The sequence below is a fragment of the Rhizobium sp. Root149 genome (genome assembly GCF_001427345.1).
In the GTDB taxonomy this organism is placed as follows: Bacteria; Pseudomonadota; Alphaproteobacteria; order Rhizobiales; family Rhizobiaceae; genus Neorhizobium; species Neorhizobium rhizoryzae.
The window spans coordinates 624,597-739,939 of the sequence record NZ_LMGD01000001.1 but is presented as its reverse complement, the minus strand read 5'-3'; the positions used below and the strand labels follow the sequence as shown (position 1 = coordinate 739,939).

103 protein-coding genes, 1 tRNA gene and 1 pseudogene (2 of these 105 cut by a window edge) are annotated in these 115,343 nt (G+C 59.3%); 67 read left to right on the top strand and 38 right to left on the bottom strand.

The genetic code is table 11. The annotated features are described in order from the left end of the window. Positions 1–2,729: the 5' end (the start) of a DEAD/DEAH box helicase gene (locus tag ASD54_RS03495; RefSeq protein WP_062553164.1), read on the bottom strand. The gene continues 3,295 nt to the left of window position 1, outside the view; only the first 2,729 of its 6,024 coding nucleotides appear in the window; its start codon is at positions 2,727–2,729; the stop codon falls past the left edge of the window. Further along, positions 2,726–5,965: an STY4851/ECs_5259 family protein gene (locus ASD54_RS03490; protein WP_062553163.1), complete on the bottom strand. Its 3,240-nt coding sequence runs from the start codon at positions 5,963–5,965 to the stop codon at positions 2,726–2,728. Before ASD54_RS03490 ends, ASD54_RS03495 begins: the two co-directional genes overlap by 4 nt. Positions 5,966–6,277: 312 nt before the next feature. Between ASD54_RS03490 and ASD54_RS03485 the strand changes: the two genes are divergently transcribed. The 6 genes from ASD54_RS03485 to ASD54_RS03465 all read left to right on the top strand — a co-directional run bounded on the left by ASD54_RS03485 (position 6,278) and on the right by ASD54_RS03465 (position 14,415). Then, entirely contained in the window at positions 6,278–7,837 is a 1,560-nt protein-coding gene (locus ASD54_RS03485) for a class I SAM-dependent DNA methyltransferase (RefSeq protein WP_062553162.1), read from the top strand. Further along, on the top strand, positions 7,788–9,215 hold the full coding sequence (locus ASD54_RS03480; protein WP_156379036.1) for a restriction endonuclease subunit S: 1,428 nt from the start codon (positions 7,788–7,790) through the stop codon (positions 9,213–9,215). The genes ASD54_RS03485 and ASD54_RS03480 overlap by 50 nt, the downstream gene beginning before the upstream one ends. Before the next feature lie 146 nt (positions 9,216–9,361). Next, complete coding sequence (locus ASD54_RS03475) at positions 9,362–10,060, top strand: hypothetical protein (protein WP_156379035.1); 699 nt, start codon at positions 9,362–9,364, stop codon at positions 10,058–10,060. After that, positions 10,057–11,064 carry a DUF4268 domain-containing protein gene (locus tag ASD54_RS03470; protein WP_062553159.1) on the top strand — a complete coding sequence of 336 codons (1,008 nt, stop codon included), beginning with the start codon at positions 10,057–10,059 and terminating at the stop codon, positions 11,062–11,064. Before ASD54_RS03475 ends, ASD54_RS03470 begins: the two co-directional genes overlap by 4 nt. After that, positions 11,057–11,215 carry a hypothetical protein gene (locus ASD54_RS26420; protein ID WP_156379034.1) on the top strand — a complete coding sequence of 53 codons (159 nt, stop codon included), beginning with the start codon at positions 11,057–11,059 and terminating at the stop codon, positions 11,213–11,215. Before ASD54_RS03470 ends, ASD54_RS26420 begins: the two co-directional genes overlap by 8 nt. After that, a complete protein-coding gene (locus ASD54_RS03465; RefSeq protein WP_062553158.1) occupies positions 11,212–14,415 on the top strand; it encodes a type I restriction endonuclease subunit R in 3,204 nt (1,067 codons plus the stop codon). Before ASD54_RS26420 ends, ASD54_RS03465 begins: the two co-directional genes overlap by 4 nt. A 24-nt stretch (positions 14,416–14,439) precedes the next feature. Here the strand turns inward: ASD54_RS03465 and ASD54_RS03460 are convergent, their stop codons facing one another. After that, positions 14,440–15,375: an HNH endonuclease gene (locus tag ASD54_RS03460; RefSeq protein WP_062553157.1), complete on the bottom strand. Its 936-nt coding sequence runs from the start codon at positions 15,373–15,375 to the stop codon at positions 14,440–14,442. 338 nt (positions 15,376–15,713) lie between these two features. Between ASD54_RS03460 and ASD54_RS03455 the strand changes: the two genes are divergently transcribed. The 7 genes and pseudogenes from ASD54_RS03455 (at position 15,714) to ASD54_RS03425 (ending at position 25,075) form a co-directional block, all read left to right on the top strand. Then, on the top strand, positions 15,714–16,910 hold the full coding sequence (locus ASD54_RS03455; protein WP_062553156.1) for a hypothetical protein: 1,197 nt from the start codon (positions 15,714–15,716) through the stop codon (positions 16,908–16,910). Between the two features lie 337 nt (positions 16,911–17,247). Further along, positions 17,248–18,336 (top strand): hypothetical protein, encoded by a 1,089-nt coding sequence (locus tag ASD54_RS03450; RefSeq protein WP_062553155.1) that lies wholly within the window; start codon positions 17,248–17,250, stop codon positions 18,334–18,336. Between the two features lie 117 nt (positions 18,337–18,453). Then, complete coding sequence (locus ASD54_RS03445; protein ID WP_062553273.1) at positions 18,454–19,011, top strand: hypothetical protein; 558 nt, start codon at positions 18,454–18,456, stop codon at positions 19,009–19,011. Further along, the gene (locus ASD54_RS03440) at positions 19,004–20,983 is read left to right on the top strand and encodes an ATP-binding protein (RefSeq protein ID WP_062553154.1); all 1,980 of its coding nucleotides are present in this window, start codon (positions 19,004–19,006) and stop codon (positions 20,981–20,983) included. The genes ASD54_RS03445 and ASD54_RS03440 overlap by 8 nt, the downstream gene beginning before the upstream one ends. Beyond that, the gene (locus ASD54_RS03435) at positions 20,980–21,756 is read left to right on the top strand and encodes an ATP-dependent Zn protease (protein WP_062553153.1); all 777 of its coding nucleotides are present in this window, start codon (positions 20,980–20,982) and stop codon (positions 21,754–21,756) included. The genes ASD54_RS03440 and ASD54_RS03435 overlap by 4 nt, the downstream gene beginning before the upstream one ends. 430 nt (positions 21,757–22,186) lie before the next feature. Next, positions 22,187–22,501 carry a hypothetical protein gene (locus tag ASD54_RS03430; protein WP_062553152.1) on the top strand — a complete coding sequence of 105 codons (315 nt, stop codon included), beginning with the start codon at positions 22,187–22,189 and terminating at the stop codon, positions 22,499–22,501. 238 nt (positions 22,502–22,739) lie between these two features. Beyond that, a pseudogene (locus ASD54_RS03425) lies at positions 22,740–25,075 on the top strand (hypothetical protein). A 41-nt stretch (positions 25,076–25,116) separates the two neighbouring features. Here the strand turns inward: ASD54_RS03425 and ASD54_RS03420 are convergent. Next, positions 25,117–27,192: a DUF6538 domain-containing protein gene (locus ASD54_RS03420; RefSeq protein WP_062553151.1), complete on the bottom strand. Its 2,076-nt coding sequence runs from the start codon at positions 27,190–27,192 to the stop codon at positions 25,117–25,119. A gap of 158 nt (positions 27,193–27,350) precedes the next feature. Further along, positions 27,351–27,424, bottom strand: a tRNA-Gln gene (locus tag ASD54_RS03415). 333 nt (positions 27,425–27,757) lie between these two features. Between ASD54_RS03415 and ASD54_RS03410 the strand changes: the two genes are divergently transcribed. Then, positions 27,758–29,443 (top strand): Ppx/GppA phosphatase family protein, encoded by a 1,686-nt coding sequence (locus tag ASD54_RS03410; protein ID WP_062553150.1) that lies wholly within the window; start codon positions 27,758–27,760, stop codon positions 29,441–29,443. Next, positions 29,440–30,171 (top strand): RlmE family RNA methyltransferase, encoded by a 732-nt coding sequence (locus ASD54_RS03405; protein WP_062553149.1) that lies wholly within the window; start codon positions 29,440–29,442, stop codon positions 30,169–30,171. The genes ASD54_RS03410 and ASD54_RS03405 overlap by 4 nt, the downstream gene beginning before the upstream one ends. 7 nt (positions 30,172–30,178) lie before the next feature. On the opposite strand, the gene ASD54_RS03400 is transcribed toward ASD54_RS03405, so the two are convergent. Continuing rightward, the gene (locus tag ASD54_RS03400; RefSeq protein ID WP_062553148.1) at positions 30,179–31,588 is read right to left on the bottom strand and encodes an MFS transporter; all 1,410 of its coding nucleotides are present in this window, start codon (positions 31,586–31,588) and stop codon (positions 30,179–30,181) included. A 189-nt stretch (positions 31,589–31,777) separates the two neighbouring features. Here ASD54_RS03400 and ASD54_RS03395 point away from each other — a divergent pair, with 189 nt between their 5' ends. The 6 genes from ASD54_RS03395 to ASD54_RS03370 all read left to right on the top strand — a co-directional run bounded on the left by ASD54_RS03395 (position 31,778) and on the right by ASD54_RS03370 (position 37,526). Next, the gene (locus ASD54_RS03395) at positions 31,778–32,779 is read left to right on the top strand and encodes an MBL fold metallo-hydrolase (protein ID WP_062553147.1); all 1,002 of its coding nucleotides are present in this window, start codon (positions 31,778–31,780) and stop codon (positions 32,777–32,779) included. 171 nt (positions 32,780–32,950) lie between these two features. Next, entirely contained in the window at positions 32,951–34,444 is a 1,494-nt protein-coding gene (gene guaB / locus ASD54_RS03390) for an IMP dehydrogenase (RefSeq protein WP_062553146.1), read from the top strand. A 108-nt stretch (positions 34,445–34,552) separates the two neighbouring features. Then, positions 34,553–34,918 carry a hypothetical protein gene (locus tag ASD54_RS03385; protein WP_062553145.1) on the top strand — a complete coding sequence of 122 codons (366 nt, stop codon included), beginning with the start codon at positions 34,553–34,555 and terminating at the stop codon, positions 34,916–34,918. A 54-nt stretch (positions 34,919–34,972) separates the two neighbouring features. Then, positions 34,973–35,392 carry an MAPEG family protein gene (locus ASD54_RS03380; protein ID WP_062553144.1) on the top strand — a complete coding sequence of 140 codons (420 nt, stop codon included), beginning with the start codon at positions 34,973–34,975 and terminating at the stop codon, positions 35,390–35,392. 118 nt (positions 35,393–35,510) lie between these two features. Beyond that, entirely contained in the window at positions 35,511–36,539 is a 1,029-nt protein-coding gene (gene adhP, locus ASD54_RS03375) for an alcohol dehydrogenase AdhP (RefSeq protein ID WP_062553271.1), read from the top strand. Between the two features lie 138 nt (positions 36,540–36,677). Next, positions 36,678–37,526, top strand: coding sequence for a dienelactone hydrolase family protein (locus ASD54_RS03370; RefSeq protein WP_062553270.1), 849 nt, complete (start codon positions 36,678–36,680; stop codon positions 37,524–37,526). 20 nt (positions 37,527–37,546) lie between these two features. Here ASD54_RS03370 and ASD54_RS03365 read toward each other — a convergent pair whose 3' ends face one another. Then, on the bottom strand, positions 37,547–38,503 hold the full coding sequence (locus ASD54_RS03365) for a LysR substrate-binding domain-containing protein (protein WP_062553143.1): 957 nt from the start codon (positions 38,501–38,503) through the stop codon (positions 37,547–37,549). A 184-nt stretch (positions 38,504–38,687) separates the two neighbouring features. On the opposite strand from ASD54_RS03365, the gene ASD54_RS03360 reads away from it, so the two are divergent. Then, positions 38,688–38,975, top strand: a complete 288-nt coding sequence (locus ASD54_RS03360; protein WP_062553142.1) for a hypothetical protein — start codon at positions 38,688–38,690, stop codon at positions 38,973–38,975. Positions 38,976–39,181: 206 nt separating this feature from the next. Here ASD54_RS03360 and ASD54_RS03355 read toward each other — a convergent pair whose 3' ends face one another. The 5 genes from ASD54_RS03355 to ASD54_RS03335 form a co-directional block, all read right to left on the bottom strand. Beyond that, positions 39,182–40,060, bottom strand: a complete 879-nt coding sequence (locus tag ASD54_RS03355; RefSeq protein WP_062553141.1) for a DUF937 domain-containing protein — start codon at positions 40,058–40,060, stop codon at positions 39,182–39,184. Between the two features lie 148 nt (positions 40,061–40,208). Further along, entirely contained in the window at positions 40,209–41,582 is a 1,374-nt protein-coding gene (locus ASD54_RS03350) for a glutamate--cysteine ligase (RefSeq protein ID WP_062553140.1), read from the bottom strand. 93 nt (positions 41,583–41,675) lie between these two features. After that, the gene (locus ASD54_RS03345) at positions 41,676–42,431 is read right to left on the bottom strand and encodes a 16S rRNA (uracil(1498)-N(3))-methyltransferase (protein WP_062553139.1); all 756 of its coding nucleotides are present in this window, start codon (positions 42,429–42,431) and stop codon (positions 41,676–41,678) included. A 13-nt stretch (positions 42,432–42,444) separates the two neighbouring features. Next, entirely contained in the window at positions 42,445–43,989 is a 1,545-nt protein-coding gene (locus tag ASD54_RS03340; protein ID WP_062553138.1) for an inorganic phosphate transporter, read from the bottom strand. Positions 43,990–44,055: 66 nt separating this feature from the next. Further along, positions 44,056–44,559 (bottom strand): NUDIX hydrolase, encoded by a 504-nt coding sequence (locus tag ASD54_RS03335; RefSeq protein ID WP_200958428.1) that lies wholly within the window; start codon positions 44,557–44,559, stop codon positions 44,056–44,058. Positions 44,560–44,822: 263 nt separating this feature from the next. Here ASD54_RS03335 and ASD54_RS03330 point away from each other — a divergent pair, with 263 nt between their 5' ends. Genes ASD54_RS03330 through glcF form a run of 3 tightly spaced genes read left to right on the top strand, consistent with a single transcriptional unit; the run spans position 44,823 to position 48,772 of the window. Beyond that, the gene (locus tag ASD54_RS03330) at positions 44,823–46,274 is read left to right on the top strand and encodes an FAD-linked oxidase C-terminal domain-containing protein (RefSeq protein ID WP_062553268.1); all 1,452 of its coding nucleotides are present in this window, start codon (positions 44,823–44,825) and stop codon (positions 46,272–46,274) included. Continuing rightward, positions 46,271–47,479, top strand: coding sequence for a glycolate oxidase subunit GlcE (gene glcE, locus ASD54_RS03325; RefSeq protein WP_062553137.1), 1,209 nt, complete (start codon positions 46,271–46,273; stop codon positions 47,477–47,479). The genes ASD54_RS03330 and glcE overlap by 4 nt, the downstream gene beginning before the upstream one ends. Positions 47,480–47,482: 3 nt before the next feature. After that, positions 47,483–48,772 carry a glycolate oxidase subunit GlcF gene (gene glcF / locus ASD54_RS03320; RefSeq protein WP_062553136.1) on the top strand — a complete coding sequence of 430 codons (1,290 nt, stop codon included), beginning with the start codon at positions 47,483–47,485 and terminating at the stop codon, positions 48,770–48,772. Between the two features lie 150 nt (positions 48,773–48,922). Here the strand turns inward: glcF and ASD54_RS03315 are convergent, their stop codons facing one another. Together ASD54_RS03315 and ASD54_RS03310 are read right to left on the bottom strand one after the other, a co-directional pair. Continuing rightward, a complete protein-coding gene (locus ASD54_RS03315) occupies positions 48,923–49,615 on the bottom strand; it encodes a L,D-transpeptidase (protein WP_062553135.1) in 693 nt (230 codons plus the stop codon). 110 nt (positions 49,616–49,725) lie between these two features. Then, entirely contained in the window at positions 49,726–50,571 is an 846-nt protein-coding gene (locus ASD54_RS03310) for a L,D-transpeptidase (protein ID WP_062553134.1), read from the bottom strand. A gap of 195 nt (positions 50,572–50,766) precedes the next feature. Here ASD54_RS03310 and ASD54_RS03305 point away from each other — a divergent pair, with 195 nt between their 5' ends. Continuing rightward, positions 50,767–51,396 (top strand): DNA-3-methyladenine glycosylase I, encoded by a 630-nt coding sequence (locus tag ASD54_RS03305; protein WP_062553133.1) that lies wholly within the window; start codon positions 50,767–50,769, stop codon positions 51,394–51,396. Here ASD54_RS03305 and ASD54_RS03300 read toward each other — a convergent pair. From ASD54_RS03300 to ASD54_RS03275, 6 genes are all read right to left on the bottom strand, one after another. Then, the gene (locus ASD54_RS03300) at positions 51,370–52,098 is read right to left on the bottom strand and encodes an HAD family hydrolase (protein WP_062553132.1); all 729 of its coding nucleotides are present in this window, start codon (positions 52,096–52,098) and stop codon (positions 51,370–51,372) included. The two genes, ASD54_RS03305 and ASD54_RS03300, sit on opposite strands and share 27 nt — an antisense overlap. Positions 52,099–52,191: 93 nt before the next feature. After that, a complete protein-coding gene (locus tag ASD54_RS03295) occupies positions 52,192–52,566 on the bottom strand; it encodes a DUF305 domain-containing protein (RefSeq protein WP_062553131.1) in 375 nt (124 codons plus the stop codon). 45 nt (positions 52,567–52,611) lie between these two features. Then, positions 52,612–53,058 (bottom strand): hypothetical protein, encoded by a 447-nt coding sequence (locus tag ASD54_RS03290; RefSeq protein WP_062553130.1) that lies wholly within the window; start codon positions 53,056–53,058, stop codon positions 52,612–52,614. A 24-nt stretch (positions 53,059–53,082) separates the two neighbouring features. Next, positions 53,083–53,832: a hypothetical protein gene (locus ASD54_RS03285; protein WP_062553129.1), complete on the bottom strand. Its 750-nt coding sequence runs from the start codon at positions 53,830–53,832 to the stop codon at positions 53,083–53,085. Beyond that, positions 53,829–54,098, bottom strand: coding sequence for a type II toxin-antitoxin system RelE/ParE family toxin (locus tag ASD54_RS03280; protein WP_062553128.1), 270 nt, complete (start codon positions 54,096–54,098; stop codon positions 53,829–53,831). The genes ASD54_RS03285 and ASD54_RS03280 overlap by 4 nt, the downstream gene beginning before the upstream one ends. Next, positions 54,082–54,309 (bottom strand): DUF6290 family protein, encoded by a 228-nt coding sequence (locus ASD54_RS03275; protein ID WP_062553127.1) that lies wholly within the window; start codon positions 54,307–54,309, stop codon positions 54,082–54,084. The genes ASD54_RS03280 and ASD54_RS03275 overlap by 17 nt, the downstream gene beginning before the upstream one ends. A gap of 157 nt (positions 54,310–54,466) precedes the next feature. On the opposite strand from ASD54_RS03275, the gene hisS reads away from it, so the two are divergent. The 3 genes from hisS to hisG are packed head-to-tail and all read left to right on the top strand — an operon-like array spanning position 54,467 to position 57,865. After that, positions 54,467–55,987: a histidine--tRNA ligase gene (hisS, locus tag ASD54_RS03270; RefSeq protein ID WP_062553126.1), complete on the top strand. Its 1,521-nt coding sequence runs from the start codon at positions 54,467–54,469 to the stop codon at positions 55,985–55,987. 1 nt (position 55,988) lies between these two features. After that, positions 55,989–57,173 (top strand): ATP phosphoribosyltransferase regulatory subunit, encoded by a 1,185-nt coding sequence (locus ASD54_RS03265; protein WP_062553125.1) that lies wholly within the window; start codon positions 55,989–55,991, stop codon positions 57,171–57,173. Beyond that, the gene (gene hisG / locus ASD54_RS03260; protein WP_062553124.1) at positions 57,170–57,865 is read left to right on the top strand and encodes an ATP phosphoribosyltransferase; all 696 of its coding nucleotides are present in this window, start codon (positions 57,170–57,172) and stop codon (positions 57,863–57,865) included. The genes ASD54_RS03265 and hisG overlap by 4 nt, the downstream gene beginning before the upstream one ends. A gap of 83 nt (positions 57,866–57,948) precedes the next feature. Here the strand turns inward: hisG and ASD54_RS03255 are convergent, their stop codons facing one another. Next, positions 57,949–58,395, bottom strand: a complete 447-nt coding sequence (locus tag ASD54_RS03255) for a DoxX family protein (RefSeq protein ID WP_062553123.1) — start codon at positions 58,393–58,395, stop codon at positions 57,949–57,951. A gap of 194 nt (positions 58,396–58,589) precedes the next feature. On the opposite strand from ASD54_RS03255, the gene ASD54_RS03250 reads away from it, so the two are divergent. Further along, entirely contained in the window at positions 58,590–59,612 is a 1,023-nt protein-coding gene (locus tag ASD54_RS03250) for a hypothetical protein (protein WP_062553122.1), read from the top strand. Between the two features lie 73 nt (positions 59,613–59,685). On the opposite strand, the gene groL is transcribed toward ASD54_RS03250, so the two are convergent. Together groL and groES are read right to left on the bottom strand one after the other, a co-directional pair. After that, positions 59,686–61,323 carry a chaperonin GroEL gene (gene groL, locus ASD54_RS03245; RefSeq protein WP_062553121.1) on the bottom strand — a complete coding sequence of 546 codons (1,638 nt, stop codon included), beginning with the start codon at positions 61,321–61,323 and terminating at the stop codon, positions 59,686–59,688. Positions 61,324–61,393: 70 nt separating this feature from the next. Continuing rightward, on the bottom strand, positions 61,394–61,690 hold the full coding sequence (gene groES, locus ASD54_RS03240; protein ID WP_062553120.1) for a co-chaperone GroES: 297 nt from the start codon (positions 61,688–61,690) through the stop codon (positions 61,394–61,396). A 176-nt stretch (positions 61,691–61,866) separates the two neighbouring features. On the opposite strand from groES, the gene chrA reads away from it, so the two are divergent. From chrA to ASD54_RS03210, 6 genes are all read left to right on the top strand, one after another. Continuing rightward, entirely contained in the window at positions 61,867–63,192 is a 1,326-nt protein-coding gene (chrA, locus tag ASD54_RS03235) for a chromate efflux transporter (protein WP_062553267.1), read from the top strand. Positions 63,193–63,315: 123 nt separating this feature from the next. After that, on the top strand, positions 63,316–64,164 hold the full coding sequence (locus tag ASD54_RS03230; protein WP_062553266.1) for a TIGR01459 family HAD-type hydrolase: 849 nt from the start codon (positions 63,316–63,318) through the stop codon (positions 64,162–64,164). Between the two features lie 14 nt (positions 64,165–64,178). After that, the gene (locus ASD54_RS03225) at positions 64,179–65,159 is read left to right on the top strand and encodes a bifunctional riboflavin kinase/FAD synthetase (protein ID WP_062553119.1); all 981 of its coding nucleotides are present in this window, start codon (positions 64,179–64,181) and stop codon (positions 65,157–65,159) included. 43 nt (positions 65,160–65,202) lie between these two features. After that, the gene (locus ASD54_RS03220) at positions 65,203–65,442 is read left to right on the top strand and encodes a BrnA antitoxin family protein (protein ID WP_062553118.1); all 240 of its coding nucleotides are present in this window, start codon (positions 65,203–65,205) and stop codon (positions 65,440–65,442) included. 237 nt (positions 65,443–65,679) lie between these two features. Beyond that, positions 65,680–68,595, top strand: coding sequence for an isoleucine--tRNA ligase (ileS, locus tag ASD54_RS03215; RefSeq protein ID WP_062553117.1), 2,916 nt, complete (start codon positions 65,680–65,682; stop codon positions 68,593–68,595). Positions 68,596–68,727: 132 nt separating this feature from the next. Continuing rightward, on the top strand, positions 68,728–69,354 hold the full coding sequence (locus ASD54_RS03210; protein ID WP_062553116.1) for a hypothetical protein: 627 nt from the start codon (positions 68,728–68,730) through the stop codon (positions 69,352–69,354). Positions 69,355–69,372: 18 nt separating this feature from the next. Here ASD54_RS03210 and ASD54_RS03205 read toward each other — a convergent pair whose 3' ends face one another. Further along, positions 69,373–69,846, bottom strand: a complete 474-nt coding sequence (locus tag ASD54_RS03205; protein WP_062553115.1) for a nucleoside deaminase — start codon at positions 69,844–69,846, stop codon at positions 69,373–69,375. Positions 69,847–70,004: 158 nt separating this feature from the next. Between ASD54_RS03205 and ASD54_RS03200 the strand changes: the two genes are divergently transcribed. From ASD54_RS03200 to ASD54_RS03190, 3 genes are read left to right on the top strand one after another with little or no spacing between them, the layout of a single operon-like run. Beyond that, positions 70,005–72,146 (top strand): pseudouridine synthase, encoded by a 2,142-nt coding sequence (locus tag ASD54_RS03200; RefSeq protein ID WP_062553114.1) that lies wholly within the window; start codon positions 70,005–70,007, stop codon positions 72,144–72,146. A 3-nt stretch (positions 72,147–72,149) separates the two neighbouring features. Further along, positions 72,150–72,710 carry a 16S rRNA (guanine(966)-N(2))-methyltransferase RsmD gene (rsmD, locus tag ASD54_RS03195; RefSeq protein ID WP_062553113.1) on the top strand — a complete coding sequence of 187 codons (561 nt, stop codon included), beginning with the start codon at positions 72,150–72,152 and terminating at the stop codon, positions 72,708–72,710. A 12-nt stretch (positions 72,711–72,722) separates the two neighbouring features. Beyond that, on the top strand, positions 72,723–73,604 hold the full coding sequence (locus ASD54_RS03190) for a patatin-like phospholipase family protein (protein WP_062553112.1): 882 nt from the start codon (positions 72,723–72,725) through the stop codon (positions 73,602–73,604). 284 nt (positions 73,605–73,888) lie between these two features. On the opposite strand, the gene ASD54_RS03185 is transcribed toward ASD54_RS03190, so the two are convergent. After that, positions 73,889–75,688 carry a monovalent cation:proton antiporter-2 (CPA2) family protein gene (locus ASD54_RS03185; protein WP_062553111.1) on the bottom strand — a complete coding sequence of 600 codons (1,800 nt, stop codon included), beginning with the start codon at positions 75,686–75,688 and terminating at the stop codon, positions 73,889–73,891. 101 nt (positions 75,689–75,789) lie between these two features. On the opposite strand from ASD54_RS03185, the gene ASD54_RS03180 reads away from it, so the two are divergent. The 6 genes from ASD54_RS03180 to lpxK all read left to right on the top strand — a co-directional run bounded on the left by ASD54_RS03180 (position 75,790) and on the right by lpxK (position 81,486). After that, a complete protein-coding gene (locus ASD54_RS03180) occupies positions 75,790–77,136 on the top strand; it encodes a TldD/PmbA family protein (RefSeq protein ID WP_062553110.1) in 1,347 nt (448 codons plus the stop codon). Then, the gene (locus tag ASD54_RS03175) at positions 77,123–77,932 is read left to right on the top strand and encodes a 3'(2'),5'-bisphosphate nucleotidase CysQ (protein ID WP_062553109.1); all 810 of its coding nucleotides are present in this window, start codon (positions 77,123–77,125) and stop codon (positions 77,930–77,932) included. Before ASD54_RS03180 ends, ASD54_RS03175 begins: the two co-directional genes overlap by 14 nt. Before the next feature lie 59 nt (positions 77,933–77,991). Next, positions 77,992–78,231: a DUF4170 domain-containing protein gene (locus tag ASD54_RS03170; protein ID WP_062553108.1), complete on the top strand. Its 240-nt coding sequence runs from the start codon at positions 77,992–77,994 to the stop codon at positions 78,229–78,231. Positions 78,232–78,350: 119 nt separating this feature from the next. Next, on the top strand, positions 78,351–79,667 hold the full coding sequence (gene waaA / locus ASD54_RS03165; protein ID WP_062553265.1) for a lipid IV(A) 3-deoxy-D-manno-octulosonic acid transferase: 1,317 nt from the start codon (positions 78,351–78,353) through the stop codon (positions 79,665–79,667). Next, positions 79,667–80,401 (top strand): HAD family hydrolase, encoded by a 735-nt coding sequence (locus ASD54_RS03160; protein ID WP_062553107.1) that lies wholly within the window; start codon positions 79,667–79,669, stop codon positions 80,399–80,401. Before waaA ends, ASD54_RS03160 begins: the two co-directional genes overlap by 1 nt. Positions 80,402–80,439: 38 nt before the next feature. Continuing rightward, positions 80,440–81,486, top strand: a complete 1,047-nt coding sequence (gene lpxK / locus ASD54_RS03155; protein ID WP_062553106.1) for a tetraacyldisaccharide 4'-kinase — start codon at positions 80,440–80,442, stop codon at positions 81,484–81,486. A gap of 257 nt (positions 81,487–81,743) precedes the next feature. On the opposite strand, the gene ASD54_RS03150 is transcribed toward lpxK, so the two are convergent. Beyond that, positions 81,744–81,983, bottom strand: coding sequence for a DUF2093 domain-containing protein (locus tag ASD54_RS03150; protein WP_062553105.1), 240 nt, complete (start codon positions 81,981–81,983; stop codon positions 81,744–81,746). A gap of 54 nt (positions 81,984–82,037) precedes the next feature. Continuing rightward, on the bottom strand, positions 82,038–83,870 hold the full coding sequence (gene mutL / locus ASD54_RS03145; RefSeq protein ID WP_062553104.1) for a DNA mismatch repair endonuclease MutL: 1,833 nt from the start codon (positions 83,868–83,870) through the stop codon (positions 82,038–82,040). Positions 83,871–84,158: 288 nt separating this feature from the next. Here mutL and ASD54_RS03140 point away from each other — a divergent pair, with 288 nt between their 5' ends. The 3 genes from ASD54_RS03140 (at position 84,159) to ASD54_RS03130 (ending at position 87,889) form a co-directional block, all read left to right on the top strand. After that, on the top strand, positions 84,159–85,823 hold the full coding sequence (locus tag ASD54_RS03140; protein ID WP_062553103.1) for a response regulator: 1,665 nt from the start codon (positions 84,159–84,161) through the stop codon (positions 85,821–85,823). 108 nt (positions 85,824–85,931) lie between these two features. Then, complete coding sequence (locus ASD54_RS03135) at positions 85,932–87,272, top strand: EAL domain-containing protein (protein WP_062553264.1); 1,341 nt, start codon at positions 85,932–85,934, stop codon at positions 87,270–87,272. 80 nt (positions 87,273–87,352) lie between these two features. Beyond that, the gene (locus ASD54_RS03130; RefSeq protein ID WP_062553102.1) at positions 87,353–87,889 is read left to right on the top strand and encodes a hypothetical protein; all 537 of its coding nucleotides are present in this window, start codon (positions 87,353–87,355) and stop codon (positions 87,887–87,889) included. Between the two features lie 68 nt (positions 87,890–87,957). Here ASD54_RS03130 and ASD54_RS03125 read toward each other — a convergent pair whose 3' ends face one another. The 5 genes from ASD54_RS03125 to ASD54_RS03105 all read right to left on the bottom strand — a co-directional run bounded on the left by ASD54_RS03125 (position 87,958) and on the right by ASD54_RS03105 (position 92,019). Further along, on the bottom strand, positions 87,958–88,587 hold the full coding sequence (locus ASD54_RS03125; RefSeq protein ID WP_062553263.1) for a PRC-barrel domain-containing protein: 630 nt from the start codon (positions 88,585–88,587) through the stop codon (positions 87,958–87,960). A gap of 206 nt (positions 88,588–88,793) precedes the next feature. Further along, positions 88,794–89,681, bottom strand: a complete 888-nt coding sequence (locus tag ASD54_RS03120) for an SMP-30/gluconolactonase/LRE family protein (protein ID WP_062553101.1) — start codon at positions 89,679–89,681, stop codon at positions 88,794–88,796. After that, on the bottom strand, positions 89,678–90,316 hold the full coding sequence (locus ASD54_RS03115) for a 2-dehydro-3-deoxy-6-phosphogalactonate aldolase (protein ID WP_062553100.1): 639 nt from the start codon (positions 90,314–90,316) through the stop codon (positions 89,678–89,680). Before ASD54_RS03115 ends, ASD54_RS03120 begins: the two co-directional genes overlap by 4 nt. A gap of 12 nt (positions 90,317–90,328) precedes the next feature. Further along, complete coding sequence (locus ASD54_RS03110; protein WP_062553099.1) at positions 90,329–91,243, bottom strand: 2-dehydro-3-deoxygalactonokinase; 915 nt, start codon at positions 91,241–91,243, stop codon at positions 90,329–90,331. Next, positions 91,243–92,019: an SDR family oxidoreductase gene (locus tag ASD54_RS03105; RefSeq protein WP_156379032.1), complete on the bottom strand. Its 777-nt coding sequence runs from the start codon at positions 92,017–92,019 to the stop codon at positions 91,243–91,245. The genes ASD54_RS03110 and ASD54_RS03105 overlap by 1 nt, the downstream gene beginning before the upstream one ends. Positions 92,020–92,137: 118 nt before the next feature. Between ASD54_RS03105 and ASD54_RS03100 the strand changes: the two genes are divergently transcribed. The 11 genes from ASD54_RS03100 to ASD54_RS03050 all read left to right on the top strand — a co-directional run bounded on the left by ASD54_RS03100 (position 92,138) and on the right by ASD54_RS03050 (position 102,873). Beyond that, positions 92,138–92,923 carry an IclR family transcriptional regulator gene (locus ASD54_RS03100; RefSeq protein WP_062553097.1) on the top strand — a complete coding sequence of 262 codons (786 nt, stop codon included), beginning with the start codon at positions 92,138–92,140 and terminating at the stop codon, positions 92,921–92,923. A gap of 165 nt (positions 92,924–93,088) precedes the next feature. Further along, complete coding sequence (locus ASD54_RS03095; protein WP_062553096.1) at positions 93,089–93,823, top strand: LuxR family transcriptional regulator; 735 nt, start codon at positions 93,089–93,091, stop codon at positions 93,821–93,823. Positions 93,824–94,214: 391 nt separating this feature from the next. Further along, on the top strand, positions 94,215–95,402 hold the full coding sequence (locus tag ASD54_RS03090) for an Mrp/NBP35 family ATP-binding protein (RefSeq protein WP_062553095.1): 1,188 nt from the start codon (positions 94,215–94,217) through the stop codon (positions 95,400–95,402). Positions 95,403–95,570: 168 nt separating this feature from the next. After that, a complete protein-coding gene (locus ASD54_RS03085) occupies positions 95,571–96,542 on the top strand; it encodes a magnesium transporter CorA family protein (protein WP_244484638.1) in 972 nt (323 codons plus the stop codon). A 66-nt stretch (positions 96,543–96,608) separates the two neighbouring features. Next, positions 96,609–98,471, top strand: coding sequence for a potassium transporter Kup (locus ASD54_RS03080; RefSeq protein ID WP_244484659.1), 1,863 nt, complete (start codon positions 96,609–96,611; stop codon positions 98,469–98,471). Between the two features lie 363 nt (positions 98,472–98,834). After that, positions 98,835–100,007, top strand: a complete 1,173-nt coding sequence (locus ASD54_RS03075) for a cell wall hydrolase (RefSeq protein ID WP_062553262.1) — start codon at positions 98,835–98,837, stop codon at positions 100,005–100,007. Between the two features lie 231 nt (positions 100,008–100,238). Further along, a complete protein-coding gene (locus ASD54_RS03070; protein WP_062553092.1) occupies positions 100,239–100,595 on the top strand; it encodes an AtpZ/AtpI family protein in 357 nt (118 codons plus the stop codon). 61 nt (positions 100,596–100,656) lie between these two features. Beyond that, on the top strand, positions 100,657–101,409 hold the full coding sequence (locus tag ASD54_RS03065; RefSeq protein WP_062553091.1) for a F0F1 ATP synthase subunit A: 753 nt from the start codon (positions 100,657–100,659) through the stop codon (positions 101,407–101,409). A gap of 66 nt (positions 101,410–101,475) precedes the next feature. Continuing rightward, complete coding sequence (locus ASD54_RS03060; RefSeq protein ID WP_010026583.1) at positions 101,476–101,703, top strand: F0F1 ATP synthase subunit C; 228 nt, start codon at positions 101,476–101,478, stop codon at positions 101,701–101,703. 77 nt (positions 101,704–101,780) lie between these two features. Beyond that, entirely contained in the window at positions 101,781–102,383 is a 603-nt protein-coding gene (locus ASD54_RS03055; protein ID WP_183898012.1) for a F0F1 ATP synthase subunit B, read from the top strand. 4 nt (positions 102,384–102,387) lie between these two features. Beyond that, the gene (locus ASD54_RS03050) at positions 102,388–102,873 is read left to right on the top strand and encodes a F0F1 ATP synthase subunit B (RefSeq protein ID WP_062553089.1); all 486 of its coding nucleotides are present in this window, start codon (positions 102,388–102,390) and stop codon (positions 102,871–102,873) included. Positions 102,874–103,219: 346 nt separating this feature from the next. Here ASD54_RS03050 and ASD54_RS03045 read toward each other — a convergent pair whose 3' ends face one another. Together ASD54_RS03045 and ASD54_RS03040 are read right to left on the bottom strand one after the other, a co-directional pair. Continuing rightward, a complete protein-coding gene (locus ASD54_RS03045; protein ID WP_062553088.1) occupies positions 103,220–103,876 on the bottom strand; it encodes a ribonuclease HII in 657 nt (218 codons plus the stop codon). A gap of 331 nt (positions 103,877–104,207) precedes the next feature. After that, entirely contained in the window at positions 104,208–105,365 is a 1,158-nt protein-coding gene (locus ASD54_RS03040; protein ID WP_062553087.1) for a PA0069 family radical SAM protein, read from the bottom strand. Positions 105,366–105,495: 130 nt separating this feature from the next. Between ASD54_RS03040 and ASD54_RS03035 the strand changes: the two genes are divergently transcribed. After that, on the top strand, positions 105,496–106,011 hold the full coding sequence (locus ASD54_RS03035; protein WP_062553086.1) for a hypothetical protein: 516 nt from the start codon (positions 105,496–105,498) through the stop codon (positions 106,009–106,011). 20 nt (positions 106,012–106,031) lie between these two features. Here the strand turns inward: ASD54_RS03035 and moaB are convergent, their stop codons facing one another. The 4 genes from moaB to ASD54_RS03015 form a co-directional block, all read right to left on the bottom strand. Continuing rightward, on the bottom strand, positions 106,032–106,583 hold the full coding sequence (moaB, locus tag ASD54_RS03030) for a molybdenum cofactor biosynthesis protein B (protein ID WP_062553085.1): 552 nt from the start codon (positions 106,581–106,583) through the stop codon (positions 106,032–106,034). Next, positions 106,580–107,449: a 4-(cytidine 5'-diphospho)-2-C-methyl-D-erythritol kinase gene (locus tag ASD54_RS03025; protein WP_062553084.1), complete on the bottom strand. Its 870-nt coding sequence runs from the start codon at positions 107,447–107,449 to the stop codon at positions 106,580–106,582. Before ASD54_RS03025 ends, moaB begins: the two co-directional genes overlap by 4 nt. An 11-nt stretch (positions 107,450–107,460) precedes the next feature. Further along, positions 107,461–109,479: a tetratricopeptide repeat protein gene (locus ASD54_RS03020; RefSeq protein ID WP_082547052.1), complete on the bottom strand. Its 2,019-nt coding sequence runs from the start codon at positions 109,477–109,479 to the stop codon at positions 107,461–107,463. Positions 109,480–109,659: 180 nt separating this feature from the next. Then, a complete protein-coding gene (locus tag ASD54_RS03015; RefSeq protein WP_062553083.1) occupies positions 109,660–110,676 on the bottom strand; it encodes a polyprenyl synthetase family protein in 1,017 nt (338 codons plus the stop codon). Positions 110,677–110,780: 104 nt separating this feature from the next. Here ASD54_RS03015 and ASD54_RS03010 point away from each other — a divergent pair, with 104 nt between their 5' ends. The 7 genes from ASD54_RS03010 to ASD54_RS02980 all read left to right on the top strand — a co-directional run. Continuing rightward, complete coding sequence (locus ASD54_RS03010) at positions 110,781–111,008, top strand: DUF2007 domain-containing protein (protein WP_062553082.1); 228 nt, start codon at positions 110,781–110,783, stop codon at positions 111,006–111,008. After that, positions 111,005–111,775 (top strand): methyltransferase, encoded by a 771-nt coding sequence (locus ASD54_RS03005; RefSeq protein WP_062553081.1) that lies wholly within the window; start codon positions 111,005–111,007, stop codon positions 111,773–111,775. Before ASD54_RS03010 ends, ASD54_RS03005 begins: the two co-directional genes overlap by 4 nt. 96 nt (positions 111,776–111,871) lie before the next feature. Further along, a complete protein-coding gene (locus ASD54_RS03000) occupies positions 111,872–112,744 on the top strand; it encodes a S49 family peptidase (RefSeq protein WP_062553080.1) in 873 nt (290 codons plus the stop codon). A 134-nt stretch (positions 112,745–112,878) separates the two neighbouring features. Then, on the top strand, positions 112,879–113,073 hold the full coding sequence (locus ASD54_RS02995; protein WP_062553079.1) for a hypothetical protein: 195 nt from the start codon (positions 112,879–112,881) through the stop codon (positions 113,071–113,073). A 119-nt stretch (positions 113,074–113,192) separates the two neighbouring features. Continuing rightward, complete coding sequence (locus ASD54_RS02990) at positions 113,193–114,170, top strand: glycine--tRNA ligase subunit alpha (protein ID WP_200958433.1); 978 nt, start codon at positions 113,193–113,195, stop codon at positions 114,168–114,170. A gap of 103 nt (positions 114,171–114,273) precedes the next feature. After that, a complete protein-coding gene (locus ASD54_RS02985) occupies positions 114,274–114,825 on the top strand; it encodes a LemA family protein (protein WP_062553077.1) in 552 nt (183 codons plus the stop codon). Between the two features lie 62 nt (positions 114,826–114,887). Next, positions 114,888–115,343, top strand: the 5' portion of a protein-coding gene (locus ASD54_RS02980; RefSeq protein WP_062553076.1) for a 3-phosphoshikimate 1-carboxyvinyltransferase. The gene runs 801 nt beyond the window's last position; only the first 456 of its 1,257 coding nucleotides appear in the window; the start codon lies at positions 114,888–114,890; its stop codon lies off the right edge, out of view.

Genomic DNA, 115,343 nt, shown 5'->3' with positions numbered 1-115,343 from the left:
GGAAACACAGTGTGGAGTTGGTTCCAGGCCTTCTGAAGCCAGTCATTAATTTCAGCGCGGTCGCTTGAGGAACCGACATTCAGGCCGAGGCCGAGCCGAAGGAGTTCAACGACCTGACTTTGCTTTCCTGCGGCGCTGGCTGCCGGCCAACGATGCTGTCGCCTGCTAGGCTCCATACCCGGCGCGGCAAGATTTTTCGGGAAGCCTTTGCGCATGATCCATTGAAGCAAGTCCGAACTGACGGTGACCGCAAGATTGCTCCTGATCGAGAACGATACCAGGCACGAAAGCCACGCCTTCCAATCTTCGAGGCTCCCTCCTCGTTGTACGAAGCCGCTCGGCGCCTGTGCGTGTTGTTCGATCGCCGGATACACAAATCGTGCAAGGCCCATGGTCTCTGGGGAGTTGGCGAGCTTCGGCCTGCGCATCATTTCGCGAAGAAGCAACGCCTCAGCGATCTGCGAGGGAGCGGACGCCGCTGCCTTCTTGAAAAGGTCCGCACGCGAACCCCAGACGTCAGGAAGCCAGTCCCGGACTTCGGTGCGATCGGCGAGCTGAGCGCGCAACTCCGTCCAAGGGATGGTTCCGCCGCCGGACAGCTTCGCCAATTGCTCCTCGGCCTCGCGAACGACGCTCTCAAGTGGCCCATCCGCCCAATCCGGAAAGGACTTCACCTTCGCGATCCTGGCTTTCAGTTCTTCAGCTTTCGCGTTGTCCCCGCCGCCCGAAGCTTTGTGTTGAACGGCTTGATAGATGAAGGAGCGCACGAACGCTCGCTCGCTCTCCATCTGAAGCTTTGCAGCCATGCGAGCCGTACCCTGACGGCTGTCGGTGAAGCTGATTAGCTGGCGTCCACCGGTCGGAAGGTCGGGAGCGGTCTGAGGCAGGGGAGGCTGTACCAGTCCCTCTGCCCCAGGCATCGCTTCGAGAAGCATAGGCGCGGCATTGCTGATCGTGAACGGGGCTCCAAACCTGAAGGGATAGAGCTTGTCTCCAGACTTCGCTGTTGCGCTGCAGGCCGGGCAGGGGCCTTTTCCCCCGCCGGCATGGGCCGACAGCCGGTACCGTCCCTCACCATCCCCATCTGCGGTCATGCCTGTCGCGGTATCGACGAAGATCGGCATGAGGCCGCGCCCCGACAGAGAAAAGCAATGCGAGACCGACGGCGTGTCCAGGTTCAGTTGATCGTCGTCACTCTCCTCGTCGTCATCCGAAGTGGAGCGATCGGCTTCGAACAAGAATTCGTCGCTCGGAGGCAGGTTGCGAGGAGGGGCGAGCCGCGTACCCTTTTCGTCCGCAATCATGAATGCTTCACCGCATTCATTGCAGGCGTAAAGTTCCGCGACAGGCATGCGGCACTTCGGGCATTCTTCGTCTCGTTCGAATAGCAGGCGTCCAGCGGTCCATTCTCCGCCCATGCTGTCGGGGCAGGCCGGGTTCGTGCAGCACCAGAGACCGGAAAACGCGCGATGAAAGCTGTGCACTCTGAGCGGCGCCAGCGTCTCGCCGGATCTGGACGTCGCGCGCGTCAGCGCCATCGCCAGCGTCTCGCCGTCGACGCCCATCGCTCTTCCCAGGCTGTCGAGCTGCTGCGTCTGTAAGGGCTGGTCCTTCAATCCCGCCACGAGCGACCAGACAGGATCGTAAGACGAGAGCTTATCGAAAAGATCGGCTGCAGGAAGGTCGATCATGGCGGAAGGGCTGGGGGCTTGCCCGCCGTTTCCGCTGCGAGTCGGAAGAAGCCGGTCGCCCGAAATCACCTCGATGGTCGAGACGTCGGTGCCAGCGACGTCTGCCAAAAATCGCCGTAGGTCTTCTTTGACCTTAGGGCCGTCGCCGATCGTTGCAGACGTTGCGACAAACCGGACGTTTTTTGGATCGACCTCGAATGCCTCGATCACCCGCCGCAGGAGAAGCGCTACTTCGGCGGCCGCGGATCCGACCAGTGTGTGGGCCTCATCGAGAATGATCCACTTCAACTTTCCCTTCGACTGATCGATGATAGGTCGGTCCTGGGGCCGAATCAGCATGTATTCGAGCATTGTGAGGTTGGTGACGAGCAAAGGAGGCGGAGACGCACGCAACGTCTTGCGATCCGGCACCTGCTGAGGGTTCGACGACAGCTTGTCGCGTTGGACCACGCTCTTGTGCGTTTCAGGAAGGTTGCCGTTGTATAGGCAATAACGGATCTTGCCGCCGGCTGGCTTCGTCCAGGCGTCGAGCCGCTCCTGCTGGCTGGCGATGAGCGCGTTCAGCGGATAAAGCATAATGGCTTCGACGCCAGTTGCGCGCTCTTGGCGTCGAAAGAGCGAATCGAGCAGCGGAACAAGAAAGCATTCCGTCTTTCCCGAACCTGTGCCCGCGGTGATCAGGGCACTTTTTGTCTCGGAAGATGTGAGGGTCTTCCATGCGGTTAGTTGATGCAAGTAGGGGCGCCGCTCACGTGGAAACGAGTAACCGCGTCCCGTATCATCCCCCACCAACGCGTCCACCGTCGCGCTTGCCAGGAGGTTGCCAGAAAGCTCTCCCAACATCTTGTCCGACGGCACGAACGGGAATGCCGCCTCCAGGATTGGGGGCGGGACGAGGGCGCCTTCAGAGTCCGCTCGTGACAGTGACTGGCGAAGTTGCGCGGCCAGTGCCGGGTTGCGTACGCCCGACTGGGCGACGATGGCTTCGGCCATGCGTTGACGGAGCCGCGAAAGGGTTTCGAAGGGACGGATTGTCATGACTGGAAGTGCTTCAAACAATGGGGAAAGGCTGAGGTGATGTAGTTCTGGTCGATGTCCAGTGCGTTACGTAGGCCCGCGGCTAGCGATGGCGACCATTCAAGGCGCCGTCTTGCGACGGCCGCAAGCACTACGGGTGCGACGAGCGTCGCGTAGTGTCCGTAGTTCAGGCTCGCGATATCTGCGGGAAGCCCCGCGCGTTCCGCCTCCATTATCAGCGTTGTCGCGATAGGTTCCGATTGATCCACGTGGAGGCGGACGTGATCTTGGGCTAGTTGGCGCAAGCTGCCGCTCAGTTCGCCGCCGAAGCCCAGTGCGGCGCGGATCCCCGCAAACCATTGGGTACGTTCGACGAGGAAACCGACCCGTTCCATCATCAAAGCAGTAGCCTGCGCCTGCGCCTCGGGCGAGTCGTAGAATTGCGCAAAGTCGCCTTTCGCACGCTCCCATTCCGCAAGTGCGGCGTCTTGCCAAGCGCCGACCGGCTGAGCCATCCAAAGAAACGGCAGGTCGCGTTCCAGTGCGATTATGCTCTCGACGCGCTCGCTGTTGGCCGCAAGCAGCAACCGGCACAACAAGCTCGGGAACTGTGGGAGCTCGCGCGTGATGTCCATTGCACGAGGACTGAGGCCTCGTAACGAATGGATCGTGCGCACGATACGGGAAATCGTCGCGCCAGCGGTAGGGTCGGCCGTGGCCTCCTTGAGCAACGCGTGATAAGTGCGGCGGCGAGTTGCCTCATCTTCGATCAGTGCAGCCTGTGCTATCGCATCGGCTGGCTCCTCAGACACAGCGTCCTGTGCGCCGTTCGTGACCGTGGGTCGCGTCGTCACAGCGTCGCCCTTCCTCCGATAGACGAGGAGCGGCCCAGGAATTCCCACAGGCAATGGCAGGCTCAGTTGATGATCATCGCCGAGCACGTGTTCCTCATCGGGGCGCCTTAGTGATCGCACGACGGTAATCTCACCATCCGCGGGCGCACTAGCGAACTCAATTCGATCGTTGACGATGGTTGGTTGCTCTTGTGGGCGACGGATGCTGCAGATTGTTCGTTGAGTGTCATCAAGCAGGAAGACGCTTGGCCCGCGTTGGTTGGACAGCCCCAACAGGCTTTGCGCAAGATCGACAAAGCGAACCATTGGCGTCTCGCCTTCGATCTTGCGAGATATGAGAGCGCGGTTGGCTCCTGCGCGTCGTAAATCGAGATCGACGAGCACTGGTCGGTTGGCGAGCAGAAGCGAGCCGCGAAGCTCGGCGAGCGACATCTCGGGTTGATCGCTACGAACCGTCCCATTGGCGTCCACCAGCACGATCTGTTGCGCCGTCAGATGCAGTCGCGCCTTGACCGACACCCCGTTCAGATCCGTGAGCTGGATTCGTTGGTAGCCGTTCCTTGTTCCAGCCCAGGGGCACAACCAGCCGTGCGCGGTCCTGTCCGTCGTTGCCGTGACGGCGCCGTCGGCGTCGAGCGCGTCGACTCGCCAGCCCGGCAAGTTCCGCCACTCGACCCGAGCGCCGCCATTGTCAATTTGGCCGCGGAGGCTGAAATTCCGGGGTAGCACCAGTAGACGGGCACGATCGACGATGAATCCTTCATCGTCCTGCCATTGCACCGATACGACGCCAGTGACTTCGTCACGCGCATCGGTCGGTCGACCCGATTTCAAGATACGAACGGTGCCGTTCTCCTCCGCAATAACGTCCCTGCCGAATTGCCTGGGCCTTAGCGGAGCCTCGACCGCGACGAGGGACGTGTCTTCGAAAATCAAGTCTGGTAGGAAGAGCTGTTCGAATTCCAGGCGTCGATCGTCGGATGTGTCGGCTGCCGATTGGACGCGATATCGCTCGCCGGATGTTGTCTCGACTAACGCCATTCCTTCGATTTGCCAAAGCGCGGATGCGTCGTCGTTCCAGGTGCAATTGACCGCCCCACCCTCATGGCCCGAGACCGTCGAATCCTTCGATGTCAGCGCGAACAGACAGGGCAGCGTGGAGCGAACGGAGCCGGTGGCAAGCAGCTCCAGCCGATCCTCTCGATCGGTTGGACGGAGGATGATGCAGTTTGAAACCCGCGGTGACCCGCCGGGCCAGCACACTGCCGGTACCGCTTTTCCGTCACGTAGCAGGCTTACTGCGACGGCTTCCGAGAACGGCACGGGACCGACCAAGCCGACTCGTGCAGTGGATTGAGATGTGACCGTAAAACTTCCGTTCTTCTCGGTCTCAGACCTGTAGAGCTGCGCGAATTCGCGAGACATAAGCTGGCCCGCGCTTCCTGAGAAGTAGGCGCGAAAGCGGCCTTCGCTGAAGTTTGCAAATGCGTCAAACGCAAGCTGGCCGTCGGCCAGAGCGATAAATCCTTGCTTCCAGTCGCCGGAGGATACCCGATAAAGATATCTCCTGAGACCGATGCCGTTCCCCCGCGCCCGAGGCTCGACGGTGAGTAGGTTGTTGAACAGGCGATTGCAGGCGGCGACTTCCTCGGGGAGGTGGATAGGGAGTCGTTCGCGCCATCCGGCGTCGTGGATGTCGAGCCAGCCAGTCGGATTCGCCTGCTGTTCTCCGCGTGGCAGTTTCATACGGCAGGCATGAAGATGCCTAATCAATTCGGCCGTCAGCTCATAAATTGTTTCATCCCGATAGCTATCCGGGAGAATTTCTGCCCTGCTTTCTGCAAAGTCAATCAGGTCGTCCTCAGTGAGCACAGCGCCGCTAGAGAGCGCGTCTTCCATCACGCCCAGAAAGAAGCGGCGAACTCGATTGCCGGTTTCGCCGACAATAAGTGAGGAAGGTAGTCCACCGTTCAGGGCGAGTGTCAGGAGGAACTCACGCCGCTTTCTGTTGGATTGGCGGCTTATCTTTGGTGATTGACCCCACCATGCGAGCCCGACGTCTGCGATATCATTCCGGTCACTGACTTTGAGTGTGTCGGGTACGACCCCGATGTGAGACCACACTCGCCAAAGAGATTTTGCTTCGCGTCGATACCATTCTGACGTGACGAGGGCGAAGACTGCGCAAAGCGGCGCGTTACGGCGATCAAGAAAAGCCGCAGACTTTTCGAGAAGTTCACGTCCGCGTTGGAACTCGTCTCGCGATATACGGTAGCTGTAGATTGGCTGACCGTTCGGTCGATCCAGCCCCTGGCGTTTCAAGATATCATCAAGCAGTCGCCGTGCAGCCGAAGGTTTTGCCTGTCGGCCGTTCTCTAATATCTTGCCGTCGCTCGTAGTCACGCGAATCTTTGCCCTCAACCCCACCGTGTGAACAATACATGCTGAAGAGTATTAATCCACTGGGATAATCCCTCTATGCCTACTATTGATTTTTCCGCTGAAAGCTGACTGGCGTTTGATCCCAAAAAAAGCGTGGAGGTTTCGATCACTGGCGAATGACAATACGGTGCCAGGTCGCAAGTGCTGGTACTGAATGCAGCGGAAATAATTTCCGCTCCGTCGCTGGCGGCAACCCTCGCGCGAGGCTCTGCCTTTACACCTCCCGAGCCGCCATCCTATTGTCGCGCAAAACGATTTGGGGAGTTCGCCCGGGTGGCAAAAGAGAATAATGGTGACCTCGGCTTCACGGCCGAGCTTTTCAAGGCTGCGGATAAGCTTAGGGGGAACCTTGAGCCCTCGGAATACAAGCATGTGGCGCTCGGCCTCATCTTTCTGAAATACATCTCAGATGCCTTCGACGGGCTTCACGCCAAGCTCGAGGCAGATCAATATGCGGATGCGGAAGACCCTGAGGAGTACCTTGCTGAAAACGTCTTCTGGGTGCCGAAGGAAGCGCGCTGGGGGCATCTGCAGGCGAATGCCAAGCGGCCCGAGATCGGCAAGCTGATCGATGAGGCGATGGAGGCCATCGAGCGCTTCCCGTCGAACGAGGGGCTGAAGGGCGTTCTGCCGAAGAACTATGCCCGCCCGACGCTGAACAAGACCATGCTCGGCGAGCTGATCGACCTCTTCTCCAATATCGGCCTGCATGACAGCAAGGACACGGCCAAGGATCTGCTGGGCCGGGTCTACGAATATTTCCTCTCCGGCTTTGCGAGTTCCGAAGGCAAGCGGGGTGGCGAGTTCTTCACGCCCCGTTCCGTGGTTCGCACCCTGGTCGAGATGCTGGAGCCATACAAGGGCCGCGTCTATGACCCCTGCTGCGGCTCGGGCGGCATGTTCGTGCAGTCGGAAAAGTTCATCGAGGAGCATGGTGGGCGGCGCAATGACATTGCCGTCTATGGCCAGGAGATTAACCACACCACCTGGCGCCTGGCCAAGATGAACCTCGCCGTGCAGGGCATCGATGCCGATATCCGCTGGAACAACGAGGGCAGCTTTCACCGCGATGAACTGCCGGACCTGAAGGCCGATTTCATCCTTGCCAACCCGCCCTTCAATATTTCCGATTGGGGCGGCGAGCGGCTGGCGGAAGATGCCCGCTGGAAATTCGGCAGGCCGCCAAACGTCAATGCCAATTTCGGCTGGTTGCAGCACATCATCCACCATCTTGCCCCGCGCGGCACGGCGGGCGTGGTGCTGGCCAATGGCTCCATGTCCTCGCAGCAATCCGGCGAAGGCGAGATCCGCAAGGCGATGATCGAGGCCGATCAGGTGGATTGCATGGTGGCCCTGCCGGGCCAGCTCTTCTATTCCACCCAGATTCCCGCCTGTCTCTGGATCCTTGCCCGCGACAAGAGCGCCAATGGCCACCGCGACCGGCGTGGCGAAATCCTCTTCATCGATGCTCGCAAGCTCGGCTTCATGGTGGACCGTGTGCGCCGCGAATTTACGGCAGAGGATGTCGAGAAGATCGCGGACACCTATCACCGCTGGCGCTCGAAGCCGGAAACGCGGGCGAAGAACGGCTGGGCGGACTATGCGGACGAGCCGGGATTCTGTAAATCCGCCGGCCTCGATGAAGTGCGGGGGCATGGACATGTGCTGACGCCGGGGCGCTATGTGGGCGCGGCGGATGCCGAGGACGACGGGGTGACGTTTGCGGAAAAGTTTGAGGGGCTAAGGGAGACCCTGATGGTACAGTTTGAAGAGGGGCGAGCGCTTGAGCAACGCATCAAGGCTCAAATTGCTGGACTGCCCGTCAATGAGTAAATGGACGCAAACCACAATTGGCCAAGTACTTCTGTCTGATGGAGGGAGCATCAAAACCGGCCCATTCGGAACTACTTTGAAAGCCGCAGAATACAGCGACACCGGTGTCCCGCTGATCTCCGTTCGGGAGATCGGCTATGGTCATTTCCGCGTGGATGAGAAAACACCCCGAATAGGGAAACAGATACTGAACCGATTGCCAGAGTACGTTCTCGAGAAAGGAGATATAGTATTTGGGCGCAAAGGGGCCGTAGATCGAGCAGCGCTAGTGACGGACGCTCAAATTGGTTGGTTTTTAGGTTCTGACGGAATTAGGTTGCGTTTACCAAGAACCTGCGATCCAAGCTTCGTTAGATATTGGATATCAACGCCGTTGATCAGAGTTTGGCTCCACCAACACTCCACCGGTTCGACCATGCCGTCTCTGAACCAGAATACAATTGCGCGTATTCCACTCAATCTGCCTTCTCTGAGCGAACAGCATGCCATTTCCTCACACCTCAGCTCCCTCGACGACAAGATCGAACTGAACCGACGGATGAACGAGACGCTGGAGGCGATGGCGCAAGCGGTCTTCCGCGACTGGTTCGTGGATTTCGGCCCCACCCGCCGCAAACTGGAAGGCGCAACCGATCCCCTCACCATCATGGGCGGCCTCGTGCAGGACACCGAACGGGCACAAGCCCTTGCCGATCTGTTCCCGGCTGCGCTTGGGGATGATGGGCTGCCGGAGGGGTGGAGGGAAACAAGTCTTGGTGCAGTTGCCAAAGCGACGGGAGGAATTGTCCAAACAGGGCCCTTTGGCAGTCAACTTCATCAATCGGATTACCTATCCGCAGGACTTCCTGTGGTGATGCCGGCAAACTTGACTTACTCGGGGTTCCGCCACGGTGATTTTTCATACGTCTCCCTTGAGACGACGGAACGCCTGAGCAAGCATCGTCTAAAGACTGGCGACATCGTTTATGGCCGAAGAGGCGATATCGGGCGGAAGGCATTGATCGGAAAGTATAATGAAGGATGGCTGTGTGGCACGGGGTGTCTCAAAATCAGTTTTCCGGCTAAGCCTATTCCCGCTGAGTACCTCTTTTACTCCCTCGATCATCAGAACACCCTAGATTGGATACGCGCTCGAGCGATCGGGGCGACGATGCCCAACCTAAACACATCTACCTTAGCTGAAATGCCTCTTCTATATCCCAGCGATGCATTGCTTGCAGTGTTCGAGCAGATGGTCAAACCAATGCTGACTTTGCGAGAAGAGAATGATCAGCAGAATGGCACACTCGCAGCGACCCGCGACCTCCTTCTCCCCAAACTAATGTCCGGCGAAATCCGCCTGCCTGAGGCGGAAGACCTGATGGAGGCGGCGCCGTGACGTCCGATCTTTGCTATTCGTTTCAGAAAATCGCTAGCTGGGTCTGGGAGCGCATAGAGCTCGCGCAAACGTCAGGGCTCGCCTTCTCCGAGGAAACGATAACTGAGACAATTCTCCTGGATCTTGCGACCAGGCATCCCACAAAGGTGAAGATCAAAGCCTTCAACAAGACAGACGAAGGCGTGAACGGCTCCGATTGGGAATGGTGGATTGGCCAAGCAGGAAGCTGGTTTGGAATGCGGGTCCAGGCAAAAAGGATAAAACTCCCTGCCGAAACCTTCGCCCCCCTGCAACGATACGGCATCAAGAAGGGCTCGACAGTTGGGCAGATCGACAAGCTGCTTTCACGAGCAAAGTACGACGGCCTGAACTCGGCCTATTGTTTTTACTTCGTCAGCAAGAAATGGCCGGCGTTGAGGGCCTGGCCTGTCTACAACTTTATCGGCGGGGGTCCAGTTTCACCGCAGGGCTGTCTTGTTGCTGACGCAACCGCAGTAAAGGCAGTGGGCAAGGACAGCTTGGCGGCGCTCGCTGCCATCTGTGTGCCTTGGCATCTTTTGGTCTGTCACTGTGCGGGTGGCAAGTTCAACTCCGGATCTCCCGCTGATGCCGGTGGTGCAATGTTGCGGACGTCGCGTCAACTCGCTGCTTCCCTGCTAAAAGTTGATGATCTTGGCGATGCGCCGGCGTTCCCACCGCGCTCTGAACTGCCATCTCACATCAGTTATCTGCGCGAAGGTTCAGACGGCCTGACTGGGTTGAAGGATGCGGATCCTTTGCGTGGATACGCGAAAGAGCGCGACTTGAAGGGGTTTGTCCTGATTGACACGTCGGAGGGGTCATGATCACGCTTGGACGCCTGACCAAAGTTGAGCTTCGGGATATCTGGAAATCCGAGTCCCAGGATTTCACACCTTGGCTCGCGCAGCCGGAAAACATCACCGCTCTTGCCGAGGCCCTAAGCATGGAGCTGGAGATTGAGGCGCGCGAGCGCGAAGTGGGCCCATTCCGGGCGGATCTTCTCTGCAAGGATCTGATCGATGACTCCTGGGTGCTGATCGAGAACCAGTTGGAGCGGACGGACCATTCTCATCTGGGCCAATTGCTGACCTATGCGGCCGGTCTTCAGACCGTGACCATTGTCTGGATCGCCTCACGCTTTACGGAAGAGCATCGCGCTGCGCTGGATTGGCTGAACGAGATCACTGACGAGCGCTTCAAGTTCTTTGGCGTGGAGGTGGAGCTTTGGCGCATTGGGGACAGCGTCGCTGCACCGAAGTTCAACATCGTGTCCAAGCCGAATGAATGGACACGCTCCATCACCCAGGCCAGCCGGCGGATCGAAAGTGAGGCCCTTTCTGAAACAAAGAAGGTGCAACTGGATTTTTGGGTTGCACTTCAGAAGGCGCTTGAAGGACATGCCTTTCTGCGGTCCCGCAAGCCGAGGCCGCAGCATTGGACCACTTACTCCATAGGCCGAACGGGGATGCATCTTGGTGCAATTCTCGACTCTCAGAAAAGCCGCATCGCGGTTGAGCTTTATCTGGGGGATGAGAATGCCAAATCCTTCTTCGGTCAGTTGAAGGCGGATCAGGTTGCCATCGAAGCCGAACTCGGACACGCTCCCGCCTGGATGGAGCTTCCCTCTCGCCGCGCATGCCGGATTGTAAGCTATAGGAGCGTAACCGACCCCCTTGATGAGGCGTCTTGGCCGGAATTGATAGCTTGGATATCAAAGACGCTGGAAGCTTACTACCGCGCCTTTCACAAGCGGGTCTTGAAGCTAAACGTATCTGCGACCTCGGGCGATAGCGGTGCCTATGAGGCCGAGGGAAGCATCGATGTCTGATGCCTACGATCTCGCCGAGGCGGTACAGACGGCTGTTGAAAATCTCAAGACCGCTCCGCGTGTTCAGGCCGATGTACGCCGGGAATTGCGCTCTGCCCTGGCAGCCTTTGCTTCCACAAGAGACCTTGAACACTTTGAGGTTCGGGAATGACTGACGATATCTCTTACAGCCAGCCCGAAGCGAAAGACCCGCACTCCGGCTTTTCCGAAGGCCTTGTCGAACAAGTTGTTCTCTCGACCTTCCAGGATCTGGGCTACCTCTACTACCCCTCTCAGGTCATTTCCCCGGACGGCTCGTCTCCAGCCCGTCTGGCCTATGGCGATGTGCTGCTTTCGAATGTGCTGGCCGCTGCGGTGGAGCGATTGAACCCGAACATCCCCGCAGATGCCCGCGATCAGGCCATTCGCCAGCTTTCGATCAGCGAGACGCCGTCACTGGTCGAAGAAAACCGCCGCATCCATCGCCTGATCACCGAGGGCGTCGATGTGGAGTTCGGCATTGGCGATGGGGAGGTGAAGGGCGACAAGCTGTGGCTGATCGACTTCGAGAAGCCGGAGAACAACGACTTCTGGGTGACCAATCAGTTCACCGTGGCCGAGGGCAAGTACACGCGTCGCCCGGACGTGATGGTGTTCATCAACGGGCTGCCACTCGGCATCATCGAGCTGAAGAATGCAGCGAGCGAGAACGCCACGATCCATGAAGCCTATAACCAGCTTCAGACTTACAGGGAGCAGATCCCGTCGCTGTTTCGAACCAATGCGGTGATGGTGGCGTCTGACGGGATGCTGGCGCGGATCGGTTCGCTGACGGCAGACGAAGAGCGTTTCATGCCCTGGCGGTCAGTCACCGGGGCGGATGGCGATTTCACGCCTCACGGTCCCTACGAAATGAACACACTGCTGCGCGGTGTGTTCGAGAAGGAGCGCTTCCTGGCGCTGATCCGTGACTTCACGGTGTTCGGCGATAAGGGCGAGGGGCCGTTCAAGATCATTGCCGGTTATCACCAGTTCCACGGTGCCCGTAAAGCTATCACCAGCGCCATCGAGGCTGTGAAGCCCGAGGGTGACCGCAAGATCGGCGTGATCTGGCACACCCAGGGCTCGGGCAAGAGTCTGCTCATGGCCTTCCTCGGCGGGCTCATCGTCCGCTCGCGCGAGCTCGAAAACCCGACGCTGATCGTGCTCACCGACCGCAACGATCTGGACGATCAGCTCTTCGGCACCTTCAGCCTGTGCAAGGATCTGATCCGTCAGACGCCCGAGCAGGCGGACAGTCGGGACGATCTGCGCAGGCTTTTGAATCGCGCCTCTGGCGGCGTCATCTTCACCACGGTGCAGAAGTTCACGCCGGAGAAGGGCGAGGAAGTGTTTCCGATCCTGACCGAGCGCCGCAATGTCATTGTCATGGCAGACGAAGCCCACCGCAGCCAATATGGGTTTGACGCCAAGCTCAATCGAGAGACTGGTACGCGCCGCTACGGCTACGCCCATTATATCCGTCAGGCGCTGCCGAACGCCTCCTTCATGGGCTTCACGGGAACGCCAATAGAAGCAGCCGATGTGAACACTCCTGCGATCTTCGGCGAATACATCGACATCTACGACATCAGCCGCGCGGTGGAAGATGGCGCAACAGTGCCGATCTACTACGAGAGCCGTTTGGCCCGGATCGAATTGAACGAGGACGAAAAGCCAAAGATCGACGCCGAGATCGAGGCCATGCTTGAAGACGAGACGCTAACCGAACAGGAAAAGCAGAAGGCGCAGTGGGCAACGGTGGAGCGGTTGGTCGGCTCCAAGAAGCGGCTGACTCAGGTTGCTGCCGATCTGGTGGAGCATCTGGAAAAACGTATCGAAGGTCTGCCGGGCAAGGCCATGGCGGTTTGCATGAGCCGCCGCATCTGCGTCGACCTCTATAACGAAATCGTAGCGCTCCGGCCCGATTGGCATTCCCTCGATGACGACAAGGGAGCAATCAAGATCGTGATGACCGGCTCGGCGTCCGATCCGCTCGATTGGCAGCCGCATATCGGCAACAAGAAACGCCGCGACGATCTCGCCAAGCGAGCGCGAAAGGTCGATGATCCGCTGAAGCTGGTCATCGTCCGTGACATGTGGCTGACGGGCTTCGATGCGCCCTGCATGCACACGATGTATATCGATAAGCCGATGCGTGGCCACGGATTGATGCAGGCGATCGCCCGCGTCAACCGAGTCTTCAAGGAGAAGCCGGGGGGCTTTGTGGTCGACTACATCGGCATCGCTACCAACCTGAAGAAGGCTCTGGCCCAGTACTCGCAATCCGACCGTGACAAGACGGGGATTGATGAAGAAGAGGCCGTTGCCCTTCTCCTGGAAAAGTATGAGATCGTCCGGGGTATGTTCACCGGGCACAACTACAGCTTGGGCGTCACGGGCAAGCCGGTCGAGCGGCTGAAGGCTCTGGCAGACGGCATCGACTGGATTTTAAAGTGGCAGCAGGCGGAAGCTGCGAAGGTCGAAAGCCCTGAGGCCAAGAAACAGGCGCATCGCCGATATCAGGATGCGGTTTTGGAGTTGAGCAAGGCCTATGCCCTTGCTTCCGCCAGCGATGCGGCAACCGAGATCCGCGATGAGGTCGGTTTTTTCCAGGCCGTTCGCGCCGCCCTTGTGAAGACGACGGCAACGGGCAAGATGTCCGACAAGGCGAAATCGCTGGCGGTGGAACAGCTCCTTAATCAGGCAGTCGCCAATGCCGAGATCGTGGACATTCTAAAGGCCGCAGGCCTGCAGTCGCCCGACATCTCCGTTCTCTCTGACCAGTTCCTGATGGACGTGCAGAAAATGGAGAAGAAGAACCTCGCCTTGGAAGCTCTGAAGAAGCTGCTGAATGGGGAGATCAAGAGCCGCTCCAAGACCAACGTTGTTCAATCCAAGACCTTTTCACGACGCCTTGAGGAGGCGGTGGCCCGTTACCACGCCAATGCGATTTCGACGGTCGAAATGATCCAGGAACTGATCGCACTGGCCAAAGAGATGCAGGCGGCGGCCGCACGGGGTGATGAGCTCGGCCTCTCTCCGGAGGAGATCGCCTTCTACGACGCGCTGGCTGGCAATGAGACGGCCGTCGAGGTCATGGGCAGCGAACAGTTGCGTGTGATCGCCCACGAGTTGGTCGAGAACATGCGGGGTTCAGTCACCGTTGATTGGCAGCACAAGGCAAGTGCCCGCGCCAGGATGCGCATCTTGGTGAAGCGCATCCTCAAGAAATTCGGATATCCGCCGGACCTGGAGCAGGAGGCCGTGCAGATGGTGCTCGCCCAGGCCGAGCTTTTGTTGAAGGAAATATCCTCCGGCCAAGGAAAGTGAGGTGCGGAAATTATTTCCGCAACCTCACCCCTTGAACACCTTCTCGCGGTGATATTGCAGGAACTGCGAATGTGGCCGCTCGTCCGGGCGTGACGGCACAAGTAGGCGTCGCTCCGGATTGATGAGACGGATGATGGTATCGGGAACGCCGCCACTCGCAATCAACAGGGTGTAGTCGTCATCGACCGAGATCAGGCCGCGGTCGAACATCCAGTGGACGGTGCCGGAGAGTGCGAGGCCGTTGCGGACGCTATCTGGGCCGCGGTCGGCAACGGGGCGGATGTGTGCGGCCTGGACCTCCGAGCGCCCGCCGCCATTGATCAGCTTGAGGCCGGTGACGGCGCACGTATCGTGATAGGCCGCCTTGATCGCCACGGAAAACGCGCGGTCCCGGAACGGGCGCTGCACCACCTGGGAGACGATGCGGCGGTCGACGCTGTCGATCTCGTAGGGCATTTGCGGATTGTCGCTGAAGCCGAGGCGCGCTTCATCGGCTGGATCGGGCGCCGGGCGTTCGCGGTCCCGTCGCCCGAGCACATGCGCGAAGCCGGCAGCCAGGATGAGGTCGTATTCATCGTCCGGGATGTTGCGCACCGCGCGACCGAAGGCGCCCTTGTTCGTTGAGCCGTCCTTCTTGCGCAGACCGTTCTCGTAGTAGTGGTCGGCCTCTTTGAAAGGTACGGCATGATCGAACGGCAGAAAGTCCTCTATGAGCGCATAGAAGTGATCCGCCTTCGACAGATCCGCGATGATATCAACGATCCTGGCCGTCGCGAAATATGCCTGTTTGCCGCCCGTCTTCATCAGATCGCCGCTTGGCCGTCGTGGCTCGTAATAGACGATCCAGTCACCGCGCGCGGCCTCGACCTGACGCAGATAGGTGCGCGGAAAATGGTACCGCTGCTCCGGAAGGTCGTCATAGGTCGGATCGACCTTGGTCGTCAGAATTGCTTTCGCCATGAGTGCGCTCTTCCACGCAGAAAACGTCGCCGGTCCACTTGGCTACCAGGCCCGGCGGGTTGTTGGAAGGGGTGTGGTTTTGGTGGTCGAAGGCCAGAGGCGCCAGAGTCGGCGCTCGCATTAAGTGTAGAAGTTGCTTGGTTCAACGGAAAGCAAGATTCTTCTCAAGAGGCCATGGCGAAGGCCATTTCGAAGTAAATATAGTATTGTTTAAATTTTATATCTTGGTTAGCAATTATTGCAAAACTATAGATTGGTTTAATTTCTAGAATGCTGTGAGATAATAGTGGGGTAAGATCGTTTTACCTTACGATCACAACATCACACGGAGATAGACTGTGAAGAATACAAAAGCCTCCCCTTTCGCTTCCGCCGCCCACGCCTTCTACGCGGCCAACTCGATTGCAGAGGACATCAAAGATATGCTGGAAGATACGGCTGCGTTTCTCATCGGCGTTACACGCCGCTCGACCTCAGAAGCCTTCGAGCGCGGCGAGCATCTCGAAAAGGCGGCCGCGCTGCTCCCGGAAGGAACCTTGGACAAGTGGGCCGTTGAGTGCTGCGGCTACACAGCGCGCCATGTCCGCACACAGCGCGCGATTTACCGCAACCTGGCTTATTACAAGGAGATCCTTGTGCAGCTTGCCGTCGGACCGACGGTGTTGGGCAAGCTCAGTGCCGCAACGCCGGAGCAGATCGAGCAGGCCATCGGTCTTGCGGGCACGAACGGCCGTCTGAGGGTTCAGGATGTCGCGACGATCATGGCCAGGTCGAAGCAGGACGTCGAGGAGAAACCCGAACTCGATCCCTATGATGTCGGTGGGCCTGATGGGCTTAAGGCGCTCATCGCCATCAAGGTGCGGGACGGCTTAAAGTCTTTTGTTGGGCATATCGAAGAGATCCGCACCCACGTGCTGGAGGCCTTGCCGAAAAACAACATCGTCAAGAAGGATCTTGCCGCGAAAATCCACCTCACGGCACGTCTCGCAAACCGCGAGCTGGAAAGCCTGGTGCAGTTCGTCCGGCCACATCCGAATGACAGGCACACCATGACCTCGACCGAATTGCCGGCGAAATCCGGTTGGGAAAAGGTCAGCCGGCTGCTCTACAAGATGGGCAGCGAGACCTACTGGCCTGACAAGGCCGAGCTTCGGACCTGGCTGGAGACAGAGGTCGTGCCGCTTCTGAACTGGGTGGTTCCCGAAAAGGGCGACCCGGTCAGGCCGGAGGTCAAGGCTGATGTTGCAAAGGGCGTGGTCGCTTCTGCCAAGGCTGTCGCGGACACTTCGACCCCGGCTAAGAGCTCGGCCTCGCCTAAGGCAAAGTCATCGAGCAGGCCTTCGTTGGAGGAGAACCTGGCGATGCTCACGGATGGATTTACCGCCATCATGACCGGCGACTTCAAGGTGCCCGCATCTGGCGATGACGCCATCCCTTCGGTGGCCGAGGCGCTTGCCAAGCCTGAGAAGCGCTTTCAGCGCCCCGCGTTCATCGACAAGATCAAACCGACTTCGCCACCGACGACCGCGGCGTGAAGCGGCAACTAAAACTGGAGGGCCGGATGTCCGGCCTTTCCATCAACATCGAGATGGCCGCTTATCGGACCTTTCTCATTGAGGGTTTCGGTCGGACCTGATGATCGCCTCGCACTTGTCGCAGGCGCTCAGTCGGCCTCGGTTTGGAGATCACCGTGAGCCCGGCGTTAACCTTGTACCGGCTTCGTTCTCTTTTTCCAGTCCGGGACCTTGAGCCCGGCCTCGGGTCCTGCCAGGGTAAGTGCGTTCCGGATGGCCGGTACAAAGCGGCCCCTGCCGATGCTGGTAACATCGACAAGGGCCTGACCGTCAACCTTGTCTAAGAAGGAATCGGGCTATGAGCACGAATACCGTTTCTGTTCCCTGTGGGGAAGTTCTCCGTTCCATGATCAACGCGGCCGAGGCCGCGGCGTCCGGATCCCGCCCGCGCCCTTTCGGCTTTGGCCGCAATGCGGCTCTGACTGCGGTTCGCGAACCGGCGGTGCTGCGCCGTCACCCGCATCTGGTGCGCTTCGCCGATGTCGAGGCCGATCTCGATCTGCTGATCGATCGCGCCATTGCGGCGATTGCCGACGGTGAACCGGTTGAGGACGACATCCTCGGGCACTACGTTCATATCGCTTCGCTTGTCCGTGCAGTGTCCTTCCGGGAGGGCAAGTTGTTGGAGCAGGCGGTCGAGCGGCTGGCCAAGGCCAACCCCAACATGATCGTCTTGACGCAGTTGCTCAAGCTGCCGCTGGTGAAGGCAGCACTCGAAGCCGTGTCCGGAAACGACTGGTCAAGCCTCGACAGCATCAAGCTCGATTGCGAGTCGCCAGCAAAAGGCAGCTATACGCCAGACCTGATCCTTGTGAATCGTGCGCGGCACACCGCCTACATCCTCGACCTGAAGCGGTCGCTGGCGTCGTATGGCGACACCAGCCGTCTCGAAGAGTTGAAGCTGAAGATGATGGCGTCGGCGATGGTGCTGCCGGACTGGCTCTACAAGAATCACAAGCGCCTGATGGTCGATACGGTGGAGGTTGCCATCGTCGATGGTGCAAGCCGCCCGAGCGACCATGCCACCGGCATCTGGGCTCTCTCCGAGATCGACGACCTGCTGGAAATCGATGGTGTCGCCGCCTGCATGGCCGAACTGCGTCTGCGCTTCGGCCGTCGCGTGCAGCAGCTTCTCGAAGCGGAAGCCCGTAAGGCTCTCGGTGTCGTGGCTCCGGTTGTGTCGGACGCGGCCGCTACCACGACCGTATTGGGCAAGCCGCTGATCGCGCTGAACGGTCCCGCCCGCACTTACGAAGAAGAGCGGGCGATGGCCGCGCAGGACGATGACAATGGTCACGACCATTTCGGCTACTTCGACGATCATGACGATGAGCCGGAACCCATCCGTATCCGGGTCGGCTTTGCCCGCCGTCCGCGCCGGCACTGACGCCCCGCCAGCCTAGCGACGCTGATCGCTGCCGCGCCTGAGGCGCGTGGCCGGCTTCTCCAGTCCCTTCCATTCCATGAACGCCGGATGCCGATGCGCTCCGGCGGGGAGACACTCATGTCCATCGATACCCACAGCCCGTCTGTGGCCGGCTTCGTCTGCGAAGCGGTCACGGCCGATACCGTCGCGTTGCCCTGTCATCACGGCAAGCCTGCGAAACTCTCTCATGTCGAATCTGCCGACCTTAGCCACGGTCCGAGTGATGGCGACGATCCCGCCGTTCTGATCGGCTTGACGCTTGCCTCCGTCCGACAAGGTCCTCTGCTGGATGGCCATGTTCCTGAGCCTCTGATGCTGCGGTTGCGCGCTACTGCCGACGGCGGCAATGCGGCATGCCGCCTGCTGCTGGACTCGCTGCATAACCGCAATCGACACCTTGCTCCGCTCGGGAACGAGCATCTGAGCCTGTCTGTCTCGACTGGTCCGGCTTCGATCACTCCTCCGAGCGACCCTCTGCCGCCACGTCGTTCGCCGCGCGAGCGTGTTTTGATGCGGATCCCGAAGCCCGGTGCCACTGACGGGCGGCGACGTGGTCGAACGCGTCCGCGCGATCCGGTGAAGAACGCACACACGGCAATTATTGACGCGGATACAGGAGGCCGGATCGATGGATAAGCTCGCCCGTCTGTTTATCCGCCGTCTTCGGCATCTTAGCCTTCGCGAGGCACGCCGAATGGCACTGCGCAATGGTCTGATCGAGGCCAAGATCGTCGATGTCGATGGTCTTCGCACTTGCCGTTACAGCCCGGCGTTTGATACGACGTGGCTGAGCGGCGATCCGATCCGTGACGATATCTGGTTCCGGCGGAATTTTGCCGACTGGCTTGTCGCCCCGAAGGAGACCGGCAATCCGATGCCGGGTTCTGGTGGCGATGGTGTCGTGACCGCCGGGATCGTTCATCCGCCGCTCGCCGCGCAACTCGTGGTCCTGCCGCGGGCACGCCGCGGCACAATCGTAAAGGAGGGGGCGCTGGGTAACAGGATCGATCGGCGCGCTTACGCGGTCGGTCTGGTGGATCGCGCAGCCGCTCAGCCACTGGTCAGTCACATCGTTGCAACCCTGGTTCTGGCGCGTGCGGTGCGCAGCAGCGGACGGTCGCTTCGGGAGATCGTTTATACGCTGACCCGCGTGACACCGGTCGTCACCCTTCATGCGCCACTTGCAGGCTTCGAGCGGCAAGTGCTGCGGCTCTTGGAGAAAACCCGGCTTGTCCCGGGCGGCCCGTTTGCGATCGTCGATGCGGACCACATGTTCAACGACGATCACTTCGACGCCGTGGAAGGCGAGACACGCAGACGCTTGATGACTTTCTCAGGCGCCGGTGTGCATCGTGTCACGGGCAATGCCCTACGTCGGCGGATGCTCAGTGCGCTGTCCCACGACTTGGCCGTTCTCGCCGTCGCGGAGAAGCGATCGGACATTCCCTCGCTGTTGCAGATCGCCGCCGACCTGTCGCTGCAGATGGGAAAGCTCGATCGCAAGTTCGTCGCCGACCTGGTGGAGGTGCTTTATCCGGATGTGGCAATCGAGACGCTGGACCTGCCGTCGGATTCCGATGCGCGCTGGCTGTCGCTCGAGGATCTGGTCCTTGCGTTTCGTCCAGGGCGGCATGTTCGCGACGTGCTGCATGTCCTTGCCACGCTCAGTGAGCGCAATCGCAGTGACTTCGAGGAAGAGGAGGACGGTGGTGGCGGGAGTGACGACAAGTCATCCGGATCGACATCATCGAACACGTCCGCCGAGAAGCCCAAAGGCTCACACGAAAAGCCGAAATCGTCGGACACGGATAGCAATGGCCGCTGGAAGAGGGAGAAGCCATCCGGGGCCGAAGTGATCCGACCGGAAACTTTGCCGAAGGAGGGCGAGATCGGCCACAATCCGCCAATGACCGTCGAAACGCTATCCGGATATGGCAAGGCGAAGGACTGGGCGCTCGATCTCAAGGCAGATCTGGACGATTACCTGGCGAGTAACCTCGCTTGGTCGGAGATGAGCACCAAGCTCCTTCTGTCTGGCCCGCCCGGAACCGGCAAGACAACCTTTGCCCGCGCGCTGTGCAACAGCCTGCAGATCCCACTGATCGTCACCTCGGTGTCGACCTGGCTGCAGGGTGGTCATTTGAATGACGTGATCGACAAGATGAACAAAACCTTTGTCGAGGCGCGAGCCATGGCACCGGCGATTTTGTTTATCGACGAGATCGACGGCATCGGCAAACGGCAGCCCGCCGAGCGTGAACATGCCGACTACTGGAACGCCGTGGTCAACAAGCTCCTGGAACTGCTCGATGGCGCTGTGAAGAGCGAGGGCCTCATTGTCGTGGGTGCCACCAACCGCCCAGACCATATCGACGAGGCGATCAAGCGCTCCGGGAGGCTCGAGACTCATATCGAAATCCCCAAGCCGGACGTGCCGACGCTCGCCGAAATCCTGGCTCATCATCTCGGCGACGATGTGACATCGCTGATCCGGGAGCCCATAGCGGAAACCTATAAAGAAGCCGAGGACGGATTCTCGCTGAAGAGGATCGTTGCCGGCTATCTGGAGGACGATGCAGCAAGTGAACGGAAGGGAGCAAGCCGATGACTGAGCTACAGAACACCACCACGATGGAAACGCCACCCGCCGCGCAACACACCAATTCTGCTGATGCGATCCTCAGGCGTCTCGCCACGCGCGCCATGGGGCTGACGGGTGCGGATATCGAGCGCATCGTCCGCGAAGCACGGTTGAAGGCGCGGCGCGGCAAGCGGGCGATCCGCTATGAGGACATCGAAGACGGCATCCGCGGCCATCGCCCGCCCGTGCCCTATAATCTGCGCTGGCGCTTCGCCTTCCACGAGGCGGGGCACGCGGTCGTCCATCATGCGCTCGATCTTGGACCTGTCCGCGGTCTCAATATCGATACCGGCGAGGGCGGCTACAATCTCGTCGGCTTCCACGCCTGGGCAACCGACACCCGCGATTGGTACGAGAACATGCTGACCATGCTGATGGCCGGGCGGGCTGCCGAGCAACTGGTGCTCAAACGGGTCTCGAGCGGTTCCGGAGGTACCGACGACAGCGATCTGGCGCGGGCCACGCGGCTTGCCTTCGACATGGAGCGCACCCTTGGATTCGGGAGCGAGCATCCGCTGCTCTATCGCCCCCATCGCGATCCGGGTGCCGTGTTCGACCGTGATCCCGAACTGGCGGCTCGGGTTCATGGAAAACTGGAAGCGGCACTCGACCTGGCGGCAGTGATCCTCAGAAGGCGTAGGTCGACCTTCCATGCCCTTGCCAAGGCGCTGTTCGATGCCCAGGCGATGGATGAGATGGCTGTGCTGCACATCCTGACGGACGGTGATCTGCCGCCCTAAAGGTGATAGTCATGCGGCCGAGGAGCGGCGTGGTGAAGGCATCCCAGCACTTGATGCTCTTCGCAATGGGAAGGCTGGAACCTCGGACACCATGGGAATGATGTGAGGTGATTTGAGATGGCGTGTGGCACGTTGTCGGCAACTCACATCAAGTCTCCGGCAACCTGAAACAAATTGCGCTCATTTGATTCCGAACACAGCATTTTTGATTCAGAACTCGAATACATTGATTCATGAACGCCGTTCGCAGCCGAACACGTCATTTTGACGTGAGATAAGGTGCCCGCAACTCGAAACAAATTGCGGTCATTTGATTCATTGTTCCGCGCCGCCGATTCAAAGTTCGAATTTTCCGATTCAGCCGAACAAGGCTTGCGCCGGCAGGCCGGTCCCATGACCATTGAAGAGGTCGAGGATCGGGAGGACCATCATGAACCTAAAGATAGCAAGGCAGCGACAGAAGGCACTTCGCGATGCCAACAGAAGGGCGAAGCGGCCTGACAGAGATGACGTGGCTCGGGTGACGTTGTTCTGGTTGATCCGGCGGGCGATCGACAAGGATCAGCAGATGGAACTCGCGAAGTTCCAGAATAAGATCGTCTCGATGCTGACGGATCAGGGGTTCGATGAGCGCGAATGCGATGCGGTGTTCGACGATCTTGTCGCCAAGTATCGGACAGGCGGCTCACCGTTCCGTAGGAAAATCCACCTGATCCATCCTGCTGGCACCGACGGTGAGGTCTGAGCGTCCGCTCTCCACTTGGTCATGTGTTGCCGGGGTCGCTTGCTCGACGAGGCCGATCCAACACCTAACGGCGTTTGATGAGATTATGACTTCTCCCCCCATTACTTCGTAAAACGCCGTTTGAACCTAAATCGAATTTCTGAAGATGCAGACGGCTCAAATCCTTCGTTAATCCGCTTCGCGTAGCTCGGCCGGCCCCTTGCACTGAGGGTCCGAGTAACGAGCATGATGAAGTGAAATGACCAAGCTAACTGCAATCAAAGCCTTCCAACGTAAGATCGACGCCTATTGCGAACTGCGTCTCTCGACCGCCTTTTCTAGCGACGAAGCCGAAGCCCTCAAGGCATACATGCGGCGACTTATCGAACGAAGGTGTGGACCACCCCGGACGGCAGGCCATACCGAATGGGATGTCGTTGCTCGCATGACCGGGATCGATGCTCGATCGCTTGCTTCGCATCACCGCTTGATCGACCAGGGTTTGACGCCATCATTCGTTGGGCCAAGGACGTCGGACAAACTTCTGAAGCGACGCAAGACGGCTTCCCGAAGCTCCGAGACGCATCGAGGTCCAAAAAGGCCCCCGCCGAGAGGTCGAAACCGACAACCAAGCCCGCACCTTCGATGACGGAACGTTCTCAGCTTGCCTCGGCGGAGCCCAAGCCTGGCATGAAAGTAGAGTTTCCTGAACCCTTGTTTCGCGAGTGGGATGATCCTGCGGATTTCGCCGAGTCACTCCAACTCCACATGCGTCGCCACGGTGAGAGCTACTGGGTCCTCTATCGATCGGTAGTGCGGCCTGATGAGCCCATGGACAAGAATACGTTGCTGAGCTGGATCGAACGCCGACGCATGCCACGGAGCACCGATAGCTTCGATGTGCTTGGTCGCATCGAGCGCCGTTACCGTCTCCCGGAAGGCTATTTCAAAGCAAAGCTGCCGCATCAGTCGCGATCGGCGTCGGGGTTCAACCTCTCGGGTATCGAGCCTGCGGAACGACGTAGGATCGCATGGCATCTACCAGATAACTTCAATTCGCTCCCATTTGCCAAGCGCGAGGAAATTCTCGATTGGGTTCGTCGCGTCATCATCAGCGGGTCGACGGATTATCGCAAGTTCCAAGCCGCAGCGGCCAAGCAGCGTTACGCTATCCGATTTCCGGGGGTATCCTATGGCGGACGCGCGCCACGTGATGGAAAGATCGCGGTTCCGGCAAACTATGAAGAGACCTGGATCGAAGACCCTGACCTGTTGTCCGGCGTCATCAATGCGCCGCCGACACTCGCGACGGAAATGGCGTACTTGGTCCGCTTTAAGACATCCGCACTGACCTCGATCGGATTTCAGCGAAACGGTGTCTGGGGCGAGGAAACCGCCTCCCAGAAAATTGAGCATCTCGGCCTGATGTTTGGCGCACTTGCGGCGTCAAAGGCTGGAGAGATCAACGGCTATGGGGTGCCGCTGCGTCAATTAACCTTTGGACTGCTAATCTTTCCTGGCGTCTGGGACTGGTATCTGCAATGGCGCGAAAGCCGCCGAGGTTTCTACACGGCGTGGGAAGTCGACATGCTGCGGATCGCCTTGGCAATCACTAAGGAAAGCACCGGGTGGCTTCGACAGCATCCCGAACTTTTGGCGCGTGTGCAGCCCATTGCCGGTCTCGTCTCGCAGAACGAGATTGATTATGCCCGGGAGGATTGGCACGGCGCTTGCGAGGATTTTCACACACATGCCTCCCACCGTGTGAAAGAGATCCAGCGCATCGCCCGGGTCCATCGTGATCCGTTCGAGCCGATCATGCCGGTGCTCGAAGCTGACAGCCCGGTCGGCGAATATCGGAAGATCACCGAGGAGATAATCCGGCTGATGCCTGACGAGGAGCGCTATCCGCGTCCGGCTGCCGAGGCGGCTCGCTCGTTCCTCATGCTGCGGTTGGGATTGCATCTCGGGCTTCGCCAGAAAAATCTGCGGCAGTTGATGCTATGCCCACGGGGACAGATGCCGCGTCCAGAACGGGTGCTCGAAAAGCTCAAGCGCGGAGAAATCCGCTGGAGTGACCGAGACGGTGGCTGGGAGGTGTTGATCCCGGCGGTGGCTTTCAAGAACGCCCATTCGTCGTTCTTCGGAGACAAACCATTTAGGCTGGTGCTGCCCGATCTGCTCGACCTCTACCGCCACATCGATGACTACGTCGAGCGCCATCGCTCGGTCCTTCTTAAAGGCGCTGCCGATCCCGGGACGTTTTTTGTGAAGACGGTCAAGACGACGAGTACCGACGCTGCCTACGACATCACCAGCTTCTATGAGGCGTGGCGGCTCACAATCCAGCGCTACGGCATCTACAATCCATACACAGGTCGTGGGGCGATCAAAGGCCTGCTGCCCCATGGTCCTCACAACGTTCGTGATGTTCTCGCCACGCACATCCTGAAGCAGACCGGCTCGTACGAACAGGCAAGCTACGCCATCCAGGATACGGCTGACATGGTGGCAAAACACTACGGTCGCTTCCTTCCGCAGGACAAGGCTGCGCTGGCAGCACGAATTCTCAATCAGGTTTGGGAAGCCGCCTAGTCACGCAATATGCCCGGGCGGAAATCATTTCCGCCTGGGCTTCACTTCTTGCCTTCTCGCGCCCATGGCGGCGGCTGCTTGTTCTCGATCCACGGAAGAAGTTGCAGCGTCTTCGGTTCGACGGTCGCCGTAATGATTGGGTAGTGCTTGAGGGCGCTGCGCATCAACGGAAGGCCGGCCGGATTCGTGTATCGGGTGTTCGTTTCACTGCCCTCGCTCAATCGCCCGGAGATGTCATCGATCACTTCAGACGAGACGCCTGCCTGCTTCAGGGTGTCCGCCATCCCGTGGCGAAGGGCATGAATGGCTCGCTCCCACATTTTTTCGCCGAGCGCGCCCCGCATGATAGGGATGAAAGTGTCGTAGAAGCGGTCTCCGGGATCGTTATCCGTCTTATCCGAGAACAGGTCAGGGAAGAGAGCTTCGTAGCCTAGTCCCTTGATCGCCTGATAGTAATCGAGGAAGCCCAATCGGATCAATTCGTCGGGCATGGGCAGCAGTCGTTTTGATTGCGCGGTCTTCAATCGCCTGATGCCATTGTTGCGAAGGAGGATGACATATCCGTCTTCGTCCTTCGCAATGTCGTCGACGGAAAGTCCTGCGAACTCTTTGCGTCGAGGCCCCAGGTAAGTGAACAGGATCGGCAGATAATAAAGCGAATCATGGAAAACTTGGCTCCCCGGTTTTCTCCGTTTTCCGCGCAGATGATCCAGAGAGCCAGTGTAGACGGGGCTCGAGAAAATCGGAGCGATGTCTTCCGGCTTCGGTTTGTATTGCTGGTGGCGGATGTCTCCTGCTTTGGGCTTTCGTGGACGCAGGCCTTCAAAGGTCCAGTTTTCGATTTCGAACCCGTGGCCTTTGAGATGCTTTAGGAAGTGCTGTAGATTTCCGAAGTGCTTTCGGACCGTTGCCGGAGCCAGACCAACCTTCGCCTTGGTTCCTGAAATCTCTGCAGCCTTACGCAGTCTGTCGCCTTCCGCACGAAGTTCCGGCGCTGACATGACGCGCATCCTGCTGCTTCTGCCCCAGTCCGTCGGAATGTGATTGAAGTGCTGGCGCAACTGTCCAATGTGATATTGTTCGATCTGCCCGGAGTGCTTTACCCCATGCTCGATGAGCACCGACTTGAACATCCGAACCAGCGCCATGGCATCCCGCCCGGTTTCAGTTGTCCAATCCTCGCCCATGTTGTCGATGAGCTTCTCGCACTCCTGCTCGAAGTCGGCAATAGGAACGACCCTCTGCTCGGCACTGGGAGCTTTCGGCTGTGCCGTGATTTCCTCCGGGCGCGGTGTGAGATCCAGATAAGCGACGCCCGGCTCTCCTGAAATGATCTGTAAAGCCGATAAGGACGATTGTTCATCGTGCCGCGTCGGCGGCTCAGGCACTGCAGTTTCAGGAACTAGAACCTCGGTAATCGGCGTGATGGCTCTTTCGCCGCCCGTGAACTTGCTCTGGCTTTTATCGACAAGCTCGTGCCGCTCATCGATGTCGAGGAGGGCAGCAGCGCGACCCTCAAAGATCTTCGACATGGCACGCTGACGATTAGCGACAGTGTCGCCGATTTCGAAATTGTAGATCAGTCGCCGGATGCCGTCTTCAAACCCCGGGCTGCGCGCGATGGCCAGTTCGCCCCGGTAGTTCGCCCTGATGGCGTCGATGTGCGAGATCGGGACACGATTGTTGAGGAGATAGGTTAGGCCCGCGCAACCGCTCTCCAGCGTCAGCTCCGTCCGGCTCCCGAACTTCGCGACGAGCTGACAGGCCCAACCGGCCTCGAGATCGAGTTCCATCTCCTCGACATTCCCGCCACGGCCGTTGCGCCTGGCAAGCGTATTAATCTCATCGAGTCGCTCGAGTTCTTTGTCGCGCTCATGCTCAAACAGTTTCTGAAGCTGTTGCTTGGACATCATTTCCTTCGAGTTCAACTTCAATTCGGCCAGTCGCGTGTTGAGCTTCCGGCCAATGATCTGAGCCTTTCTATGGTCGGAACAATGAAGGCTGAGTGAAAGGCGGCTACCGGGACCGCAGTTGATGAGAGCGGCCGGGACGCGTGGCCGCCAATAGAAGATGTTTCCGCGGCGGATCAGATTCTCGACTTCGTGGCGCACGGCCATGACGAATGCCCTGTCTTTGCCCGGAGCTTTGTCCCTCGCGCTTGAACGGCGTGGGCATCACCTCTGGGCACCAGTTTTGGGCATCAGGTCGCCAATGATGCCAAAACACTATCCGGCACGACTGGAAAATCAAGGAATTAAGGGCTTTTAGGGAGAATTGGCTGGGGAACCTGGATTCGAACCAAGATTAACGGAGTCAGAGTCCGCCGTTCTACCATTGAACTATTCCCCAATCGCAAGGGGCAAAGCCCTTGGAATGGCGATGCAAGTTTCTTCGGAGAAGAAGCCTGAGGCATTTTTGCCCCGCAACATCGTGAGCGCCCTTCTAACAGAATTCCGCACGCGATCAAGAGTGGTCGGCAAGTTTTTTGAGGAGAGCTGAAATTTTCCCGTGTGGTGAAAAATGCGCCGTCCATCGGGGAGCATTCTCGGCGTGATTTGCCTCTTCAAGCTTTCTGGATAAAGCCATTGGCGAATTCGCCAGAGGCTGTTATCCTGTTGCCAACGAAACGATTAACGCCGCTGCGGGCAAGCAATGCTCTGGGCGCGGCCATGGAATAAGACAGTGATGAACCCCGATAGCGGCGGAAAGCCGCCCGTAGGTGGTACGTCGGCAGATGGGCGACCCGGGGGTAAACCCCGCCGTCGCCGCAGGGCGAAACGGGGCGGCAAGCAGATTGCTGCGCCTGAAGGCTCGCGTGTACACGACGCGCAGGCCCGTTCTGAAGTCCGACGGCCGGAAACGCAGGAACAACTCCCCCCGCGAAAGCGAAAGCGCCGCCGTGCGCGTGGCAACGGCCAGTCTGGCGGATCGCCGGGCGGTAGCGCGGGTGCGCAGGCGGGCGCAGCCGCCCATGCCAATGCCGATGCTCAATCGGGGACGGACGCGACGTCGGCCAAGTCGGCTCACGCGGCAGGTCATGCACCAAATGCAGGCCGGCGCAAGGGGCGAGGCAAGAAGGCGCACCAGGCGCGTGGTCTGCAGGGGCGCCCGCTCGCCACGCAGTCGCATGGGCATGGAAAGGGCGGGGCGGGTGCGAAAGCGCCCCAGTCTTCTCCCTCGATGGCAACCACTGGCACAGCAAAGCCGCATCAGGCTAAAGGCGGCCATTCAAAGGGCCCGGCACACCTCAGGCATGCTTCCGATCAACCGGCACGCACGTCATCTGGCGGTGACCAGTTCGCGGACCAGCGCCGACGCTCGCAGGCCGATGATCTCTACGCGGCGCTCGATCTTGGCACCAATAACTGCCGTCTGCTGATTGCACAGCCAACGCGCCCGGGTCAGTTCCGCGTCGTGGATGCGTTCTCGCGCATTGTTCGTCTGGGTGAAGGACTGGCCGCGACCGGAAGGCTTTCCGACGAGGCGATGGATCGTGCCGTAGAGGCGCTCAAAATCTGCGCTTCCAAGCTTGCCTCGCGCCAGATCCGCAAGATGCGTTTGATTGCGACCGAGGCCTGCCGTGCCGCGGCCAATGGCGAGGATTTCCTTGAGCGTGTCACCCGCGAGACCGGACTGACGCTGGAAATCATCGATCGGGAAACGGAAGCGCGGCTTGCCGTCTCCGGCTGCTCGTCGCTGGTTGGGCGCGAGGCGCGCTCGGTCGTTCTGTTTGACATCGGCGGCGGCTCGTCCGAAATCGCGGTCATCCGCATTCAGGATAATCGCTCCAGCCGTCTGGCCAACCATATCACGCATTGGACGTCTCTGCCTGTGGGTGTGGTGACGCTCTCGGAACGCCACGGTGGACGCGATGTCACGCCAGCCGTTTTCTCGGCCATGGTCGAGGAGGTTGAAACCATGCTGGCCGGTTTCGATTGCCCGAATTTCGGTGAAACCGACGGTCAGGAGCCGGATGCAGAATTCCACCTTATCGGCACCTCCGGCACGGTAACGACGCTTGCCGGCGTGCATCTCGATCTGCCACGCTATGATCGCCGCAAGGTGGATGGGCTCTGGCTGTCGGATGCGGAAGTCAGCGCGATGCAGGAGAAACTTCTGTCCTGGGATTTCGAGGGCAGGGCAACCAATCCCTGCATTGGTCCGGACAGGGCAGATCTGGTGCTCGCCGGATGTGCCATTCTGGAGGCTATACGCCGCCGCTGGCCATCGCGGCGCATGCGTGTTGCCGATCGCGGCCTTCGCGAAGGCTTGCTGACAGATATGATGGCGGATGATGGTGTCTGGCGCCGTGCGCGCGGACGTCGCGCTGAACATTCGGCCCGCAGTGCCGGGGAGACGCACAGATGACGAAAACACCGATCGGCCGAAAACTCGGTCAAAAGGTCAAGAAGGGCAAGCTCAAGGCCTCGTCCCGTCGATGGCTGGAGCGTCACATAAACGACCCCTATGTCCAGCGCGCCAAGCTGGAGGGATATCGCGCCCGTGCCGCTTTCAAGCTGCTGGAAATCGACGAGAAGCACCAGATCCTGAAGGGCGCTCGCCGGATCATCGACCTTGGCGCTGCGCCCGGCAGCTGGTCGCAGATTGCCGCGAAAGTGACTGGATCAACGGAAGAGGATGTGCGCGTTGCGGCCATCGACTTCCTCGAGGTCGCACCCATTCCGGGCGTCAAGATCCTGCAACTCGACTTTCTGGATGACGATGCGCCACGCCAGTTGATGGAAGCCGTTGGCGGAACGCCAAACCTCGTGATGTCCGATATGGCGGCGCCGACCACCGGCCACCAGAAGACGGACCACCTGCGCACCATGCATCTGTGCGAAGTGGCGGCCTATTTCGCTGTAGAAGTTCTGGCGGAAGGTGGACACTTTCTTGCGAAAACCTTCCAGGGCGGGACGGAGAAAGATCTGCTGAATATGCTCAAGCAGAATTTCCGGCAGGTCATGCACATCAAGCCGGCCTCATCCCGTTCCGAATCGGTCGAAATGTTCCTGCTGGCCAAGGGCTTCAAGGGCCGCAAGGCCGTTCAGGATGCAGACGACGCTGCAATCGAGGGCGAGACCGCTGAGGAGTAGCAGCGGTCTATTCGCCCGGTGCCTCTGCCTGATCGGCGGTTCTGATGCGATGGCCGGAGACGCTTGCGCCTGCATGGCGCGGTAGCGAGAGGATCGGGATGATCGAGCAGAGCGAGATCGCTGAAACGATCAGGAATGCCAGATGGAAATCCGCCAGTTGCAGATGCGTTCCTGAGATGTAGGAAGAGGTCTCCAGCACGAGTGCTGCAAAGGCAACGCCAAGCGCCAGGCTGACCTGTTGCATGACGGAACTGATGGAGGTTGCCTGGCTCGCCTCGTCATCCCCGATGTCCGAATAGCTCAGAGCATTTGCGCCCGTGAAGAACAGCGAGCGCGCAAGGCCCGATGCGAACAGGAAAAACGTGATGATGAGCGGCGGGGTCGTTGCATCAAACAGCGCATTCACGGCCGTCATTGCTGCGCCTGCAACGCTGGCGCTCATGAGTGCCGTTCTGAACCCGATAGCGGCAAAGGCACGTTTTGCAACGAACTTGACTGTCAGCGCGCCAGCCGCGCCGGCAAAGGTGGTGAGGCCCGATTGGAAAGGGGTCATTCCGAAGCTCAACTGCAACATCAACGGCATGAGAAACGGCACCGCACCGGTTGCTATGCGAAAAAGCGAACCGCTGGTGGTCGCAGCCCGGAAGGCCGTGTTGCGAAAGATCTCCAGTTTCAGGATCGGGTTCGGGTGCCGGCGCGAATGCAGGATGTAAAGCCCTCCGCAGAGCAACCCCAGCAGCGTCGTACCGATGCCGATCGCCGGCGGCAGAGCCGGAAGGCTGACGACAGATAGCCCGAACACCAGGCCTGCCGCTGCAACGGCGGTCAGAACGAAGCCGATCCTGTCCAGAGGTGGCGCTCCACGCGCAGGAATCTCCGGAAGATGCACGGAAGACAGCCAGATACCGATGATCCCGATCGGTACATTGATGATGAAGATCCAGTGCCAGGTGAAATAGGTGGTGATGAAACCACCGATCGGCGGGCCGGTCAGCGGGCCGACCAGTGCCGGAATGGTCAGCAGCGACATGGCCGATACCAGATCCTTACGGTCCGTCGTTCTGAGCAGAACGAGGCGACCGATGGGTGTCATCATCGCGCCGCCCATGCCTTGCAGGAAGCGTGACACGACGAAGCTGAAGACGGACGAGGAAATGGCACACATAATCGAGCCGATGACGAAAACGCCGATGGCCAAGCGAAAAATATTCTTCGCGCCGAACTTGTCCGCCATCCAGCCGCTGATCGGAATGAAGACCGCCAGCGACACCATGTAGGATGTCAGCGCCAGCTTGAGCGTGATCGGGCTGACGCCGAGATCCATCGCGATGGCCGGCAAGGCCGTCGAAATGACGGTGGAGTCCATGTGCTCCATGAACAGGGCTACGGCGAGGATCAGCGGTACGATGCGGTTCATGCGGTCACGCTCAATAAAGATTGTGTCACTCACTACGCCCCTCGCCATCGCCTCGCCAGTGCTTTCACGCGACAGTGAGCATTTTCACGTCTACGTGAGCGGAGTTTTCATTATCAATACCTCCATTATCTCTCGGTCCGGTCGCGCAATCACGACGATCCGCGATCATTGCACAGTTTGGAGGGATAGATGGCAGGATGGACATTTGGGCGGCGCGCACTTCTGGGCGCAACGGGGGCAGGCATTCTGGCGGCGCCGGCAATCATTTCAGGTCGCGCCTTCGCGCAGACCGCTCCTCAAGCATCGACGGATAAAAGCATGACGACACAATTGCCGCCGGAGACACACAGCTTCAAGCTGGGAGACTTCAAGGTATTTGTTCTGAAGGATGGGGCACGGCCCTCCGGCAAACCGAATGAGACCTTCGGCACCAATCAAAGCGCGGATGCTGTCGGCGCTCTGCTGGCAGAGAACTTCCTGCCGAAGGACCAGTTCGTGAATTCCTTCGCCCCGGTGATGATCGATACCGGAAGCGATGTCGTGCTGTTCGACACCGGGCTTGGTCAGGGCGGACGTGCACAGGGCACAGGCCGACTGCTGGAAGGCATCAAGGCCGTTGGCTACAAGCCGGAAGACGTGACGGTCGTCGTGATCACGCACATGCATGGTGATCACATTGGCGGCCTGATGGAAGATGGAAAGCCGGCCTTTGCCAATGCGCGCTACATCGCGGGCCAGGCAGAATATGACTTCTGGACCAATCCTGCCCGGGCGGGCACGCCGGCAGAAGGCGGCCAGAAGGGTGTTCTGGCAAACGTCAAGCCGCTGGCGGAGAAGACGAAGTTCGTCGGTGACAATGCATCCGTAACCTCCGGCATCACCGGCATGGCAGCCTTCGGTCATTCGCCAGGCCACATGATCTACAACGTCGAATCCGCGGGCAAGCGCCTGATCCTGACGGCAGATACGGCAAACCACTATGTGCTGTCGCTTCAGAAGCCGGAATGGGAAGTCCGCTTCGACATGGACAAGGCCGCAGCCGCCGCAACCCGCAAGAAGGTGTTCGATATGCTGGCGACCGACAAGGTCGCCTTCCTTGGCTACCATATGCCGTTCCCGGCGGTCGGCTTCGTGGAAAAGAAGGATACCGGCTACCGCTTCGTGCCGAAGAGCTACCAGTTCGACATCTGATAGCAGCCAGTTTTGATGGATCTGAAGGCGGGGTATCGGAAGAAGCCCCGCTTTTTGCTATTCCCATCCTGTCATAACCGTGTTACCAGCCCTCGCCAACTTCCCATTCCTGAAGAACGCTTCCGGTACCTCCCGCCGGGACGGGCTTCCTATATTGTAAGGAAATTGGCCATGGCTCGAATCATTGAATCCGCAACGGGCGCCGAAGCGCTGACTTTCGACGACGTGCTGCTGCAGCCGGGTCATTCCGAAGTCATGCCCGGACAGACGAATATAGCCACGCGCATTGCCCGCGATATCGATCTGTCGCTTCCGATCCTGTCGTCAGCCATGGATACGGTCACGGAAAGCCGTCTGGCAATCGCCATGGCACAGGCCGGTGGCATCGGCGTCATTCATCGCAATCTGACCCCTGTCCAGCAAGCCGAGGAAGTGCGCCAGGTCAAGAAGTTCGAGAGCGGCATGGTCGTCAATCCGGTCACCATCGGTCCGGATGCCACGCTGGCCGAAGCTCTCTCTCTGATGAAGGCTCACGGCATTTCCGGCATTCCGGTGGTCGAGAACGGCGGTCGTCCCGGCCGGCTTGTGGGTATCCTGACCAACCGTGACGTTCGCTTTGCCTCCAATCCGAACCAGAAGATCTACGAATTGATGACCCGCGAAAACCTCGTGACGGTCAAGGATGGCGTAGACCAGCAGGAAGCCAAGCGCCTGCTTCATTCCCACCGCATCGAAAAGCTGCTCGTCGTCGACAATGACGGGCGCTGCATCGGCCTGATCACCGTCAAGGACATTGAAAAGTCGCAGCTGAACCCGCATGCGGCCAAGGATGCGCAGGGTCGTCTTCGCGTTGCCGCTGCAATTTCGACCGGTGACGACGGTGTCGAGCGTGCCGAACGCCTGATCGAGGCGGGTTGCGACGTGATCGTCGTCGATACGGCGCATGGACATAGCCAGAAGGTTCTCGACGCCGTCGCACACGTCAAGAAGATGTCGAATGCCATCCGCATCATTGCGGGCAATGTGGCAACGGGCGAGGGGACGCGCGCGCTCATCGATTCCGGCGCCGATTGCGTGAAGGTCGGTATCGGTCCCGGTTCGATCTGCACCACGCGCGTCGTTGCGGGCGTCGGCGTACCCCAGCTCGCAGCTGTCATGGCGGCTGTCGAGGAAGCCAACAAGCACGACATTCCGGTTATCGCCGATGGTGGCCTGAAATTCTCCGGCGACGTGGCAAAGGCCATTGCCGCCGGTGCATCTGCCGTCATGGTTGGCTCGCTGCTGGCCGGTACGGATGAAAGCCCGGGTGAGGTCTATCTCTACCAGGGTCGTTCCTTCAAGGCCTATCGCGGCATGGGGTCCGTTGGTGCCATGGCGCGCGGTTCGGCAGACCGCTATTTCCAGGCGGAAGTGCGCGATACGCTGAAGTTGGTGCCGGAAGGTATCGAAGGTCAGGTTCCCTACAAGGGCCCGGTTTCGGCTGTGCTTCACCAGCTTGCAGGCGGCCTGAAGGCGGCCATGGGCTATGTGGGCGGCAAGGATATCAAGGACTTCCAGGAAAAGGCGACCTTCGTGCGCATCTCCGGCGCTGGACTTCGTGAAAGCCATCCGCATGGCGTAACCATCACCCGTGAGAGCCCCAATTATCCCGGTAACGGCGGCTGATAAATAAAATTGCATCGTTGCGGCAGGCGCCATTGCCAGCCGCAACGCCCTGATTATTCTGATGCCGCCCCGTCATGGCGCGGGGCTTCAGGGGATCAGGGGAATACAATGAAAAGACTTATTGCAGTTGCAGTTCTGGCCGCTCTTCCGGCCTTTCCGGTGCTCGGCCAGACCGTCGAGGCCGGTACTTACGATGTGCGTGGAACCAATCTGGACGGCAGCAAGTATCAGGGTACGGCCCGCATCAAGCTGACCAGCGAAACAACCTGCTCGATCGAATGGAAAACAGGTTCGACATCGTCCACAGGCATCTGCATGCTCTACGAGAACGCGTTTGCTGCCTCCTATATCCTTGGCAAGGATGTTGGCCTGGTGGTCTACGAGGTAAAGGGTAATGGTGTGCTGGAAGGCGTCTGGACCGTATCCGGCGAAGATGGCTCTGGCACAGAGACGCTCCGTCTTCGACGTCAATAAGGATAGGCACCGGAAGCGGCCACGTATTGCGGGAATGCCTGGAAAGGAATGTGAATGATTTCGGATCAATCCATGATCTGGCCGATGTTTGCCCATGTCGTGCTTGTCTTCGTGCTCTACGTGCTTCTGTCACGCAGGCGCGTTGCGGCAGTCAAAGGTGGGCGGGCAACAGTGTCCCAGTTCCGCCAGAACCTGAGCGAGCCGGAAGACAGCCTGTTTGTGCATAACAACCTGAAGAACCAGTTCGAACTGCCGATCTTCTTCCATGTTGCCTGCATAGCGATCTACATTGTCAATGCGGATAATATCGGCACGGTCCTGCTCGCCTGGCTCTTCGTCATTTCCCGCTACGTGCATAGCTATATCCACATTTCCACGAACCGTATTGCCCATCGCAGACCAGCCTTCATCGTGGGCTTTGGTGCGCTGCTGATCATGTGGATCTGGCTCGCCATCTGGATGGTGCTGACCTGACAACGGGCACAAACCCACGGAGTTGAGGCAGATCAATAAGCCGATGCTCAATCTCATCTAGACAAGGTCCGGGCAATTCGACAGCCCGGACCTTTTCGTTTTGAGATGGAGTTTGATCATGGCTGAGACAATGAAAGCTGCCGTCGTGCGTGCCTTCGGGCAGCCGCTTGCAATCGAGGAAGTGGCAGTTCCGGAGCCGCGGCCGGGCCAGATTCTCGTGCAGTACATGGCGACAGGCGTGTGCCATACGGATCTCCATGCTGCTAATGGCGATTGGCCGGTCAAGCCGAACCCTCCCTTTATTCCGGGCCATGAGGGCGTGGGCTTCGTGGCCAAGCTCGGTGCCGGCGTGAAATCCGTGAAAGAGGGCGATCGTGTGGGCGTTCCGTGGCTGCACACGGCATGCGGTTGCTGCTCGCCCTGCCGCACGGGATGGGAAACATTGTGCGGCTCGCAGCAGAATACCGGCTATTCGGTCAACGGTACTTTCGCACAATATGGCCTGGCCGATCCCGCCTTTGTTGGAAAGCTGCCGGACAATCTCGAATTCGGACCGGCAGCCCCGATCCTGTGTGCGGGCGTGACTGTCTACAAGGGTCTCAAGGAAACGGAAGTCAGGCCGGGGGAATGGGTGGTCATCTCGGGCATCGGCGGGCTGGGCCATCTGGCCGTTCAATATGCCAAGGCCATGGGAATGCATGTTGTTGCTGCGGACATTTTCGACGACAAGCTGGCGCTGGCCAAAACCTTCGGCGCCGATCTGACCGTCAACGGCAAGGATGCCGATGCCATCGCGCAGGTTCAGAAGGCAACAGGTGGCGTTCACGGCGCATTGGTAACAGCCGTCTCGCCCAAGGCCATGGAGCAGGCCTATGGTTTCCTGCGCTCCAAGGGCACCATGTCGCTCGTCGGGCTGCCGCCGGGCTTCATATCCCTGCCTGTGTTCGATACTGTGCTGAAGCGCATCACCGTGCGCGGATCGATCGTCGGCACACGGCAGGATCTGGAGGAAAGCCTGATGTTCGCGGGCGAAGGCAAGGTCGCCTCGCATTTCTCCTGGGACCGGATCGAAAACATCAACGACATCTTCCACCGCATGGAGGCGGGCAAGATCGACGGACGCATTGTTCTGGATCTAACAACCTGATGCTCACGTAGAAGTGTATGCGAAGACAATAATGAGCGGCTGTCTGGTCGCTCGACTTGTTCCATCTTCTTCGCATTACGACAAAACGGAGGAAGAGCAGTGACCGAAGAAACGGGCAAGCCGAACATCACGCAGGCCATGATCGACGCCTACGATGAATACACCCATCTCAGTCTCGACCGTCGGAAGTTCATGGAAAGGTTGACGGTCCTTGCAGGATCTGGCGCAGCCGCGGCAACCATCGCTCCCATGCTCGCGGCAAACAGCGCGCAGGCCGCCATGGTGGCTGCGGATGATAGCCGTGTTGCCGGTCAGGATGTCATCTATCCCGGTGCCTCGGGTGAGATGAAGGGCTATCTCGTCACGCCGAAATCCGCTTCCGGCCCATTGGGATCTGTCATTGTCATCCATGAAAATCGCGGCTTGAACGAGCATATTCGTGATGTCGCCCGCCGCGTCGCTGTCGATGGCTTCGTGGCACTTGCGCCGGATTTCCTGTCTCCGCAGGGCGGCACGCCGTCTAATGAGGACAAGGCACGCGAGATGTTCAGCACGCTCGACATGGCCCAGACCGTTGCCAATGGCGAGGCCACACGAGCATTTCTCGCCAAGCGTCAGGGCGCCAATGGCAAGGTGGGTGCGGTTGGTTTCTGCTGGGGAGGCGGCCTGGTCAATCGCATGGCCACCAAATCACCGGAGTTGAACGCAGGCGTCGCCTATTATGGCGCGCAGGCACCGGCAGCCGATGTTCCTGCCATCAAGGCACCGCTCCTGCTGCATTATGCCGGTCTCGATGAACGGATCAATGCCGGGATCGACGCCTACAAGAAAGCACTGACGGATAACGGCAAGACATTCGAGATCTTCATCTATGACGGCGTCAACCACGCCTTCAACAATGATTCCTCAGCCGCCCGCTACGACAAGGCGGCAGCCGATCTCGCCTGGAGCCGCACGACAGCCTTCTTCAAGAAGTATCTGGCCTGATCGCTGCTCATGGTGCCCGGTTACCAGCCGGGCATCATCGGTATGCTGCGCAAGCGTGTTCCGCTCCGGCCAAAGGGCTTGATTTCCGCGCCATCCACCTCATCGGCAGCCACCGTCGACGAGATATTGTCGAGGCATGCGGTGATGTGATCCGTGATCGCCGTCATCAGAGAGGTCGAGAGACCGGGGCGTTTCATCAATCCGATCTGGACCGGGGGCAGGGGAGGAAAGCCATCCGCCTGCGTCAGAACCTTCATGCCAGGGCGAAGGGCCGATTCCGGCAGCACCGAAACTGCCATGCCTGCCAGTACAGCGGCAGCGACGACAGTCGAAGACCAGCTTGTGAACAGGATCTGATAATCGCGCCCATCCGCATCCAGCGCCGAGCAGGCGAGTTGTCGCCAATTGCAATCACGCCGTCCAACAGCCAGTGGCACGGGCGCGTTGTCCCGCAGCGGATGATTGGCCGATGCGACCCAGCAAAGCGGCTCGGTCCGCACGACATCCGATTGGCGCGCACGTGGATTATGGGTCACGAGCGCAATGTCCAGTTCGCCCCTAGCCATCTTCTCGGCCAGATCGACAGAAGGCTCGCAGACGATGTAGAGCTCGACATTCGGATGGGTCTTGGCAAAACGTCCAATGATTTCCGGCATATAGCGATCGGCGTAGTCATCCGGCGTACCGATGCGCAAGGTGCCTTCAAGACGGTTGTCGTCAAATGCAGCAATAGCTTCGTTGTTGAGGCGAATGATGCGGCGCGCATAGTTCAGAAGCTTCTCGCCTTCGGCGGTGAGGCGGTTGCCTCGTCCATCCTTGGTGAAGAGCTGCTTGCCGACGCGCTCTTCCAGGCGTCGCATCTGCATGGAAACCGCACTTTGCGTCTTGAAGACACGGTCGGCCGCCTTCGTGAAACTGCCTGCGTCGACGATTGCGACGAAGGTATGCAGTTGGTCTATATCCAAAGGTGCTGACATTGGCGTTATCCATCAGGTTCTCTGATGTTAATCATTAGAAACATTCGTTGGACTGATCAATATGAATTCGGCGATAACTGCATCATAGCAAAGCGACATTGACCTCCAACGCCGCCAGACGCTGTCACTCCTGTACGACCGTGCAGGAGCGTGCTCCCTCGTGCCGAATCGAAAGGATATTCCCATGCGCACGACCGACCGGACCTTTACCCCTGCAATGGCTACGGCTGGCAAAGCCGAAACACGCTTTTTTGCCACGGCTGTGTCCTGGGTCAAATCCGTATTGAACGGTCTGCGCAATCGACAGGCACTGGCAGCCATCGCAGAGCTTGACGAAGTCCATTTGCGAGACATCGGTTTGAATCGTCGTGATGTCGACCATGCGCTTGAAAAGACGAGCCTGTTGCAGGATCCGTTCACGCTCTTGCCGCCCGCTCCCCGTCAGCGTGGCAAATTTTCAGCCGCAAGGTGACGAGCCTTTCGACAGGCTGAGTTTGAACTTCAGGTGGCTTGCCCCGCCACCCAGGCATTCCGGATCAGATGATCCACCTCCCGTCTGTTCGGAATGCTCCAATTTGAGTTTTCCCCGCAGGGTACGCCAATACCCCTGCCCCTTGCCCGGCCGGTATGCCCACCTGCCGGGCCTTTTTATGCTTTGGAACGTGGTACCGATCTGACTCAGCCGTCGCTCTTGCTCGGCTCTGCAGTTGCACCGCGCCGATAGCCTTCTATCAGGGCTTCCATATTCTTCTGGTAGGCTTTCTGAACCTCAACTCCTGTATCGAACATGGAATTCAGCATCGAACGGAAAGCTTCGCTATCCGGCTTGGGTGCTTCTGCCTGTGGCTTCGGCTGTGCGGCTTCCTCGGCTGGCTTGGATTGCAATCCGCCGGTCATCATGTCCTGAAACGCTTTGGCGAAAGGGTTGTCGAGGAAGGGATTTCCGGTCGTCTGCGCTTTCTGTTCCTGCTGCTTGTCCAGTCCCCAGAAGCTGCGCACAGCCTGAAACATCGGATTATCCAGAGAGAAGGGGTCAGCTTGCGGCTTGGGCTTCGGCTGAAAACCGATTGCCTGTAGCCATTGCTCGCTCATACGGGTCATGGCGTCCGGGGAGAAGGCATTGTTCGGCGTCATCTGGCCGCTCATCTGCTTGAACAGGCCGCCCATCAACGTGTCTGCCATGGCAGGCATCATCTGCTTCAAGACATCCTGCCCGATACCGGTCAGTTGCGCGGCCTGCTGTGCCACGGCCCGGGAAACTTCCTTGGAACCGAAGAGCTTCTCCAGCACGGCATTGCCATCCATCATGCCCTGTGGAGTAAAGGCCTTGCTCACATCCTCGAAATACTTGCCGTAATTCCCCGAATACATGGCGCTCATCAGAGAGCTCATATCGTAGGGATTGGCACTCGACCGTTTGAAACCGGAGGAGAAGGCAGGCAGCAGTGCCGCCATGGCCTGCGCCGTCTGTTCCTGCGCCAGATTGAACTGTTTGGCCATGGCATCCATGGCTGCACCGTTCTGCGCTCTCATGATCATATCGAACAGCGGCAGCATTCTGTGGCTCCTCTCTGGATTGTGCTTATGAACGCACTATAGCGCATCCCGCAAAGTCTGCAGCGGTTTTCGGAGACAATTCAGAGAGAAAGCGGAAGGAGCAAGGCCCCTCCCTGATCGTCAAGAACCCATCGTCAAACGCTGATGGTCAGTACTGGTATTCGTCGAAAACCGGGTCGACCGATCCATTCCAGCGTCCGTTGAAGAGAACGAGCAGTTCTTCCGCAAGAACACGTTTCTTCGCCAGAATTTCTTCAAGCGGCTGCAGGAAGATGCTTTCATCCTGACCATCGCCGTTCAGGCGAGCACGCCGCTTCAGGCCATCGGTTGAAATTCGTACGATCTCTCGTGCCGTCTCCATCAGCGGATGTCCGGCAATCTCGGCCTGAAGGCCCGCTGCCGGAACCGCATCGCGAAGCGCCTGCACCGCCTCGAAGTTCCAGCCGGCGGTCACGTCCTCGGCAGCCGCCATGGCGGTGTCATCGTACAGCAAACCGACCCAGAAGGCGGGAAGCGCGCAAATGCGACGCCATGGGCCACCATCGGCACCGCGCATTTCCAGGTAGCGCTTCAGCCGCACATCCGGGAACAATGTCGAAAGGTGGTTGGTCCAGTCGCCCATATTGGGTTGCCAGTCCGTGACCTCGCCTTTCAGGGCGCCATTCATGAACTGGCGGAAGGTCACGTGGGTGCAATCATGATAGCGACCGTCGCGCACGATGAAATACATCGGCACATCCAGCGCCCATTCCACATAGTCTTCGAAGGTGAAGCCATCGCCGAGAGCCTTGGGCAGCAGGCCGGAGCGCGCATTGTCGGTATCGCGCCAGATCTCGCCGCGCCAGCTTTGCAACCCGTTCGGCTTGCCTTCCGTGAAGGGTGAGGATGCAAACAGGGCTGTGGCAAGCGATTGCAGCTTCAGCGAAAGCTTCATCTTCCGCGCCATGTCGGCCTCGGAAGAGAAGTCCAGGTTCACCTGGATGGTGCAGGTGCGATACATCATGTCCAGGCCATGGCGTCCCACTTTCGGCATGTAGCGCGTCATGATGTCGTAGCGGGATTTCGGCATGCGTGGCGTCTCGGCCAGCGTCCACTTCGGGCTTCCGCCGATACCGAGGAAGCGAATGCCCATCGGCTCCGCTATCTCGCGCAGGACAGCAAGGTGCTGGTTGGATTCACGACAGGTCTGATGCAGGGTCTCAAGCGGCGCACCGGAGAGTTCGAACTGCCCGCCCGGTTCGATTGATATGGCGCCCATGCCGGACTGCTCGCCCAGGCCGATGATGTTGTCGCCATCCATGATCGGTTCCCAGCCGAGCTTTTCCTGCATGCCTTTCAGCAGGGCGGAAATGCTGCGATCACCGAAATACGGAACGGGACTGTTATCCGCCCGGAAGAACGCAAACTTTTCATGCTCGGTGCCGATCCGGAAATCGCTTTCCGGCTTGCAGCCCTTTGCCAGATAGTCGGCCAGTTCAGCCGTAGAGGTCAGCGGTGTGCTATCGGTAGTGTCACGGGCCATGGGAGACCTTGTTCAATGAAATTGCGGATGGGATTCCGATGATGGCTGCTTGAACCGGATCTTTGATCGGTGCAAGTGAATTTCTTTTGCAAGTCAGATTGAATATGCGCTGGATGACCAATCACCAATTGCAGCCTGAACCACGGCAAGCGCTGCAACGGCTGCCGTATCCGCCCGCAAGATTCGCGGACCAAGCGGAATTGCGGTGACGTAGGGGAGGGTGCGAAGCCATTGGCGCTCCTCCTCGGAAAAGCCGCCTTCCGGACCCACGAGCAGTGCCAGCTTGCGTTCGGAAATTCCGGAAAGGACGGGCAGGGGGTTCTGGCTTTCCTCGCCCTCATCGCAATAGATGATGCGGCGGTCCTTCGGCCAGGTTTCCAGCAGATCGCGCAGGCGAACAGGCGCGCAAACCTCCGGCACGGAAAGAATTCCGCATTGCTCTGCGGCTTCCACGACATTGGCCTGCAAACGATCCAGATTGGTGATCTTGCCCTGGACATGCTGTGTCATGACCGGCTGAAGCAGGCCTGCGCCCATCTCGACGGCCTTCTGCACCAGATAGTCCAGCCTCCCCACCTTCAATGGTGCGAAAAGATAATGAAGATCCGGCAGCGGTGTCTGGGGCCGCGTCTGCTCCACAGGCGCCAACAGCAGTTTCTTGCGGCTGGGAAGAACCAGCTTGGCACGCCATTCGCCATGTGCACCATCGAAGATCAGCACGTCGTCATCGGCCTGCATGCGCAGCACGTTGACGAGATAATTGTACTGATCGGACGTGGCCTCCAGTTCGGCGCCAGCCGAAATGGCAGAGGAAACGAAGAGTCTTTGCATGCGAAAGTTGGCGCGCATCGGGAATGCCTGTTCAGCCTAAAAACCGCAACATAAGCATCACGACGCCACCTGCAAGGGCAGCCGACAGCGGAACCGTGATCATCCACGCGGCCAGAATGCTCAGCAGGTGCGATCGGCGCACCAGTCGTCGGCGCCGTTCTTCAGCCTGGTTGACATCTCGGGGAGGCTTGCCCGGGGCGACCTCGGTCATCCCCTGTTCCTGGGCAGTCAGGGAAAGATAGGTCTGTCTCTGCGCAGACCGGCGAATGTACCATTCGCGAAACAGCCCGACACCGAAGACTGAGCCGACAGCGATGTGCGTTGAACTGACAGGAGCGCCGATGCTGGAGGCTAGAATGACGGTCACCGCGGCCGAAAGGGCAACGCAGTAGGCCCGCATCGGATTGAGCTTGGTGATCTCCTTGCCAACCAGATTGACCAATCGTGGTCCGAAAAGCAGGAGACCAAGGGCGATTCCCAAGCCACCGATCGTCAGTTCCCAGAGAGGTACGGACTGCACTTCGAAATTCGGTGATCCTTCCAGGGCAGAAACGATGGCGGCCAGCGGTCCGATTGCGTTGGAAACATCATTTGCGCCATGCGCAAAGGATAGCAGCGCGGCGGAAAAGATCAGTGGAATGCGAAACAGCACGCGCAGGGACTGGTTACGATTCTCAAGTCCTTCCGCGCTTCTTGCAATCAGAGGGTGACTGATCATCCAACCCAGGACTCCTGTCACGAAACCGATCCCCAGCATGACGGACATAGGCAGGAAGACGATCTCGTTTGGCAAGACGATCAGGATATAGGTGGTGAAGCTGCCAAGCATGAGGGCAATCAAAAGCGGCACCCAGCGCCGGGCCGCGGCAATTTTGTCGGGCGTGTAGATGATGAACGTCTTGATGAAGGCAAGCATGGCTACGGCGATCAGAGCGCCAAGGATCGGAGACACAACCCAGCTGACCGCGATGCCGCCGAGCACGGACCAGTTGACGGCATTCACCCCCGCAGCCGCGACCCCGGCGCCCAAGACACCACCCACGATCGAATGGGTGGTCGAAACCGGTGCGTTGATCCAGGTCGCGATATTGATCCAGGCGGCTGCGGCAATGAGGGCTGCTATCATGATCAGCGACAGTTGAACCGGTCCCTGCACCATGTCTGGTCGCACGATGCCGGTCGCAATTGTCCGCACGACATCACTGCCGGAGATCAGCGCGCCCGCGATTTCGCAGATGGCCGCCAGCACGAGGCCCGTCCCGATGCTCATGGCACGTGCGCCAACCGCAGCGCCGATATTGTTGGCAACATCGTTTGCGCCGATATTCATGGCCATGTAGGCGGCAAGCGCAGCAGCCAGGACAATGAGAATACTTTCCGGATGGCCCGTCATGGCGCCGACTGCCATCAGCATCGCTGCGACGAGAAAAAGAAACGCCGCACCGGGAGCGGCCAGCCTGCGCCCGATATGGCGCGAGGCGTCCTCGACAAGGTTGATCTTCTCCAGATCCTTGTCCAGCGTTGCCTTGCGCGACGCCTTCCGGCGGTTCGCCTGTGTTTGGTCAGGATTATTCACGCAGCCTCAAACCGCCATCTTTGTATTGCCGATATAATCAGCGGTCTTTGGCAGACGGTTGACAATTTAGCGACCGACAGCCTTGAGCGACGAACTCACGCGGTGATCGGGATGATTTCCGAAAGCAAGGATAAGGTTGCGCAGTTCCGGTTCCTGAACGCGCGAGGCTGCCGTCTGGCAGTCGACCCACTCCAGATCGCGAACACCTTTTTCCTTGAAGTTTTCCGCCATTGCGTCGACCCGTAGCGGGTGGACCTGAACGCGCACGGGAACTTTCAAGCCGTTCTTCAGCTTTTTGAGATATCCAAAGTGGCCAAAGGCTTCCTTTTCGGCGGTGCCGCGCACCCCGGCTTCCTCTAACGCTTCACGCTCGGCAACGGCATGCGCCTTCTTGCCTTTCATTGGCCAACCCTTGGGGATGACCCAGCGTCGGGTTTCGCGGCTGGTCAGAAGCAGGATCTGGAGCCCATTGATGGAATCGATGCGATAGCAAAGTGCGGCATATTGCTGACGCGGCGGGCGCCGCATCATCAGCAGAATGTTTTCCGTTATGCGATCGAGCAGACTCACTTTCCGACATCTCCTTCCTGCGACCGATTATGACGCAAGAATCAGCCCTTGCACAGCTGTTCAACAGAAATAAAACAATAGTCCTGGCCCATGCCCTTCGTCTAGAAACAGATTTTAGGGGCGATAAGTTGCACGAGCCTTAACCGGTCACCACCATTGCAGGCATCGAGTTTCAGATAAGTCTGCTTTGGCAGCGGCTCAAGCTTGATGCGCCTACACGAAAGTGAGAGGAATGCGATATTGACCAGATGCGGGAGGCAGTCTTGTCTGATGTGATTTCGTTTCTTCAGCCGCGCGAAAAGGTGCTGGCTCGCCGTTCCACCATCATTGCGGATCTGGCGGATCTGCTCCCGGCCGATTGCCTTGTGCATGAGCCGCGCGAACTTGTTCCCTTCGAAACGGACGCGTTCGTCGCGTATCGTCGTCTGCCGCTGGCCGTCGTTTTGCCTCACAACACCGCCCAGGTGGCAGCTGTCCTGAAATACTGTCATCGCTATGGCGTTCCTGTCGTGCCGCGGGGGGCTGGTACCTCTTTGTGTGGCGGGGCCATTCCGCAAGAGGACGCGATCGTCATCGGCCTGTCGAAGATGTCGCGAATTCTCGAAGTCGACTTTGCCAATCGCACGGCCACCGTGCAGGCGGGGGTCACCAACCTGTCCATTTCCGATAGGGTCGGGCCAGAGGGTTATTTTTATGCTCCCGACCCGAGCTCGCAGCTCGCCTGCACCATAGGCGGCAACATCGCCATGAATTCCGGCGGTGCCCACTGTCTGAAATATGGCGTGACGACCAACAATCTCCTGGGCGTCAAGATGGTGCTGATGGACGGCACGGTCATCGATCTTGGCGGCAAGCATCTGGATAGTGCCGGTTACGATCTTTTGGGCCTCGTTTGTGGATCGGAAGGCCAGCTTGGTATCGTGACCGAGGCAACGGTGCGTCTGATTGCAAAACCGGAAGGCGCGCGTCCGGTGCTTTTCGGCTTCACGAGTTCCGAGGAGGCCGGGGCCTGTGTGGCAGATGTCATCGGGGCTGGAATTATCCCGGTGGCAATCGAATTCATGGACAAGCCAGCCATCGAAATCTGTGAGGCCTTTGCCAAGGCTGGCTATCCGCTGGATGTCGAAGCCTTGCTGATTGTTGAAGTGGAGGGGTCCGAAGCCGAGATGGAGGCCATGTTGGCCAGCATCGTCGAGATTGCCCGGCGCCACGGCGTCAAAACCGTGCGGGAAAGCCAGTCGGCCACCGAGGCGGCGCTGATCTGGAAGGGCCGCAAATCCGCCTTTGGCGCAACCGGACGCATTGCTGATTATATCTGCATGGATGGCACGGTGCCGCTTAGCCAGCTTTCCTATGTCCTGAAGCGTACGGGTGAAATCGCTGAAGGGTTCGGCCTGCGTGTCGCCAATGTCTTCCATGCGGGGGATGGCAACATGCACCCGCTAATCCTGTTCAATGCAAACGATCCCGTTGAGGCGGCCAAGGCGGAAGCTGCCGGCAACGAAATCCTGAAACTGTGTGTTGATGCAGGCGGCTGCCTGACCGGAGAGCATGGCGTTGGCATCGAGAAGCGGGATCTGATGCTGCATCAATACACGCGTGCGGAACTTGATCAGCAGATCCGCGTCCGGGAAGCCTTTGACGGTCAATGGCTGCTCAATCCCTCCAAGGTCTTCCCGCTTGACGGACGGCCACAGACTGCCGGTGCCGCATGAGCCTTCTTCTGGTCCCGACGCGTGAAGACGAGGCGGCGGATATGATCCGCGCCGCCGCCGAAGCAAAACGCAGTCTCGCAATTTCTGGCGGCAATACCCGCAGCGGCTTCGGCCAGCAGGTCGAAGCACAGGGCGTCCTGCGTTCGGCCGGACTTTCCGGCATTGTCGCTTACGATCCGGCAGAAATGGTTGTGACCGCACGCGCTGGAACGCCGGTGGCCGAGATAGAAGAGGCGCTTGCCGAAAACGGCCAGATGCTGGCCTTCGAGCCCATGGACCATCGCCCCGTCATGGGCACTACAGGTGAGCCGACAATCGGCGGCATTTTTGCGACCAATACGTCCGGTCCCCGCCGTTTCGTTGCCGGTGCGGCGCGTGACAGCCTTCTGGGCGTCCGCTACATCAATGGTCGAGGCGAGGTTCTGAGAGCCGGTGGACGTGTGATGAAGAATGTCACCGGCTTGGATCTCGTCAAGCTGCTGGCTGGTTCCTTCGGGACACTGGGCTTTCTGACCGAGGTTACCTTCCGCGTCCTTCCGCGCCCGCAGGACCAGCGCACCATTATTCTTTCGGGGCTCGACGATGGAGAGGCCACTCGCGCCATGGCGATTGCCATGAGCCTGTCGGTCGAGGTCTCAGGCGCGGCACATCTGCCGGAAAGCGTCAGGAGCCGATTCCTGAACGGTAGCCTGCCGGATGGACCCGCAACGGTTCTAAGGCTCGAAGGCCTTGCAGCATCGGTGGACGTGCGTGCGGAAAAACTGGTCGCAACGCTGAAATCTCTCGCGCCCATCAGCCAGTTGGATGCCGAAGAAAGCCGCGTTCTCTGGCAGGAAATCCGCGATGTCAAACCCTATGCCGATGGCACGATGAAGCCCTTGTGGAAGGTCTCCGTCGCGCCCACCAGCGGTTTCCAGCTGGTCGCGGCCCTTCGCTTGCGGGCGGGGATCGATTGCTTCTACGATTGGCAAGGTGGCCTTTTGTGGATGCGCATGGAATCCGAGCCGGAAGGAGAACTCGTGCGTCACGTCATGCATCAGATCGGAGGCGGTCACGCGACGCTTGTTCGGGCAAGCGTTGACATGAGGGCAACAGAAAACGCGTTTGAGCCCTTGCCCGCAGCGGTTCTTGCGCTTCAGGCGAGGATCAAGAGCCAGATGGATCCAGCCGGCATTTTCAACCCGGGCAAGATGGCAAGAGGCTAAGCGATGCAAACCAATTTCACCGCCGAGCAGCTTGCCGATCCTCATGTGGCAGAATCCGAGGCCATTCTGCGCCGCTGCGTGCATTGCGGCTTCTGCACGGCGACCTGTCCCACCTATGTGACGCTGGGTAACGAACTGGATAGTCCGCGCGGACGCATCTACCTCATCAAGGATATGCTGGAAAACGGTCGCGCCGCCGATGCGGACGTCGTCAAGCATCTGGATCGCTGCCTGTCCTGTCTTGCCTGCACCACCACCTGCCCCTCGGGCGTGGACTACATGCACCTGATCGACAATGCTCGTGTGCATGTGGAAAACACCTACCGCCGCCCGCTGGTGGACCGGTTGATCCGCAATGTTCTGGCCTTCGTGCTGCCATACCCTTCTCGCTTTCGCGCGGCGCTGAAACTTGCCCGGATAGGCAAACCCTTCGGTCCATTGCTTGGCCGCTTCTCGCCGCTGAAGCCGCTGGCTGCCATGCTGACCCTTGCACCTGCCACTCTGCCGCAACCAATTCCTCAGCAATCCGGGCCGTCTGCCGTGGCGAAACGGGGTCGCGTTGCCATACTGGCCGGATGCGCCCAGCCGGTTCTTGATCCGCGCATCAATGAGGCAACCGAGCGGCTTCTCACCCGGCTTGGTGTGGAGATTGCCCGCCCGAAAGGGGAGGGGTGTTGTGGCGCGCTGGTCCACCACATGGGTCGCGAAGAGCAGGCGCTGGATTTTGCCCGCCGCAATGTGGACGTGTGGATCGAAGAGGTCGAAAAGCGTGGCCTCGATGCCATCATCATCACTGCATCCGGCTGCGGCACGACCATCAAGGATTACGGCCATATGCTTCGGCTTGATCCTGCCTATGCGGAAAAGGCCAGACGAGTTTCAGCGCTGGCTAAAGACATTACGGAATATCTGTCCACGCTCGATCTGCCAAAACAGGAGAGCCGCGGCTTGACCGTGGCTTATCACTCCGCCTGTTCGATGCAGCACGGTCAGAAGATCACGTTGCAGCCGAAGTCGCTCCTGCGCAATGCGGGTTTCGCGGTGCGCGATCCGGCGGAAGGGCATCTGTGTTGTGGTTCTGCCGGAACCTACAACATCCTGCAGCCGGAGATCTCCGCCCAGTTGAAGGCGCGCAAGGTGAAGAACATCGAGGCGACGAAGGCCGACATCATTGCCACCGGCAATATTGGCTGCATGACCCAGATCGCCAGCGGCACGGCCATGCCGATCGTCCATACGGTGGAGCTTCTGGATTGGGCCTATGGCGGTCCTAAGCCTGATAAATTGAGCTAAAGCGTGTCGCGCAAAAGTGTGCCGCGGTTTTGCGGTAACGACACGCGATAAAACAGAGACTTAAAGCGTCAGGAGCGAATCTGAAAGATCGCGACACGCTTTAGCCAGGAATGCTGGCGGTCGCTAAAAAACGCCGCCAGCATCCAGAATTCAACCGCCAAAGATCGTGCGCAGGATATCGATGCCACGATCCTCAAAGGCGACAGCACCCTGCTTGTTGCCCGGGCCGATGACGATCACCTTCGCGCCAATCTGGGCACGGGAATAGAGATGCTCGACATCCTTGTTCATCATGCGAATGCAGCCGGATGACATGTTGAGCCCGATGGTCCAGGGCTGATTGGTTCCGTGGATGCGGAAAATCGTGTCGCGGCCACCCTTGTAGAGATACATGGCGCGGGCACCGAGCGGATTGTCTTCACCGCCCTTCTGTACAACAGGAAGATGGTGACCCTTGCGGGCCTCACGGGCAATCATTTCCTTAGGCGGGCGCCATTCCGGCCATTCCTCTTTCCGGCCGATCTTGACGATGCCGGACCAGCCGAAACCTTCGCGACCAACGCCGACGCCATAGCGGATGGCGCGGTTATTGCCTTCGACGAGGTAGAGGAACTTGTTGTTGGTATCGATGATGATCGTACCCGGCGCTTCCGTCGTCGCCAACCGGACGACGCGCCTCTGGAACTTCTCATCCGGTTCGCGACGCTGCGCGACGAAGGTCACGTCGCTGGACCGTGTCGCAACCGGTTGCGGACCGCGCGTGAAGGCCGATGCCGTGTCGACCGATCCGATCATCGCGCTGGCCGCGAGTGCAAGCGCCAGGCGCCTCTTGAAAACTGCCATTCCCCATCCCCCGATTTGAGTTTTCTCAATTGGGCAAATTTTATTGATTTGCGGGGGAATGCAAGTGTTCCGACATGGCAGGGTGGGAAAACCCTGCCATGCCGCGACTTTTACATCACGATAACCTTGGTGCCGACATTCACGCGGCCATAGAGGTCCGTCACATCTTCGTTGCGCATGCGGATGCAGCCGGACGAAACGGCGCTGCCGATGGTCCACGGCGCATTGGTACCGTGAATGCGGTAGAGGGTGGAGCCGAGATACATGGCACGTGCACCGAGCGGATTTTCCGGTCCGCCTTCCATCTTCACTGGAAGATAATGGCCCTTTGCGGCTTCGCGCGCGATCATTTCCTTGGGTGGATGCCAGTCCGGCCATTCCGCCTTGCGGGTTACCGTGTGCGTTCCGGCCCATTCGAAGCCAGGCTTGCCGACGCCGACACCATAGCGCTTGGCCTGTCCGCCTTCCATCACGAGATACAGGAAGCGGTTGTTCGTATCGATCACGATCGTGCCGGGCTTGTGCTCGGTCTGGTAGGCCACCATCTGCGGCAGGAATTGCGGTTCGATCTGGCCCTTGATGACGGGAATGCGCTGCATCGCCGCCTGCTGGACCGGTGCCTGCTGGGCGGGCATGCGGTTTGGCCGGATCTGCGTCGTCTGCGTGCGCGGTACGACATAAGCCGGCTGGCGCGAGGGATAGGCATAGCGAGGCTGCGCCGCATCGCGCGTGGCCGGATCGCGGTAATCGCGAACGCCGCGCTGCATGGGCTGAACGCGGTAGCCGCCGGGAGCGCGAACCTGCCCGCCGAGTTGCATGACCCAGGGAGCGGTCAGATCGGGGCTCACCACGACCGGCGGACGTTCACGGTAACGATCCTGCGCCGTGGCTTCGGTGGCCGTCAGTCCCATCGTTGCGCACAACATCAGGACCAGTGATTTCGCTCTGCTGGGCATGGTATCCCTCTTCCTACATTCACTATGGCAGTGGCTTTGCTGCGACCGTGACCCAAAGATTAAAGCGAATGGTAAATTTCGGGTGGTGCGAATGCCGTGAATGCCGGAAAGCTTTCGGCAAGGTTAATCGCCAGTTTTGAAAGATGGTTGATAGCTGTTAAACCGAGGCGGCTTGTAGATCGGGGAGGATTCGCGGTGGAAAAATCTGGCATTATCGAGGGCCCGGATGGCCGCTGCCGCTGCTTCTGGCATCAAAACCTGCCGGATTACATCCGCTATCATGATGAGGAATGGGGCCGGCCCGTGACGGACGACAGGCGACTGTTCGAGAAGATCTGCCTCGAAGGGTTCCAGTCGGGCCTCTCCTGGTTGACCATTCTGCGCAAGCGCGAGAACTTTCGGGCAGCCTTCGCCGGTTTCGATTTCGAAAAGGTTGCGCTTTTCGATGACACGGACATCGAGCGCCTCGTTGCTGATGCGGGCATCATCCGTCATCGCGGCAAGATCGTCTCGACCATCAACAATGCTCGCAGAGCCATCGAATTGCGCGATGAGTTCGGTTCGCTGGCTCGCTTCTTCTGGTCCTATGAGCCAAAACCGGAGGAGCGTCCCTCCGTCGTTGATCTCGAACATCTGCGCGCCAATCCAACGACGGCGGTCTCGGTTCGTCTGTCGAAGGATCTGAAGAAGCGTGGATGGACGTTCGTAGGTCCGACGACGGTCTACGCCTTCATGCAGGCCATGGGACTGGTGAACGATCACATCGAAGGCTGCTGCATTCGCGAGGAAACCGAGGCCCTACGCACGGATTTCATTCGACCCTGAGCCAATGTCCGCAATCAGTGCGGGCAGATGACTGAGGTCGGCAATCTCGCGAAACCGCGGCGCCTCTGTCGGTTTCTCCACATGCTCCAGCACCCAGGTCAGTTCATGCGGCACGAACACGCCCCAAGCACCCGCGGCAATAGCTGGCACAATGTCGGATTTCAGCGAATTGCCCACCATCATGGCGCGCTCCGGCCCCTCACCATGCTTGCCGAAAATCCGTCTGTAGGTCGTCGCCGTCTTGTCGGACACGATTTCCACCGCGTCGAAAAAATCGCCAAGCCCGGATTGGGCCAGTTTCCGCTCCTGATCGAACAGATCTCCCTTGGTGATCAGGACCAGGAAATACTGCCCGCGTAAACTTTCCAGAGCCTCTCGCGCATGCGGCAGGCATTCCACCGGATGCTTCAGCAGTTCGCGCCCGATCATCAAGATTTCGCTGATAGTTTCGGTTGGAACTCTGCCTTCCGTCACCTCGATGGCGGTCTCGATCATCGAAAGCGTGAAGCCCTTTATGCCGAACCCATAATGGGCGAGGTTGCGCTTCTCCGCCTCCAGCAGCCGCTCGGACACGTGTTCGCCTTCCGCATACCCCGCCAGCAGATCACGGAAACTCTGTTCCGTAAAACGGTAATATTGCTCGTTCTGCCAGAGCGTATCGTCGGCATCGAAGCCGATCATCGAGACTGGGCGTATCGTCAAGGCGGCCTCCTCTTCCAACCTGAGTGTAGCGTCAGACTGCCGAGAGACAATGGCGCAGGCACGCCATTGTCGGAATCGGACAGCAAGAGTGCGTCAGCCGCCGTTCTTGGCCAGCCAGTCCTGCATCATCTTGATCTCGGCCTCCTGGGCTGTGATCACCTCCTCGGCCAGTTTGCGAATGGCGGGATCCTTGCCGTACTGAAGCTGGATCTTCGCCATGTCGATGGCGCCTTGATGGTGCGGGATCATGGAGCGCACGAAATCGACATCCGTCTTGCCGGTGTAGGGCACCATCATGTCCTTGTGCATCTTGGTGTTCGCCGCTTCGAAGGCTTTGGTCGAGGCGGATTTATCCATGGCCATGCCCTGGTGGCCCTGATGACCTTTCATCTTCATGTCCTGCGAAAGGGCAGGGGTGACAGTGATGCCGAGCGCCACGATGGCAGCAGAAAGCATTGAGAGCTTCATGGTTTTTCTCCTGAATGGATCTTGAGTTTTGGGACGGCACAGAACTCAAGTGCGGGGAGGAGGAACCAGCGGGCGCGGGGTTTCGTCACTCATGGGAGACATCAGTGCAGGTGCGGGCCTATCCGGCGCCGCGATCGGGCCTGAGGCGGAGATGAGCGGCGGAGGCAGCGCGGTACAGGCGATGCAGAACGCCATGGTGCAATTGGCGGGCAGAAGCGGACAATGCCAGCTGTTATCCCGCGGCGAAGGCGGCGCATCTTGAAGAGCTTGGTGATGCGCGTGGGAACCGCTCGCCTTCGTCTCCATCATCTGCTCATGGCTCATGCCATGGCGCGGGGCGTAATCCGGTGCCGTGACCGGTGGCGGTGCCATAGCCATGGCCGGCATGAACCCCTGAAGGATCAGCGCAAGCAGCATGAGGAGTTTGGCGAAACGGTGCATACCCGCGAACTTAATGGCACGAATGCTTTTGACAAGTGAATTCGCGGTCATGTTTGTGATCGGTCAAAACTCTCTTCAAACGGCAATCACCCGGTGCATCGCCTCGTAGTCCCCACTGTCTTCCCCGAAGGGCACCACCGGCCAGTTCCAGTGACGGGCGCTGGGAGGAGCTTCGATTCCCGCCAGAAGATCGCCGGTCTCCAGCACCTTTCCCTGCCGGTCGGTCACCTGATAGGCGACATCCGTCACCAGACAGGCCTTGCAGGGCAGTCCGGATAGGGCCGTCAAGTGGGCATGGATCAACTGCGGTACGATGAGGTCTGCCTGACCCGGCCTCTTCTCCAGCTTGCGTCGGGCGCCGACCCCGATCTGGGAAAGCAGATTGGTGGATGCCACGAAATCCAGATAGGGCACCTGCCGCAGGAATGCCAACGGCTCCACTCGTCCGCCCTTGAGGGCGTCTTCAAGCCCAGACACATCCCGTGTGATCAGCCGGACCTTGCCTTTGCCGCGAAGCGCGACCCATGCGCGAACACTCGCAAGATGTACGAGATCCACCAGCACCACCGTATCGAAGGCTTGGACAAGCCCATCCATCGGCACATCACGCAAGAGGCCGGACCCGAGCACGATGGCGGTGCGCTTCTGCTTCAGATCGGAAACGGCGTGCAGAATATGCGATTTGGTATTTGCTTCATGCGTTGCCCAATCCCGCTTGCAGCGCTTCGCCCGCGCCCACAGCCGCACTGACGACGAAACATGGCGGCGAAAGTCGGCAGGTGTGACGGCAAGGCTTGCCGCATATTGCAGGGCTTCGGGGATCATCGGTAAATTTCGCGCCTATGTCCAATTTCGAGGACCAGAACCACAAGTCTCTGCTCTTGAATGTCACAGATAATGCGGAAGTCGCCAACGCGGAAGCGCCAGTATTGCCCCAGTTCCGACCCTTGAAGTCGATCCGCTATCTGTCTTGGATCATCCAGTTTGGCAACACGCTCTTCGAGAAAGACGCGGATGCGCTGCCGCGTCGCGTGATCCAGTTTCTTCAAGGATTTCTGTATGTCCTGCCGGTACTCAATCGTCCAGGCCACGCCAGAATTCCCCTGAACTGACCACGCGATCATCCCCGCCTTTGATGCGTTTGGCGGCAGCTTCAGCCGCTGCAATATCCTGCAGGTCTTCCAGATGGCGCGCCAGGGCCATCGTGGCATAGTCGTCCGCGTCCAGTCCGTGCAGATCACCATATTGCGTGATCAGGCGATACATTTCTTCCGGTATCCCGATTGTGACGCGCTTGTTCATGGTTTCATCCTCGATGGACGAGAAGAATAACAGGCCCGCCCGGCATCTGTCACCTGCCTAAAGGTGCTTCAAGGCTTGCCGCTTCAGCCTTCATCCTCTAAGAAACCGCTCAAAATTCCGGCCATTTTCAAGGGTGCCGGTGGCAAGGAAGATCACCATGAGCGACAAGCAGAAGAAGCCCCAGAAACTGAAAGCCCGCCTGCCGCGCGGCTTCGTCGATCGCACTGCCACTGACATCCATGCCACCAACGAGATGGTCGCCAAGATCCGCGAAGTCTACGAGCGCTACGGTTTCGACCCGATCGAGACGCCGCTGTTCGAATATACCGATGCGCTGGGCAAGTTCCTGCCCGATAGCGATCGCCCGAACGAAGGCGTGTTCTCGCTGCAGGACGATGACGAGCAGTGGATGTCTGCGCGTTATGATTTGACGGCACCGCTCGCCCGCCACGTGGCGGAAAACTTCAACGAGATCCAGCTGCCCTATCGCACCTATCGCGCAGGCTATGTGTTCCGCAACGAGAAGCCGGGTCCGGGCCGCTTCCGCCAGTTCATGCAGTTCGATGCCGATACGGTGGGCGCTCCGGGCGTCAACGCCGATGCCGAAATGTGCATGATGATGGCCGATACGCTGGAAGCACTCGGCATCAAGCGCGGCGATTATGTGATCCGGGTCAACAACCGCAAGGTTCTGGATGGCGTAATGGAAGCCATCGGCCTTGGCGGCGACGAGAATTCCGGGCGGCGCCTCAACGTTCTGCGGGCTATCGACAAGCTCGACAAGTTCGGCCCGGAAGGCGTGAAGCTCCTGCTCGGCGCTGGCCGCAAGGATGAGAGCGGCGATTTCACCAAGGGTGCAGGACTGGATGAGGAGCAGATCGCGAAGGTCCTCTTCTTCGTCGGTATCAAGAACTATGCGGAAAGTGCTGCCGAGTTGGCGGAACTTGTTGCCGGCACGTCCAAGGGTGCCGAGGGCGTCGAGGAACTCAATATCATCGGTGCGCTGGTCACAAGCGCTGGCTATGATGCGACCCGCATCAAGATCGATCCTTCCGTTGTGCGCGGCCTCGAATATTACACCGGTCCCGTCTACGAAGCGGAACTGACCTTCGATGTCACCAATGAAAAGGGCGAAAAGGTCGTCTTCGGCTCTGTCGGCGGTGGCGGACGTTATGATGGTCTGGTCTCCCGCTTCATGGGGCAGCCGGTTCCGGCCACGGGCTTTTCCATCGGTGTTTCGCGCCTGATGACGGCGTTGAAGAACCTTGGCAAGCTGGGTCAGGATGAGGTTCTGGCCCCGGTTCTGGTCACCGTCATGGATGGCGATGTGGAGGCCATGGGGCGTTATCAGAGGTTCACGCAGGCTCTTCGTAACGAAGGCATTCGCGCCGAAATGTATCAGGGCAACTGGAAGAAGTTCGGCAATCAGCTGAAATATGCCGACCGTCGTGGTTCTCCAATCGCCATCATTCAGGGTGGGGATGAGCGCGAACAGGGCGTGGTGCAGATCAAGGATCTGATCGAAGGCAAGCGGCTGTCTGGCGAGATTGCCGATAACACCGAATGGCGCGAGGCTCGCGTGGCACAGGTCATGGTGCCGGAAGCGGAGCTCGTCGCGAAGGTCAAGGAGATCCTTGAGCAGCAGGCCGAGGATCGTCGCCGGGCGAAGGCAGGCTGACATGCCACTGACCGACATGCCGGATTTTGCCGGGATCATTCTGGATGATTTTGCCACGCGCAACGCCATGCGGGTGGATACACCAGTAATTTTGGCCGCCGAACCCTTTCTCGATATGGCGGGCGAGGATCTGCGGCGGCGGATCTTCCTGACGGAGAATGAGCGGGGGACGAGCCTCTGCTTGCGTCCGGAATTCACCATACCCGTCTGCCTGCGCCACATCGAAACGGCGACAGGCACGCCGAAGCGCTACTCCTATCTGGGGCAGGTGTTTCGCCAGCGGCGTGAGGGTGCCAACGAATTCTATCAGGCTGGTATCGAGGATCTGGGCGAAAAGGATGCTGCGAGCGCCGATGCCCGCATCGTTGCCGATGCGCTGGGCTGCCTGCAAAAGGTTCTGCCGGACAAGGCTTTTGCCGTGACAATCGGGGATCAGGCCGTCTTCGAAGCGGTGGTGGCGGCCCTTGGCCTTCCCGCCGGCTGGCAGCGTCGCTTGGTTCGCGCCTTCGGCCAGACGGATCTGCTGGAAGCCATGATTGCGCGCCTGGCCAAGGCGCAACCCGTGGCGGGTCTGTCACCGGAGGTCGAGCTTCTGCTGGAGGCCGGGGACGAGGCAGGGCTGGTGGCGCATCTGACCAATGAGATGGACCGGACCGGATACCTGACGAATGCCAGCCGTTCGCCGGAAGAAATCGTACGCCGTCTCAAGGAGAAGCGGCACCTGGCGGGCGTTTCGCTGGACGCGACCAAGCTCGATGCCTTGAAGGAGTTCCTCTCCATCAATGTGTCGCTCCGCTATGCCCCGGGAGTGCTGGCGGATTTCGCGAAGTCCGCCAATCTACCGCTGGAAAAAGCGATTGAAGGTTTCGATGCCCGCGTGGCAGCGCTTGGCAAAGCTGGCGCTTCACTGGCCGATATCACCTGGCGTGCAGCCTTCGGTCGTCCGCTGGACTACTACACGGGCCTCGTGTTCGAGATCACCGTACGGGGTGGCCATGACGTGCTGGTAGGCGGCGGTCGCTATGACCGCATGCTGACCCTGCTCGGCGCAAAAGACCATATCCCGGCTGTCGGTTTTTCCATGTGGCTGGACCGGATTGAAAGATCTTTGGAGGGCGCGTCGACCCGAAAAGTGGAAGCCGGTTTTCGGGCGGAATCGACGCGCAAAAGAGGAGAACTTCGATGACCATTACCATCGGGCTTCCCTCCAAGGGCCGCATGAAGGACGATGCCTCTGCCATCTTCGAGCGGGCGGGCATGAAGATCGTCGCCGTCGGCAATGATCGCTCCTATCGCGGTCGCGTCGAAGGCTTTGACGATGTGGAAATCGCTTTTCTCTCGGCCTCGGAGATCTCGCGCGAGATCGGCAACGGCACGGTGGATTTCGGCGTGACCGGTGAGGATCTCATCCGCGAAGGTCTGGCAGAAGCCGACAAGCGGGTGGAGATCGCAGCACGTCTGGGCTTCGGCCATGCGGATGTCATCGTCGCTGTACCGGACATCTGGCTCGATGTCGAAACCATGGCCGATCTTGGTGATGTGGCGGCGGAATTTCGCGCCCGTCATGGCCGCCGCCTGGCGATTGCAACGAAGTACTGGCGGCTGACACAGCAGCACTTCTCGTCGCAACACGGCATTCAACTGTATCGGATCGTGGAAAGCCTGGGCGCGACAGAAGGCGCACCGGCAGCCGGACAGGCCGATATCATCGTGGACATCACATCGACCGGTTCGACGCTGAAGGCCAATCATCTGAAGGTTCTTTCGGACGGCGTTATTCTTCGTTCCGAAGCCTGCCTGGTGCGCGCAAGGAAGCCGGAGCATGAGGGCAACCCGACCGTTGCACGCATCATCGAGGCCGTGCGCGGCGTTCTCTGAAACCATTCTTGAATGTATAAAAAACCCGCCGGATCCTGGTCGATCCGGCGGGTTTTTATGTGCCTTGGAGGTCAGGCGGAAGATCAGGCCAGCGCTGGCTTTACGCCGCGACGAGCGTCGAGCGAGTAGGCGCCTGCACCGACAGTAGCAAGCAGCAGATAAGCGCCAGCGAGCGTGAAGTTTTTCATCATCATGATGCTGTTCAGCGTGTTCAGCCAACCCAGAGCGGCTTCAGGCCAGCCCGGAACGGCAATCGTGCCGGAGTGGAAGACAGCGCCCGTGAAAACGCAGAAGGCGGCAAGCGCAAAGCCCGTGAGCTTGGTCTGGAAGCCCACCAGAACGAAGAGGCCAGCAACCAGTTCGAAAGCGCCAGCCAGATAGGCGAGCAGGGTTGCAGCAGGAAGGCCGGCACCTGTGATCATTCCAGCGGTACCAGACGGATCGGCCAGCTTGCCGAAGCCGGACAGGATGAAGATGAAGGAGAGAAGGATGCGCGCAACAAGGATCAGCGCGTTGTTGGTCGAGGACATGGATAAGCTCCAGGTAAAAGCCTTGGGAGGCGTTAATTGTATGGAGAGACTATGCGCCAGATTGTCGCGGCGAGAAAGATGAACGATTGAAGACGGATCGTTCAGTAATGGTGAACGAAACGGTGGTTAGGTTTGCTATTGAAATTATCCTCATCTGGTCTCTATCTTGCGCCGCAAACAAGGGGAGGGATGCGATGGGGCAATGTGTCGGTTTCCGAACGGGGCTTCTGCTGGATGAGGCGCGATCGAACTGGGCGGGCGAGGGGCCGCGCCCATTGCGCTGGGCTGCCTGGTATCCGGCAGAGCGTGATAGCGCCACCATGGAAATCACCATTCCTCCGGGGCGGGCTCTCTATTCCCTTGGGCTGCTGGCGCCGAAGGCACCTCTGTCTGCGGGTACCGACCGCTACCCGGTGGTGCTGATCTCGCATGGCACCGGCGGCTCGGCTTCAGGTCTTGGCTGGCTGGCGTCATCGCTCGCCGAACAGGGCTATGTGGTTCTTGGTGTGGATCACCATGGCAATACGGGCGTCGAAGCCTATCGGCCGGAAGGCTTTCTCTGCTGGTGGGAAAGGGCGCGGGATCTCACCGTTCTGCTGGACCGGTTGAGCGAAGACGGGGCGTTTGCCGGACGGCTGGATCTCACTGACGTGTCGGCCGCAGGCTTCTCACTGGGCGGCTATACGGCGCTGGCGATGGCAGGCGCGATCACCGAGACGGACCGGATGCTGGCCTTCGTGAAGGAACATCCGTTCAGCGATGGGCCTCAGGAAATGCGAAATCTCGCGGCTCAGATCGAACCGCTGCTGTCCTCCAGTGCCGTGTTTCGTGCCTCCTGGGAAAGCCAGTCACACAGCTATCGGAACGAACGCATACGGGCTGTCGTCGCCATTGCGCCGGCGCCACCGGTGCGCAGCTTCACGGAAGAGAGCCTGCGGGATGTCCGCCTGCCCATCACGCTCCTCTGCGGCGAAGCGGATACGGAAGCGCCTTACGACCTCTGCTCCGTCTGGCTGGACGAGCATCTGCCCAACAGCAGCCTGACGAGCCTCGGGACGGATGTAGGCCATTACACGCTGCTGCCTGTGGGTACAGAGACCGCCATGCGCGCCAACAGCCAATACTGGGCCGATGCACCGGGCGTCGTGAGGGCTGCGGTCCACGCAAAGGCCGCGGAACTGACGCTGGCGGCTCTGCGGGCATCTGCCGCATCATAATCAAATAACAAACGCAAAAAGGGCGGCCTTGTGAGCCGCCCTTTCTGTATTCCAGATGCTGTAAGGCGTGGACTTAGAAGTCCATGCCACCCATGCCGCCCATGCCGCCAGCTGGCATTGCAGGTGCGTCCTTCTTCGGCAGTTCTGCGATCATGGCTTCCGTCGTGATCAGCAGGGAAGCAACCGAAGCTGCGTTCTGCAGAGCAGTGCGAACAACCTTGACCGGGTCAACGATACCCATGGCAATCATGTCGCCGTACTCGGAAGTCTGAGCGTTGTAGCCGAAGTTGTCGTCGTTCTTGTCGAGGATCTTGCCAACAACGATCGAAGCTTCGTCACCAGCGTTTTCTGCGATCTGGCGAACCAGAGCCTGCAGTGCGCGGCGAACGATGTTGATACCAGCTTCCTGGTCGTCGTTTGCGCCCTTGACGGAGATCTTCGTGGAAGAACGCAGCAGAGCAGTACCACCGCCCGGTACGATACCTTCCTGAACAGCAGCGCGCGTTGCGTTCAGAGCGTCGTCGATGCGATCCTTGCGCTCCTTCACTTCAACTTCCGTTGCACCGCCAACGCGGATCACGGCAACGCCACCGGCCAGCTTTGCAAGACGCTCCTGCAGCTTTTCGCGGTCGTAGTCGGATGTGGTTTCTTCGATCTGAGCCTTGATCTGGGCAACGCGGCCTTCGATGTCAGCCTTCTGGCCGTTACCATCGACGATCGTGGTGTTTTCCTTGGAGATCGAAACCTTCTTGGCACGGCCGAGCATGTCGAGCGTGACGTTCTCGAGCTTGATGCCGAGATCTTCGGAGATCACGGTACCGCCGGTCAGGATCGCGATGTCTTCCAGCATGGCCTTGCGGCGATCGCCGAAGCCAGGAGCCTTGACGGCAGCGATCTTCAGGCCGCCACGCAGCTTGTTGACGACGAGCGTTGCAAGAGCTTCGCCTTCGACGTCTTCAGCGATGATGAGGAGCGGCTTGCCCGTCTGAACAACGGCTTCGAGAACCGGCAGCATGGCCTGCAGGTTGGAGAGCTTCTTCTCGTGGAGGAGAATGAAAGCGTCGTCCAGATCTGCAACCATCTTTTCCGGGTTGGTCACGAAGTAAGGCGACAGGTAGCCGCGGTCGAACTGCATGCCTTCGACGACTTCGAGTTCGGTTTCAGCGGTCTTGGCTTCTTCGACGGTGATAACGCCTTCGTTGCCAACCTTCTGCATGGCTTCAGCAATGTCACGGCCAACCTGGGTGTCGCCGTTTGCAGAGATCGTACCAACCTGAGCAACTTCCTCAGAGGTGTTGATCTTCTTTGCCTTGGCCTGCAGGTCCTTGACGACTTCTGCAACAGCGAGGTCGATACCGCGCTTCAGGTCCATCGGGTTCATGCCGGCAGCAACAGCCTTCTGGCCTTCGCGAACGATAGCCTGGGCAAGAACGGTTGCAGTGGTGGTGCCGTCGCCTGCGATGTCGTTGGTCTTCGAAGCAACTTCGCGGACCATCTGGGCGCCCATGTTCTCGAACTTGTCTTCCAGTTCGATTTCCTTGGCAACCGATACACCGTCCTTGGTGATGCGCGGAGCGCCGAAGGACTTGTCGATAACAACGTTACGACCCTTCGGGCCGAGCGTTACCTTGACGGCATCAGCGAGAATGTCGACGCCACGCAGCATCTTTTCGCGCGCGGTACGGCCGAATTTTACTTCTTTAGCAGCCATTTTTAAAACTCCTCTGAGCGTTACAGCTCACTGTCGTTCAATCTTGTGATGGATAACGTTTCGACTGAGATCAGCCGATGATGCCCATGATGTCGGCTTCCTTCATGATCAGAAGGTCTTCGCCGTCGAGCTTTACTTCCGTGCCGGACCACTTGCCGAACAGAACGCGGTCACCAACCTTCACGTCGAGTGCGACGATCTTGCCAGACTCGTCACGAGCGCCGGAACCGACGGCGACGATTTCGCCTTCCTGCGGCTTTTCCTTCGCGGTGTCCGGAATGATGATGCCACCCTTCGTCTTTGCTTCAGATTCGACGCGACGAACGACAACGCGGTCGTGCAGCGGGCGGAAATTGGTGCTTGCCATTGTCTAATCCCTCGATCAAATGACATTGACGGGCTTGAGGCCCGTATCATTGTTGTTAGCACTCACTCTCTACGAGTGCTAGCGGCAAACAGATATGATTGAGCTCCGGCTGAGTCAAGAACAGGGCTCGTAAAAAAGTGGCCGATCCTGAACGTCTACCCGCTTCCGCCAAACCCATCACGGAAAATCCGACGCAAACCCCTGAATTCTCGGAGGTTCTGCGGGTCTTCGCCCGTATCGGACTGTTGAGTTTTGGTGGCCCCGCGGGCCAGATCGCGATGTTGCACAAGGCTGTGGTGGAAGAAAGGCAGTGGCTTTCAGAGGAAAGATTTCTGCATGCCTTGAGCTATTGCATGCTGCTTCCCGGACCGGAAGCGCAGCAGCTTGCCACCTATATCGGCTGGCTCGTGAAGGGCGTGCGTGGCGGGATCGTGGCCGGACTTCTGTTCGTGCTTCCCGGCCTTGGCGTCATGATCGGCCTTTCCACAGCCTATGCGCTGTATCAACAGACCGACTGGCTGACGGGCCTCTTTTTTGGCCTCAAGGCTGCCGTGCTTGCCATCGTGGTCCAGGCGCTGGTTCGCCTTTCCGTGCGAACGTTGAAATCAGGCTTTCATATCGCGCTTGCGGTCGGTGCCTTCCTCGCTCTCTTCGTTCTGGACCTGCCGTTTCCGCTTGTGGTTCTTGGCGCGGGCCTTCTCGGTTACTGGCGAAGCCGATTCACCGCTCCCGTCACTCCGTCGATCGATGCAGGGGTAGGGCAGCTTGCTCTGGCCTCACAGCTTTTCTCGCTGCTGTTCTGGATCGTCATCTGGCAATTGCCGCTGCTGATCCTCTGGCTCGTCGATGGTTTCGAACCCTTGGCGACCCTGTTTGCCTTTTTCTCGCGGATGGCTCTGGTCACATTCGGGGGCGCTTATGCCGTCCTTGCCTATGTGGCGCAGGTTGTCGTTCAGGATTACGGATGGCTGAGGCCGGGTGAGATGGTCGATGGTCTGGCGCTGGCGGAAACAACGCCGGGACCGTTGGTGCTCGTCCTGTCCCATATCGGCTATCTCGTCGGCTTCAGAACGGTGAACGGCATCGATCCGGTGATTGGCGGCATTCTCGGCGCGCTTCTGGCCGCCTGGGCAACGTTCGTCCCGAGCTTCATCTGGATTTTTGCAGGCGCCCCCTACATCGAGCGTCTGCGCGGCAATGCCCGCATGTCCGCGGCGCTGTCGGCCATCACGGCAGCGGTTGTCGGCGTCATCTGCAATCTGGCCCTCTGGTTCGGTTTGCATGTGCTTTTCAGGGAAATGCATCGCATCCCTCTGCTGCCGCCAATTCCGGGAAAGAACACCTCTGGCCTTCTTGTGCCGGTTCTATCGTCCCTTGATCTGGCAGCCCTTGCGCTGTTTCTGGTCTCCGCATTTCTTTTGATCCGCATGCAGGCTGGAATGGTGAAAGTGCTGGCCTTCTGCGCGCTGGTGGGCGTCATCTGGCAGGTATTCACAGGCTGAACCAATCCGGCGCACGCGCATCATGAACACAGTGGCATCATTCGGCTTGACTGAAACTCCTTGCCAAGCCGGTCCGGCTTTGCCATGTCAGCACCAGTAGTTTCATGAAAAGACCGGATGACCATGGCAGACCGCATCAAGACCCTCGGTGAAATCACAACCGGCTACGAGCTGATCCTCTCCGATGTCTGGGGCGTTCTGCATAATGGAGTGGATGCTTTTCCGGCTGCCTGCACTGCGCTGGAAGAAGCGCGCAAGGCCGGTCTCACCGTTGTTCTGATTACCAATTCGCCGCGTCCGGCACCGGGTGTCATCGACCAGCTGCGCGTGCTGGGGGTTCCCGATAGCGCCTATGACCGGATCGTCACCTCCGGCGATGTAACGCGAAAGCTGATCGCCGAAGGCCCGAAAAACGTGTTTCTGCTCGGCCCGGAGCGCGACATGCCGCTGTTCGAGGGGCTCGATGTGAACGTGACCGGCGAGGCGGATGCGGAGGCAATCGTCTGCACCGGCTTCTTTGACGACGAGAAGGAAGTGCCGGAAGACTACCACGACATGCTGGTGCGCTTCGTCGGGAAGGGCGCGCCTCTCATCTGCGCCAATCCGGATCTGGTCGTCGAGCGTGGCCACCGCATCATTCCGTGTGCCGGTGCCGTTGCCGCCTATTTCGAACAGCTGGGCGGTTCCACCCGCATCGCCGGCAAGCCGCATTCGCCGATCTACGAGGCCGCGCTTGCGGCAGCGCGCGAGGTGAGGGGCGAAATCGACCTCGCCAAGGTCATTGCCGTGGGCGACGGCATGCCGACCGACGTCAAGGGCGCCTTGAGCTATGGTCTCGACCTGCTCTACGTCTCTGGCGGTATTCACGCCGCCGAATATACGGTCAATGGCCAGACGGACGAGGCGATCCTCAATGCTTACCTGAAGCGGGAAGGGGCGACGCCGAAATGGTGGATGCCGCGGCTGGCGTAATGGGTGCCTGAACGATGACCGTGTTTCACCGAAATGAGAAGAAAGAGCCGCTGCCCGATACGCTGAAGGGTGGTGTCGTGGCGATCGGAAACTTCGATGGCGTGCACCGCGGCCACCGCAGCGTGCTCGAACGCGCGCTGGAGATCGCTGAACAGCGCGGTGTGCCCGCATTGGTGCTGACCTTCGAGCCACATCCACGCACGCTGTTCAAGCCGGACCAGCCGGTTTTTCGGCTCACTCCAGCGCCACTGAAGGCGCGACTTCTGGAGGCCATGGGCTTCCGCTCGGTCATCGAATATCCGTTCGATGCGGAATTTTCCAAGCGTTCTGCCGAGGAATTCGTGCAGTCTGTTCTGAACGATTGGCTGCAGGCCAGTTCCGTGGTCACCGGTTTCGATTTCCACTTCGGCCGTGGTCGCGAAGGTGGCCCTGCATTTCTGATGGATGCGGGCCGACGCTACGGTTTCGATGTGTCGCTTGTTGATGCTTTCCGCGACGAAAATGCCGAGGTGGTTTCATCCAGCCGCATTCGGGACCTGCTAATTGCGGGCGATGTTGCCGAGGCTGCCGGACTTCTCGGCTATCGCTACACGGTGGAAGCCGAAGTGGTGCATGGCGAAAAACTGGGCCGCACGCTCGGCTATCCCACGGCCAACATGCGCATAGCACCCGAAGCCGGTCTGAAGCCGGGGATTTATGCCGTGCGCTTCCGGCGTGCGGACGGCACCATTCATGATGGTGTCGCGAGCTATGGTCGCCGCCCCACGGTGACGGATAACGGTGCGCCGCTGCTGGAAACCTTTGTGTTCGATTTTTCCGGCAGTCTGTACGGCGAAATCTGTGCCGTTTCCTTCTTCGGCTATCTGCGCCCGGAACTGAAATTCGATGGACTCGATCCCCTGGTCGAACAGATGAAGCGCGATGAGGAAGAGGCTCGCGCGCTGCTGGCTGGTGTCCAGCCGCTTGGTCCCGTCGATCGTGTCATTGCCTTTTGACTTGCCGCTCCTTCATTGAAACTCCTGTCAGGAAACCAGATCCATGGCCTCTACACCGCGCAGACCGGTCAACCCGATGGAGGCCGCCGAAGCCCTGTTCAAGCCCGCCAAGAAGCAGGCTGCACCGGCAGTCGAGCGTCGCTCTCCGCCCAAGGTGAAGGAAATGGTGTCCATCAAGCTCGACAGCGACGTGCTTGAGCATTTCCAGAATGATGGCCCCGGTTGGCAAGAGCGCATCAATGATGCTCTTCGCGCCGTGGTGGATGCACAGAAGGGTGAGTAGAATATCCCGGACGGCGCCCTCGCAAGCCCCTTTTCTTTATGGCGAAAAACCCCTAAAGAACCGGGCATCATGAACGTTTTTGCTGCGGCCTCCTTGAAGCGAATTATCGGCCCGGCCTTTCCAGCCGCCTGAACGGTAGCGGAAAGGTCCGGGTTTTCCGTGCTGGTTCCAGCGCGACGTGCCGCCAGTTTCCTTATCCTGCGACCGACCGAGCGTCGCTTTTCCGATGGCTGATCCATGACCGAACTCAAGACCGATACCGCAGACAAGCAAGATTATTCGTCCACCCTGTTCCTGCCCGAGACCGATTTCCCCATGCGCGCCGGCCTTCCCCAGAAGGAGCCGGAAATGGCGAAGAAGTGGAAGGACATGGGGCTTTACAAGCAACTTCGCGCCTCCGCCGCTGGCCGCGAGAAGTTCGTTCTCCATGATGGCCCTCCTTACGCCAACGGCAACATCCATATCGGCCATGCGCTGAACAAGGTGCTGAAGGACGTCATCACCCGCTCGTTCCAGATGCGCGGCTTCGATGCCAATTATGTTCCCGGCTGGGATTGCCACGGCCTGCCGATCGAATGGAAGATCGAGGAAAAATATCGCGAAAAGGGCAAGGACAAAAACGAAGTCCCGGTCAACGAATTTCGCCAGGAGTGCCGCGAGTTCGCGCAGGGCTGGATCAACATCCAGTCGGAAGAGTTCCGCCGTCTCGGCATCGAGGGTGATTTCGACAATCCCTACACGACCATGGCCTTCCACGCGGAAGCCCGCATCGCTGGCGAGCTCCTGAAGATCGCTATGTCCGGCCAGCTCTATCGCGGCTCCAAGCCCATCATGTGGTCGGTTGTCGAGCGCACGGCTCTGGCCGAAGCGGAAGTGGAATATGCCGAGGTCGAAAGCGACACGATCTGGGTGAAGTTTCCTGCCGTTGGTGCATCAGGCGATCTCGACGGTTCGTTCGTCGTTATCTGGACCACAACGCCCTGGACGATCCCGGGCAACCGCGCGATCTCCTATTCGTCACGCATCGAATACGGCCTTTACGAAGTCACTGCGGCTGCGAACGACTTCGGTCCTCGTCCAGGTGAAAAGCTCATCTTCGCCGACAAGCTTGCAGCGGATGCTTTTGCCAAGGCGAAGCTGGAGTTCAAGCGCGTTCGTCAGGTCTCGGCGCAGGAACTTGGCTCCATCACCTGCGCCCATCCGCTCGCACACCTTGGCTATACCTTCAAGGTGCCGCTGCTCGATGGCGATCACGTCACCGATGATGCAGGTACGGGCTTCGTGCACACGGCGCCAAGCCATGGTCGCGAAGACTTTGATGCCTGGATGGGGCACGGCAAGGCGCTTGCCGAGCGCGGCATCGACACCAAGATCCCGTTCCCCGTTGATGATGCAGGTTTCTACACGGAAGAAGCGCCCGGCTTTGGCCCTTCGGCTGAAGGCGGTGCTGCGCGTGTTATCGACGATAACGGCAAGAAGGGTGACGCCAACAAGCGTGTGATGGAAGCCCTGATCGCCGCCAACAACCTGTTTGCCCGTGGCCGTATCAAGCATGAATATCCGCATAGCTGGCGCTCCAAGAAGCCGGTCATCTTCCGCAACACGCCGCAATGGTTTGTCTATATGGACAAGGATTTGTCCGATGGCACGACACTGCGCACACGCGCCCTTTCCGCCATCGACCAGACCCGTTTCGTGCCTGCCGGTGGCCAGAACCGCCTGCGCGCCATGATCGAGCAGCGCCCGGATTGGGTGCTTTCCCGTCAAAGAGCGTGGGGCGTGCCGATCTGCGTCTTCGCTGATGCTGAGGGCAATGTCCTGAAGGATGAGAAGGTCAATGCCCGTATTCTCGAAGCCTTCGAGAAGGAAGGGGCAGATGCCTGGTTCGCGGAAGGCGCCAAGGACCGTTTCTTAGGTGCCGAGCATGACGGCGACAAGTGGCAGATGGTCACCGACATCCTCGATGTCTGGTTCGATTCCGGCTCCACCCATACCTTCACCCTGGAAGATCGGCCGGATCTGAAGTGGCCGGCGGATGTCTATCTGGAAGGCTCCGACCAGCATCGCGGCTGGTTCCATTCTTCGCTGCTGGAAAGCTGCGCAACGCGTGGCCGCGCGCCCTACAACGCCGTCATTACCCATGGTTTCACCATGGCGGAAGATGGCCGCAAGATGTCGAAATCGCTCGGCAACACGGTCACGCCGCAGGATGTGATGAAGGAATCCGGCGCTGATATCCTGCGCCTCTGGGTCATGTCGACCGACTATGCCGAAGACCAGCGCCTCGGCAAGACGATCATCCAGACCAACATCGATGCCTATCGCAAGATCCGCAACACCATCCGCTGGATGCTCGGCACGCTGGCGCATGACCATGGCGATGAGATTGCCTATGCGGATCTGCCGGAACTCGAAAAGCTGATGCTGCATCGCCTCAGCGAGCTCGATCAGCTGGTGCGCAAGGGCTATGACGAGTTCGATTTCAAGCGCATCGTCCGCGCTCTGTCGGATTTCGCCAACGTCGAGCTGTCGGCCTTCTACTTCGATATCCGCAAGGATGCGCTCTATTGCGATGCGCCGTCTTCGGCTCGTCGTCGCGCGGCCCTTTTCGTCATCCGCAAGCTGTTCGATTGCCTCGTGCTGTGGTTTGCGCCGATGATGCCGTTCACCACGGAAGAGGCATGGCTGTCGCGTGATCCGTCCGCCACGTCCGTGCATCTCGAACAGTTCCCGGCAATTCCGTCGAACTGGGCAAACGAGACGGTTTCGGAAAAGTGGAAGCAGGTGCGCGCCGTTCGCCGTGCCGTGACAGGCGCTCTGGAGATCGAGCGCAAGGAAAAGCGCATCGGCTCTTCGCTGGAAGCCGCACCCGTCGTGCACGTGGCTGATCCGGAGCTCTTGAAGGCGCTGGAAGGTCTCGATTTCGCGGAAATCTGCATCACCTCGGATATTTCCGTGGTGGCAGGAGAAGGTCCGGCAGAGGCATTCCGTCTGGACGATGGCACCAAGGTTGCGGTCGAGCCGAAGCTTGCGGAAGGCGTCAAATGCGCCCGTTCGTGGAGGATCACCAAGGATGTCGGTTCCGATCCGGCATACCCGGATGTCTCGGCGCGCGATGCCGAGGCGCTGCGTGAACTGGCCGCATTGAAGTGAGTGAAGAATACCGGATGATTGCGCTTTGCCGCGTCATCCGGTAAGTCTGCCTGAAATTGGCCGGATTTTTCGGCCAATCGGGGTTTCGAGTGATCTCGCGCGCCAGGACGGGGCGCGTCTGGAAGGGTTGGTATGAAGACGTTGCAGGCAATTCGTGTAAGGCTCGGCCTACTCGCCGCGGCTGCGGCAGTGGTTGGTTTGTCCGGCTGCGTTTCGAGCCCGACCTATGGAACGAGCAAGACCGCCGGCGAGCAGTTGGTGGACGATCTGGGTTCCGCCATTTCGCTGGGTCCGGAAGACAAGCCAAGCACCAAGTACAATCCGCGTCCCGGTCTGGTGGTCAACAAGGCCCGCACGGATAACCTGCCGCAACCGCAGACCTCGCTTGCAAGCCGCGAAGCAAATCCGAACTGGGTCGAGTCCCCGGAAGAAACACGCGCACGTCTGCGTGACGAGGCGGAAGCCAACAAGAACAACCCGCATTATCGCTCGCCTCTGCTGGCTGGTGATGGCAAGGCCGGTACGATGACCGAGGCCCAGAAGTGGGAAGCCTTCCGTCAGGCCAAGGCCAATGCGGAAAGCCCGGGCATTGCGGGTCAGCGCCGCACGCTCACCGAGCCGCCGGTTCAGTATCGCGTGGCCGATAGCGCCAACCTGACCGATCTCGGCGAACCGGAACTGAAGAAAGAGCGTGAGCGCAAGAAGTCTGCCGCTGCCGCTTCTTCCAATTCGTCGTCCTGGTGGAACCCCTTCAAGTAAGGGGCTCCCGTCCCAGCGTCAGCCTTTGCCCGAAAATGCGCCATCTCGCTTGGCCTGGAAGAAATCCACCAGCAAGCGAGAAGTTGTCGTCTCTGCGAAGCCGGAATAGACATCCGGCGAATGGTGGCAGGTCGGCTGGTTGAAGAAGCGAACGCCGCTTTCCACCGCTCCCCCTTTGATATCTCTGGCGCCGTAATAGAGCCTGCGGATGCGCGCAAAGGAAATGGCCGCCGCACACATGGTGCAGGGTTCGAGCGTGACATAAAGATCCGCGCCAACCAGCCGCTCTTGTCCCAGGGCCTCGCAAGCCATGCGTAACGCCACGATTTCCGCATGCGCCGTGACATCGTTCCGCTCACGGGTGCGATTTCCGCCGCGTCCGACGATCTCGCCATCCAGCACCACAACCGCGCCGATCGGCACCTCATCGCGCTCTTTCGCCCGGATTGCCTCCTCGATCGCCGCATCCATGAAACGATTTGTCCCGCTCATGCGGCGATTCCCTCTTAACCCGGCGGGCCTGACCTGATAGGAACGGTCCCAACCTGCGTCGCGCCGGTTCAACCGAGATGCGACAAGACGTCAGTACAGTCAACACACGCACTTAAGGTAGGACGCGATGTCCCACCCTCGCTTCAGGCAAACAACATATGAGCTTTAAAGACAAGCCGAAGCGCGAAGGAGGCAAGCCCTTCGATCGCGACAGGAAGAAACCAACCGCAGCCCGCAAATCCGATGATGGCGCGTTTTCCGCAAAGAAGGGCCCTCAGAAGCCCTTCCGCAAGCCAGCCGTCGATGCGTCGGCTGTGGCTGCTGCGACAGCGGACAAGCCGGAGCGCATTTCCAAGATCCTGGCGCGCGCAGGGATTGCCTCTCGCCGCGATGTCGAGCGCATGATCATGGAAGGCCGCGTCAGCCTCAACGGGACGGTGTTGGATACGCCTGTCGTGAACGCGACCCTGGCTGACAAGATCGAAGTGGACGGCCAGCCGATCCGCGGCATCGAGCGCACGCGCCTCTGGCTCTACCACAAGCCTGCCGGTCTGGTGACCACGAATTCCGATCCGGAAGGTCGTCCGACAGTCTTCGAAAACCTGCCGGAAGAACTGCCGCGCGTGATGTCGATCGGCCGTCTCGATATCAATACCGAGGGCCTTCTGCTGCTGACCAATGATGGCGGTCTGTCCCGCGTGCTGGAACTTCCCACCACAGGCTGGCTGCGCCGCTACCGCGTGCGCGCCCATGGCGAAGTCAGCCAGGAGCAACTGGACAAGCTGAAGGACGGCATCGCCGTCGATGGCGTCCTCTATGGCGCAATCGAAGCGACGCTTGATCGGACCCAGGGCCACAATGTGTGGATCACCATGGGTCTTCGTGAAGGCAAGAACCGCGAAATCAAGAACGTGCTGGGTGCTCTGGGGCTGGACGTCAACCGTCTGATCCGCATCTCCTACGGGCCGTTCCAACTGGGCGATCTGCCGGAAGGCCATGTGGTGGAAGCGCGCGGCCGCATGCTGCGCGATCAGCTGGGTCCACGTTTGATCGAAGAGGCCAAGGCCAATTTCGACGCCCCGATCTACAACAATCCGCCGCCGGACGAGGACAAGCCCGAGGTGAAGGCTCCCCGTGCCGAGAAGGCCTGGGGCGCTGGTGAGAAGCGTACTGCTGAAAAGCCCGCTGGCCATCGCGATGATCGCGATGCACCGCGCGGCGAGCGTCGTGAGGGCGGCAGGTTTGGCGATAAGCCCGGCTTTGGCGAAAAGCCAAAGTTTGGTGATAAGCCGAAGGGTCGCGGCGACGGCAAGTTTGCCGGCAAGGGCAAGCCTTCCGGTAAGTTCGATAGCCGGTCCGGTGGCCGCGACGATCGTTTCGAAGACGAGAAGCCCAAGAAGCGTGCGCCCATGGGCACATCCCGCACAGCTAACGTCTGGATGGCGCCCGGCGCTCGTCCCACCAAGGATGGAGGCGCTGGCAAGAGCTCGGCGCGCGCCGAGGCGGAACGCCTGTTCAACAAGCCGACCGAGGCTCCGCGTCGTCCCAACATCAACCGTGTCGAAGGTGACAGCGACTGGATCCGCGCCGAGGAAGCGCCGGCACAGCGTCGTTCTCGTGACGAGGATGGCGGCGGCTTCCGTGACCGCGGGGATCGTGGTGACCGTAGCGATCGCGGGCCACGCCAGGATCGCGGTGACCGCCCGTTCCGCTCAGAGCGGCCGGATCGTGGCGATCGTCCTGCGCGGGGAGAACGCCCCGAGCGTGGAGAACGCAGGGAAGGCGGAGACCGTTCATTCTCCGATCGTCCGCGGTCGAAGCCACCTTTCAGCAAGGATGCCGGCGGCGAGCGCCCGGCGCGCGAGGGCGGCGAACGCAAGTTCTCGCGTCCGCAGGGAGAACGCTCTGAAGGCCGTGGTCGTCCCTTCGGCGACAGGCCGGATCGCGGTGACCGTCTACAGCGCAGCGAGCGCGGAGATCGCGAAGGCGGACGCAGCGGGTTCGGCGGCAAGCCGGGCGGTCGCGCATCTGGCGAGCGTTCCTTCGGTGAACGGTCTGGCGGCGAGCGCTCGTTTGGCGAAAGATCCGGTGGCGAAAGATCGGGCAAGCCAGCGGGCAAGAGCTTCGGTGGCAAGCCTGCCGGAAAATTCGGCGGCAAACCCGGTGGCGCGGGCAAGCCGGGCAGTCGTCCCGGTGGTTCCGGCAAACCCGGTGGGCGTCCGGCTGGCGGTCGCGGTCCCGGTTCGGGCTCGCGCGGCGGCGCAGGTGGCAGCAAGGGTCCTCGCGGTCCGAGGGGCTAAGTCGTGCGCATTGTCGGTGGTGAATTCCGTGGCCGAAGTCTTGCCACGCCAAAATCAAACGCGATCCGGCCGACCATCGACCGGACGCGGGAGAGCCTGTTCAACATCATCAGCCATGTCTACCCGGAGGCCGTGGATGGCACCCGGGTTCTTGACCTGTTTGCCGGAACCGGCGCTGTAGGGCTGGAGGCTCTGTCGCGCGGCTGCCGGAGCGCACTGTTCGTCGAGAACGGCGTTGAGGGACGCGGTCTTCTGTGGGAAAACATCGAGCAGTTCGGCCTGCATGGCCGTGCTCGCATCTTGAGGCGGGATGCGACCAGTCTCGGTACCGTCGGAAACATCGAGCCGTTTCATTTTGTCTTCGCAGATCCGCCCTACGGTCAGGGTCTCGGCGAGCAGGCGCTTCTTTCCGCCCATAAGGGTGGCTGGATTGCACCGGATGCGCTGGTGGTTCTGGAGGAAAGGGCGGATGTGAGCGTGGCGTGTGATCTTGTTTTCCAGCCGCTGGAACAGAGGGTTTTTGGCGAAACCCGCATAGACTTTTTCCGCTACAAACCAGCCTGAAGGCAAAGCGCGATGACGACACGGATCTCCCCCGGCGCAGAGCATGTCGTCCCCTCAAATGGTGCTCCGCGCGTCGCCGTTGCTTTCGGCGGCGGGGGCGCGCGTGGCATTGCCCATATTGCCGTCATCGAGGCGCTTGATGAAATGGGCATTCGCCCGGTTGCGATTGCAGGTTCGTCGATCGGTGCAATCTTTGGCACCGGCATGGCGGCGGGAATGAGCGGCGCCGAGATCCGCGACTATACGCTGGAAACGGTCGGCAACCGCAACGCTGTTTTCAACCGCCTTTGGTCGCTCGGTCCGGCCAGTATGCGTGATGGCATCGGCGGCTTCCGCCTCGGGCACTTCAATCTCGAGCGTATTCTGGAGGCCTTCCTGTCTCCGGCAATTCCGCAGAGCTTCAGTGACCTGACCATCCCGATGAAGATCGCCGTCACCGATTATTACGGCCAGACGGAAGCCATTCTGGAAACCGGCGATTTGCGATTGGCCATAGCGGCCTCCGCGGCAATCCCCGGGCTTTTCATGCCGGTGCGGATCAATGGCCGCATCATGGTGGATGGCGGTATCTTCAACCCCATCCCTTGGGAACACCTGATGGAGGACTGCGACATCGTCATCGGTGTCGATGTCGTCGGCGCGCCGGAAGGTGATGGAACTCATCCGCCCAGCCGTTTCGACAGCATGTTCGGCGCCAGCCAGTTGATGATGCAGTCAGCCATCGCGCTGAAGATGAAGCTGCATCCGCCCCACATTTTCCTGCGCCCCTCGGTCAACCGGTTCCGCGTGCTGGATTTCCTGAAGGCACGGGAGATTCTCGAGGAGTCCCAGCCCATCAAGGATGAGTTGAAGCGCTCCTTCGAGAAGTTGATGGCACGCCGGGACCGCGACTGATACCAAATGTCGATGATATGAACCGATTGCGTGGGACCGGAGACCTTCATCCGACGAGGAGCATACCGGAGAGCGATGCGCCTGCATCGGTCGAGGATTGCGACAAAGTCGGTGGAGGAAATCCGGCCCATCCAGAGGACCGGGCGCTTTTGGCCTTCGGACGTCGTCGAAAATCCACGCCGGACCTTCAGGTCCGACTGTGGTTTTCTTCTCGCCGCAAACCAAAATCACTCCGGCGCAATCGGTCCCTATCATCGACATTTGGTATGAGATAGCCGCGCGGCTCAGGCTTGTCCCGCGGAATCGGCTTCGTGTGCCAACGGCTGCCTCTTCGGCTTGGTCAAAGGCTCCGGGCGAACCGGGCGCGTGTGGAGCATGTGCAGACCGGCAGTCAGACCCTCCGCTGCCTGTATCTGCAGCCGTTCCTCGTCCCGCCGACGGATATCGGCGCCGATCTCGGCGGCTTCCGTTTCCGTCTTTCCAAGCGCCTCCAGCGTTTTCTGGCCGAAGAGCAGGCCGGATTCCAGCGTTTCGCGGATCTCGTAATCCACCTCGCGTGCCCGCAACGAGATCGTGTGAATACGATCATAGGAGCGCACGAACAGTTTCACCTCTGGAAACTCGGACCGGATGAGATCCACAATCCTGTCGGTAATATCGCGGCGATGCGTACAGATCGCAACGATCTTCGCCCGCTCGATACCCGCTGCCAGAAGAACCTCCTTGCGGGCGCCATCTCCAAAGTAGATGCGAAAACCGAAGGAGCTTGCCTGCCGGATGCGGTCCGGTGAATCGTCGATCACGGTCACGTCGCGGCCCCCGGCGAGCAGAATCTGCGCGGCGATCTGGCCGAAGCGCGAAAAGCCGATCATCAGCACATCCGCACCCGCACCTTCGAAATCCTCTTCTATTTCTTCCCGCTTCTGCTCTCCGGTGAAATAGCGCCGCGCGAGTGCCGAACCCAAGGGCGTCAGCGCCATGGACAGCGTGACGCTGGCAATCAGCAGCGAGGATGCGCCAGCCGTCAGAAGACCGGCGGAGACCGCCGTGGTGAACAGCACGAAGCCGAATTCACCGCCCTGCGGCAGAAGTGCTGCGATGCTGGCCGAATCCTCCTTCGTCGAACCCCAGAGACGGCAGAGCACGTAGATTACCAATCCCTTGGCGATCATGAACAATGGCACGCCGGCCACGATCAGAAGCAGGTTCGACAGGATGGCGTTGAGATCAAGGGAGAGGCCCACTGCCATGAAGAACATGGCGAGCAGCAGGCCGCGAAAGGGCTCGATATCTGCTTCCAACTCGTGGCGATAGGAGGATTCAGCCAGCATGATGCCCGCAAGAAAGGCGCCCATGGCCATGGAGAGGCCAACGAGTTGCATCAGTACGGCAGACCCCAGCACGACCAGAAGTGCCGCGGCAAGCATCACTTCGCGGGCGCCCGTCCGGGCAATCACCTGAAACATCGGCGTCAAAAGATAACGACCTGCAACCACCATGGCTGCGACGGCGAGAATGGCGCGACCGGAATCGACAAGAATGGTCGATGTGCTGGCCTCCGGTCCCGAACCCAGAATGGTCACGAGTGCCAGAAGCGGCACGATGGCGAGATCCTGGAAAAGCAGGATGGAAAAGGCGCGACGTCCATAAAGCGCGTTGGCTTCCCCATTGTCCGCAAGGATCTGCAGGGCAAAGGCCGTGGAGGAAAGCGCAAGGCCAAAGCCTGCAATCACGCTTCCTTGCCAACTGGCAATATTGGCGAGATAGGCGAGACCTGAAAGAAGCAATCCGGAGAACAGAACCTGCGCGGTTCCGAGAACGAAGATGTCGCCGCGCATCTGCCACAGGCGGGAGGGCTTCAGCTCGAGGCCGATGATGAAGAGAAGGAACACGACCCCGAGTTCTGAAACATGCAGTACTTCTTCCGGATCGGAGATCAGCCGCAGGATCGGCCCGATGACGATACCGGCTGCGAGGTAGCCCAGAACGGTCCCGAGACCCAGTTTCTTGAAGATCGGCGCGGCAAGCACGGCGCCACCCAGCAGAAGCAGGGTTTCGTTGAACAGTGGATCGGGTGTCGCCATGGAGCCTCTCGTCCGGATTGGGGGCTGACAAGAATCGCTTGTCGCACTTGATGCTTTGTTTAGTGCACAATACATGGTTCGTGAACGAAGGGTTTAAGCGAATGACATCCGAAATTGATTCCTCTGCCCTGGTGACCCGCGCCAGCGAACTTATCGATCTTGCCATGAAGGCCGGAGCCGACCAGGCCGATGCGGTCGTGGTACGCTCGCGCTCGCGCTCCGTCAGCGTGCGACTGGGCAAGGTGGAAAATACGCAGAGCGCGGAAAGCGATGATTTTTCGCTGCGGGTCTTTGTCGGCCAGCGCGTGGCAAGTGTATCTGCCAATCCTGGTTTCGATCTCAAGGCACTGGCAGAACGGGCCGTTGCCATGGCCAAGGTCTCGCCAGAAGATCGGTTCGCCTGCCAGGCCGATGAAAAGGACCTGGCGCACAGCTACCCCGATCTCGATCTCTTCGATCCGACCGAGGTTTCGACCGACACGCTGACCGATGCAGCACTGGCAGCAGAAGAGGCGGCTCTGGCTGTCGGCGGTGTGACGAATTCCTCCGGCGCAGGTGCTTCGGCCGGTGCTGGCGGTCTCGTACTGGTGACGTCGCACGGATTTTCCGGCAGCTACATGGCAAGCCGTTTCGGTTGTTCCGTCAGCGTGATCGCGGGCGAGGGCACGAAGATGGAGCGTGACTACGACTACGACAGCCGCCTCTACTTTGCTGAGCTGGACGATGCGCGTGACATCGGAAGACGGGCAGGCGAGCGCGTGGTAAAGCGCATCAATCCACGACAGGTACCAACGGCGAGCAACGTTACCGTTGTGTTCGATCCCCGCATTGCGCGGGGCTTCGTCGGTCATATTGCCGGTGCCATCAACGGCGCATCCGTGGCGCGCAAGACAAGCTTCCTGCGCGATCGCATGGGGCAACAGGTTTTGAAATCAGGCCTCAACATCACCGATGATCCGCTGATCGTGCGCGGCTCTTCCTCGCGCCCCTTCGATGGCGAAGGCGTCAAGGGTGAGCGCATGGTGATGATCGAGGACGGGGTGCTGAACCACTGGTTCCTGTCCACGTCCACGGGCCGGGAACTGGGACTGCCGACAAATGGTCGCGGCGTCCGTGGCGGCACCAGCGTCAACCCTGCATCCACCAATCTGGCTTTGGAACCGGGTGATATCTCGCCGCAGGATCTGATCCGCAGCATTGGTAACGGCTTCTATGTCACCGAACTCATCGGTCACGGCGTCAACATGATCACGGGCGAATATTCCCGGGGCGCAACCGGCTTTTGGATCGAGAACGGCGAAATCACCTATCCGGTCTCCGAGGTGACGATTGCGTCCAACCTGAAGGATATGTTCATGCGGGTCACGCCAGCCAACGATATTGATCGAAGCTTCGGCACGGCTGCTCCTACCATCGCGATTGAAGGCATGACGCTTGCCGGACGCTGAAAACACCAGAACAGACTGGAGCGATGATCTCGCGCTGATCCGCCGTGCGGCGCGAGAGGCGGGTGAAGTTGCCTTCGCTTTCTTCGGCCAGTCGCCTGAAGTCTGGTGGAAAACGGAGGGCGGACGATCCCCCGTAAGCGCGGCGGATTTCGCTGCAAACGACCGGCTTCAGGACATCCTGTTGAAGGCGCGCCCGAATTATGGCTGGCTCTCGGAAGAAACGGATGACGATGAGGCCCGTCTTACCGCCGAAACCGTATTTGTCATCGATCCGATTGACGGAACCCGCGCCTTCATCAATGGCGAGAAGACCTGGTGCGTCAGCGTGGCCGTTGTCCATCGTGGAGAGCCTGTCGCAGGTGTCCTGTTTGCGCCCGCTCTTGGTGAGGAACTGTATTCGGCTCTTGGACTGCCTGCCCTGAAGGATGGCGTCCCAATAGAAGTCTCCAAACCGCGCGAGGAAGGACTTCGGCAGATTGCGCTTCCGGAGGATATGCTGGCTCGCTTCCCGGACGATGTTCGAGATACCCTCAAGCGCATTCGCCACGTGCCCTCTCTTGCCTATCGCATTGCCATGATTGCGGATGGTCGCATTGACGGCACGGTGGTAAAGCGGAATTCTCACGATTGGGATCTTGCAGCGGCCGATGTAATCCTGCATCAGGCGGGCGGGCGCCTGGTCGATCTCGAAGGTAACCGCCTCGTTTACAATCGAAAGCGCGTGACTCACGAAGAGTTATGTGCAGGCGCCGAACATGTTCTGGAAAGCCTCGTCCGCGGTCTGCGATCCTGTTGACCTTTTTTGCGGAATGCCGCAGGAGAATAGGACGGGGGAGATTAAAGGATTGGGCGATTATGACCGATAAAGACGGCAAAAAGCAACTTCTTCACCTGGTTTTTGGCGGAGAGCTGGAAAGCCTCCAGAGTGTTGAGTTCAAGGATTTGAAAGCGCTCGACATCGTCGGCATTTTTCCGGACTATGCGAGTGCCCTGCAGGCCTGGAAGGCCAAGGCTCAGGCGACCGTTGATAACGCACAGATGCGTTACTTCATCGTGCACATGCACCGCCTTCTGGATCCACAATCCAACGACTGACGCAACCACGCCACTGGGTGCCGTTTTCGGCGCGTTTTTGACGTATTTTGACAGCATACGATTGCGGCATTCGGTTGGGGAGCGATTAAGTCGATGGTCTTGATGAGCGGATGGGGCAAGTGAGGAGCGGCATGGCGCAAGCAGCCCTTTTGGCGTACCGGCTGGCCGGAATCTGCGCCTATCCCCTCGCTGTCCCCTATCTTTCCTATCGCGCTTTCAAGGGCAAGGAAGACAGGGCTCGTCGGCTGGAGCGGTTCGGCCATCCCAGCCAGCCAAGGCCGCGCGGGCCTCTGGTCTGGGTGCATGCGGCAAGTGTCGGTGAAACCAATGCCGTCATTCCGCTGATCAAGGAACTGGTGCGACGTGAGATCCATGTTCTCCTGACGACCGGCACCGTCACATCCGCCTCGCTCGTGGAAACGCGTCTGGCAGGCGAGGTCATTCATCAATACGTTCCGCTCGATCTGAAATTTTCGGTCAAGCGCTTCATTGCCTATTGGCATCCGGACGCGGCGATTACGGCAGAGTCCGAAATCTGGCCGACAACGGTGGCAGAGCTCGCGCGCCGCAACATTCCGCAGATCCGGGTGAATGCGCGTATCTCGGACCGCTCCTTCGATCGCTGGAAGAACCATCTCTCCATTTCCGAGCTCCTGTTCGGCAAGCTCGCGCTCGTGGTTGCCCGCTCGGATGTGGATGCGGAACGCTTCAAGGATCTCGGCGCCTGGCCGGTGGTGATATCCGGCAACCTGAAGGGCGATAGCGATCCGCCGCCCTGTGATGAAGCCGTGGTTGCGCGTTACCGTGCCCAGATCGGCGATCGCCAGACCTGGGCGGCTATCTGCACTTTCGCAGGCGAGGAAGAGGGCGCTGCCTTCGTCCACCGCGCACTCAAGCCTCGGAACCAGCAATTGACGATCATCGTCCCGCGCCATCCGGAGCGCGGGGACGAGGTCGAGGCCATGCTGGTGGAAAAGGGGCTCGTCGTGGCGCGCCGTTCGCGCGGCGACGAGATCACACCGAAAACGGATATTTTCCTTGGCGATACGATCGGCGAGATGGGGCTTTATCTGCGGCTGACGGAGATTTCTTTCGTCGGTCGTTCGCTGACCGCGGAAGGCGGGCAGAACCCGATGGAGTCCGCGATGCTGGGCTGCGCGGTGCTTTCCGGTCCCAATGTGCAGAATTTCCGCGAGACCTATCAGCACATCGTCAAGCGCGGCGGTGCCCGGATGGTGCGCGATATCGAGATGCTGGCCAAGGCCGTTCATTATCTGATGACGAACGAGCAGGCGCGTTACAAGATGATCGACAGCGGCCACGAGGCAATCCAGGATATGCGGGGCGCCCTGTCCACGACGATCAAGGCGCTCGAACCCTACATCAACCCGCTGACGGTAACGGCCCGTCTGCGCCCTGCCGGTGCAGGTGGCTGATGGCAGGCGCTGCGGATCTCTCCCACATCAAGGGCCTCCTGTTCGACAAAGATGGAACCCTCATTCGCTATGACGAAAGCTGGGGACCGGTGAACCGTGAGGCCGCGCGTATTGCAGCGGCTGGCGGTGGCGTGGAACTGGAAGAACGCCTGATGAACGCCTGCGGCATGGATCCGGCAACGGGCAAGACCCGGCCAGACAGCCTGTTTGCGGCAGGGACTGCTGCCGAAATTGCGGCTGGTTTCGTCACGGCCGGTTCGCCGCTTGCCGTTGGTCCTCTGACGATCGAACTGGACGACCTGTTTGTCCGCGCATCTGATTTTTCCGTGCCGGTGACGGATCTCGGCGGTTATTTCGGACGTCTGAAGGCGCGCGGCTTCAAGCTTGGCGTCGCCTCCAGCGATAACGAGCGATCGATCCGCGAGACGGCCCGGCGGTTCGGCTTCATCGAACATCTCGATTTCATAGCGGGCTATGACAGCGGTCATGGTTGCAAGCCGGAACCGGGCATGGTGCTTGGCTTCTGCAAGGCCGTGGGTCTTGAGCCTTCGCAGGTCGCGATGGTGGGCGACAACAATCATGACCTGCATATGGGGGCGGCAGCGGGTGCCGGCTTGAAGGTTGCCGTGCTGACGGGAACCGGCTCGCCCGCAACGCTGGAAGCCATGGCCGATCATGTGCTGGGCGATATCACGGGCCTCGAAACACTGTTGCCGCAGGCCCAGACAGCATGATGATCCGATCCTTCGCATCGGATCGGAGGAGGGGTTAGATGGTTTCGGAAGCACCGCCATTCTGGTGGACGAAAGCCGACTGGCGTGCCTGGAGCCTGAGCCCCGTTTCCTATCTCTATGGCCGCGTCGCTGGTCGCCGAATGGCCCGCAAGGATCGCCCTTCCGTGTCCGTGCCCGTCCTGTGCGTCGGCAATTTTACCGTCGGCGGCGCGGGCAAGACTCCGACGGCGCTCGCTGTTGCAAAGGCGGCCATCAACAAAGGCCTGACGCCAGGTTTTCTGAGCCGTGGCTATGGCGGTTCACTCGATGTGACGACGCTCGTCGACCTGCATCACCACCGTGCCGACGCCGTGGGTGACGAACCGCTGCTTCTGGCGCGGGAAGCGAAAACGGTGATTTCACGCCGACGCTTCGAGGGCGCGGAGCGTCTGGTTGCCGAAGGCTGCAATTTCATCATCATGGACGATGGCTTCCAGAGCGCCCGGCTGACGATTGATTTCGCGCTGGTGGTGGTGGATTCCGTGCGTGGGATCGGCAATGGTCACCTGGTTCCCGGTGGGCCGGTGCGGGCGCCGCTCGATCTGCAATTGCGCCAGATGTCATCCATGCTCAAGGTCGGCAACGGTCCTGCGGCAGACGCGCTCGTGCGCCGTGCCGCGCGAGCTGGTCGCCCCGTGCAGGTTGCCAATCTTGTGCCAATGGGAAATTCCGATCTTGAAGGAAAACGGGTCTTCGCCTTTGCGGGCATTGCAGATCCGGCAAAGTTCTACCGGACAGTGTCAGCTGTGGGCGCGGAACCGGTTGCGACGCGCTCCTTCCCCGATCACCATTATTTTGCTGAGGATGAGATCCGGGATCTGTTGGCGGATGCGCAAAAGCAGGACCTGCAACTGGTGACGACGGCGAAGGACCGCGCCCGTCTGATCGGACATCATGGTGCAGCAGAAGAACTTCTGCGGCAACTGACCGTCGTCGATGTGGAGATGGTGTTCGACGATCCGCACGCGCCAGCGAAGATGATCGATCAGGCAATTCTGAATTGCCGCAACCGCCTGCTGAGCGCACGTAGAGCGTTTCAGGGCTAAATGGAATCGTTCTGCCGTGATAGGTTTCAGTCAGGATCAAGGCTTTTGGCGAAGGGCATACCCGCAAGGTACGATCGAGACAAAAGCCGCAGATAATGGCTGAAAATGATCCGGCCCTCCGGGTTAGGGATGGCGGGTCATCTGCTTTGTCGAAGGGCTTGGCCGTATGCTGAGGCTACGACACGCGCCCTTCTCCTCGCATCTGCTCCCGCCCTCCCAAACAGAACTGTTTCCATTTAACCCTGAAGCGCTCTAGGTCAGGATAGAGCCCGTCGCTGGTTCGGAAGCGCCCCGGCGCGCTTTTCTGCCTCCAGCGAAGAGGCGCAATCGACATAGGCCTCCTGTCGCGCCACGCTCCAGTAACGCAATTCGTCCACAGGGATGGCGGCTCCGGTCATGGCGCAGGTCACGAAGGAGCCCGGCTGCAGGATCTGGTAGTCGCCGTCCAGATAACGAATCTTCGCCTCGCGGCTGCCTCCGCCTTCAAAACGGTTCATCGGTCTTCTCCTGCGAAAAATCATGTGCGCTTGTAACGCCGAAAATCTGGAAGCTCAACTGCGCCCGAAAAGACGTTCGATATCGCTGAGTTTCAGTTCGATATAGGTCGGTCGTCCATGGTTGCACTGGCCAGATCCCGGCGTCGCTTCCATCTGGCGCAGCAGCGCATTCATCTCGTCGGGACGAAGTCGCCGCCCGGAGCGAACGGAGCCATGGCAGGCCATGGTGGCGGCCACATGCTCCAGGCGGCCTCTGAGGCCATTTGCGGTGTTCCATTCTCCGATCTCGTCTGCCAGATCGCGAATGAGGCTCGCCGCATCGACCTCGCCCAGCATGGAAGGCGTTTCGCGAACGGCAATCGCTCCGGGACCAAACCGTTCTATCGCAAGTCCCAGACGGTCCAGTTCTGTCGCATGCATCATCAGCCGGTCGCATTCCTCTTCGGGAAGATCGACAATCTCCGGGATGAGCAGAACCTGCGAGGTCAGCCGGTCCTTCTCCAGGGCCTTGCGCATGGCCTCGAAGACCAGCCTTTCGTGAGCGGCATGCTGATCGACGATCACAAGCCCGTTCTCCGTCTGCGCAACGATGTAATTCTCGTGCAACTGCGCGCGCGCTGCGCCCAGCCGATAGCCGGTATCTGGAGCAGGCGAGGATGTGGGGCTGGAAGGGGTGGCCTCGAATGCTTCGGATACCCGCGCGCTGGGTGCCGAAAATTCCTGAAAGGAGTTTTGCCTCGCCTCGGAGAAGCGCATGTCCTGCGTCGTGGAGAGGGGGCGGGACGGTGACGATGCCGCCGACCAGCCGGCATTGTAGCTCGATCTCGCCCAATTGGCTGGCTGTGCGGTCTCGGGACGAAATGCACGCAGCAGCCCATCGGCGCCGGTCGTTGCCGCGCGATCTCCCTCTCGGTTCAGCGCCTCGCGGATGGCGCCGACGATGAGGCCGCGAACAAGCCCCGGATCTCGGAAACGGACATCTGCCTTCGCCGGGTGAACGTTGACATCCACCAGAGCCGGATCGAGCGTCAGCGAAAGCACGGCAACGGGATAGCGTCCTGCAGGAATGGTTTCGGCATAGGCTCCCCGGATCGCTGACAGTATCAGCTTGTCCTGTACGGGGCGTCCGTTGACAAAGGCGTATTGATGACCGGAATTGCCGCGGTTGAAGGTGGGAAGACCTATGAAGCCGGTCAGGCCCACATCCTCGCGCAGGGCGTCGATCTCGATTGCGTTATCCTTGAAATCGGCGCCGAGCACCTGCGCCATCCGCCCGAGCGGATCACCGCTTGTTGCGGGGAATTCCAGCGTTGATCGGTCTGAACCGCTCAAGGTAAAGCGGATATGGGGAAACGCGATTGCCATGCGTTTCACCACTTCGGTAATGGCTCCGGCTTCGGCCCGTTCCGTCTTCAGGAACTTCAGCCGGGCAGGGGTCGCGAAAAAGATGTCGCGAACCTCCACCACCGTTCCCTGATTGGCAGCGGCTGGGCGCACAGGCGCCATCTTGCCGCCGACCACCGAGACTTCCACGCCTGTCGAAGAGCCTGCCTGGCGGCTGGTAATGGAGAGTTTCGCCACCGAACCTATCGAAGGCAGCGCTTCGCCGCGAAAGCCCAGCGTCCGGATATCGTCAAGCGTTTCCGAGATCTTGGATGTACAATGACGACGCACTGCAAGTGCAAGATCGTCCGCAGTCATGCCGAAACCGTTGTCAGTAATGCGGATCAGGCTTTTGCCCCCGCCTGCGGTCGCAATCTCTATGCGTGTCGCACCGGCATCGATGGCATTCTCGATCAGTTCCTTCGCAGCGCTGGCGGGCCGTTCGATGACTTCGCCTGCGGCGATTTGGTTGATCAGTGTCTCAGGCAATTGTTTTACGGGCATGCCCTATTGTCTCGGATTTGTCTGTGCTTGAGAAGCCCGTATCGCTGGTTCTCCCCTACGCAGACAATTAAGTCGGGCTTAACATCCCTGCGATAGACTGAAGCAGTAAAATTGAAGGCCGGGGCAGCTTCGCGCCAGTTTGCTCCTGTCTAACTCAGTGCGGTGAGAACAACGACCCGATCTCCTTATTTTATCGGGTAGTAAGGAATGAAATATTATGCGTCCGGCCCAGCGTATCTGCCGGCTCCGCTTTACGGAGGTTTCCCATCGGTACCGGATGAGTACGCGATGAGTGAAAACACGCATCCGGACACTGAATTTCAATCGCAATTGCTTGAAATCGTTGCCGACGCCATTTCGGGTGGCTTCCTCGTCTATGACCGTAACGATACCATCCTGTTTGCCAGTGCGCAGGTTCGCAACTTTCTGCCCGTGCAGCCGGAACTGCTGGCGCCAGGTGCACGGCTTCGCGAACTGTTTGGCGCCCTCTATGACAATGGCGGCTATTCCCCTCTCAAACCCGATCGCCGCGCACGTCCGGCAGTGGGTCGGGATGACTGGATAGCAGGAGAAATTGCCGCCCTCTGGAAGGAACGATCCGAGTCAACCGAGCGGCGCGGACAAGACCGGTGGATGAGCCTGACGCGACGTCGCTTCCCCTCGGGCTTCGGCGTCTGCGTGCTGCGGGATATCTCCGAGCATCGCAAGCGGGAAGATCAGTGGCGTGCCGATCTGGAACGCGTTCAGGTTACCGAAGAAATTCTTGAAAACCTGCCGTTTCCGGTTCTGGTGAAGGATCGCTCGCTCACCTATGTCGGCGTCAACCGCTCCTGTGCCGCGCTCTACAATCGTCTTCCGGAAGACATTCTTGGACGCAATGCCCGCGAGCTTCTTGCGCCGGATCTGGCAGAGAGAGTGGACCGGATCAATTCCCAGGTTCTGGAAACAGGAGAGCCGTTCCAGATTGCCGAGCGCGTGGTACGCGCCGATGGTTCAACGACCGCCATGCTGACGCGCAAATTCAGGGTGGGGAAGCCAGGCCGGTATCTGGTCGTTACCATCATGGAAGATCTGTCGGATCTTCTTGGCGGTGGCCTGCCTGCGGACGCCATCTTCACCGGGATGGAGGGGCTTGATTTCGTTCATTCGGACATGCGGCCGCCGGATACTCTTGTAGAGGAAGCCGTTGTACCGGTCCTTCCGATTGCCGGTCGGCGTGTCCTGCTCGTGACGCAGGACAGCCGGATCGAGCAGGATGGTCTGCCACAGATGCTGGGGCTCGGCCTCGATGCCACATCGGCCCGAAGTGCTGCGGAGGTGAAGGCGATTACCGATATCGCGGCTGAGCGTCAGATGACGATCGACCTCATTGCGATCGACAGCGCCATGCCGTTCGAATGCCTCGAGGTAGCGCAGGCCAGCGGCATCGATGTGCTTGTCTTCGAAGCGTTCCAGATGGAACGCGAGTTGATGTCCAAGATCACGCGGCATCTGCTGCGCCCCAAGAACGACAAGGCTGAGGAAGAACCAGACGTCGAATGGCAGGTGGCCGCCGACACTGCGGTCGATGTGCTGGTGGCGGAAGATAACGCCGTCAACCGCATCGTCTTTTCCCAGATCCTCGAAGGTTTCGGCTACACTTATGTCATCGCGGGCGATGGCGAGGAGGCTGTCCGATTGTGGCGGGAACTCAATCCGCGTATCGTGTTGATGGATGTAACCCTGCCGAAGCTCAATGGATATGAGGCAGCCTCCAAGATACGCGAAACGGAAGAGACGCCGGGGCGGACCCCGATCATTGGCGTCTTGTCTCCTGCGGTGGAAGGCGACCGGGATGCCTGCTGGGCCGCCGGAATGAATGACGTCGTCATGAAGCCGCTGAGCCCGGATGTTCTTGAGGAAAAATTCCGCAAATATTTGGCCGATGGCGTTAGCGCTACCAAGCGTGCATAAAACTTGTGTGCAACACTGATCCGATCGTAAATTATTCTTAATCATTCAGCACCATTCTGCCGATGGCCACATGATAAGGTGTGGCGAAGAAATGAAGCGGCGGCCGCATTGCCACAGGTGACGCATAACGAACTTCAGGTCCTGGCCTATCGCGATCCTCTGACAGGACTCGGGAACCGCCATCGGCTGCGCGAAAAGGTCCGCGCTCTTGTCTCCGAGCGTGCTGAAGATCCGGCTCCCTTTACGATCGGCATTGCAAACCTCGACGGGTTCAAACCGATCAACGATCTGTTCGGCTCGCAGGCAGGCGACGAGATCCTGTGCCAGGTTGCCCATCGTCTCAAGGCCTGCATCCCCGATGGAGCGACCGTCACACGGCATGAGGGCGATGAGTTTGCCTTTCTGCTGCCTCTGGTCTTTGAGAAGACAAGTGCTGAACGCATCGGCCTGATGATCCGGGAGGTGCTCTCGGCGCCCTACGATCTGGGAGATCGCAATGTGCGCCTCTCGGCATCCTTCGGCTTTGCCATCTATCCGTTTGCGGGAGAAGAGTTCGACGAGCTACTGAAAAGCGCCGAAACCGCGCTTTACCGCTCGAAGCGCCGAGGCCGCGGGCAGATCACGGTCTATTCCCGTGAGATTGCGCAGGAAATGAAGCGCTCCACCCAGTTGGAACAGGCCTTGCGGAACGCCATCATGGCGGATGCTGTGGATGTGCATTTCCAGCCCATCGTGCGTATCCGGGATGGATCGGTCGTGGGATTTGAAGCGCTGGCTCGCTGGATTGATGCGGATCTCGGCTTTGTCTCTCCTGCCGTCTTCGTGCCACTGGCGGAGGAACGGGGCTTCATCGATGCGCTGTCGGAAACGCTGCTGCGCAAGGCGGCGGAAGCGGCTCTTTCCTGGCCGCGAGAACTGTTTCTCTCCTTCAATCTCTCGTCGGCTCAGTTGATGGACCCGACCACCGCCCCGACGATACTTGCGACTTTGGCACGCGTGGGTCTCGATCCCGTTCGCCTCGAGCTTGAAATCACTGAAACCGCCGTGATGACATCCGCCGACACGGCAGAGCGCATCATCGCAGAACTGCGGCAAGCGGGCGTGCGCATATCGCTTGATGATTTCGGCACCGGCCAATCCAGTCTCGGGCGGCTGCGGGACTTCACCTTCGACAAGGTCAAGATCGACCGCGCATTCGTATCCCGCATCACCACGGATCGGGCGTCGGAACATATTGTGAAGGCCATCATCGCCATGTGTGATGGACTTGATCTGCAGGTTGTTGCCGAGGGAATCGAGGAAAAGGCCGACGCGGAGAAGCTCAAGGCGCTCGGCTGTTCCATGGGGCAGGGATATTTCTACGGTCGTCCCGTCGATGCAGCCGCAACGCTTGCCTATCTTGAACGCAACTATCGCGATTTTACCGTGACCGCGCACGAAATTGCGTGAAGCGTCTGGCGAGACGGGTTAACACCTCGTTAACTCTGAGTTGGTAGAGTTTGTCCGGGAATTGCAACCAGTGGGTTTCCATGATCATCGATCCTCGGCAAACAGCGCTATTGCTGCTGCGTCTACCGCTTACTCCATCGTCTGGTACGGCCACAACACCCGAATCCATAGACTTGACGCTGACCGCCAATGGGCAGACGGCCGGGTCAACCACATTGGAAGAGAGTAAAGAGGTTTCGGACGCTCTTTTCAGCGTCAATTCTACCAATCTCACCAAAAGCAAGTTGGAGCTGATCGATCGTACAGCCGAGGCGCTGGGGATCAAACGCGACGATTTTGCAGACAATACAGACTTCGTCGCTACGATGCGCGATTCCCTGCGTGAGCTTAAACTCAAGGGTGGCGATCAGGCTATTCTGGCCCTCGAACGACATCTTGGCTTGGATGAACTCGGGATCAAGATCACCGATATCATCGATAGCGCTTCAGATCCGGATCGAGACGACAAAGTGACGGAAGCACTGAAGCTTAAGATGGGAATTTTTTCAGATTCCGAAACCGGACGTGGCTTGGTGGCAGTAGATGAAATTGGCATCTATCGTATCAGATCAGCATAAAAAAAGGGCGGTGCCGAGGCCCCGCCCTATTAAGTTGACAACGTGTCTCTCGTTCCAGCGGCTGCCCGTTATGGGCGGGCCTGCGTCGACGGGGTAGTGGCGTTGCCTGCCGGTGCTGCGCCACCTGTTGACGAGGTGGTCGTGGTATCGGTTGCGTTCGAACGCATTTCTGCCTGCTGATCGCTGAGTGTCTTGAACTCCGGAGCAGCCTTCAGGGAGTCGGCGGTCTCTGTGGTCGTCAGGCGCACATTGTTGTTTTCATCGCGCGCCATCGTCAGCTTGCTCATCGGAACTGCGACGTCCTTCTCACCGATGCCGAGGAAGCCGCCAACGCCAACCACTGCAGCGACGATGCCGCCGTTCTCTTCGAGGATGAGGTCGTTTACATCGCCGATGCTATTGTTCTCGGCGTTATAGATCGCCTTGCCGATGTAGTCGTTGGCGCTAACCTGCGTTTCGCTCTGCTGCGTGATGTATTCACCGGAGGCGGCGGCAGATGTTGTCGAAGCCGTGCCTGAGGTACTGTTCATAGCACCGCTATTCGTTGTGCCGGAAGCCTTCGGCATCGTCGTGTCCATCTGCTGGGCGTTCGGCGCCGCGGCGGGAGCAGTGGTGCTGGACTGTGCAAATGCCGGCGCGATTGCTGTGGAGGCCATCAGTACGGCAGCGGCTGCCATGGTGCTAAGGGTCTTCTTCATCTCGAACATACCTTCCTTGGTTCTTGCTCTTGAAGCGCGGTTTGGAGTGTTCTTCACCGCGCCGGTTCGAGAGGAGAATGTCGTTTGAGAGGGTAAGTTCCGTTAGAAAATGCTAAAAAAACAGGCGAAAATGCCGGAACATTTTCGCCTTTTTGTGGTTTGCGGGTGCCTGCGAAAGCTGCCGAAAACGTTGATGAAGAATATCTTCAGAGTTTGAAATCGGGCTCGAACCGGCCTTTTACATCGATCCCCAGATCGAAAGTGAAGCCAGCCTTCGTGTCTGTCTGGCGCTCCTGTGCCGTTGCTCCCTCGAAGGCGGAGGTCACGAACATGCGGTTGGCATTTTCGCCAAAAAAAGCCGGGCAGCTTGTCCGCGCAGTGGGAAGAGCATATCGCGCAAGATGAGTACCGTCTGGCGCATATTTGTCGACGGCCGACTGACCCCAGCGCGCATTCCACAGCGCTCCCTCGGCATCACACACGGAACCGTCTGCTCCGCCCGCCCGGCTGCCGGTGTCGATGAAGACCGAAGCCTGTTCAGTCGGCAGGCCGGTCTTGGCATCAAGCGCAACCCGCATGATGCGGCTATTGCGTGTATCGGTGAAGTAGCCGATTGCCCCGTCCGGTGAAAAGCAGATGCTGTTGGGAATGCTGATCCCGGTGAAGATGCGGGTGACCTGGTTTCCCGCAACGTGATAGATCGAACCCGCGCCGTCCTGTGCTTTCAAGCCCATCGTGCCGATCCACAAGGCGCCGCTCTGGTGCACGCGCCCGTCGTTGGAGCGATTTCCCATATGGGCAGGTTCAAGTTCCAGATAGGGAGATAGAACGCCCGTTGCGCGCTCGCGGATCATCAGTCCGCGCTCGGTTGCCAGCAATTGCCGCTCGCCGTCGATGCGGGCCAGAACACTTGCCTTGCAGGGCAGGGCATGCAGCTTCTTCTCGCCGGTATCCAGCGAAAGCTCATGCAGTTCCTGACCCAGGATGTTGAACCAGTAGAGCGTCTTCGTGTGCGGGTCGTAGGTTGGACCTTCGCCCAGCATGCAAGGATGATCCGACAGGACGCTGCCTTTGAAGTCGAAGATTTCCGTCATGCGGCTTCTCCCACGGCGCGATCATAGGCCTCGATGGTGATACGCGCCTTGGCAATAACGTCCTCGGCGCTCATGCCCGGCTTGTAGAGGCTGGAGCCCAGACCAAAGGCCGTAATGCCACCTTTGACATATTCAGCGAAGTTGGTGTCGGACACGCCGCCCACGGCTGCAATCAGCAGATCCTTCGGCAAAACTGCACGGATGGCATTGATGCCGGACGGACCAAGAACGCTGGCAGGGAAGAACTTGAGGCCCGTTGCGCCTGCTTTTGCGGCAGCCAGCGCCTCGGTCGCCGTAAAGCAACCGGGTAGCGTGACCATGCCCTTTGCCGCCGCGAGCGAAATCACCTCCGGCTCCACATTCGGGCTCACCATCAATCTGCCGCCCGCGTTTTCCAGCGATTGAACATCTTCGACTGTCAGAACCGTTCCTGCGCCGATCAGGCAGTCGGCAGGCGCCATCTTCGCGGCGATTTCGATAGAGCGGAACGGATCCGGAGAATTAAGCGGAATCTCGATGGCGGTAAAACCAGTCTCGATCAGACCGCCGACCACGGCCTGCGTTTCCTCCGGTTTCAACCCCCGCAGGATGGCCACGAGCGGACGCTTCATGTCTGGAAAGGGGATGCGGCTCATGTCGAAATCCTTTTAATGCGCGAAGAATAGAGAACGGGCAGCTGAGGCAAGCCCGTTGCGAACGGCGAGATCCGCATCCACGGTCTCGAAGTCGAGATCGAGGGCGGCGAATGCAGCCTCATACAGGGTTAGCAGCTTACCGGATGCGACCAGTTGAACCGTCGCGTCTGTTCCGGCAATGGAAAGTCCGCCAGCGAATTCGGTACCAATCAACAAGCCCGACAAGCGAGCCGCCGCCGAGGTCGCATCCAGCCCGTGCAACAGCTGTCCGGACCGGCATGTAAAAATGAGATTGGTGAACATGGCCGGGTTTTCGCGTGCATGTCTCAACGCATCGATGAAGGCCGGATGGGAGCCATCGAAACTGTCTGCCTCAGCCATGGCATGTTTAAGGATCGTATGCTTGGACAGAGCGTCGAAGACTTCGCCGGTCATGAATGACGAAAAGCTGGTGACGATATCGCCATTCACGCCCACCCATTTCGAATGCGTTCCCGGCATGCAGACAAGCCGTTGGCTGGCGATGCCGGCAGAGCCCAGCAATTGGGTTTCCTCGCCGCGCATGACATCAGGCATGGTATCGCTGCGCTGGGCGATCCCTGGCAGGATCCGGATGTCCCGCTCTTCCGCCGGAACGCGAACGGCATTTGAAAGAACCGTCGAAAGCCTTGCCGGGACATCGACATATCCGGCCTCCACCCAACCCTGACGGGCTCCTGCCATGCCGCAGATAACCACGGGCAGGGCTGCACTTGCCTGAACGGTCTGCAGGTGGGAGGACAGGACAGTGCCAAAGCCCATGGAGGCCGCCGTCGTCATGCCTTCGCCGCTGCGGCGCACCGCCAGCACATGATCGTCTCTGTCCATCAGCCACAGCCGGAAGCTGGAGGTACCCCAGTCTACGGCCACATAGGCGGGCTCATTCATCAGAGCACTCCTCCATCTACGGTTATCCATTGTGCAGTCATTCCCGCCGATGCGGACGATGCCAGGAACAGGCATGGTCCCACGATGTCGGCGGGTAAAAGATTACGTTTGAGGCACTGCCGATCACGCATCGCGGCCATGCCATCTTCCGTCAGCCAGAGCTTCAATTGCCGCTCCGTCACCACCATGCCCGGCAGGATGGCATTCACGCGCACACCCTCCGGCCCCAGACGTCCAGCCAGGCTCTTTGTCAGGCCCAGAACGCCGGCCTTGGCGGTCGTATAGCTCGGCATCGCCCCCATATTCAGCATGAAGGCGATGGAAGACATGTTGACGATCGCGCCTCTGCCGTCCCGGATCAGAGCGGGTGCGGCAGCCTGGGCAGCAAAGGCCATGTGTTTCAGGTTGATCGCCTGGTTTTCATCCCAATAGTCCTCGCTCATGTCGAGAAACTCATGGCGGTCGTCTCTGGCCGCATTGTTGATCAGCACGCCCAGACCGCCGAGCCTTGCCACCGCATCGTCGACGGCAGCACGGACTTCGCTCACGTTGCGAAGATCGGCCTTCATATAATGAACCGCATGCTTGCTATGGTTGGAAAGGTCACTGGCAAGCTGGCGCGAAGGCTCTTCCGCCACATCGATGAACGCGACCCTGGCGCCCTGCATGGCGAAGGCCTCGGTCAGCGCTGAACCGATGCCGGAACCGCCACCGGTGATCAGAACGCCGCGATCCTGAAGATCGGGAAAAATTTGGGCAGGGGGCATCGAACTCATTGGTTCCACGAGGGACTTGTAGGTTCCATTATTTGGAACCGGGTTTGACTATGTGGAATAAAACATCTATTATCGTCTGGATGTCAATAAGAAGGCGCGCACGAACAACGAGGCTTCGATGTCATCCAGCGACGATACCGGCACTTTGGGCAAGGCGATCCATCTGCTGGATCTCATTGCATCGGCGCAGGATGCCTTGCGGTTCAGCGATCTGTTGAAGCTGACGGGACAGCCGAAAGGCAGCCTTCATCGGCAGCTGCGTCATCTGGTCGTAGAGGGTCTGGTCGACATATCCCCGGACGGCGCCTATCAGCCGGGAATCCGCCTCCTGAAATTCGCCTCACGGGCCTGGGCACGCAATACCGTGCGCAAGCTGGCAGAACCGCATATGAAGGTGCTGCATGAAATCACCGGGGAGACCGTCCATTTCGGGATGCTGCGTGGTGCCGAGATCGTCTATCTCGACAAACTGGAAAGCAGGCAGGCCGTCCGCATGCATTCCCAGGTGGGAAATGCATCGCCGGTCTATTGCACCGGCATCGGCAAGGCAGCCATTTCGTGTCTGCCGGAAGATCGTCTCGCCGACCTCGTTCATCAAGTGCGCTTTCATCGCTATACGGCCAGCACGATTGCAGATGCCGCCGCGCTTCAGGACGCCTTGGGCCCGATCCGGCAACGCGGCTATGCAGAAGACCTGGAAGAACATCAGGCCGGAATATGCTGCGTTGCCGCTTCGATTGTCGTCGCCTCCCAGAATTTTATCGGCGGGATTTCGGTAACGGCCCCGGTTTTCAGGGCAGGGCCGTCGGAACGTGAAAAATGGGTTGCGCCTGTACGTCAAGCCGCAAGCTCGATCGCCGAAGACATGACCTACGGTCTCAGTCCTGCCCATCAGGACAGATGATAAAGATTCAGATTGAGACTCGATATTTGTAATACAATTGTGTACTGAACATCAGAAATTAAAAAGACTTCGTATTCACCCATTGAATACACGGTATTAGTTTAATTTTTCATTGCTAATGCAATGATGTGCTGAAACTATACAGAGAAAATGCGATACCAGCCCATGGATGGATTTGCCGATTTCACCGCCCACCAGGCATTTGTGGCCAATTGGCTGGCAGCGCTTGAGAAAATCAAAACGCAGTTTGAAATCTTTCGCCTGATGCGACAGCTTTCCGAGCAGTTTCACTGCAGTGCTTTTGTCGTCGCGGATCTGCCGGATCCCACGGTCACCGAGCTTTCCGCAAGCTCCATCATCACCAACGGCCCTCCTGAACTCATTGCCCTTTTCGATCAGGACAAATTTTTAGGCAGCAGTCCAGTCATCCATAGGATCCGCGCGAGTGTCCTGCCTTTCCAGTTCGACCTCGAGGAGATGGCTGAAGAACGTGGTAGCCAGGCGGTGAGGGAACTGTTCGCCCGGTTCGGAATGGACAGCGGCGCGGTGTTCCCGGTCCATGATCTATCCGGCAAGCGGGGTTGGGCAGGCCTTTGCGGGCAGGGGGTCGATTTTTCCCTCTATGAGATGATGGCGCTCTCTTACTGCCTAAACCATGTCTATCAGCAACTGGCGCATCTGCGCTCGCAGGATATCCGGGTCAGCGAGAAGCTGGCCGATCGGGAACTTGCATGCCTGACCTGGACAGCCGCCGGCAAGACGAGTGCGGAAATCGCAGAAATCCTGAGCCTGTCGGAGCACACCGTTAACCATTATCTCAACCGCGCGACCCGCAAGCTCGACGCCGTCAACCGCACGCAGGCTGTCGCCAAGGCGATCCGTGGCAATCTGATCGCCTGACAGGCATTTCCAGACGTCTGGTTCACAGGTAGCTTAAAGTTTCGGCAGCGGCACTCCTTCATCCCGCTCCCCACATGCCCTTTAAGCAAGAAATGGAGTTTCATCCTCGAAATCTGGTTTGGCACGCTTCGTGCATCTTCGACTGCGGTCCAGAGGGGACTGGAAAGCGCACAAAAGAGGCGCGATCAAAAAAACCGCCGGATGGCGTAGCGCGGTCTTGCAACTGCAGCAGCGCCATCCGGCGTTTTGGTTTTCAGTCATAGCCCGATTGTCTCACATGTCGCACACCTGTACTTGGCGGTTGCGCTTTCGTCGCGGCGCTTACTATATGTGCAGTCGATAACATCATCGGTCTGGAATAGCCGGTGAGAGACAGCAGGAGCGAGCGGGTATGGCCGAAGTAAACAAGGATCTTGTCATCGATACACTCCGCAAGGTGCGCGGACCGGATCTGGAAGGCGATCTCATCTCCCGCAACATGGTGTCGGATGTCTTCATCGCGGATGGCAAGGTCTATTTCTCCATCAGCGTGCCTTCGGAACGTGCTGAAGAACTGGAGCCCATGCGGCAAGCTGCCGAACGGGCCGTAAAGGCAATTCCGGGCGTGAAGGGCGCACTCGTCACACTCACGGCCGACCGCAAGGCAGGAGCCGCCGCCGCTACCAAGCCCGCAACAGTGCCGCCCCAGAGCCCAGGCAATTCCCACGCAGGCCATTCCCATGCAGGCCACTCTCACGCCGGGCATTCACACGGTGCGCAAGGCGGGCGAGCGCAGAAGGCTGGCGTTCCCGGTGTCGGCGCCATCATCGCTGTCGCATCCGGCAAGGGCGGCGTCGGCAAGTCCACAACCGCGGTCAATCTGGCGCTGGGGCTGATGGCGAACGGCCTGAAGGTTGGCCTGCTGGATGCCGATATCTACGGGCCATCGGTGCCACGCCTGCTGAAGATCTCTGGTCGGCCCAAACAGATCGACAATCGCATCATTGTGCCCATGGAGAATTATGGCCTGAAATCCATGTCGATCGGCTACCTGGTCGATGAGGATGCCGCCATGATCTGGCGCGGACCGATGGTGCAATCCGCCATTCTGCAAATGCTTCGCGAGGTTGCCTGGGGCGAACTCGATGTTCTGATCGTCGACATGCCGCCCGGTACGGGAGACGCCCAGTTGACCATGGCGCAGCAGGTACCGCTTGCCGGTGCCGTCATCGTGTCGACGCCGCAGGATCTCGCCCTGATCGATGCGCGCAAGGGCATTGCCATGTTCAAGAAAGTAGAAGTTCCGCTTCTCGGCATCATTGAAAACATGAGCTATTTTCTCGCGCCGGATACGGGCAAGCGCTACGATATTTTCGGCCATGGCGGCGCTCGCGCCGAGGCAGAGAGGATTGGCGTTCCCTTCCTCGGTGAAGTGCCACTCACCATGGAAATTCGTGAGAAGTCCGATGCGGGAACGCCCGTCGTGGTGGCGGACCCTGACGGTGCCGCGGCTGAAATGTACAAGGGTATCGCGCGCCAGGTTTGGGAACAATTGGCCGGGCGCCGGGCAAGGCCTGCCCCAAGCATCGTCTTCGAATAAATCTGCGAAGCCGACGTTTCCAGTTTGATACAAATGCAAGCAAGGATTCGTTTTGCTTGCATTTACCAAGGGCAGGTCTTATACGCGCCCCCGTTTGGGACGGGGAACCGGAACTGAGGTCCTACTATTGTAATGTGCCGGGCATGATGCACCGGCACGGAGATGCCCTTGATCAACGCTTACCTGTCCAACGGTTCCGTCAGCGAGCTGACGCCCGACAAGCCGGAATTCCTTCTTCCTGACGATGTCGTATGGATTGATCTCCATCATCCGACATCTGCGGAAGATCAGTTTGTCGAGCAGCTTCTCAGCATCTCGATCCCCACCCGTGACGAGTTAAAGGATATCGAGCCGTCCAGTCGGCTCTATGCCGAAAACGGTGCGCTCTACATGACCGGTTCGCTGGTATGGCGCGCAGACAGCAAGGATTCCAAGCTCACCGACGTCGCATTCATTCTCACGGCGGACAGACTTGTCACGGTTCGTTACGCGGACCCGAAGTCCTTCAGCCTCTTTGTCGCAGCCCTCGGCCGCGCACCGGAGGAGATCTGCAACGGGCGTACCCTTCTCGCGCATCTTCTGGAGACGATCGCGGATCGCACTGCGGAGATCATGGAGACCGTGGTATCTCGGGTGGATCACCTTGCCACGGATATCTTTCGCGAACGGACCGAGCGGCGCCCACCGAAATTCCTGGAAAGCAAGCTGGCGGAAATCGCCGAGGTTCACCGCCTTGTCGGAAAGGTGCGTGACAGTCTCGGCTCGCTCTCTCGCCTGCTGACCTTCTTGCAGAATGCCTCTGTCATCCAGAAGGACGAGGACGTACGCAAACTGTGTGCAACGGTCGCACAGGACGTCACGACGCTTTCGGAGCATGCCAGTTTCGTGGCAGGTAATATAGCCTTCCTTCTGGATGCTTCACTGGGCCTGATCAATGTCGAGCAGAATGCCATCATCAAGATCTTCTCGATTGCCTCGGTGGTCTTTCTGCCGCCAACGCTTGTGGCATCGATCTACGGCATGAATTTCCAACATATGCCGGAACTGTCCTGGCAACTGGGCTATCCGCTTGCCCTGTTCGCCATGGTGCTGTCCGCCATCATCCCCTTTTTCTTCTTCCGCTGGAAAGGCTGGCTCTAAAGGCCAGATCTTCGGATGTCACACGAGACTGAAGCACAGGTTCACGACGACAAGAGCCTCAAGCACATGCTGGCGCTCACGCTGGGTTCGATCGGCGTCGTCTACGGCGACATCGGCACCAGTCCGCTCTACGCCTTTCGCGAGGCGCTGCGGCCGGTATCTGCCGACGGTCTGACGAATGTCGAGATCATCAGCATCATCTCCCTGATGATCTGGACGCTCACCATAATCGTGACGATCAAATATGTCCTGTTCCTGCTGCGCGCCGATAACGACGGCGAGGGTGGAACACTGTCTTTGCTGGCCATGCTGATCAAGACCGCCGGCGGAAACAAGATGGTCCTCATCATCCTGGGCCTCATCGGTGCCGCGCTGTTTCTCGGCGATGCCATGATCACCCCGGCGCTCTCAGTTCTCTCGGCGGTGGAAGGGCTGAAACTTGTAACGCCCGCCTTCGACGAATGGGTGCTGCCGATCTCGATCGTCATTCTCATCGGTCTGTTCGCAATCCAGTCTCAGGGCACAGCCAAGGTTTCTCGGTTTTTTGGACCGATTACAGCTCTCTGGTTCATCGCCATGGGGCTAGGGGGCGTGCTGCACATCAGCGATGACCTCAGCATCCTCTATGCTTTCAACCCGGTTTATGCCGTTACCTTTCTGTTCAACGAGGGGTTTCTCGGGATCGTCGTTCTGGGCGCGGTCTTCCTGACCGTCACGGGCGCCGAGGCGCTCTACGCCGACCTCGGCCATTTCGGACGCCGCCCGATCCAGTGGGCCTGGTTCGTTCTGGTTTTTCCGGCGCTCACACTGAACTATCTGGGGCAGGGAGCCCTGGTCATGCAGAACCCGGAAGCGGCGTCGAACCCGTTCTACCTGATGTTCCCCTCCTGGGCGCTTCTGCCCATGGTCCTGCTCGCGACAGCCGCGACGATTATCGCCAGCCAAGCCGTGATAACCGGCGGCTTCTCGCTTGTCCGGCAGGCGATTCATCTCGGCTATCTGCCGCGCATGCAGATCCTGTTCACCTCTGAAACGAATACCGGGCAGATCTTCCTGCCGGCCGTCAATCTTGTTCTCTTGATCGGTGTTCTCGCGCTCGTTCTTGGCTTCGAAAGTTCCGATGCGCTCGCCACGGCCTATGGTATTTCGGTGACGGGTGCGATGGTCGTGACCACCCTTATGGCGTTTGAATTCGTTCGCGCCCGTTGGCGCTGGCCGCGTTGGGTCGCGGCCCTGGCACTTGCGCCGCTTCTTGCACTCGAAGTCGTGTTCCTCGGTGCAAACTTGCTCAAGATCCACGATGGTGGCTACGTGCCGGTCATGATGGCTGCTGGCTTCACCATCATCATGTGGACCTGGAAGCGTGGCACACTCATTCTGGGCGAGAAGACCAAACGCATCGATGTGCCGCTGACAAGCTTTGCTACCTCCATCGAGAAATCCATCGAAAACAAGAGCAAGCATGCACCTGTCAGCGTACCGGGAACGGCGATCTTCCTGACCAGCGATCCGGAATCCGCGCCGGCCGCCTTGATGCACAATCTCAAGCATAACCATGTGCTGCATGAGAGAAACGTGATCCTGACCATTCGCACGGTCAACAAGCCGCGCGTGGCACAGGAGAATTCGTTCTCAGTCGAAAAGCTCAACGAGCGCTTCACGCTCATCGAACTGCGTTACGGCTTCATGCAGTCTCACAACGTGTCGCAGGCTCTGGGTTACCTGCGTAAATGCGGCATCAAGTTCGACATCATGTCGACGTCCTTCTATCTCGGACGCCGCAAGCTGGTGCCGGATGCCGAATCAGGCATGCCCATGTGGCAGGACAGGCTCTTCATTGGTCTGGCCAATACCGCGACGGATCCTTCTGATTACTTCCATCTGCCTGCCAACCGTGTGGTAGAGCTGGGTTCCCACGTCATCATCTAATTGCGTTTCATGCGCGGGAGGTCACACCCGCGTGAGCGCCACCGTACCGTTTTGATCGGTCATACCAAATGTCGATGATAGGGACCGATTGCGCCGGAGCGATTTGGGTTTGCGGCGAGAAGAAAACCACAGTCGGACCTGAAGGTCCGGCGCGGATTTTCGACGACGCCGGATTTCCTCCACCGACTTTGTCGCAATCCTCGACCGATGCAGGAGCATCGCTCTCCGGTATGCTCCTCGTCGGATGAAGGTCTCCGGTCCCACGCAATCGGTTCATATCATCGACATTTGGTATTAACCGTCCATTAGGGTTAATATTAGATGCTCCACGCTCAAGAGTTGACGTGTTGGAGTTGTCTTGTGCTGCGTTTGAGAAATATCGCCCGAAAGCGGATTTCGCTTGCCGACCGCTGGGCAGCCCCCACCCTTTTTGGTCTCGCGGCCTGGTTGTCATTCCCCAGCCTCCCCGCGCACGGGGATCTGAGTGATCTCCTCTCCGGATTTGAACGCTCTGGTGCGCAGTGGCGCATGGTGATGACGAAATCACCTGCGGGGTCTATCCATGCGGCAGAGCTTGCCTTCCCTCCGGGTGAAGACCGCATTGTGTCCGATGCTGGCTTCAGCCTGCCCAACGGCCAGAAGATTGCCATCGTGGCGAGCAAGAAGGAAGATCAGCATATTCCCGACGAAGACCGGGTGAACCGCGCCCAGAAGAAGGGCAGAGTGGTGGCCGTCTTGCCCATGTTGCCGCCGCGGGCCTTCAGTGCCGGCTCCATTCTGCAGCGAAGCAGTTCGCTTCTCGCACCCGTCATCCGCGCCGAAGATCAGGTTGCGTTTGCCAAGGCGCCCAAGGCCAGCGAAGAGGTGAAGCTCGCTGCCTTCTATTTCCGCCGTTCGGAGGAAAAGAAACCCGATGCCGGTCTTTCACCCATGGTGGCAAAACTCGTTACAAATCCGAGAGCCGATATCCTTGCCACGGCCTATGCTCCTGCCAAGCCCGACTACGCACGGCAATCGCCTTTCGATGCGATCCTGACGGAAAAAAAGGATGACGGTCGTTTCATCCCGGATATTGGACCTGAGGACCATGCATGGGCGGCAACGCCCCTGCCGCCAGATGCCTTTTCCCCGCAGGAGCAACAGTGCCTTGCATCCGGCATCTACTTCGAGGCTCGCGGCGAATCGGTGAAGGGCCAGGCGGCCGTCGCTCAGGTTATCCTCAATCGCGTGCGCAATCCCGCTTATCCCAAGACGATCTGCGGCGTCGTCTACCAGAACGAGGATTGGCGCAACCGCTGCCAGTTCTCCTTCGCCTGTGACAACATCAAGGATCGTATCCGTTCGGAAGAACACTGGAAAATGGCACGTGAAGTGGCCATGGCAACCACGGCCGGCAAGATATGGTTGAAGGAAGTCGGTTCCGCAACTCACTATCATGCGGTCTATGTCCGTCCCAATTGGGCACCCACCATGAAAAAGGTAGGCCGCATCGGACTGCATGTCTTCTACCGCACCTATGGCGGCGGGTGGAGCTGAGGACCGTCGATTCCGCGACTTCCACAGGACGTACTAATCGTTCTTAATCTCAAGTAATTGATTTTTCGTCATAAATTTGTTCTGGATGAGTGTCGGTTAACGCCTTGACTATGGGGGCGCGCAAAACTATGTTGCGCCCGACTTCAAAACGGGCCGGAAGGCGCTATTTCCCAAGGCTTCGAGAGAGGCTTAAGACCGAAAATTCGGTCTGCTGAAGCCAGGGAGAGGCGCATGACCGACAACGATGACGATAGTCTGGAGCAACGACGCGATGCTCTTTCCGCAAAACTGGCGGCAAGGGAACGCAGCGAGGCAATTGAAACCGCGAAGGAAAAGCAATCCGAGGAAAGCCGTAAGGGAATGGCTCTCGGGTTGAAGATTTCTTCCGAATTCATTGCCGCCATCGCTGTTGGCGCCATGCTTGGCTATCTGATCGACCGTTTTGTCGGCACGACGCCTTGGGGGATGATCATACTTCTTCTTCTCGGTTTCTGTGCCGGAGTGCTGAACGTGCTTCGTGCCATGGGCATGGTCGCAACCCCGGATCCGGGTGTTTCTCGCGGCGATGATCCGAGCCACAAGCGCTAAGGCTCGGATTTAGAGGCTAGCTGCCAATTGCGGCGGCCATGAGGAAAGAAAAGGTAGAGCGGTGGCGAACGACCCGACGCATCAGTTCCAGATCTTCAAGATCGTGCCAATCGAAGTTGGTGGTATCGATTTCTCCTTTACCAATGCGTCCCTGTTTATGGTCGCCACGGTTGCCTGTGCTGCCGGTTTTCTCTACTTCTCGACTGCCAATCGCGGCCTGATCCCGGGTCGTTCGCAGTCGGTTGCCGAGCTTTCCTACGAGTTCATTGCTTCCATGCTGCGCGAAGGTGCGGGCAGCCACGGGATGAAGTTCTTCCCGATGGTCTTCTCGCTCTTCATGTTCGTGTTGACGGCAAACCTGCTCGGCATGTTCCCGTACTTCTTCACGGTTACCAGCCAGATCATCGTCACCTTCGCGCTGGCGCTGTTCGTCATCGGCACTGTTGTCGTCTACGGTTTCTACAAGCACGGTCTGCACTTCCTCAATGTTTTCGTGCCAAGCGGTGTTCCGGGCGTGCTCCTGCCGCTGGTCGTCACGATCGAAATCATCTCATTCCTGTCCCGTCCGATTTCGCTGTCGGTTCGTCTTTTTGCCAACATGCTGGCGGGACACATCACCCTCAAGGTGTTCGCGGGCTTCGTTGCTTCGCTTGGAACCCTGGGTGCAATCGGTATCGGTGGCGCGACATTGCCCCTGATCATGACGGTCGCTCTGACCGGTCTGGAATTCCTCGTAGCCTTCCTGCAGGCCTACGTCTTTGCGGTACTCACATGCATGTACCTCAACGATGCAGTTCACCCAGGCGGCCACTGAGGAACGACATTGGCGTATTGAAGCGTCAGTCAACCGCCGCAACAAACCATTCTAAGGAGTTCACACATGGAAGCGGAAGCAGCAAAGTTCATCGGTGCAGGTCTGGCTTGCTTTGGCATGGCTGGTACGGCTCTCGGCCTCGGCAACATCTTCGGCAACTACCTCTCCGGCGCTCTTCGCAACCCGTCTGCTGCTGACAGCCAGTTCGGCCGTCTGGTATTCGGCTTCGCCGTTACGGAAGCTCTGGGCATCTTCTCGCTGCTCGTAGCGCTCCTCCTGCTGTTCGCCGTCTAATAACCGGCAAACCGATCGGATCACGGCCGCCACGATGTGTGCCGTGATCCTTCTTATTGAATACCCCCCTGGAGGTGATGATGTTCGTGACACCGGCATTTGCGCAACAAGCTGCGCCGGCCAATGGCGCCACGCAAGGTGAAGTGCATACGGAGACGGGTGTCGCTCACAATGAGCATGGCACTGGCGTATTCCCGCCTTTCGACCAGTCGACCTATGCTTCGCAGCTGCTCTGGCTCGTCATCACTTTCGGTCTTTTCTATCTGCTCATGCAGAAGGTGATCGTGCCCCGGATCGGTGGCATTCTCGAACACCGTCATGACCGGATTGCACAGGATCTCGATGAGGCCTCCCGTCTGAAGGCTGAGGCAGACGCTGCCGTCGCCACCTACGAAAAGGAACTGGCGGAAGCCCGTTCCAAGGCCGGTGCGATTGCCGAAAGCGCTCGCGAAGCAGCGAAGGTCAAGGCCAACGCCGACCGTGCAGCCATCGAAGCTGAACTGGCTGGCAAGCTGGCCGCCGCCGAAGCCCGCATTTCTGAAATCAAGGCTGCTGCTTTTGCAGAAGTCGGTGCGATTGCTGAAGAAACGGCGTCTGCGATTGTCGACCAGCTCATTGGTCCCAAGGCCAGCGCCGAAGACGTCAGGGCTGCAGTTGCAACCGCAAAGGTAGGAGCCTGATATCATGGCATTTGATGCAACATTCTTCGCCTTTGTAGGCCTTGTTCTCTTCCTTCTTCTTCTCGTATACCTCAAGGTTCCTGGCATGATGGCCTCGTCGCTGGACAAGCGCGCCGCCAACATCCGCGAGGAACTCGATCAGGCCAAGCGTCTTCGTGAAGAGGCGCAGGCTCTGCTCGCCGAATACCAGCGCAAGCGCAAGGAAGCCGAAGCTGAAGCGGCTGCCATCGTTGCCTCCGCAGAACGCGAAGCTGCCGCTCTGACGGAAGAAGCCCGTCAGAAGACGGAGGAATTCGTCGCCCGTCGCAACGCTCTTTCGGAACAGAAGATCCGCCAGGCGGAAGCCGATGCGATCGGCGCCGTTCGCGCCGCCGCTGTCGATCTGGCCGTCGCTGCTGCCGAAAAGGTCATTGCTTCCAAGGCTGATGCCGCGACGCAGCAGGCTCTGTTCTCTCAGTCCGTCGGTCAGGTGAAGGCTCGCCTGAACTGATCTTTCAGACATTTGAGTTTGCAAGAAGGCTGGGGCAACCCGGCCTTTTTCGCGTCTGGAGCCTGTGGTGACGACCCGCTGGAGTGCGTGGGATCCTCGCCAGTCCGGGGTGATAGCATCGTGCTGCCAACCGAACAGCATGACGCGCCGCCAGGCTGCTGGGGTGAGGTGCGGGCACCAGAACGTTTATTCTAGAGCATGTCGTAGTAAAAGTGTGCAGCGGTTTTGCGCAAACGACATGCGTTAAAACAAAAAGATAAAGCGCTAGGAGCGAATCTGAAAGATCGCGACACGCTTAAGCCCCAAGCACGTCAGTTCCCTGACCGGTCGATAGAGAGCGTGCCGCTCAATCTTGTCGGAGTGGTCTGAAGCTCATTCTGTGAAGGGGGCATGGCCCATGCTCTTCGATGGCGCGCCTATGCTGGGCCGTGCCATAGCCCGCATGTTGGGCGAAGCCGTAGTTACCATAAACCTGGTTCGCGCGAGCCATCATCCGATCTCTCGTCACCTTGGCGATGATCGAAGCGGCAGCAATGGAGAGGCTGCGCGCATCGCCCTGGATGACAGCCTTGCCCTGACAGGCAAGCCCTGGCGGTACATCGCGGCCATCGACCAGGACATAGTCTGCCCTGACGGGCAGGGCGTCCACGGCACGGCGCATGGCATCAAGGCTGGCGCGAAGGATGTTCTTCTCATCGATATGGCGGGGGCCGGAAGAGGCGATTGAAATATGCGCCGTGGCACAGATCTCCACGAACAGCGCCTCACGTTGTTTCAGCGTCAACTGCTTGGAATCGTTCAGTCCTGCGGGGATGTGGTCTGGATCGAGGATGACCGCTGCGGCGACAACAGGTCCAGCAAGGGGGCCACGTCCAGCTTCGTCGGTGCCTGCTACCGGCCAATGACCTGCTTTCCGCGCCATCAACTCCAGCGAAAAATCTGGAACGATCGGTTCGAGGGAGAAAAGATCGAGAGGAGAATCGGGGGGCGTGCGTCGTGACATGCGGCATCACTCGCACGCCCACCCGATTTCCCGCAAGCCCCGTCGAAGCAAATGAGGCGGCACTGCTTCAGGCCCAAGGGGATCAGGCCAACGGGGCAAGACCAGCAGGGGCGGCGCCGGTCCATTTCCATCTCGCTGGGGGGCGCCCAGCGAAATGGCAAAACATGAGTAAGGTGCAGGGATCGCCGACGATCGCCCATCGCAGGAACGGCACAGGGCCGAAGCGCATCGCAGCCACCCAGGGAGAACAGGCTTTCAAGTCAGCAGTGCCCGGATCTTGGCCCGGATCTTGGCGCAGAATACACCGGGATCCAGCCTCCGTGCCGCAGCGTCACAAAAGCGACAGTTGAACTCCCGCGCCATCGGGGCGAACAAACAGATCGTCGCGCAGCGCTACACCTCTACGAGCAAGACCAAGGCGCTTCGTCGCCATTTCGAAACGCCGCGAGATCTGCCAGGCATAGGGACCTTCTCCTTTCATGCGCTTGCCAAATTCCGCATCGTAGTCCTTGCCGCCACGCATCGATTTTATCAGCGACATCACATGCCGGTATCGATCCGGATAATGTCTCAAAAGCCAGTCTCGAAAGAGCGGGCTGACTTCCAGCGGTAGACGCAGCAGAATGTAGCTTGCAGACACGGCACCAGCCGCCTGTGCCGCATCGAGAATTCGCTCCAACTCATGGTCGTTCAGCGCCGGAATGAGAGGCGAGGCCAGAACGCCGGTTGGTATTCCTGCATCCGTCAACTGTCGTACGGCTTCAAGCCGCCTTGACGGCGTCGAAGCGCGCGGCTCCATCAGGCGCGCCAGCTTGCGGTCGAGCGTCGTGACGGAGATTGCCACCTTGGCCAAGCCCTTGGCGGCCATCTTGGCAAGAATGTCGATGTCCCGCGTCACCAGCGCCGACTTTGTGACGATCATGACCGGATGGTTGGCTTTTTCCAACACTTCCAGCAATTGCCGCATGATGCGCCATTCGCGCTCGATCGGTTGATAGGGGTCCGTGTTCGTCCCGATCGCGATGGGCTTCACCTTGTATCCGGGCTTGCTCAGCTCTCGTTCAAGCAGACGAGGGGCATCGGGCTTTGCAAAAAGCCTGGCCTCGAAATCCAGCCCTGCCGAAAGCCCCATATAGCTATGGGTTGGCCTGGCAAAACAATAGATGCAGCCATGTTCGCAGCCGCGATACGGATTGACCGATCGATCGAACGGAATATCGGGTGAGTCGTTGCGTGTGATCGCTGTCTTCGGCTTCTCGATCTGGACTTCGGTCTTGAAAGGTTCGAGTTCTTCCAACGACTGCCAACCATCATCGAACTGCTCGCGCCGCTGGTCTTCGAACCGGCCGCTCGGGTTCAAGCCGGCACCCCTTCCGCGCCGACGGTCCGTCTCGACGCGAAGTCCAGACGACTGGACCAGAGCGTCGGCAATATCAGCCGTATGAGCAGGCGCGAAAGCGTCCTGCCGCAGTTGAGACAGCTCGTTCATGGATAACTCCCAGCCAGATGTTCAACGCTGGCGTTCTCAAATTCGTATCGTCAAAATGAGAACATTGCAAGAACAAAATCTACCGCCTTTGTTGATGGCAATTTTCAGGCCAATGCGATAAAGGTCATGAATGCTGACTGTATTGATGGAATGCCATGATCAGGAATCCGAGCTGGCGCAGACTTTGTCTGTTCTGGTTGCCGGTGCTGTGGAAGGTCTGGTCAGTGACGTCGCAGTGCTCGATCGTGGTTCTACCGATGCGTCTGCGCGTGTTGCGGATGCCGCGGGGTGCAAGTTCTATACGCAGTGGGATTTGAAGCACGTGCTGCAGGAGGTGCGTGGCGAGTGGCTCATGCTGCTGGAGCCGGGAGCGCGCCCTCAGATTGGCTGGATCGATGAAGTCGCCGAGCATATTTCGCTCACACGGCATCCCGCACGCTTCACCGCATCAAGAAATTACCGGAGGCCACTGATTCAGCGGTTGTTCAGCAAGGATCCGCCGCTCGCGCAGGGTCTTCTTATTCAGAAAAGCGTGGCGTCATCCAAGGGTGTGCGCGCTACGCGGCTTGCCGATCTCGTGGAGGGGCACCGGCCACATACGCTCATCTCAGAACTGATCCCAGCCTGGGCTGCAGCGCGTAGCTAATATAATTTAGCCTAGCCTAATCAGGCTTTGCCGCCGCGTTTCAGGTGCTCGTCAAGCCGTGGCATGATTTCCACGAAGTTGCAGGGCATATGGCGATAGTCCAGCTGCCATTTCAGGATCCCGTCCCAGGCATCCTTGCAGGCGCCGGGCGAGCCGGGCAACACGAAAACGAAGGTCGCATTGGCAACGCCACCGGTGGCGCGCGACTGGATCGTCGATGTTCCGATCTTGTCGTAGGATATGCGGTGAAACACTTCGGAAAAGCCGTCCATGCGCTTTTCGAACAGCGGTTCCAAGGCTTCAGGCGTGACATCCCGACCGGTAAAGCCTGTGCCGCCGGTGGTGATCACGACGTCGATTTCCTCGGCCAGCGTCCAGTTCCGAACCTGCTCGTAGATCTGCTCCTTGTCATCGGCAACGATTGCCCTGGCAACGAGTTCGTGCCCCGCTTCCAGAATGCGCTGCACCAGCGTGTCGCCGGATTTGTCATTGTCGAGCCGCCGGGTGTCGGAAACGGTCAGCACGGCAATGCCGACCGGAATGAAGGGACGGCTCTCATCGATACGGCTCATGATGCATTTCCTTCCAAAGTTCGGCCCGCCCTCACATACCACTGCGGCTTGGCCTGCTCGAGCGTCAAAGCTGCACGTTCCAAAGCCATTTCGTCGCGGTAGAGGCCGAAACACGTGGCGCCCGATCCAGACATGCGACAGACCTCCGCACCGCTCTCCTCAAGCTGCTGAAGGCACTCACCGATGTCCGAAAGAAGCCTCTGTGCAGGCTCCTGAAGATCGTTTCTGAGACCGCTCATATAATCGAGCCAGTCTGATTGCGCCGGATCAAAAGGAGGCAGCGGCCTGTTGGTCTTTGATGTCAATAACCGGAATATCTGTGGCGTTGAAACAGGCTTGAGGGGATTGACCAGCAAGATGAAGAAGGAGGGAAGCGTGGCAAGCGGTTCTATGTCCTCGCCGATTCCACGCGCGATCAAAGGGCTGGACTCAAGGCACATCGGTACATCCGCTCCCAGCGACAGGCAAAGCCTTGCCAGCCGGTCTCGCGGCACATCCAGGTTCCACAACCGCATCAGGCCGCGCAAGGTTGCCGCTGCATCTGCGGAGCCACCACCTATTCCGGAGGAGAGCGGCAGGCTCTTCGTGAGCGTGATGTCGACCGGACACGTCTCGTATCCGAGTTCTTCGGCAAGGCCCCGCAAGCCGTCCCGCGCCCGCGTCACGAGATTATCCGCATCAGCCGACAGGGTTTCTGCAAACCGCCCGGTTATCTCGAACCGGTCCTGCGCAGATGGGCGAATGGCGAGCTCGTCGCCGAAGTCTGCGAACGTCACAAGGCTATCGAGAAGATGGTAGCCATCTGCCCGCTGACCGGTCACATGCAGCGCGAGATTGATCTTCGCTCGCGCTGCCTCGATCACCATTCCGGTTGGACTCAATTGGATTTGGCCGGAATCTTGATCAATTGGCCCGGAAACAGCCGGTTGGGATTACGCTTGAGTTCCGGGTTCATCTCCAGAATCTCTCTCGCGCGTTCCTTGTCACCCAGTCGATCGGTTGCAATCTTGGACAACGTATCGCCTTCGCTGACGATGTAATCGGCCGTGATCGGGGCGTTGGGCTGAGCTGCGCCCGGGGGAGTGGCAGGGGGAGTAGCAGGTGCGGTGGCTGCTGGAGAAGCCATGGCCGTCTGCACCGGAGGCGGACCTGCATCGGCAAGACCATCCCGGATCTTCTGCTCGATCTTCGGGATTTCCGTCATCTCCGGCTTCATGGTCAGGGCACGCTGCCACTGGAACTTCGCTTCCAGCTGCCGCCCTACGCGCCAGTAGGCATCGCCCAGATGGTCGTTGATGGTGGCATCGCCAGCGCGCAACTGCACGGCACGCTCAAGCTCGGTCACCGCATCGTCGTAACGGCCGAGGCGATAATAGGCCCAACCGAGCGAATCCACGATATAGCCGTCGTCTGGCCGCAGATCGACGGCCTTGCGGATCATATTGAGACCGTCTTCCAGGTTGCGGTTCATATCGACCCAGGAATACCCTAGATAGTTGAGAACCTGCGGCTGGTCCGGGTTCAGTTCGAGCGCCTTGCGGAAGTTCGGCTCGGCCTTGTCCCACTCCTTCAGACGCTCATAGGCGATGCCGCGCTGGAAAAACACCGACCAGTCGCTGGGCCGGGGGGCCGGACCGACCACTTCCACCGCCTTGTCATAGGTCTTTGCCATTTCGGCAAAATCCTTGGCGTCTGAAAGAACGCTGCCGTAAGCAATGTAGCTGCGAATGTCGGTCGGATCGGATTCGATGAGCTTCTTCAGATGCTCCTTCGCGCCGTCCACATCGCCTGTCTGCGCCAGTGTCAGGCCCAGTTGCAGCTCGGAAATGCGCCGCATGGGCGAATCCTGCGGAACGCGACCATAGAGCTCGATTGCCTGTTTCAGCTGCTCCAGCTTCTCGGCAATACCACCCAGCAGGATCAGCGTATCGGCACTCTTCGGATCAAGCGCATGCGAGATCTGCAGATAGAGCGACACCATTTCCTCCGCACCCTGGCGGTTCAGTGCGCTGCCGATGGAAAAGAGAACGGCGGAGGCACCCTGCGTCGCGTCAGTAACCTGCTGCTCCGGCTTTTCGCCCTTTTCGATGCTCTGGCGAAGCGCCTTCAGCGGCGCGTAATTCAGCATCAGCCGTTCGGCCACGGAAATAGCATCAAGCGCCTTCTGCTTGTTGCCTTGGGCTGCCTCGAGGCGGGCCAGCGCCATGACCGATCGCATGAATGTATCCGGCGTGGTCGCAACCGCTTCCTGGCTGGTGATGGCTGCGCTGAGGTTGGTGCGGGCTGTGGCAGTATCGCCAGCCACCAGCGCCATGGCGCCCAGATGATACTGCGTGAAGACCTTGAACCAGTCCGGCCCCTTCAGCGCCTTGATCTGCTTGATAGCCTCTGCACCCTTGCCGGCACCCACCTTGGCCCAACCGATCAGCAGGGCGTGAGTCAGACGGTCAAGATCATTGCCGCCCTTGTAGGTGAGGATCTTTTCCGCATCGGCGTAGGAACCCTTGCGGATCGCCTCCAGCCCGCGAACGATTGTCGTGATGCGTTCAACCGCGTCGTCACCCTTCAGTGCTTCGACATGCTTGAGGCTCTCGTCGAACTGCCCGTTCATCAGCAAGGACACCATCAGGCGTTCGCGAATGTCGAGATTGGCCGGTTCGAAGTTCAGGGCCTTCTGGTAGAGCGCGATTGCAGTCGCGTAATCGTGATCGACATCCGCGGTTCTTGCCGCCAGAAATGCGCCGGAAAACGTGTTGACCTTGTCGGGCGTGAACTCCACGGCCTCTGCGACCGGGTTGTCCTGCGCCATGGCAAGGCGTGGAACGACCGTCGCTGCCAGAAGGGCAGAGGCAAAAGCCACGCCGGAAAGCAGACGAAGGGCGAATTTCTGCCGCATGAAAGTGCCTTTCAAGAAGAACTGGGAGGCGGCCAACGGGCCACCGGGAATCTTCAACCGATGATTCATGATAGAATGGCTTTTTTGAAGCAGCTTCGCAAGAATCTCGAAGGCGGCCATTGTTCACGCCGCCTGTGAAATGCGTGGCCTCACCCTCGGCCACGCACACCGTGCCGGGTCTCAGTTGACCCGTTCGATACAGAAATCGATCACTTCCATCAGCGCCGCCTTGTGTGCCGATGCGGGCAGGGGCGACAAAGCGTCGCGTGCGATTGCACCATAGTGCTTGGCGCGGGCAATCGTGTCTGCCAGTCCATTGTATTTGCCGATCAGGGCAAGCGCCTGCTGAAGGTTTTCGTCGCTGCTCTGGCCATCTTCGATCGCGGTCTTCCAGAATGCGCGGTCTTCAGGCGTGCCACGGCGATAGGACAGGATCACCGGCAGCGTGATCTTTCCTTCGCGGAAATCATCGCCGACGTTCTTGCCAAGGTCGGCCGCCTTGCCGCCATAGTCCAGCGCATCGTCCACCAGCTGGAAGGCAAGGCCCAAATTCATGCCATAGGAGCGGAGGGCCGAACGGGCGCTCTTGTCGTTTCCGGCAATGATGGGGCCGACTTCGGCAGCGGCGGCGAAAAGGGCCGCGGTCTTGGCGCGGATGACGGAGAGGTAATCGTCTTCCGTCGTTTCCATGTTCTTGGCAACGGAAAGCTGAAGCACTTCGCCTTCCGCGATCACGGCGGCGGCAGAGGCCAGAACATCCAGCGCGTCCATGGAGCCGGTCTCGACCATCATCTTGAAGGCCTGCCCCAGCAGGAAGTCACCAACGAGAACGCTCGCCTGGTTACCCCAGATCATGCGCGCGGTGGATTTGCCCCGCCGCAGATCGCTTTCGTCCACCACGTCGTCATGCAGCAGCGTTGCGGTGTGCATGAACTCCACGCTTGTGGCGAGCTTGATATGACCGTCGCCCTCGTAGCCGAACATCTGCGCGGCCGCCAGCGTCAGCATGGGGCGCAAACGTTTGCCACCGGAAGAAATCAGGTGGTTTGCCACTTCCGGTATCATCTGCACATCGGATCCGGCCTTCGACAGGATCAGCTGGTTGACCCGATCCATATCCAGTCTGGTCAGATCGACCAGCGGCTTGACGGATGCCTGCTTGTTTTTGCCCTCTTCGAGCGGAATAACGACGCCCAATGAAATGGCCTCCTGTTCAAATCTTGCGGCGGACAATAGAAAGGGGCGCAACAACCGGCAAGTGCCAAATGTTAGAATAACCCGGAATCGAGATCGTTTGACGCATGAAAGAACTGATCCGCACCAATGATCCTGTGGTCCTGTCCTTTGCCACCAGCCTGCTGAACGATGCAGGAATTCACTCTCTTGTCGCTGATCAATCGATGAGCGTGCTGGAAGGTTCCCTTGGCCTCCTCCCCCGTCGCCTTCTGGTGGAAAGCGAGCGGGCAGGTGAGGCGCGGCTTTTGCTGGTGGATGCGGGCCTCGGATCGGAACTGCGGACCGAAAAATGAACGAAACACTCGACGCCTTCCATCGCGGCGCATTCTACTTGCTGCAACCGGCGCAGGGGGCGCACCGCGCAGGCATGGATGCCATGCTGCTGGCCTCGCTGGTGGATGACGAGCGTCCCGTGCGAGTGGCGGACTTAGGCGCCGGGGCCGGCGCCGCCGGATTTGCCGTCGCTGCCCGTCTACCGAATGCCGAAGTCGTACTGGTCGAGCGTTCGCCGGAAATGGCCGATTATGCGCGTCGCAATACGGCGATCGAACAAAACAGGGCGCTTGGCTCCCGTCTCGTCGTGATCGAGGCAGATGTGACGCTTCGCGGAAAGGCACGCGTAGAGGCGGGCTTGCCGGATGATCATTTCCATCATGTCATCATGAACCCGCCCTTCAACGATGCACGGGACCGCCGGGCACCAAATGCCCTCAAGGCCGAAGCGCATGCCATGACCGAAGATCTCTTCGAAAGCTGGCTTCGTACCGCAAACGCGATCATGATTCCGGGCGGCCAGCTTTCGCTCATCGCGCGGCCATCATCCGTGGCGGACATCATCGCCGCCTGTGGAAAACGCTTTGGCGGGCTGGAACTGACGGCCATCCATCCGCGACCCGGCGAGGATGCCATTCGTCTTCTGGTGACCGCCATCAAGGGGTCGAAATCCCGTCTTGTCTGGCGTTCTCCGCTGTTCATGCATGGAGAAGAGGGCCATGCCTTCGCGGCCGAAGTCGATGGCCTCAACAATGGCCGCAAGGCCTACCGGCGCAAGGGTCGCTGAGCGATCTGGCCGATGACGCGGAATTTACGGGAACCAACCATTGCGCCCGCCATTCCGTTGCATACATGACGATGAACACCATTCCAAGGAGATGACATGGCAGGCCTTTTGACGCGCATTCTACCGAAGCGGTTCCGCAAGGAAGGCATAGCCATTCCCGTCGTCCGCCTGCAGGGCGCGATCATGACCGGCGGCAGCCAGTTTCGTCCCACGCTGAACCTTGCCAATACGGCCCAGATGCTGGAGCGGGCCTTTGCGAAAAAGGATGCGCCCGTCGTCGCCATCTCCATCAATTCGCCGGGGGGCTCTCCGGTGCAATCGCGTCTCATCTACCAGCGCATCCGCGCGCTTGCTGAAGAAAAAAACAAGCGCGTCCTCATGTTCGTGGAGGATGTCGCAGCCTCCGGCGGCTATATGATCGCGCTCGCAGGCGATGAGATCTTTGTCGATCCGACATCCATTGTCGGGTCGATTGGTGTCGTGTCCGGCGGTTTCGGCTTTCCGGAACTTCTGCGCAAGATCGGCGTGGAGCGCCGCGTCTATACGGCGGGCGAGAACAAGGTCATCCTCGATCCGTTCCAGCCGGAAAAAGAGAGCGATATCGAATATCTGAAGTCCCTTCAGCTCGAAATCCACAAGGTCTTCATCGACATGGTCAAATCCCGTCGTGGAGAAAGGCTTGCCGATGACGAGACCATTTTCTCCGGCCTCTTCTGGACGGGACAGCGCGGCGTCGAGCTCGGTCTTGTCGATGGCATGGGTGAAATCCGCGATGTATTGAAGCGCCGCTTCGGGCCGAAGACGCGGCTGGAACTGGTGGGTTCGGCACGCGGCCTTCTTGGCCGGCGCCTGCCGGGCATCGCCTCGCTTGGCGTCGGCAATGCAGGAGCGGAAATCGCATCCGGTGCGGCAGAGGGGCTTGCGAGCACCCTTGAAGAACGGGCATTGTGGAGCCGTTACGGGCTCTAGAGCATCGGGCGAAAAAGTGGCATCCGGTTTTTCGCTCAACCGATGCGTCAACAAAGAATCTAGAGCGGCGGGCCGTTTCCGATTAGTGTCCGACGCTCTAGGCCCGCCATTTCCGATTCGAGGACTTGTTACCCATGCCGCAGATCCTGTTTCTTGCCATTCTCATCGGCGGAGGCTGGCTGCTGTATCGGAAGTTTGTCAACGATGCGGAGAAGCTGGCACGGCTACGGCGCGCCAAGGAAAAGGAGCGCCAGACGGGTGCCATCGGCACTCTGGTGAAGGATCCGGTGACGGGCGAGTATCGCGTCAAGCGCGAGGATGAGGAATAGAGCGAGGTTCAGAAACGGCCTCAGGCTTGACCCTCACGCCCTCCCGTGGCACCAGACGGGCAAAAATCACCTATACTGGCTCCGGACACAATCCCATGACCACGACCCTTGCTCCGCATATGGACCCGAAGCGCTCTTTCCAGGCGCTGATCCTGACGCTTCACAACTATTGGGCAGACAAGGGATGCGCTGTCCTGCAACCCTATGACATGGAAGTGGGTGCTGGTACGTTCCATCCGGCAACGACCCTGCGTGCGCTTGGCCCCAAGCCCTGGAAGGCGGCCTATGTGCAGCCCTCGCGTCGTCCCTCCGATGGCCGCTATGGCGAGAACCCCAATCGCTTGCAGCATTACTACCAGTATCAGGTCATTTTGAAGCCGAACCCGTCGAACCTGCAGGAGCTTTACCTCGGTTCGCTGGCGGCGATCGGTCTCGATCCGCTGCTTCACGACATCCGCTTCGTGGAAGACGATTGGGAAAGCCCGACGCTCGGCGCCTGGGGTCTTGGCTGGGAATGCTGGTGCGATGGCATGGAAGTCTCGCAGTTCACCTATTTCCAGCAGGTCTGCGGTATCGAATGCTCGCCGGTTGCAGGTGAGCTGACCTACGGTCTGGAGCGTCTGGCCATGTATGTGCAGGGCGTGGACAATGTTTACGACCTGAACTTCAACGGTCGCGAAGGCGAGGAAAAGATTTCCTATGGCGACGTCTTCCTGCAGGCAGAGCAGGAATATTCCCGCCACAATTTCGAATTCGCCAATACCGAAATGCTGCATCGCCATTTCATCGATGCGGAAAAAGAGTGCCAGGCGCTTCTCGCTGCCGGTGCACCGGGCGATCAAGAGGCGGGGAGCGCTGAAGGCGCGACGGGGAACGAAAAAAGATCAAATAACCAGCGCCTCCATAAATGCGTCTTTCCGGCCTATGATCAGTGCATCAAGGCGTCCCACGTCTTCAATCTTCTGGATGCACGTGGCGTGATTTCGGTCACCGAACGCCAGAGCTATATCTTGCGCGTGCGCACGCTGGCCAAGGCCTGTGGCGAAGCCTTCCTGCTCACCGATGCTGGCGGCGTCAATCTCGGTGCTGCGGCCTGATCGGGCGAATACCGATACCCACGTCGGCACGGCAGAGAATCCCGATGACAGGAGCGCGCGAAACGATTAGGGTTCGCGCGCTGATCACGCCGGGGAGCCCTTTATGTATGTCGCCTTAGCCGCACTCGCGGCCATCGCCCTCTATGTCGTCTTCATCTATAACGGGCTGGTGAAGTCCCGTCAGATGGCGGAAGAGGCCTGGTCCGGCATTGATGTACAGCTGAAGCGTCGCGCCGACCTCATCCCAAATCTCATTGAGACCGTCAAAGGCTACGCATCGCACGAGCGCTCTACGCTGGAAGCCGTGGTCGAACTGCGCAACAAGGCGCAAGCCGTGCCCTCGGGCGATGTGGCAGGCCGTGCCGCTGCCGAAGGTCTGCTTGGCCAGGCGCTTGGCCGGGTGATTGCGCTTGCCGAAGCCTATCCTGATCTCAAGGCCAACGAGAACTTTGTGGAACTTCAGCGCTCGCTGGAAACCGTCGAGAACGAAATCCAGATGTCCCGGCGCTATTACAATGGTGCTGCGCGTGACCTGAACGTCAAGGTGGAAAGCTTCCCGTCAAATCTCATTGCGGGCCAGTTCGGCTTTGCCAAGAAGCCCTATTTCGAAATTGCCAACGAAGCGGATCGCGCTGTTCCGACGGTCAAGTTCTAGCGGCCGGGCCGTCCTCGAAATCCATGAAAAAAGGGCGCATGACAAGCGCTTGTGAGAGTATAATGAGTGCCGATCAACTGACCATCTTGCCACCTGACCATCCCCTGAAGGGGCATGTGGCGCCACCCGGTTCCAAATCCATTACAAACCGTGCTTTGCTGCTGGCCGGTCTTGCCAAGGGTACGAGCCGCCTGACCGGGGCGCTGAAAAGCGATGACACGCGGTATATGGCAGAAGCTCTGCGCGCCATGGGTGTGACAGTTGATGAGCCGGATGCAACGACCTTCGTGGTCACAAGTTCCGGTAAGCTCAACCCGCCGTCAGAGCCGCTCTTCCTTGGCAATGCAGGCACGGCGACGCGTTTCCTCACGGCGGCCGTGGCTCTGGGGCAGGGGCGCTTCGTGGTCGATGGTGACCAGCACATGCGCAAGCGCCCGATCCAGCCACTGGTCGATGCCTTGCGCTCGCTGGGCGTTGCCGTGGAAGCACCGACGGGATGCCCTCCGGTGACTATCGAT

Excerpts from the sequence above, each read along its gene's own strand:
- ASD54_RS03470 (WP_062553159.1), top strand. The coding sequence starts at position 10,057 with ATGATCACGCTTGGACGCCTGACCAAAGTTGAGCTTCGGGATATCTGG.
- ASD54_RS26420 (WP_156379034.1), top strand. The coding sequence starts at position 11,057 with ATGTCTGATGCCTACGATCTCGCCGAGGCGGTACAGACGGCTGTTGAA.
- ASD54_RS03465 (WP_062553158.1), top strand. The coding sequence starts at position 11,212 with ATGACTGACGATATCTCTTACAGCCAGCCCGAAGCGAAAGACCCGCAC.
- ASD54_RS03460 (WP_062553157.1), bottom strand. The coding sequence starts at position 15,375 with ATGGCGAAAGCAATTCTGACGACCAAGGTCGATCCGACCTATGACGAC.
- ASD54_RS03450 (WP_062553155.1), top strand. The coding sequence starts at position 17,248 with ATGAGCACGAATACCGTTTCTGTTCCCTGTGGGGAAGTTCTCCGTTCC.
- ASD54_RS03445 (WP_062553273.1), top strand. The coding sequence starts at position 18,454 with ATGTCCATCGATACCCACAGCCCGTCTGTGGCCGGCTTCGTCTGCGAA.
- ASD54_RS03440 (WP_062553154.1), top strand. The coding sequence starts at position 19,004 with ATGGATAAGCTCGCCCGTCTGTTTATCCGCCGTCTTCGGCATCTTAGC.
- ASD54_RS03435 (WP_062553153.1), top strand. The coding sequence starts at position 20,980 with ATGACTGAGCTACAGAACACCACCACGATGGAAACGCCACCCGCCGCG.
- ASD54_RS03430 (WP_062553152.1), top strand. The coding sequence starts at position 22,187 with ATGAACCTAAAGATAGCAAGGCAGCGACAGAAGGCACTTCGCGATGCC.
- ASD54_RS03420 (WP_062553151.1), bottom strand. The coding sequence starts at position 27,192 with ATGGCCGTGCGCCACGAAGTCGAGAATCTGATCCGCCGCGGAAACATC.
- ASD54_RS03405 (WP_062553149.1), top strand. The coding sequence starts at position 29,440 with ATGACGAAAACACCGATCGGCCGAAAACTCGGTCAAAAGGTCAAGAAG.
- ASD54_RS03400 (WP_062553148.1), bottom strand. The coding sequence starts at position 31,588 with ATGAACCGCATCGTACCGCTGATCCTCGCCGTAGCCCTGTTCATGGAG.
- ASD54_RS03395 (WP_062553147.1), top strand. The coding sequence starts at position 31,778 with ATGGCAGGATGGACATTTGGGCGGCGCGCACTTCTGGGCGCAACGGGG.
- guaB (WP_062553146.1), top strand. The coding sequence starts at position 32,951 with ATGGCTCGAATCATTGAATCCGCAACGGGCGCCGAAGCGCTGACTTTC.
- ASD54_RS03385 (WP_062553145.1), top strand. The coding sequence starts at position 34,553 with ATGAAAAGACTTATTGCAGTTGCAGTTCTGGCCGCTCTTCCGGCCTTT.
- ASD54_RS03380 (WP_062553144.1), top strand. The coding sequence starts at position 34,973 with ATGATTTCGGATCAATCCATGATCTGGCCGATGTTTGCCCATGTCGTG.
- adhP (WP_062553271.1), top strand. The coding sequence starts at position 35,511 with ATGGCTGAGACAATGAAAGCTGCCGTCGTGCGTGCCTTCGGGCAGCCG.
- ASD54_RS03370 (WP_062553270.1), top strand. The coding sequence starts at position 36,678 with ATGATCGACGCCTACGATGAATACACCCATCTCAGTCTCGACCGTCGG.
- ASD54_RS03365 (WP_062553143.1), bottom strand. The coding sequence starts at position 38,503 with ATGTCAGCACCTTTGGATATAGACCAACTGCATACCTTCGTCGCAATC.
- ASD54_RS03360 (WP_062553142.1), top strand. The coding sequence starts at position 38,688 with ATGCGCACGACCGACCGGACCTTTACCCCTGCAATGGCTACGGCTGGC.
- ASD54_RS03355 (WP_062553141.1), bottom strand. The coding sequence starts at position 40,060 with ATGCTGCCGCTGTTCGATATGATCATGAGAGCGCAGAACGGTGCAGCC.
- ASD54_RS03350 (WP_062553140.1), bottom strand. The coding sequence starts at position 41,582 with ATGGCCCGTGACACTACCGATAGCACACCGCTGACCTCTACGGCTGAA.
- ASD54_RS03345 (WP_062553139.1), bottom strand. The coding sequence starts at position 42,431 with ATGCGCGCCAACTTTCGCATGCAAAGACTCTTCGTTTCCTCTGCCATT.
- glcE (WP_062553137.1), top strand. The coding sequence starts at position 46,271 with ATGAGCCTTCTTCTGGTCCCGACGCGTGAAGACGAGGCGGCGGATATG.
- glcF (WP_062553136.1), top strand. The coding sequence starts at position 47,483 with ATGCAAACCAATTTCACCGCCGAGCAGCTTGCCGATCCTCATGTGGCA.
- ASD54_RS03315 (WP_062553135.1), bottom strand. The coding sequence starts at position 49,615 with ATGGCAGTTTTCAAGAGGCGCCTGGCGCTTGCACTCGCGGCCAGCGCG.
- ASD54_RS03310 (WP_062553134.1), bottom strand. The coding sequence starts at position 50,571 with ATGCCCAGCAGAGCGAAATCACTGGTCCTGATGTTGTGCGCAACGATG.
- ASD54_RS03295 (WP_062553131.1), bottom strand. The coding sequence starts at position 52,566 with ATGAAGCTCTCAATGCTTTCTGCTGCCATCGTGGCGCTCGGCATCACT.
- ASD54_RS03290 (WP_062553130.1), bottom strand. The coding sequence starts at position 53,058 with ATGACCGCGAATTCACTTGTCAAAAGCATTCGTGCCATTAAGTTCGCG.
- ASD54_RS03285 (WP_062553129.1), bottom strand. The coding sequence starts at position 53,832 with ATGATCCCCGAAGCCCTGCAATATGCGGCAAGCCTTGCCGTCACACCT.
- ASD54_RS03275 (WP_062553127.1), bottom strand. The coding sequence starts at position 54,309 with ATGAACAAGCGCGTCACAATCGGGATACCGGAAGAAATGTATCGCCTG.
- hisS (WP_062553126.1), top strand. The coding sequence starts at position 54,467 with ATGAGCGACAAGCAGAAGAAGCCCCAGAAACTGAAAGCCCGCCTGCCG.
- ASD54_RS03265 (WP_062553125.1), top strand. The coding sequence starts at position 55,989 with ATGCCACTGACCGACATGCCGGATTTTGCCGGGATCATTCTGGATGAT.
- hisG (WP_062553124.1), top strand. The coding sequence starts at position 57,170 with ATGACCATTACCATCGGGCTTCCCTCCAAGGGCCGCATGAAGGACGAT.
- ASD54_RS03255 (WP_062553123.1), bottom strand. The coding sequence starts at position 58,395 with ATGTCCTCGACCAACAACGCGCTGATCCTTGTTGCGCGCATCCTTCTC.
- ASD54_RS03250 (WP_062553122.1), top strand. The coding sequence starts at position 58,590 with ATGGGGCAATGTGTCGGTTTCCGAACGGGGCTTCTGCTGGATGAGGCG.
- groL (WP_062553121.1), bottom strand. The coding sequence starts at position 61,323 with ATGGCTGCTAAAGAAGTAAAATTCGGCCGTACCGCGCGCGAAAAGATG.
- groES (WP_062553120.1), bottom strand. The coding sequence starts at position 61,690 with ATGGCAAGCACCAATTTCCGCCCGCTGCACGACCGCGTTGTCGTTCGT.
- ASD54_RS03230 (WP_062553266.1), top strand. The coding sequence starts at position 63,316 with ATGGCAGACCGCATCAAGACCCTCGGTGAAATCACAACCGGCTACGAG.
- ASD54_RS03225 (WP_062553119.1), top strand. The coding sequence starts at position 64,179 with ATGACCGTGTTTCACCGAAATGAGAAGAAAGAGCCGCTGCCCGATACG.
- ASD54_RS03220 (WP_062553118.1), top strand. The coding sequence starts at position 65,203 with ATGGCCTCTACACCGCGCAGACCGGTCAACCCGATGGAGGCCGCCGAA.
- ileS (WP_062553117.1), top strand. The coding sequence starts at position 65,680 with ATGACCGAACTCAAGACCGATACCGCAGACAAGCAAGATTATTCGTCC.
- ASD54_RS03210 (WP_062553116.1), top strand. The coding sequence starts at position 68,728 with ATGAAGACGTTGCAGGCAATTCGTGTAAGGCTCGGCCTACTCGCCGCG.
- ASD54_RS03205 (WP_062553115.1), bottom strand. The coding sequence starts at position 69,846 with ATGAGCGGGACAAATCGTTTCATGGATGCGGCGATCGAGGAGGCAATC.
- ASD54_RS03200 (WP_062553114.1), top strand. The coding sequence starts at position 70,005 with ATGAGCTTTAAAGACAAGCCGAAGCGCGAAGGAGGCAAGCCCTTCGAT.
- ASD54_RS03190 (WP_062553112.1), top strand. The coding sequence starts at position 72,723 with ATGACGACACGGATCTCCCCCGGCGCAGAGCATGTCGTCCCCTCAAAT.
- ASD54_RS03185 (WP_062553111.1), bottom strand. The coding sequence starts at position 75,688 with ATGGCGACACCCGATCCACTGTTCAACGAAACCCTGCTTCTGCTGGGT.
- ASD54_RS03180 (WP_062553110.1), top strand. The coding sequence starts at position 75,790 with ATGACATCCGAAATTGATTCCTCTGCCCTGGTGACCCGCGCCAGCGAA.
- ASD54_RS03170 (WP_062553108.1), top strand. The coding sequence starts at position 77,992 with ATGACCGATAAAGACGGCAAAAAGCAACTTCTTCACCTGGTTTTTGGC.
- ASD54_RS03160 (WP_062553107.1), top strand. The coding sequence starts at position 79,667 with ATGGCAGGCGCTGCGGATCTCTCCCACATCAAGGGCCTCCTGTTCGAC.
- lpxK (WP_062553106.1), top strand. The coding sequence starts at position 80,440 with ATGGTTTCGGAAGCACCGCCATTCTGGTGGACGAAAGCCGACTGGCGT.
- ASD54_RS03150 (WP_062553105.1), bottom strand. The coding sequence starts at position 81,983 with ATGAACCGTTTTGAAGGCGGAGGCAGCCGCGAGGCGAAGATTCGTTAT.
- mutL (WP_062553104.1), bottom strand. The coding sequence starts at position 83,870 with ATGCCCGTAAAACAATTGCCTGAGACACTGATCAACCAAATCGCCGCA.
- ASD54_RS03140 (WP_062553103.1), top strand. The coding sequence starts at position 84,159 with ATGAGTGAAAACACGCATCCGGACACTGAATTTCAATCGCAATTGCTT.
- ASD54_RS03130 (WP_062553102.1), top strand. The coding sequence starts at position 87,353 with ATGATCATCGATCCTCGGCAAACAGCGCTATTGCTGCTGCGTCTACCG.
- ASD54_RS03125 (WP_062553263.1), bottom strand. The coding sequence starts at position 88,587 with ATGAAGAAGACCCTTAGCACCATGGCAGCCGCTGCCGTACTGATGGCC.
- ASD54_RS03120 (WP_062553101.1), bottom strand. The coding sequence starts at position 89,681 with ATGACGGAAATCTTCGACTTCAAAGGCAGCGTCCTGTCGGATCATCCT.
- ASD54_RS03115 (WP_062553100.1), bottom strand. The coding sequence starts at position 90,316 with ATGAGCCGCATCCCCTTTCCAGACATGAAGCGTCCGCTCGTGGCCATC.
- ASD54_RS03110 (WP_062553099.1), bottom strand. The coding sequence starts at position 91,243 with ATGAATGAGCCCGCCTATGTGGCCGTAGACTGGGGTACCTCCAGCTTC.
- ASD54_RS03105 (WP_156379032.1), bottom strand. The coding sequence starts at position 92,019 with ATGAGTTCGATGCCCCCTGCCCAAATTTTTCCCGATCTTCAGGATCGC.
- ASD54_RS03100 (WP_062553097.1), top strand. The coding sequence starts at position 92,138 with ATGTCATCCAGCGACGATACCGGCACTTTGGGCAAGGCGATCCATCTG.
- ASD54_RS03095 (WP_062553096.1), top strand. The coding sequence starts at position 93,089 with ATGGATGGATTTGCCGATTTCACCGCCCACCAGGCATTTGTGGCCAAT.
- ASD54_RS03090 (WP_062553095.1), top strand. The coding sequence starts at position 94,215 with ATGGCCGAAGTAAACAAGGATCTTGTCATCGATACACTCCGCAAGGTG.
- ASD54_RS03080 (WP_244484659.1), top strand. The coding sequence starts at position 96,609 with ATGCTGGCGCTCACGCTGGGTTCGATCGGCGTCGTCTACGGCGACATC.
- ASD54_RS03070 (WP_062553092.1), top strand. The coding sequence starts at position 100,239 with ATGACCGACAACGATGACGATAGTCTGGAGCAACGACGCGATGCTCTT.
- ASD54_RS03060 (WP_010026583.1), top strand. The coding sequence starts at position 101,476 with ATGGAAGCGGAAGCAGCAAAGTTCATCGGTGCAGGTCTGGCTTGCTTT.
- ASD54_RS03055 (WP_183898012.1), top strand. The coding sequence starts at position 101,781 with ATGATGTTCGTGACACCGGCATTTGCGCAACAAGCTGCGCCGGCCAAT.
- ASD54_RS03050 (WP_062553089.1), top strand. The coding sequence starts at position 102,388 with ATGGCATTTGATGCAACATTCTTCGCCTTTGTAGGCCTTGTTCTCTTC.
- ASD54_RS03045 (WP_062553088.1), bottom strand. The coding sequence starts at position 103,876 with ATGTCACGACGCACGCCCCCCGATTCTCCTCTCGATCTTTTCTCCCTC.
- ASD54_RS03040 (WP_062553087.1), bottom strand. The coding sequence starts at position 105,365 with ATGAACGAGCTGTCTCAACTGCGGCAGGACGCTTTCGCGCCTGCTCAT.
- ASD54_RS03035 (WP_062553086.1), top strand. The coding sequence starts at position 105,496 with ATGCTGACTGTATTGATGGAATGCCATGATCAGGAATCCGAGCTGGCG.
- moaB (WP_062553085.1), bottom strand. The coding sequence starts at position 106,583 with ATGAGCCGTATCGATGAGAGCCGTCCCTTCATTCCGGTCGGCATTGCC.
- ASD54_RS03025 (WP_062553084.1), bottom strand. The coding sequence starts at position 107,449 with ATGGTGATCGAGGCAGCGCGAGCGAAGATCAATCTCGCGCTGCATGTG.
- ASD54_RS03020 (WP_082547052.1), bottom strand. The coding sequence starts at position 109,479 with ATGCGGCAGAAATTCGCCCTTCGTCTGCTTTCCGGCGTGGCTTTTGCC.
- ASD54_RS03010 (WP_062553082.1), top strand. The coding sequence starts at position 110,781 with ATGAAAGAACTGATCCGCACCAATGATCCTGTGGTCCTGTCCTTTGCC.
- ASD54_RS03005 (WP_062553081.1), top strand. The coding sequence starts at position 111,005 with ATGAACGAAACACTCGACGCCTTCCATCGCGGCGCATTCTACTTGCTG.
- ASD54_RS03000 (WP_062553080.1), top strand. The coding sequence starts at position 111,872 with ATGGCAGGCCTTTTGACGCGCATTCTACCGAAGCGGTTCCGCAAGGAA.
- ASD54_RS02995 (WP_062553079.1), top strand. The coding sequence starts at position 112,879 with ATGCCGCAGATCCTGTTTCTTGCCATTCTCATCGGCGGAGGCTGGCTG.
- ASD54_RS02990 (WP_200958433.1), top strand. The coding sequence starts at position 113,193 with ATGGACCCGAAGCGCTCTTTCCAGGCGCTGATCCTGACGCTTCACAAC.
- ASD54_RS02985 (WP_062553077.1), top strand. The coding sequence starts at position 114,274 with ATGTATGTCGCCTTAGCCGCACTCGCGGCCATCGCCCTCTATGTCGTC.